87 protein-coding genes (2 of these 87 running past the window's edge) are annotated in these 115343 nt (G+C 40.0%); 38 read left to right on the forward strand and 49 right to left on the reverse strand.

Features of this window, described 5'->3' with window-relative positions; all coding sequences use genetic code 11:
* Nucleotides 1–66, forward strand: the 3' end of a protein-coding gene (gene creD / locus M2419_RS12550; RefSeq protein WP_182329977.1) for a cell envelope integrity protein CreD. The gene continues 1401 nt to the left of window position 1, outside the view; only the last 66 of its 1467 coding nucleotides appear in the window; its start codon lies beyond the left edge, outside the window; the stop codon is at nt 64–66.
* Nucleotides 67–246: 180 nt separating this feature from the next.
* On the forward strand, nt 247–2328 hold the full coding sequence (locus M2419_RS12555; RefSeq protein WP_259255207.1) for a S9 family peptidase: 2082 nt from the start codon (nt 247–249) through the stop codon (nt 2326–2328).
* A gap of 478 nt (nt 2329–2806) precedes the next feature.
* On the opposite strand, the gene M2419_RS12560 is transcribed toward M2419_RS12555, so the two are convergent.
* Nucleotides 2807–3754, reverse strand: a complete 948-nt coding sequence (locus M2419_RS12560; protein WP_153846530.1) for an MlaD family protein — start codon at nt 3752–3754, stop codon at nt 2807–2809.
* Between the two features lie 61 nt (nt 3755–3815).
* Nucleotides 3816–4616: an N-acetylmuramoyl-L-alanine amidase gene (locus M2419_RS12565; protein ID WP_153846529.1), complete on the reverse strand. Its 801-nt coding sequence runs from the start codon at nt 4614–4616 to the stop codon at nt 3816–3818.
* 201 nt (nt 4617–4817) lie between these two features.
* Between M2419_RS12565 and M2419_RS12570 the strand changes: the two genes are divergently transcribed.
* The 3 genes from M2419_RS12570 (at nt 4818) to M2419_RS12580 (ending at nt 10445) form a co-directional block, all read left to right on the forward strand.
* Complete coding sequence (locus M2419_RS12570) at nt 4818–7451, forward strand: putative LPS assembly protein LptD (RefSeq protein ID WP_227550212.1); 2634 nt, start codon at nt 4818–4820, stop codon at nt 7449–7451.
* Between the two features lie 272 nt (nt 7452–7723).
* Nucleotides 7724–8983: a competence/damage-inducible protein A gene (locus M2419_RS12575; protein ID WP_182329981.1), complete on the forward strand. Its 1260-nt coding sequence runs from the start codon at nt 7724–7726 to the stop codon at nt 8981–8983.
* 112 nt (nt 8984–9095) lie between these two features.
* Nucleotides 9096–10445, forward strand: coding sequence for a dihydrolipoamide acetyltransferase family protein (locus tag M2419_RS12580; RefSeq protein ID WP_153846527.1), 1350 nt, complete (start codon nt 9096–9098; stop codon nt 10443–10445).
* Nucleotides 10446–10547: 102 nt separating this feature from the next.
* Here the strand turns inward: M2419_RS12580 and M2419_RS12585 are convergent, their stop codons facing one another.
* Nucleotides 10548–11924 (reverse strand): MATE family efflux transporter, encoded by a 1377-nt coding sequence (locus M2419_RS12585; RefSeq protein ID WP_153846526.1) that lies wholly within the window; start codon nt 11922–11924, stop codon nt 10548–10550.
* A gap of 242 nt (nt 11925–12166) precedes the next feature.
* Between M2419_RS12585 and M2419_RS27385 the strand changes: the two genes are divergently transcribed.
* The 7 genes from M2419_RS27385 to M2419_RS12620 all read left to right on the forward strand — a co-directional run bounded on the left by M2419_RS27385 (nt 12167) and on the right by M2419_RS12620 (nt 18945).
* Complete coding sequence (locus M2419_RS27385; RefSeq protein WP_153846525.1) at nt 12167–12688, forward strand: twin-arginine translocase TatA/TatE family subunit; 522 nt, start codon at nt 12167–12169, stop codon at nt 12686–12688.
* Nucleotides 12689–12773: 85 nt separating this feature from the next.
* Nucleotides 12774–15011, forward strand: coding sequence for a Tex family protein (locus tag M2419_RS12595; protein WP_153846524.1), 2238 nt, complete (start codon nt 12774–12776; stop codon nt 15009–15011).
* Between the two features lie 179 nt (nt 15012–15190).
* Nucleotides 15191–15904: a hypothetical protein gene (locus M2419_RS12600; protein WP_153846523.1), complete on the forward strand. Its 714-nt coding sequence runs from the start codon at nt 15191–15193 to the stop codon at nt 15902–15904.
* 3 nt (nt 15905–15907) lie between these two features.
* Complete coding sequence (locus tag M2419_RS12605) at nt 15908–16186, forward strand: hypothetical protein (protein ID WP_075991259.1); 279 nt, start codon at nt 15908–15910, stop codon at nt 16184–16186.
* A 491-nt stretch (nt 16187–16677) separates the two neighbouring features.
* Complete coding sequence (locus M2419_RS12610; RefSeq protein ID WP_153846522.1) at nt 16678–17022, forward strand: PadR family transcriptional regulator; 345 nt, start codon at nt 16678–16680, stop codon at nt 17020–17022.
* Nucleotides 17023–17071: 49 nt separating this feature from the next.
* A complete protein-coding gene (locus M2419_RS12615; protein ID WP_182329983.1) occupies nt 17072–17629 on the forward strand; it encodes a hypothetical protein in 558 nt (185 codons plus the stop codon).
* Nucleotides 17626–18945: a serine hydrolase gene (locus M2419_RS12620; RefSeq protein ID WP_153846520.1), complete on the forward strand. Its 1320-nt coding sequence runs from the start codon at nt 17626–17628 to the stop codon at nt 18943–18945. Before M2419_RS12615 ends, M2419_RS12620 begins: the two co-directional genes overlap by 4 nt.
* 183 nt (nt 18946–19128) lie before the next feature.
* On the opposite strand, the gene M2419_RS12625 is transcribed toward M2419_RS12620, so the two are convergent.
* The 10 genes from M2419_RS12625 to M2419_RS12670 form a co-directional block, all read right to left on the reverse strand.
* The gene (locus M2419_RS12625) at nt 19129–20397 is read right to left on the reverse strand and encodes a family 16 glycosylhydrolase (protein ID WP_153846519.1); all 1269 of its coding nucleotides are present in this window, start codon (nt 20395–20397) and stop codon (nt 19129–19131) included.
* Nucleotides 20398–20566: 169 nt separating this feature from the next.
* Nucleotides 20567–21724 carry an exo-alpha-sialidase gene (locus M2419_RS12630; protein ID WP_153846518.1) on the reverse strand — a complete coding sequence of 386 codons (1158 nt, stop codon included), beginning with the start codon at nt 21722–21724 and terminating at the stop codon, nt 20567–20569.
* 72 nt (nt 21725–21796) lie between these two features.
* Nucleotides 21797–23779 (reverse strand): beta-N-acetylhexosaminidase, encoded by a 1983-nt coding sequence (locus M2419_RS12635; protein WP_259255209.1) that lies wholly within the window; start codon nt 23777–23779, stop codon nt 21797–21799.
* Between the two features lies 1 nt (nt 23780).
* On the reverse strand, nt 23781–25001 hold the full coding sequence (locus M2419_RS12640) for an AGE family epimerase/isomerase (RefSeq protein WP_259255210.1): 1221 nt from the start codon (nt 24999–25001) through the stop codon (nt 23781–23783).
* A 51-nt stretch (nt 25002–25052) separates the two neighbouring features.
* Entirely contained in the window at nt 25053–27158 is a 2106-nt protein-coding gene (locus tag M2419_RS12645) for a GDSL-type esterase/lipase family protein (RefSeq protein WP_259255211.1), read from the reverse strand.
* A 34-nt stretch (nt 27159–27192) separates the two neighbouring features.
* Nucleotides 27193–28428 carry an MFS transporter gene (locus M2419_RS12650; protein WP_153846514.1) on the reverse strand — a complete coding sequence of 412 codons (1236 nt, stop codon included), beginning with the start codon at nt 28426–28428 and terminating at the stop codon, nt 27193–27195.
* 51 nt (nt 28429–28479) lie between these two features.
* The gene (locus tag M2419_RS12655; RefSeq protein ID WP_153846513.1) at nt 28480–29619 is read right to left on the reverse strand and encodes a hypothetical protein; all 1140 of its coding nucleotides are present in this window, start codon (nt 29617–29619) and stop codon (nt 28480–28482) included.
* An 89-nt stretch (nt 29620–29708) separates the two neighbouring features.
* Complete coding sequence (locus tag M2419_RS12660) at nt 29709–30629, reverse strand: dihydrodipicolinate synthase family protein (RefSeq protein WP_153846512.1); 921 nt, start codon at nt 30627–30629, stop codon at nt 29709–29711.
* A gap of 74 nt (nt 30630–30703) precedes the next feature.
* The gene (locus tag M2419_RS12665) at nt 30704–32269 is read right to left on the reverse strand and encodes a RagB/SusD family nutrient uptake outer membrane protein (protein WP_153846511.1); all 1566 of its coding nucleotides are present in this window, start codon (nt 32267–32269) and stop codon (nt 30704–30706) included.
* 9 nt (nt 32270–32278) lie between these two features.
* Nucleotides 32279–35566, reverse strand: coding sequence for a SusC/RagA family TonB-linked outer membrane protein (locus M2419_RS12670; RefSeq protein WP_259255213.1), 3288 nt, complete (start codon nt 35564–35566; stop codon nt 32279–32281).
* Between the two features lie 147 nt (nt 35567–35713).
* On the opposite strand from M2419_RS12670, the gene M2419_RS12675 reads away from it, so the two are divergent.
* Nucleotides 35714–36442, forward strand: coding sequence for a FadR/GntR family transcriptional regulator (locus tag M2419_RS12675; protein ID WP_120335314.1), 729 nt, complete (start codon nt 35714–35716; stop codon nt 36440–36442).
* 119 nt (nt 36443–36561) lie between these two features.
* Here M2419_RS12675 and M2419_RS12680 read toward each other — a convergent pair whose 3' ends face one another.
* Nucleotides 36562–37734, reverse strand: coding sequence for a glycoside hydrolase family 27 protein (locus M2419_RS12680; protein ID WP_259255214.1), 1173 nt, complete (start codon nt 37732–37734; stop codon nt 36562–36564).
* A 228-nt stretch (nt 37735–37962) separates the two neighbouring features.
* Here M2419_RS12680 and M2419_RS12685 point away from each other — a divergent pair, with 228 nt between their 5' ends.
* Nucleotides 37963–39492, forward strand: a complete 1530-nt coding sequence (locus M2419_RS12685) for a sulfatase (protein WP_153846508.1) — start codon at nt 37963–37965, stop codon at nt 39490–39492.
* A 295-nt stretch (nt 39493–39787) separates the two neighbouring features.
* Nucleotides 39788–42475: a carboxypeptidase-like regulatory domain-containing protein gene (locus M2419_RS12690; RefSeq protein WP_259255215.1), complete on the forward strand. Its 2688-nt coding sequence runs from the start codon at nt 39788–39790 to the stop codon at nt 42473–42475.
* Nucleotides 42476–42523: 48 nt separating this feature from the next.
* On the opposite strand, the gene M2419_RS12695 is transcribed toward M2419_RS12690, so the two are convergent.
* Entirely contained in the window at nt 42524–42946 is a 423-nt protein-coding gene (locus M2419_RS12695) for a hypothetical protein (protein WP_409049513.1), read from the reverse strand.
* A gap of 614 nt (nt 42947–43560) precedes the next feature.
* Here M2419_RS12695 and M2419_RS12700 point away from each other — a divergent pair.
* The 3 genes from M2419_RS12700 to M2419_RS12710 all read left to right on the forward strand — a co-directional run bounded on the left by M2419_RS12700 (nt 43561) and on the right by M2419_RS12710 (nt 48784).
* On the forward strand, nt 43561–46680 hold the full coding sequence (locus M2419_RS12700) for a SusC/RagA family TonB-linked outer membrane protein (protein ID WP_182330002.1): 3120 nt from the start codon (nt 43561–43563) through the stop codon (nt 46678–46680).
* A gap of 138 nt (nt 46681–46818) precedes the next feature.
* The gene (locus M2419_RS12705; protein ID WP_259255217.1) at nt 46819–48258 is read left to right on the forward strand and encodes a SusD/RagB family nutrient-binding outer membrane lipoprotein; all 1440 of its coding nucleotides are present in this window, start codon (nt 46819–46821) and stop codon (nt 48256–48258) included.
* Nucleotides 48259–48358: 100 nt separating this feature from the next.
* Nucleotides 48359–48784, forward strand: a complete 426-nt coding sequence (locus M2419_RS12710; protein WP_153847922.1) for a tol-pal system YbgF family protein — start codon at nt 48359–48361, stop codon at nt 48782–48784.
* Nucleotides 48785–48794: 10 nt separating this feature from the next.
* Here M2419_RS12710 and M2419_RS12715 read toward each other — a convergent pair whose 3' ends face one another.
* Nucleotides 48795–49670: a glycerophosphodiester phosphodiesterase family protein gene (locus M2419_RS12715; RefSeq protein WP_259255218.1), complete on the reverse strand. Its 876-nt coding sequence runs from the start codon at nt 49668–49670 to the stop codon at nt 48795–48797.
* Between the two features lie 289 nt (nt 49671–49959).
* Between M2419_RS12715 and M2419_RS12720 the strand changes: the two genes are divergently transcribed.
* A complete protein-coding gene (locus M2419_RS12720; RefSeq protein WP_259255219.1) occupies nt 49960–52290 on the forward strand; it encodes a TonB-dependent receptor in 2331 nt (776 codons plus the stop codon).
* 1 nt (nt 52291) lies between these two features.
* Nucleotides 52292–53473 (forward strand): PepSY domain-containing protein, encoded by a 1182-nt coding sequence (locus tag M2419_RS12725; RefSeq protein WP_153847919.1) that lies wholly within the window; start codon nt 52292–52294, stop codon nt 53471–53473.
* 341 nt (nt 53474–53814) lie between these two features.
* Here the strand turns inward: M2419_RS12725 and M2419_RS12730 are convergent, their stop codons facing one another.
* From M2419_RS12730 to M2419_RS12760, 7 genes are all read right to left on the reverse strand, one after another.
* Nucleotides 53815–55299 (reverse strand): RagB/SusD family nutrient uptake outer membrane protein, encoded by a 1485-nt coding sequence (locus tag M2419_RS12730; RefSeq protein WP_153847918.1) that lies wholly within the window; start codon nt 55297–55299, stop codon nt 53815–53817.
* Between the two features lie 36 nt (nt 55300–55335).
* Nucleotides 55336–58446, reverse strand: coding sequence for a TonB-dependent receptor (locus tag M2419_RS12735; protein WP_202883693.1), 3111 nt, complete (start codon nt 58444–58446; stop codon nt 55336–55338).
* A 230-nt stretch (nt 58447–58676) separates the two neighbouring features.
* Nucleotides 58677–59402, reverse strand: a complete 726-nt coding sequence (locus M2419_RS12740; protein ID WP_153847916.1) for a LytTR family DNA-binding domain-containing protein — start codon at nt 59400–59402, stop codon at nt 58677–58679.
* A gap of 73 nt (nt 59403–59475) precedes the next feature.
* Nucleotides 59476–60795 carry a RagB/SusD family nutrient uptake outer membrane protein gene (locus M2419_RS12745; protein WP_182330012.1) on the reverse strand — a complete coding sequence of 440 codons (1320 nt, stop codon included), beginning with the start codon at nt 60793–60795 and terminating at the stop codon, nt 59476–59478.
* 21 nt (nt 60796–60816) lie between these two features.
* The gene (locus M2419_RS12750) at nt 60817–64155 is read right to left on the reverse strand and encodes a SusC/RagA family TonB-linked outer membrane protein (protein WP_259255220.1); all 3339 of its coding nucleotides are present in this window, start codon (nt 64153–64155) and stop codon (nt 60817–60819) included.
* A gap of 19 nt (nt 64156–64174) precedes the next feature.
* Nucleotides 64175–66778 (reverse strand): zinc-dependent metalloprotease, encoded by a 2604-nt coding sequence (locus tag M2419_RS12755; RefSeq protein ID WP_182330015.1) that lies wholly within the window; start codon nt 66776–66778, stop codon nt 64175–64177.
* Nucleotides 66779–67160: 382 nt separating this feature from the next.
* Entirely contained in the window at nt 67161–68555 is a 1395-nt protein-coding gene (locus M2419_RS12760; RefSeq protein ID WP_153847913.1) for a sensor histidine kinase, read from the reverse strand.
* Between the two features lie 129 nt (nt 68556–68684).
* Between M2419_RS12760 and M2419_RS12765 the strand changes: the two genes are divergently transcribed.
* Together M2419_RS12765 and M2419_RS12770 are read left to right on the forward strand one after the other, a co-directional pair.
* A complete protein-coding gene (locus M2419_RS12765) occupies nt 68685–71858 on the forward strand; it encodes an AsmA-like C-terminal region-containing protein (RefSeq protein WP_259255221.1) in 3174 nt (1057 codons plus the stop codon).
* A gap of 112 nt (nt 71859–71970) precedes the next feature.
* Nucleotides 71971–72498, forward strand: coding sequence for a hypothetical protein (locus M2419_RS12770; RefSeq protein ID WP_153847911.1), 528 nt, complete (start codon nt 71971–71973; stop codon nt 72496–72498).
* A gap of 14 nt (nt 72499–72512) precedes the next feature.
* On the opposite strand, the gene M2419_RS12775 is transcribed toward M2419_RS12770, so the two are convergent.
* Nucleotides 72513–72926 (reverse strand): NUDIX domain-containing protein, encoded by a 414-nt coding sequence (locus M2419_RS12775; protein WP_088160369.1) that lies wholly within the window; start codon nt 72924–72926, stop codon nt 72513–72515.
* A gap of 135 nt (nt 72927–73061) precedes the next feature.
* Nucleotides 73062–74219 (reverse strand): aspartate aminotransferase family protein, encoded by a 1158-nt coding sequence (locus tag M2419_RS12780; RefSeq protein WP_159731908.1) that lies wholly within the window; start codon nt 74217–74219, stop codon nt 73062–73064.
* A 219-nt stretch (nt 74220–74438) separates the two neighbouring features.
* Here M2419_RS12780 and M2419_RS12785 point away from each other — a divergent pair, with 219 nt between their 5' ends.
* Both M2419_RS12785 and M2419_RS12790 read left to right on the forward strand, forming a co-directional pair.
* Nucleotides 74439–75872 (forward strand): PLP-dependent aminotransferase family protein, encoded by a 1434-nt coding sequence (locus M2419_RS12785; protein ID WP_153847909.1) that lies wholly within the window; start codon nt 74439–74441, stop codon nt 75870–75872.
* Nucleotides 75873–76178: 306 nt separating this feature from the next.
* Nucleotides 76179–77177: a beta-ketoacyl-ACP synthase III gene (locus M2419_RS12790; protein ID WP_153847908.1), complete on the forward strand. Its 999-nt coding sequence runs from the start codon at nt 76179–76181 to the stop codon at nt 77175–77177.
* Nucleotides 77178–77556: 379 nt separating this feature from the next.
* On the opposite strand, the gene M2419_RS12795 is transcribed toward M2419_RS12790, so the two are convergent.
* The 8 genes from M2419_RS12795 to M2419_RS12830 all read right to left on the reverse strand — a co-directional run bounded on the left by M2419_RS12795 (nt 77557) and on the right by M2419_RS12830 (nt 83846).
* Entirely contained in the window at nt 77557–79833 is a 2277-nt protein-coding gene (locus M2419_RS12795) for a multicopper oxidase family protein (RefSeq protein WP_153847907.1), read from the reverse strand.
* A gap of 10 nt (nt 79834–79843) precedes the next feature.
* Nucleotides 79844–80308, reverse strand: a complete 465-nt coding sequence (locus M2419_RS12800) for a DUF2231 domain-containing protein (protein ID WP_259255222.1) — start codon at nt 80306–80308, stop codon at nt 79844–79846.
* Between the two features lie 4 nt (nt 80309–80312).
* A complete protein-coding gene (locus M2419_RS12805; protein ID WP_153847905.1) occupies nt 80313–80978 on the reverse strand; it encodes a DUF3347 domain-containing protein in 666 nt (221 codons plus the stop codon).
* Nucleotides 80979–80990: 12 nt separating this feature from the next.
* Complete coding sequence (locus M2419_RS12810) at nt 80991–81422, reverse strand: hypothetical protein (protein WP_159731919.1); 432 nt, start codon at nt 81420–81422, stop codon at nt 80991–80993.
* Nucleotides 81423–81433: 11 nt separating this feature from the next.
* A complete protein-coding gene (locus M2419_RS12815) occupies nt 81434–81811 on the reverse strand; it encodes a DUF3347 domain-containing protein (protein WP_259255223.1) in 378 nt (125 codons plus the stop codon).
* 11 nt (nt 81812–81822) lie between these two features.
* Nucleotides 81823–82314 (reverse strand): heavy-metal-associated domain-containing protein, encoded by a 492-nt coding sequence (locus M2419_RS12820; protein ID WP_259255224.1) that lies wholly within the window; start codon nt 82312–82314, stop codon nt 81823–81825.
* A gap of 174 nt (nt 82315–82488) precedes the next feature.
* Nucleotides 82489–82893 (reverse strand): hypothetical protein, encoded by a 405-nt coding sequence (locus M2419_RS12825; protein ID WP_153847902.1) that lies wholly within the window; start codon nt 82891–82893, stop codon nt 82489–82491.
* 146 nt (nt 82894–83039) lie between these two features.
* Complete coding sequence (locus M2419_RS12830; protein WP_153847901.1) at nt 83040–83846, reverse strand: alpha/beta hydrolase; 807 nt, start codon at nt 83844–83846, stop codon at nt 83040–83042.
* A 178-nt stretch (nt 83847–84024) separates the two neighbouring features.
* On the opposite strand from M2419_RS12830, the gene M2419_RS12835 reads away from it, so the two are divergent.
* From M2419_RS12835 to M2419_RS12845, 3 genes are all read left to right on the forward strand, one after another.
* Complete coding sequence (locus M2419_RS12835; protein ID WP_259255225.1) at nt 84025–84456, forward strand: SRPBCC domain-containing protein; 432 nt, start codon at nt 84025–84027, stop codon at nt 84454–84456.
* A gap of 169 nt (nt 84457–84625) precedes the next feature.
* A complete protein-coding gene (locus M2419_RS12840; protein WP_046673910.1) occupies nt 84626–85084 on the forward strand; it encodes a MaoC family dehydratase in 459 nt (152 codons plus the stop codon).
* Nucleotides 85085–85124: 40 nt separating this feature from the next.
* A complete protein-coding gene (locus tag M2419_RS12845) occupies nt 85125–85589 on the forward strand; it encodes a GNAT family N-acetyltransferase (protein WP_153847899.1) in 465 nt (154 codons plus the stop codon).
* On the opposite strand, the gene M2419_RS12850 is transcribed toward M2419_RS12845, so the two are convergent.
* Nucleotides 85586–86560 carry a YeiH family protein gene (locus M2419_RS12850; protein ID WP_182330028.1) on the reverse strand — a complete coding sequence of 325 codons (975 nt, stop codon included), beginning with the start codon at nt 86558–86560 and terminating at the stop codon, nt 85586–85588. The two genes, M2419_RS12845 and M2419_RS12850, sit on opposite strands and share 4 nt — an antisense overlap.
* Nucleotides 86561–86804: 244 nt before the next feature.
* On the opposite strand from M2419_RS12850, the gene M2419_RS12855 reads away from it, so the two are divergent.
* Nucleotides 86805–87164, forward strand: coding sequence for a VOC family protein (locus M2419_RS12855; protein ID WP_153847897.1), 360 nt, complete (start codon nt 86805–86807; stop codon nt 87162–87164).
* Nucleotides 87165–87240: 76 nt separating this feature from the next.
* Here M2419_RS12855 and cysM read toward each other — a convergent pair whose 3' ends face one another.
* The 4 genes from cysM to M2419_RS12875 all read right to left on the reverse strand — a co-directional run bounded on the left by cysM (nt 87241) and on the right by M2419_RS12875 (nt 90208).
* Nucleotides 87241–88113 carry a cysteine synthase CysM gene (cysM, locus tag M2419_RS12860; protein ID WP_153847896.1) on the reverse strand — a complete coding sequence of 291 codons (873 nt, stop codon included), beginning with the start codon at nt 88111–88113 and terminating at the stop codon, nt 87241–87243.
* Nucleotides 88114–88118: 5 nt separating this feature from the next.
* Nucleotides 88119–88928: a serine O-acetyltransferase gene (locus M2419_RS12865; RefSeq protein ID WP_075991214.1), complete on the reverse strand. Its 810-nt coding sequence runs from the start codon at nt 88926–88928 to the stop codon at nt 88119–88121.
* A 121-nt stretch (nt 88929–89049) separates the two neighbouring features.
* Nucleotides 89050–89433, reverse strand: coding sequence for a DUF3037 domain-containing protein (locus M2419_RS12870; protein ID WP_153847895.1), 384 nt, complete (start codon nt 89431–89433; stop codon nt 89050–89052).
* Nucleotides 89411–90208, reverse strand: coding sequence for a HipA family kinase (locus M2419_RS12875; RefSeq protein WP_153847894.1), 798 nt, complete (start codon nt 90206–90208; stop codon nt 89411–89413). Before M2419_RS12875 ends, M2419_RS12870 begins: the two co-directional genes overlap by 23 nt.
* A gap of 305 nt (nt 90209–90513) precedes the next feature.
* On the opposite strand from M2419_RS12875, the gene M2419_RS12880 reads away from it, so the two are divergent.
* The 4 genes from M2419_RS12880 to M2419_RS12895 are packed head-to-tail and all read left to right on the forward strand — an operon-like array spanning nt 90514 to nt 93711.
* Nucleotides 90514–91056, forward strand: coding sequence for a DUF1599 domain-containing protein (locus M2419_RS12880; RefSeq protein ID WP_088163452.1), 543 nt, complete (start codon nt 90514–90516; stop codon nt 91054–91056).
* 7 nt (nt 91057–91063) lie between these two features.
* Entirely contained in the window at nt 91064–92248 is a 1185-nt protein-coding gene (locus M2419_RS12885) for a BT_3928 family protein (protein WP_153847893.1), read from the forward strand.
* Between the two features lie 5 nt (nt 92249–92253).
* Nucleotides 92254–92769, forward strand: coding sequence for a shikimate kinase (locus M2419_RS12890; RefSeq protein WP_153847892.1), 516 nt, complete (start codon nt 92254–92256; stop codon nt 92767–92769).
* Nucleotides 92770–92772: 3 nt separating this feature from the next.
* A complete protein-coding gene (locus M2419_RS12895) occupies nt 92773–93711 on the forward strand; it encodes a glycerophosphodiester phosphodiesterase family protein (protein ID WP_153847891.1) in 939 nt (312 codons plus the stop codon).
* Nucleotides 93712–93773: 62 nt separating this feature from the next.
* Here the strand turns inward: M2419_RS12895 and M2419_RS12900 are convergent, their stop codons facing one another.
* Entirely contained in the window at nt 93774–96287 is a 2514-nt protein-coding gene (locus tag M2419_RS12900; protein ID WP_153847890.1) for a cation-translocating P-type ATPase, read from the reverse strand.
* Between the two features lie 487 nt (nt 96288–96774).
* Here M2419_RS12900 and M2419_RS12905 point away from each other — a divergent pair, with 487 nt between their 5' ends.
* Nucleotides 96775–97164, forward strand: coding sequence for a response regulator transcription factor (locus tag M2419_RS12905; RefSeq protein ID WP_153847889.1), 390 nt, complete (start codon nt 96775–96777; stop codon nt 97162–97164).
* Between the two features lie 44 nt (nt 97165–97208).
* Here M2419_RS12905 and M2419_RS12910 read toward each other — a convergent pair whose 3' ends face one another.
* The 5 genes from M2419_RS12910 to M2419_RS12930 form a co-directional block, all read right to left on the reverse strand.
* Nucleotides 97209–98621 (reverse strand): aldehyde dehydrogenase family protein, encoded by a 1413-nt coding sequence (locus M2419_RS12910; protein ID WP_153847888.1) that lies wholly within the window; start codon nt 98619–98621, stop codon nt 97209–97211.
* 21 nt (nt 98622–98642) lie between these two features.
* A complete protein-coding gene (locus M2419_RS12915) occupies nt 98643–99722 on the reverse strand; it encodes an SO2930 family diheme c-type cytochrome (RefSeq protein WP_259255226.1) in 1080 nt (359 codons plus the stop codon).
* 2 nt (nt 99723–99724) lie between these two features.
* Nucleotides 99725–100999 (reverse strand): parallel beta-helix domain-containing protein, encoded by a 1275-nt coding sequence (locus tag M2419_RS12920; protein WP_153847886.1) that lies wholly within the window; start codon nt 100997–100999, stop codon nt 99725–99727.
* A 23-nt stretch (nt 101000–101022) separates the two neighbouring features.
* Entirely contained in the window at nt 101023–103776 is a 2754-nt protein-coding gene (locus M2419_RS12925) for a carboxypeptidase-like regulatory domain-containing protein (RefSeq protein ID WP_153847885.1), read from the reverse strand.
* A gap of 81 nt (nt 103777–103857) precedes the next feature.
* Nucleotides 103858–104460, reverse strand: a complete 603-nt coding sequence (locus M2419_RS12930) for a TetR/AcrR family transcriptional regulator (protein ID WP_120335275.1) — start codon at nt 104458–104460, stop codon at nt 103858–103860.
* Nucleotides 104461–105007: 547 nt separating this feature from the next.
* On the opposite strand from M2419_RS12930, the gene M2419_RS12935 reads away from it, so the two are divergent.
* Entirely contained in the window at nt 105008–105532 is a 525-nt protein-coding gene (locus M2419_RS12935; RefSeq protein ID WP_070564708.1) for a hypothetical protein, read from the forward strand.
* Between the two features lie 68 nt (nt 105533–105600).
* Here M2419_RS12935 and M2419_RS12940 read toward each other — a convergent pair whose 3' ends face one another.
* On the reverse strand, nt 105601–107916 hold the full coding sequence (locus M2419_RS12940) for a TonB-dependent receptor domain-containing protein (protein WP_202883694.1): 2316 nt from the start codon (nt 107914–107916) through the stop codon (nt 105601–105603).
* Nucleotides 107917–108032: 116 nt separating this feature from the next.
* Between M2419_RS12940 and M2419_RS12945 the strand changes: the two genes are divergently transcribed.
* Nucleotides 108033–108692, forward strand: a complete 660-nt coding sequence (locus M2419_RS12945) for a metal-dependent transcriptional regulator (protein ID WP_182330042.1) — start codon at nt 108033–108035, stop codon at nt 108690–108692.
* A 196-nt stretch (nt 108693–108888) separates the two neighbouring features.
* On the opposite strand, the gene M2419_RS12950 is transcribed toward M2419_RS12945, so the two are convergent.
* Entirely contained in the window at nt 108889–109464 is a 576-nt protein-coding gene (locus M2419_RS12950; protein ID WP_182330044.1) for a 2,3-diphosphoglycerate-dependent phosphoglycerate mutase, read from the reverse strand.
* A gap of 370 nt (nt 109465–109834) precedes the next feature.
* Here M2419_RS12950 and M2419_RS12955 point away from each other — a divergent pair, with 370 nt between their 5' ends.
* The 3 genes from M2419_RS12955 (at nt 109835) to M2419_RS12965 (ending at nt 113545) form a co-directional block, all read left to right on the forward strand.
* Entirely contained in the window at nt 109835–110209 is a 375-nt protein-coding gene (locus M2419_RS12955; protein WP_112373710.1) for a BlaI/MecI/CopY family transcriptional regulator, read from the forward strand.
* Nucleotides 110206–111603, forward strand: a complete 1398-nt coding sequence (locus M2419_RS12960; RefSeq protein ID WP_159731941.1) for a M56 family metallopeptidase — start codon at nt 110206–110208, stop codon at nt 111601–111603. The genes M2419_RS12955 and M2419_RS12960 overlap by 4 nt, the downstream gene beginning before the upstream one ends.
* 649 nt (nt 111604–112252) lie before the next feature.
* Nucleotides 112253–113545, forward strand: a complete 1293-nt coding sequence (locus M2419_RS12965; RefSeq protein ID WP_159731943.1) for a hypothetical protein — start codon at nt 112253–112255, stop codon at nt 113543–113545.
* An 87-nt stretch (nt 113546–113632) separates the two neighbouring features.
* Here the strand turns inward: M2419_RS12965 and M2419_RS12970 are convergent, their stop codons facing one another.
* The 3 genes from M2419_RS12970 to M2419_RS12980 form a co-directional block, all read right to left on the reverse strand.
* Nucleotides 113633–114064, reverse strand: coding sequence for a DoxX family protein (locus M2419_RS12970; RefSeq protein ID WP_182330046.1), 432 nt, complete (start codon nt 114062–114064; stop codon nt 113633–113635).
* Nucleotides 114065–114107: 43 nt separating this feature from the next.
* On the reverse strand, nt 114108–114257 hold the full coding sequence (locus M2419_RS12975) for a hypothetical protein (RefSeq protein ID WP_159731948.1): 150 nt from the start codon (nt 114255–114257) through the stop codon (nt 114108–114110).
* A gap of 306 nt (nt 114258–114563) precedes the next feature.
* Nucleotides 114564–115343, reverse strand: partial view of a PDZ domain-containing protein gene (locus tag M2419_RS12980; RefSeq protein ID WP_159731951.1) — the 3' portion only. 1611 nt of this gene lie beyond the right edge of the window; 780 of the gene's 2391 nt are visible here — the last part of the coding sequence; its start codon lies beyond the right edge, outside the window — the gene reads right to left on this strand; the stop codon is at nt 114564–114566.

Consider the following 115343-nt stretch of genomic DNA (forward strand, 5'->3'; position numbering starts at 1 on the left):
ATTTTGATGCGCGTTTCAACAAAAATAAACTGGTATCAATTTGACAATAGCCATGTGGATCAATAGACAACATCTTCGACTTTATTGGGTATTGATTCAGATATTACTTAAAAAATAGGGATTTACAATTCTCATAAGCCATTTCTAAATGAAAGAGATGGCTATTTTTTTACTTGCCTTAGCATTTATGACCAAATTCTGTAACTTGCGAAGAAATTTTTCAGCGGCATAGATATGTTTAAACAGATGAAAAAACTTACAATACTTACATTAGCGATTATGGCGTGCAACCTAAGCAATGCGCAAGAAAGCAAAGGTGGAAAAAGCAATTTTAAATTAGTGTCGGAATCGCCACAACCGATCAACCCAAGTACACTTTGGGATCTTGGTCGTGTTTCGGCCGAAGGACTTTCTGCAGATGGCAAAACATTGGTATATGGTGTTTCCAATTATAATTTGGAAAGCAATTCAAGTGAAAAAAATCTATATACGATTTCACTGGCCAATGGCACCAACCATCAGTTCACCGACCAAAAAGGCGGTGAAACAGTCGTTCAGATCGAACCCAACGGCGACGTAATTTATTTGTTAAAGGGGCAGTTATGGAAGAAGAACCTATCTAAGGGCGAAGCACTTCAATTGACAAATGGCGATATCGCCTTAGAAAATGTCAAATTTTCGCCCGATGGTAAGCAAATACTCTTCAGCCAGTCCGTTCTGGTAAAAAAATACCACAGTACAGATAAATACCCCGAATTGCCAAAGTCAGAAGCTTATATCTATGACAACTTAGATTATAGGCACTGGGATACCTTCAATGATGGTAAGTTCAGTCATCCTTTTGTGGCGAGTTTTATTGACGGTAAAGTTGGTGAGCCGGTAGACCTATTGAAGGACCAAGCCTTCTATAGCCCTCAGGCACCATTTGGTGGCGCCGAAGATTTTGCATGGTCTCCAGATAGCAAAGCAGTGCTGTATGTCTGTAAAAAGAAATTCGGAACAGACTATGCCGTCAGTACCAATACCGATATTTATCGCTATGATATCGCTACCGGAACGACTTCTAACCTGACAGAAGGCATGAATGGGTATGATACAACTCCAACCTACTCTCCCGATGGAAAAAGCCTAACCTGGCTCAGCATGAAGACCGATGGTTATGAATCGGACAAAAATGACATCATGCTATTTGACAAAAACAGCTCAATTCGTTTAAATCTAACAGCACATTGGGATGGTACGGTCAATAGTTTTATCTGGAGCAGTTACAATCGCAAAATCTATTTTACAGCTGCTACGAAAGGTACAGTTCAACTATTTGAACTGGAAGTACCGACCAATATCAAAGCTAAAAGTTTACCAAAAATACACCAAATTTCTGAAGGTGACTTTGACATCACCGGTATTGTAGGCCAAGTAGCGGACAAATTAATCGTTAGCTCGACAAAGTTTACCCGTGCAACAGAAATCTTCAGCTTTGATCTAAAAACCAAATCTTTAACTCCGGTCACCAAAGTCAACGATGCAAAATATGCGAGCATCAGCGAAAACAAAATTGAGAAGCGTATTACAAAGGCATCCGATGGAGCAGATCTTTTTTCATGGGTAATCTATCCGCCAAACTTTGACCCTGCAAAAAAATATCCAACCATACTTTACTGTGAAGGCGGCCCTCAATCCGCTCTGACACAATTTTACTCGTTCCGTTGGAATTTACAATTGATTGCATCACAAGGTTATATTGTCATCGCCCCAAACCGTAGAGGTATGCCTGGCTGGGGGGTAAAATGGAATGAAGCTATTTCCCAAGACTGGGGCGGTCAGCCAATCCGTGATTACTTAACAGCCATAGACGATATCTCCAAAGAATCTTATGTAGATACAACACGCCGCGCGGCGATTGGAGCTAGTTATGGTGGATACTCTGTTTATCAGCTAGCTGGCGTGCATCAAAACCGTTTCAAAACTTTCATCGCGCACAATGGTTTATTCGACATGAGAAGCTGGTATGGTACCACAGAAGAACTCTTTTTCGCCAACCACGAACTGGGCGGAGCGTACTGGGATAGCAAAAATGAGAAATCCTATACCGCATTCAACCCGATTGAAAAAGCAAATAATTGGCACACACCAATTTTGATCTTTCAGGGTGGAAAAGATTATCGTGTTCCAATCGGACAAGGACTGGCGGCATTCCAATTGGCCCAGCTCAAAAAAATTAAGAGCCGTTTGGTCTACCTACCGGATGAAAATCACTGGGTTCTGTCCGGACAAAACGCACAGGTTTGGCAAAGAGAATTCTTTACCTGGCTTAAAGAAACCTTATAGAAAGTAAGGTGAAATCGGATTGGAAGATCATCTACTTTCGCGACTAATAAAGTCGCTCGTAAAGTGCTGAATTTAGCAGATTAGAAACGCCACTCATGGAGTGGCGTTTCTATTTCAACTCATAATTGACCGTATCATGCTCCTATTAACCAACGATTAATATCAAGTTCTAGTTTTACTAGGGTTTTACTAGGGTTTTACAGGGGGTTAACAGGGGTATAACAGGGGGTCAACAGGGGTCTACCCCTATTAACCCCCTGTTATACCCTGTAAAAAGGCAGTTAAAACGCTGCTAATTTAGAACATCGTATAAACTTGGTTACAGGAAAGTACTGGTCGGTAAAGCATAGACCAAGGGAGCAAATTTAAGGTATTGGACCGCCGACAAATTCCAACGTCCAAAGGTTATCTTATGAAAACAAAAAAGCCTGCTATATGCAGGCTTTTTATGTATATCATTGGATCTGATTTCTAAAATCTATTTCTCGCCTTTTTTCCCAAAGATGGAAAGTTTGATATATTTCCCAGGTTTCTCTTTAACGTCCTTCATCAAATTATCCATTTCCTTTGAAGCATTATTGAGATTATTATATAAAGCTTCGTCATTGAGCAATAAACCGATAGATCCCTTACCACTATTAATTTTTCCTGTGATCTCCTGAAAATCATTGACTGCAGCATTTACTTTGTTCATGGTATGTTCAAAATCCAATCGAGCAGCCTTATCGGTAACATTATTCAGATTAGACATAATCGCATTGATTTTCTCACCATTTTGTGAAAAATTGGAAGTGATTGATTCCAGATTAGCCATGATTCTATTGAGCCTTCCTTTTTCATCCCCGACCAGACCTTCGACGTCTTTGGTAATGCCTTCCACATTTTTCAAAGAAGTGGAGATACTATGGATACTCTTTTTAAAGTCGTCCTGAAACTGTTTGTCTAAGACACTATTAACGACTGATAGCGTCGAGTCTAGTTTAATAGTAATGGTTTCGATCCTTTTTTGAATGGGTTCGACCTTATCCATAATATTCGGTTGAACACCTGAAGCTAAAAAATCACCATCCTTTGCCAATTCCTTACTATTGCCCATTTCGAAAACAATCGCTTTACCGCCCAATAAATCTGTACTAGAAATTCTCGCTACTGTATTTTTTGGTATATCGTAATGAGAATGGATCTTGAACTCGGTTTTGATCTTCCCATCTGCTTGTAAAATCATTTTTGAAACACGCCCAATCTGATAGCCGTTGACTAGGACAGGCTTGGAGGGAGTTAAACCATCTACAGCCGTATAGGTCGTATAAAAAGTATTATCGCTACTAAAAACATCATTTCCTTTTAGAAAGCTATATCCTATAAATAATAAAACTATTGCAACTGTTGCTAATATGCCGACTTTTGTCTCGTTTGAAATTTTCACAAATAATCTATTTAGTAATGATCATTAATTTAAGTTTAAAACAGCATAAAAGCAAATCTGTTTAGCGTTCTACAGAATTTTTATAAATTTTTAGAGCTGAAACCAAATTATCAACAATCTCCTGTTGTCCTTCATCGGACAATAGATAGCTCTCTTCTTCTCTATTACTAATAAAGCCAATTTCTGTCAATACAGCAGGCATACCTGCTTCTGCTAGTACAGCTAAACCTTTCTCCCAGAACCCTCTACTGTATCGACCTGCTTTCACATACTCGCCTTCGATCATCTGCGCCAGACGAATACTTTTTTCACGGAATCGGTTTTTCATCAAGGAGAAGATGATCGCACTTTCAGGATCTTTTGGATCAAATCCCTGGTAATTCTCTTTATAGTTTGATTCCAATAACAATGAAGCATTTTCACGAACTGCAGCATCCTGCTGTCCCAAACGATGCGAACCAGAAACCAGTGTTTCGGTACCATGTGCACTAGCGCCACTTGAATTACAGTGTATCGAAATAAATAAGTCTGCCTTATTGGCATTCGCTAAACGGATCCGTTTATAAAGCTCAACAAATTCATCGGTCGTTCTTGTGTAGATGATCTTGATACCTGGAATATCTTTCTGAATCTGCTTTCCCAATTTTAAAGCAACATCCAAGGCTACATTTTTTTCTAAAGATCGTCTTCCCTGTGCTCCGGTATCTTTACCACCGTGGCCAGCGTCAATTACAATTGTCCTTATTTGATAGTCTGGAGGCTCGGGCTGTCCATTGTTTAATTTGAAAGAATTCAATAAAAAAAATCCCAAAGTAGCAAACACAACGCTACACCATTTTCTAATTCTTAAATCTGATTTCATTGAATAATTATTTGCTCTACTATAAACGAATCAAAATGAGTCTATATTATTTCTTTAATAGATAACGATATTTAACATATTTTCTATTGCTTTTTTGACTAATTTTGTCTCTCAAAGTTTAACATTATTTCACAAAAATAACATTTGTCTTTAATTTTGAAGTCGTTAATCAACATTTTAACACTATTTATCATTCTTGCAATGAGCAATTCTAGCTTTGCTCAAAGTAATATTCCATTAAAACAGAACGGACTTCAAGGTAAAGATCCTATTTCGGCGACCAATAAATCGCAAGATACGAGTAAATCCAAAACTGTAGATACGACCAAATCTGTAAGCGATACGACCAAGAAAAAAGGAAGTGGCTTACAGGCCGAAGTGAGTATTATTGCGGTTGACTCGCAGAAATCTGAAGTTGCCAAGAATATCAGTCACCTTTATCGCGGAGCGAAGGTAAAGTATCAAGATTTTGAACTTTCTGCCGATTATATCCGTCTGGACCGAAACAAGAAAAAGATTTTTGCTTCGGGGATCTATGACAAAACGGGGAAGTATGTGGGGCGTCCGATCGTCATTATGGGAAATGGTGAATCACCGAAAACGGTAGACTCACTCTATTACGATTACGAGAAACAAGAGGGAAATACCTATGGTATTATGACCGAAGTTGATGGTGGATTTATCCAGGCCAATATTGTGCGAAAGAATATCTACGACGAAATGTCGATATACAAGGGATTATATAGTACCTGTAATCTACCCTATCCGCATACCCATTTTGGCATTCATATCACCAAAGGAATTGTTACTAAAAACCAGATTATTTCTGGTCCGGCTTATCTTGTGGTGATGGGTGTGCCTATGCCCGTGGCATTTCCATTTGCATTTTTCCCAAAACCAGATAAAAGAGCATCTGGATTTCTCTTCCCATCTTTTGGGGAAGATTATACCAGAGGATTTTCGATGCGGGATATAGGTTGGTATTTGGCCTTCAACGATTATTGGGATAGTGAGATTAGAGGTTCCTTGTATTCAAAAGGTTCATGGGAAGCTTCCATCAATACGCGCTATACCGTCAACTATAAATTTAACGGTGGTTTTAATATCCGTTACGCCAATACAAAAACGGGTATTGAAGGAACATCTAATTATGGCTCCAATAAGGATTTTAATGTCACTTGGAACCATACCCAGCGCCAGGAAGCCAATCCAGGAACATCTTTCTCAGCAAGTGTTAACTTTGGTACAAGTTCTTTCTTTCAAAATACCGGAACAGGAAGTACACAAAACACCTATGAAAATCTTGCACGTAACCGTATGGGATCGTCCATCAGTTATGGAAAAGTATTTGCCGATGGCAAGGTAAACCTCACGGCCAGCTTAACGCATAATCAGGATATGGCTACGCGCAGTATACAGATGAGTTTACCAAATATCAGCTTAAACGTATCCTCTTTCAATCCATTTGACAGCAAAGACCGTGTCGGTGAACAAAAATGGTATCAACGAATCAATGTCGGTTATAGTTTCCAAGCACAAAACTCGGTAAGCACCATTGATACATTGTTATTTAAACCAGGAGGGTTCAAGAAATTCCAAAATGGCTTCCAACACAATATTCCAATCAGTTTATCACTCAATGCTTTTAAATATTTTCAGTTCAACACCAGTGTAAACTATACCGAACGTTGGTATTTGCAAAGTACACGACAAAGCATCGACAATACTGCCGCAGGTTATAAACAACGTATCGATACCGTTCAGGGATTCAATCGTGCATACGATTATTCTGTTTCGACCGGACTTTCGACCAAGGTTTATGGTAATTATTATCCGAAAATCGGTAACCTTCAGCAGATCAGACACGTCGTCACACCGTCGATCAACCTGAACTATAGACCCGATTTTTCGGATCCAAGATATGGTTTCTATCAGCAATATAACGATCAATATGGAAACAGAAATGTATACTCAATCTTTAGTCAGGGTGTCTACGGATCTCCTTCTGCAGGAAAATCTGCAGGGATAGGTTTTTCCATTGACAATAACATCGAAGCAAAGGTCAAAAGTAAATCCGATACCACAGATGGTGGCTTAAAGAAAATCCCTATTCTTCAAGGTCTGACGTTCAGCGGAAATTACAACTTTGTTGCCGACTCGCTGAAGTTGTCCCCAATTACTTTCTCTGGCCGTACAGCTTTTTTCGACCAAAAGATGAATGTAAACTTCAACGGTACATTTGATCCCTATTCGGTCAATGAAAATGGTGTCCGCGTCAATCGCTATGCCATTAAAGACGGTAGCCTTGCTCGTCTGACAAACTTTGGTCTTTCCTTTGACTATAGTCTGAATCCTAAGGCTGCGAAATCACGTAATAACAATATCGATTCTTTAAGAAAAGAAATGTCTGGAGCAGGCATGACTCCTGAGCAAGCACAGGCCTTGGCTCGAATCAGCTCAGATCCAAACGCATTTGTGGACTTTAATATCCCATGGAACCTTGCGGCATCGTTCAGTTTCAATATGGCAAAATCGTTCAACTCCAGTACACGAAGAATGCAGAGCCAGATCACAAGCACATTGAATTTACATGGCGACTTCAGTGTTACACCAAAATGGAAAGTCACCTTTCAATCGGGATACGATTTCAAACAGAAGGAAGTGGTCATGACCTCTTTCAATATCTATCGAGATCTGCATTGTTGGGATATGTCATTTGGCTGGATGCCTTTTGGGCGGTTCCGAAGCTATAACGTCACCATTCGTGCAAAGGCATCGATCTTACAAGATCTTAAGCTTACAAAAAGAGCCAGTTCAGGAGGCAGTTATTTTTAAAATAACTGCTTTTTTTTTGAAATGCTATACGCGTATTGGTCAGCAGAACCCTCAGTTTTTTTCAAAAAACTTCTTCCATCAAATACATTTTTACCATTTCGTTGAGCCGCAATTTTATGTAAGTTTATATCCTGAATCTTTTGGTATTGAATTTTCATTTTTTAGGCGCTAGCGCATGGATATTTTAACACCAAAAGATTAAGAAAATCCAACACTATCCTCCACAGATGCATTTTTCAAAGTAGGGAGGTGGTTGCATAATTATTTTAAAGATGAAAGCAGAGATTATTACCATAGGCGATGAGATCCTCATCGGGCAGATCATTGATACCAATTCAGGCTGGATTGCCAAGCAACTGCTCCAATTCGAAGTCGATATCGTTCAAATGACATCGATCCCAGATACCGAAGAGGCTATTTCAACGACATTGAAAGAGGCCTCAGCTCGAGCAGATCTTATTTTAATCACCGGAGGTCTGGGCCCGACGAAAGATGATGTGACAAAAAAAACTGCCGCAGCGTATTTTGGAACCACCTTGATACGGGATGAGCATGTACTTCGGCACGTGACCAACATATTTGAATCGCGCAATCTAAAAATGCTCGACATCAATCTGCAGCAGGCCGATGTTTTGGCAAATTGTGAAGTCCTATTTAACGACTATGGTACTGCACCTGGCATGTTGGTACGCCAGAACCAAAAGAAGTTTATTTTTATGCCTGGAGTGCCATTTGAGATGAAATTTCTGATGGAAAAACATGTGTTGCCTTTATTAGCCAAACAGGATCCTGACTTATTTATCTGTCATGAGACAATTTTGGTAGGCGGAATCGGAGAATCGTATTTGGCAGAAGAAATAAAGGATATTGAATCAGAACTTCCTTCAAGCATAAAATTGGCCTATCTACCAACCTTGGCCTTTATCCGATTGAGACTCTCTGGTAAAAGCAGGAATAAATCTGACATTACGCTCCAGGTTGCCCTATTTAAAACAAAGCTACTCCATCGTTTACAACAATATGTCATTGCAGATTATGATACCAGCATCGAACCTTATTTAATTAAAGAGCTTGGCCGCCGAGGTGCTACATTGACTACCGCAGAAAGCTGTACAGGTGGTAGCCTTGCCGCTTCAATAACCGCAGTAGCGGGAAGCAGCGCTATATTCCTTGGTGGTACTATCCCTTACTCCAACGCTTTAAAACAACAATTGTTGAACGTCAAAGAAGAAACACTGATCCAATATGGCGCAGTAAGTGAGCAGACTGCTATCGAAATGGCTTCCGGTTCAAAAAAGGCATTTTCGTCGGATTATGCTATTGCGACAACTGGGATAGCGGGGCCAGGTGGTGGAACAATTGAGAAACCAGTTGGCACTATCTGGGTGGCTGTTGCGGGAAAAAAAGAAGTTTTAACCAAGAAGTTTCAGTTTAATAACGAAAGACTGATCAACATCGAACGTACCCGTATGAATGCTTTATTACTTTTGTGGAAGTTGCTTGTAAAAGAACAAGAACAAGATACACAATAAAGTAAAATAATATTTCAAAAAACACGTTATTTAAGGAATAATATTTTAAATTGTTGAAAGTAAACCACAATTTATTTAACTTCGTTTTTCTATAACGAGATTGCTAAAAAATATGGCTTTATATAAACTCTTGCTCCCAAAAATGGGAGAAAGTGTATCCGAGGCAACAATCACAAAATGGTTAAAACAACCTGGTGACCTGATTGATGAAGATGACACTTTATTGGAAATCGCAACGGACAAAGTTGATTCAGAGGTACCTTCCCCTGTAAAAGGTGTTTTAAAAGAGCATTGCTATACCGTAGACCAGACTGTCCAAGTTGGTGAAGTCGTTGCAATTATAGAAATTGAGGGCGAAAATGAAGAACCTGCGATTCAAGCACAAGAAAATACAGCTCCTTCAGCGACAGCTCCCGAAGAGATCATAGAGTTAAATATCCCTGGTGTAGACCAGCTGACAAATGTAGCAGCTGAAATTTCGTCTTCTCCCTACGAAAATACCCTTCGTTTCTATTCACCTTTAGTAAAGAATATCGCACGGCACGAAGGATTGTCCCAAGATGAACTTGATCGTATCCAGGGCACTGGAGCAGAGGGAAGAGTGACTAAGGAGGATATTTTAACTTATGTAACACACCGAGATTCATCCTCAGCACCTACAAAGTCTATTCCGGTAGAGCACACGAACACGGCTACGGAATCTCCGAAAATAACCTCCACAGCTCCATCGCATGTTCATACTGTTGCCAATGGCAGTGATGAAATCATTGAAATGGACCGCATGCGAAGGTTGATTGCAGACCATATGGTCAAAAGTGTACAAACCTCTCCCCATGTATGTTCTTTTGTTGAGGCAGATGTAACCAATTTAGTTTTGTGGCGCAATAAAGTTAAAGATGCCTATAAAAAACGCGAAGGAGAAAACATTACGTTCACCCCTTTGTTTATCGAGGCTATTAGCAAGGCGCTCAAAGATTTTCCATTGGTCAATATCTCGATCGACGGTTACAATATCATCAAGAAGAAAAACATCAATATTGGTATGGCGGCAGCATTGCCTAATGGCAATCTCATCGTTCCTGTTATCAAAAATGCAGATCAATTAAGCTTAGTAGGCTTGAGTAAAAGTGTCAACGACCTCGCACAACGGTCTCGGGCAAATAAATTAAAGCCTGACGACACACAAGATGGCACATTTACATTCACCAATATCGGCGCTTTTGGCAATATTATGGGAACTCCTATCATTAACCAACCGCAAGCTGCAATCTTGGCTGTAGGTACAATTACGAAAAAACCAGCAGTCATAGAAACAGAGTATGGTGATATGATTGGTATTAGACATATGATGTATCTTTCACTTTCTTACGACCACCGTGCAATCGATGGTGCCCTCGGAGGTACCTTCTTAAAACGTGTGGCGGACTACCTGGAAAATTGGGATAGCAATAGAGTGATCTAACAATCAAAATCGATAAATAATAAAAATGCCCCAAATAAGTGTCTAACTTTTTGGGGCATTTTTATAACCGAGCCTTTTTTATTATTTAAAATATATTTTTTGTTACTTAAACATACTTTGTTCGAATTGTATTTTCTTCTTCTTGATCACCAATTGAAACCGCAGATAAAGTAAAAGTGAAGAGGTTAACAAGCCTAATGTCAGCCCATACCAAATCCCCTTGATACCCCAGTTAAATACCACTCCCATGAGGTAGCCGCTTGGTAGCCCTATAATCCAGTAAGCAATAAATGTGATAATGGTTGGAATATTCACATCCCCCATACCACGTAACACACCCAGACCGACAACTTGCGTACCATCAAACAATTGGAAAAGTCCCGCAATAATCAACAGCTGAGAAGCAATAATCACCACGGCATGATCTGAGGTAAAGATATAAGGTAAATAATTATTCAACAACGCGAACAAAGACGCTGTAATCACCATAAAGATCAACACCAATTGATACGAAGTGATGGCAAATCGTTCGAGGCGAAAAAGGTTTCTATTACCATAACTATTCCCCACCTTGATTGTTGCAGCAGCAGCAATACCACTCGCCATCATATACGTCATCGCGGCCAGCTGGATGGCTACTTGATGAGAAGCTTGTGCTGTAGCACTTATCGTACCGGCCAATAGGGAAGCCCCCGCAAAAGCCCCAATTTCAAATACATATTGCATAGCCACGGGTGCCCCGATCCGTATTATCTTAAGTAATCTTTGCCGATCTATCAATGTCACCTTAAAGTATTGAATATATTCTTTAAATTTCTGCGATCGCAATACATAAGTCATCATCACAGACATCATTAACACACGGTCGATCAATGTACTGTATCCGACACCCTTGACCCCCATAGGACTAATGCCAAACATCCCTTTGACAAAGATGATCGCCAAAATAATGTTCAGTACATTCCCCCAAATAGTTACATTCATGGCTTGCTTTGTAAACCCCAAGCCTTCGGCAAATTGCTTAAATGTGCTAAATACCATCAACGGAAGCATCGATAAACTCAGAATAAGTAAATAAGGCTTTGCCTCCTTCACCACAGCCGGATCTTGGTTGAGGTGATCGATAGCTAACATCGAACCAAAGTAAACTAAAGCGAACAACAAGAGTCCTGCGATAATATTTAACCAAAAGCTATTGGACAACAATATGGCACATTCTTTTTTATTATCACGGCCATTCTCCTGCGCAATCAACGGCGTGATACCATAAGCAATTCCCAACCCGATGACCATAACAACCATAAAAACAGCATGTACCAACGAAACTGCGGCCAATGGAATGGTTCCTGCAAAATGTCCAACAATCACACTATCTGCGGTATGCACCAGTGTATGTCCCAATTGTGAGATCACCACGGGCCCCGCCAATACCATCGTACTTTTGTAATACGGTTTAAATGTTTTAAAATTTCCCAACATAATCGATTTCCCTAAAAAAATAGCCACAAAAATACGAAGATATTACTACCCTATCGTCATATTAAAAAATATTTAGCAAAAATATAACAATTTACACCCATCAAATAACCGCACTTTGTTAAGTAATTTTTATGTTTCAAATACCTTAAAATTATCTTAAATTTACTTTTGGGTCTAAGAACTATAGAAATATAAATGTACCTTAGCATCTAGTTAGTAATCAAAAGAAGAGGAAAAAGAGTATGTACAATCCAGTAATAGCATTTCTAAACATCGGAACACAAGAGATGATCTTAATTGTGTTTGCAATCTTGTTACTTTTTGGAGGCAAAAAACTTCCTGAATTGGCGAGAGGTTTGGGAAGAGGAATACGTGAGTTCAAAGATGCATCAGAAGGTATCAAACGTGAAATTTCAGATCAAATCAATAATTTCGAGAAAGACATAAACGTTAAAACAGAAATAAAAGAAGAAGCTGTTCCTAATGATGTGCGTTTAGCTGAAGAGAAGGCTCAAGCAGCACACGAAGAAGAGGTTAAACCACAGGAAACCGTAGAAGGTTCAGAAACAGAGCAGCCCAAGAAAAAATATGAATTCACAACACCTGCCGGTGTCGTTGAACATAATCCACATAAACAACCCGATTACGGCGAAGAGCCATCTCACATCACGTACGGGTATAACGATCATTTTGCTGAAACTAAAAACAACGAGGTAGAAGATAAAAAAGTTCCTGAGCAGGACAATACCAATAAACCTGCTTAATTTTACTACTTTAGTTTATAATTAGATATACTTAGAGCTGTTGAATGGTGATTCAACAGCTCTACTTTTTAAGATTAAACCGACAATGAGCTTATCAACACACGAAATTACTATTGCTAACGAGCTTTCTATTAGCGAAAAACAGGTTCGCACGACTATAGCACTATTAGACGAAGGCGCTACCGTTCCGTTTATCTCACGCTACCGCAAGGAAATGACTGGTAGTTTGGACGAAGTTCAAATCACCAATATCAGAGATCGTTTCCAGCAGCTGCGCGATTTAGATAAACGTAAAGAAGCTGTTCTTAAATCTATCAACGATCAGGGAAAATTGACAGCGGAGCTTGAACAGCAGCTTTTGAATGCCGAAACCATGGCCAGTCTTGAAGATATCTATTTGCCTTACAAACCTAAGCGTAAAACTCGCGCCAGTGTGGCACGTGAAAAAGGTCTGCAACCTTTAGCGGATCTTATTTTGGCGCAAGAAACAGGCGATTTCCTCGCTCTTGCCGACAGTCTAATAGATGAAGAAAAAGGCGTAAAAAATACAGAGGAGGCACTAGCAGGTGCCCGCGATATCATTGCAGAGGTCATTGCCGAAGATGCGACAGTGAGAGCCAAATCGAGAGCGATATTCCTCGAAAAAAGCGCATTTGTTTCAAAAGTAGTTCCTGGAAAAGAAGAAGCCGCCCTAAAATATAAAGATTATTACGAATGGTCTGAATCTTTGAAGGATGCACCTTCCCATCGTGTGCTGGCCATGCGCCGTGGGGAAAAAGAAGAGTTGCTCTACTTAGATATAGCGATCAATGAAGAAGAAATTCTACCCCGTATCGAATCCATCTATGTTAAGGGGGCCAACGATGCCGCAGCTCAGGTAAAACTCGCCTTGGTCGATAGCTACAAGCGTCTGTTAAAACCTTCCATGGAGACGGAAATTCGTGTATTGACACGTCAAAAAGCCGATGAAGAAGCCATCAAAGTTTTTGCCGACAATGTTCGCCAATTACTTCTAGCCGCTCCACTAGGGCAGAAAAGGCTACTTGCGATCGACCCAGGATTTCGTACAGGCTGTAAAACGGTTGTTCTGGATGAACAAGGACAGCTCAAAGAAAATACGGCTATCTTTCCGCATACGGGTGCCAATGGACTAGCAGAAGCAAAAAAAACAATTCAGTATTTAGTCTCGAAATACGATATCCAAGCCATCGCAATCGGCAATGGAACCGCTGGTCGCGAAACGGAAGAATTTGTACGGAAACTCGGATTAAATAACGTTACTATCGTTATGGTCAATGAAAGTGGAGCCTCTATTTATTCGGCTTCCGAAACTGCACGTGAAGAATTTCCAGATCAAGATGTTACGGTACGTGGTGCAGTATCTATTGGTAGACGATTAATGGATCCCTTGGCTGAGCTGGTTAAGATTGATCCAAAATCGATCGGTGTCGGACAGTATCAGCATGATGTTGATCAAAATAAACTCCAAACTTCTCTGGACGACACTGTTATCAGCTGTGTAAATGCTGTCGGTGTTGAACTGAATACTGCCTCCAAACAAATTTTAGCCTATGTATCTGGATTAGGTCCTTCCCTAGCACAACAGATTATAAAATATAGAAATGAAAACGGTCCTTTCGCCTCCAGACGCGAGCTAAAGAAAGTTCCCCGTCTTGGCGATAAAGCATTCGAACAGGCAGCAGGCTTTCTACGCATCCGACATGCTGCCAATCCACTCGATTCGTCGGCTGTGCATCCTGAGCGCTATACTTTAGTTGAGCAAATGGCTAAAGACCTCGGCAAAAAAGTAGAAGACCTACTAACTGACGCTGACCTGAGAAAATCTATTCCTTTGAAAAATTATATCTCAGAGGAAGTTGGATTACCGACATTGAATGATATTCTTCATGAATTAGCAAAACCTGGATTAGATCCAAGGGAAAAATTCGAAGCATTCTCATTCACGGATGGAGTCAACAGTATTGGCGACTTACGGGTTGGCATGAAACTGCCGGGAATCGTAACCAATATTACGAATTTCGGAGCCTTTGTTGATATTGGCGTACATCAAGATGGCTTGGTACACCTAAGCCAATTATCTAATCGCTATATATCCGATCCGCATGAAGTCGTCAAAGTACAGCAACACGTCATGGTAACGGTAACAGAAGTAGACGAAAAACGTAGTCGCATAGCATTGTCAATGAAAACAGATGAGAAGCCTGCGCTACCCAAAAACAAAAAAAATGATTTTAAAAAGCAGGCCGAACCACAAACGGATATGGCCAGCAAGCTCGCTGCATTGGCGAGTAAGTTCAAATAGATACATTTAGCTCCGAATCAAAAAAGCTGACCGTTCGCTGAACTGCCAAGAAAAGTGTCTAACTTTTTGGAGGCAAGGCATCGCTTGGTCAGCTTTTTTTGATTCGATTAAATCCAATGTTCGTCGTCCGTGTCGCTGTTTTATTTTGTATCTTTAAGGGAAACAAGTTTAGACCCGTTATGAAAAATTGTACCCTCCTATTCTTTCTGTTTTTTGGAATCTATTTTTCTAAAATCCAGGCACAGCAGCAACTTCACGACGGGGCCTACCTGTACCAGGATGGCATCAATAAACATTTAATGCTCGTTAAAGACCATTATATTTCATTTATAAGTTACGATGACGTCAGAAAACGTTTTCAGCATACCTGGGGCGGCGCACTTGATAAGAAGCATAATCTGATCACTATCGCTGTCGAGTATAACTCACAGGATTCGGCTGCCATTGGCAAAACAACCCAATTACCTTATCGGATTGATGCAGACTCCCTTCGACTAAAAACTGCCGATAGCTACCATCTCTATATCAAGCAGAAAAAAGTTCCACAAGACCTTGATGCACTTTGGCGGATCACTGGTCGCCAGCAAGAAGGCAAAATGCAAGATATTCCCAAAGCAGATCGTAAAACAATCAAAATATTGGTTGATGGATATTTTCAATGGGTAGCGATTAATCCTGCTCAAAAAGGTTTCTATGGTACAGGCGGAGGTGACTATCAGTACACTAATAATCGGTATACTGAAAAAATACAGTTCTTTTCGAGAGACAATAATAGAGTTGGGCAAGAACTGGCCTTTGATGGTGAAATCCTGAATGGCGCATGGCATCATAAAGGAAAAAGTTCGAAAGGAGACGATATTTATGAAATCTGGAGCAAAGAAATAACAGAATAAAATATGACAATAGAAGAATTTCAATCTCTTGAAGCTCCGCTTCAGCATTGGACAGCGGTACAAAAGTCACTTTGGTATGATCTAAAAGGAAATTGGAAAACCGCGCATGACCTGATCGATCAATTGGGCGGAACTGACGCAGCACATGTTCATGCTTATTTACATCGCAAAGAAGGCGATCAATGGAATGCAGAATATTGGTATCGTCGTGCCAAACAAAACGTATACAAAGGTAATTTGGATGATGAGTGGAAAGACCTCTTCAAATATTACGCTCCATAACTACAATTACCCTATTTTCGGACAGCCGCTGTTTTCTTTTATATACACAAAAGGACAATTTGGGTAATAAAGTAGTCAAAAATAGTATATAAAATTAACTCAGCACTTTTTAGGCTGTTGAATATCTTTAAAAACATAAAAATATTACCAAATAAGATATAACATCAACCAAATCCGGAGATAATACGTAACAAAAATAACACAAAGAAAAATATTATAAAACTAACAAATAGAATGGCACAGATATTGAACATAGTTTGTTATACTTGAGAAAGTATACTTTTCATAAATTTAGGTTAATAATTGGTTAGGTTAAACACTTGAAGTTCCCCACTTCAAGTGTTTTTTTTTTAGAAAAAACTCAATCAAAGTAACATCAAATCCACTTCCCCATCTTTTTTTAATTAGGATACTTTCCTTCACTAAAAGGTATATTAAAAATTTAAAACAATACATTGTATTACTATGTATTTTGTTATATATTTACTTCCATGAACAAAGAATTTATTGACAAATGGATTTCACAGCTAAAAAAAGGAAGTCTTTCTTTTGTTGTATTAGGTATTCTTGCCTATGATCAGGAATACTATGGCTACGATCTTATCCAGGAGGTCAAGAAGAAAACGGCCATTGATATTGCTGAAGGAACTTTATACCCCTTATTGATCCGTTTAAAAAACGAAGGATTGGTCGAATCGAACTGGGTACCTCAGGAAGCTGGGATTCCAAGAAAATATTACAAAATAACAAAGGAAGGCCAAAGTACTTTCTTAGAGATGAGAACGTATTGGACAAGCTTAAACCAACATTTAACCACTTTGACGCATGCATTATAACCAGATACCCTTTACAAATAGATCCTCAGCTCAGCTATATCATGACTACATGTCAACAGCAACGGCTCTTGTAAAAAAATTAGCCTTGGAGCAAAGACAGGATATATTATGTGAAATCAATAGCCACATATTTGAGGCATTGCAACAGCAGCTTCCCCCACAGTTAATCCATGACGCCATGCCTAGTCAGCTCCAAGAAATCTTAGATAAACTCGGGTTACCGGAGACTTTTATCAAGGAAATGATTTTGTCAACGTCCATTGCCCCGTCAATAGAATCTCCTCGTAAATCCGTATCCTTATTACGGGTACCTATCATGCTCACACAAGGGATCGTAAACATGATTTATTATATCATCTATACCCTTATGCTCATCGCCGTCTTTCTAGTCGTGGCCAAGTTTATTGATCCTCAGGGAGTCGGATTTTTCTATGCGCCCAACAAGTTTTTCATATTCGGCAAACTTATTTTACAGCACGAAGAAGCCCTGCGCTACGAACAATTGGGCAATTATTTCATTCCGGCCTTTCTATTTGTCATCAGTGGACTTTACTATTCCTCCACGTTAATTTTGAAACTCAAAAAATCTATTCCCCATAAATTATGAAAAGAACCACAGTGTTATTGTTCCTCTTAGGAACCCTATCAAGCCCTATTCTCAAAGCCCAGGAATTCACACCTGTTCGCATGGACAGCCTGATGGCCGTCATGGATAAAAATAATGTCTGGATGGGCAGTATTGCGATCAGCAAAGGCGATCAATTACTCTATCAAAAAGCAATTGGATATGCAGACCTGGCGCAGAAAAAGAAAGCGAACATAAATACGCGTTATGGAATAGGTTCAATCTCCAAAACTTTCACAGCAACACTTGTACTAAAAACAGTTGAGCTCGGAAAACTGAAGTTAGACGAACCAATATCTGCATTCTTTAAAGATATTCCAGACGCTGGAAAAATCACCGTTCACCAATTGTTAAATCATAGCAGCGGATTACACAATATCACGGATGACAACGATTATTTGACATGGAATACTAAACCACAGACAGAGAAAGAACTTGTTGAACGTATCGTCAAAGGCGGAGTCGACTTTGCTCCCAGCAGTAAACATGCATATAGTAATTCAAACTACATCCTACTTACCTATATCTTAGACAAAGTTTGGAAAAAAGACTATGCTTTTTTATTGAAAGAATACATCTGTAAGCCATTAAACTTGCAAGAGACAACCTTTGGCCGTCCACAAAATAACAGCTGGGATGTTAGCGAATCTTATCGATTCACTCACGAATGGACCCTTGAACCACACACGGACAATTCTGTTCCGCTTGGAGCCGGAGCAGTTTGGTCAACTCCGGCAGATCTAGGCAAATTTTTCAATGGTTTATTTAGCCATAAAATAATCAATGCTGCAAGCCTGGAAGAGATGAAAAAAATAGATCAGGGCTATGGACTGGGTTTATTCCAATTGCCATTCTATGAACATATAGGCTTTGGCCACACAGGTGGTATAGATGGATACTCCTCCGTAGCTGGTCATTTTGAGGATGGTAATTATAATGTCGCTATCATTAGCAATGCCAACAATTATAATAATAATGAAATATTAAAGTTCAGCCTTGGCGAACTTTATAAAAAACCTTTTCCACTTCCTGATCTTGCGGAAATACAATTGACAGAGGAAGAAATTTTAAGTCTCGTTGGCGAATATAAAAGCGAGCAGCCTCCTATCCAGATAAATATTACCAAAGAAGGCAACAAGGTGCTGGGGCAAGTTGTCGGTCAGCCGGCATTTCAACTGAAACCCAAGGATAGAAACACGCTCGTCCAACCGCAATTTGGCGTAAAAATAGTTTTCGAACGTAGCGAAAACAAAATGACACTCTACCAAAATGGACATACTCTTGTATTGAAGAAATAAGGGGATACTACGGTTAACTAATGTAAAGATTCATGGCCTTTATTTGGCATTATCTTACATTTTTCATTAGGTAGTTATGAACTTATATCGACATCCTCGCTGAGGACCGAAGCCCCGTCATCACGCAGTATGGCTAAAAGAGCAGCGGTTGAACTAAATCGCTGCTCTTTCAATTACGGTGTTTTACAATTTTTCCAAATAGAAATCATCACCATACACCGTACCGCTCAAGGGTTTATAGAAATAGACCGTAGCAGTAGTATTATTGGCTCCAGTTGTAAAAGTTACCGAATTATTGGAGTAGCTGGTCGTACCTATAGTCGCATTGACTGCAGTTCCCCCATAATTTTTGACACCGATACTGACCGACTGGCCAGCTGCAGACACTTTGGCGTAGCCACCGAACCGATAAGTCGTATTCGGCGTTAAACCAGTCAGGTATTGTTCAATGGATGTCTCTCCGCCTGTTTCGCGGATGCATTTGGTTCCTGTCCGGGCATCGGTAGAAACAACCGATGCTCCACCGCCCCATGTTGTCCATGGATAGATGACACCGTTTTCGAAATCGCCATTGCTAAATAAAGGCAGTTTATACACACGTACATAATCCACCTGCATACTAAAGGGTAAGTCAGCATTTGTGATCGCCCCTGGCCATCCCGCTCCACCGGCCTGATTTAGAATCAGATAAAAAGGAACATCAAATGGCCATTGCTGCGTCCCCCCACCGGAAACTCTTGCGTAGGTATACTGCAATACATTGTTGACGTAGAATCGAATGTCGTTTGGACTCCAGATCATCGTATATAGGTTGTAATCTGTCGTATTATAGGTAGCAGATTTCGATGCTGTGCTCCCACCATTTGCATTGGTAACTGAGCCATTATGGATCGTATGGTACATCACACTTTCGTTGTTGACATGCTCCATAATGTCAATTTCACCACAGCTAGGCCAGCCGCCGTACGCTGTAGCTGGTTCGGGCATCATCCAAATAGCAGGCCATGAACCTCTTCCCTGTGTAAATTTAGCCCTCACTTCAACTTTTCCATAAGTCATACTAAATTTTCCCATCGATTTAACTCCTCCCGCATGATAGGCAACAGGATCTCCGGCTACAACAGCATTATCCATACGCAATACGAGATTGCTCCCATCTTGGGAGGCATAAGCCGGCAAGGAGGTCATATACTTATTCCATGCGACAGTGCCCCTGTCAGCATAAGACCATTTTGTGGAATCAAATCCCCCACTACTATTAAACTCATCCGACCAAATCAATTCGTAGTCTGTTGTCGCTACGGTAGTCGCATTTAATAGCTTAGTCGAGGCCTTCGCCTTACTTTCTTCCGGAATCGGATTTTTTGTTGCTGTCGAGGCCTTTTTGCAGGCAAAAATAGACAGGCTGGTTGCGATTAGGCTCAGCACCAGCCAAAATTTGGTTTTTCTCATTTAGTTTTGGATTATTGGTTTTATTTAAGTTTATATCGTTATTTAACAGCTTGTGGAGCAAGCCGCATAATAATCGAAGATTCATTTTTTTCTTTCATTCCTTCCTGCTTTAACCAAAAGGAAGAAATGAAAGAAAATGCGGATTATTTCAATAATACGATGTGCCCGATCATTTAAAATTTATGGGCAAAAAGACAATTTTGCTGTAATTTTCTTTTTCAAATAAAACGCCGAGATTATTTTTATTTAAAAGTACTAAATCGGAATAAGCAGCATAATCCCCTTTTACACCCTCCGGCGCTTTGGCAACTACCTGATTAAAATACCATGTTTTGCCCTGATCTTTACTTAATCGAACGGTTAGATTGTCTCTTCTATTGGTTGATGCAGCATTACACACGGCCAATATATATTTTCCTTTCTTTTGCCAGGAAAGCACTGAACCCTGGTTGACCGGATCGGGCAGATTTTTATCATAATAGGTTGTATCCCAATTGACACCACCATCACTGGAATAGGAGACAATCCTCGATTTTATATTACCTTGTTGATTACGGGAATTCATATACAGTCCTGTGTTAGAGATCTGTGCGGCCATTGTTTCATTTGATCCCTCAAATTTCACACTTGATCCTATCTTGAATGTCTTTCCATGATCGTCCGAGTAATACGAATGCGCAAAATAGTCCTTGCCATTTTCTTTCGGATTTCCTTCAGAATGGTTAGCAGGAATATAAATACGTCCTTTAAACTTACCAGAATCAAACTGTAAAGCATGTCCGGGTGTATTTGCGTAAGTCCGCCAATCTTCCTTAAAAATATATTGTGCATTTACGGATGGTTGATTGGGACGATGCGTCTCAAGCGTTATGTTTTCTGGATTAGACCACGTCCTACCACCGTCGGTCGAACTAATTGACCAACATTCTCGCAAACCATTTCCTTTGCGGACTTCTCCCTCATGATTATTACCCGTATTATAAAAAAGAAACAGGCGTCCTTTAGGATATGCGGGATCCAATAGATCCACTACCGGAGCTGGATTTCCGACCTGCAAATTATCATTGTCAACAGCAACTTGCAATGGGCCCCATGTTTTTCCATTATCTTGACTGATTTTATAAACAATATCTACATTACCAAAATCGCCGGCATGATCCACCCTACCTTCTGCAAAAGCAATTAACTGTCCGCTTTTATCCTTTACAATAGCAGGTATGCGGTAGCTTTTATAGCCATCTTCGCCTGAAACAAATACATTCACTTCCTGAGCGTGACAAATTCCTGCCAACAGTGCAAATACCAACATTGTCCCTAATTTCTTCATATCTATATAAGTTTTATTGTTACTTCTATTTAAAAAATTCATCTATGTTAATACAATGCGATCGGTTATTTATTACTCCTTTTCAATCGGTAGGCAAGTAAACATCCATTTTAGTGGATTTTGCCAATCTTTCCCTTTTAATTTCCCCACAGGAAGTTTCAGCACAACTGTATTCCAGCCTTTCTCCAGCAGAACAATGCTTGGACTTCGGTAGCTGTAACCTTCATCAACCAATGGGAGCTCCAAATTTCCTTTTTGGCCAGCATGTTGCCAATTCGGTGGAAGCACTTCACGTCCGTTTACCCAAATCTTACTCATTCTATCGTCCCAGGTCCCCAAATTTGGTGAATCACTGGCATATGAACGGGAGAGGTCGTTAAAACCGATCCAAAAACTTTGGTTTCCCCCTTTTTCACTCCATACTTTGCTCACAGCATATACGGTGCTATTTTCAAGCGGCCGATCAATAGCTCCTTTTACCAGATCAGCCCACCAATGGCGTAAAACGATAGTTCCACCATAAAACTCACCGATCTTTTTTAAAGCGGTAAATTTTCCTGTCGCTTCATTTTTTAAGACCATGCTCAGATCACCTTTATTTTCCACAGGCCCATACAACATCCATTTTTGCCCACTTTGTGCGTAATACGGAAAAATAAGATCTTTAAAATACAATCTTTTATGTTGGAGCAAACGCTTTTCAAATTCAGCAAATTGCGTTAATCCCTTTACATCCGTTTTGATATTACTACGCCATTCAAAATCTCCTCCTCCTCGCCAGCTTCGTTCCGCAAAAGTTAGCAAAGCAGGGTAAACTGCGTTCTGATGGAATACATCGCGCTCATGATGGACTGCACGATCGGGCCAGGAACATAACGTCGCACCCATTAACTTTTCATTTTCTGACGATTGACCACCCAATTCCCTATAGAACAAGGTCGTCACTGTTTCCAAAGGATCCATATGATTGATATACAAATGCTTTGAGTCAATCACTTCAAAAGGTGAGTCATTGGTAATAGCCTGTGGCCCACCCATCCAAAGCTGACGGATTGTGTGTGGCTGCAAATTACCACCAGGCTCCCAGCCGATGGTTTTTAGATCTAAATCCTCCGTCCATTTTGTCATCATCGGCAAAAATGCTTGATTGTGAATTTTCACCTCATCCCCCCCAATATGCAGATAAGGTAATCCGGGATAGGTGGTCGCAAATTCCTTCACCAGTTCTTTGATGATCGCTATGCCACTATCGCTCTGCATATCGGTTTTAAAATAACGGCGAAATGCTGCGGAATGCCCCGGCATATCAATTTCGGGTACGAGCTGAATATGGCGATCACGACAATACCGGATCAGCTGCTGCATATCGTCGACTGTATAATACTTTCCCTTCCAACGCTCCATATTTGCCGAGTCGGTCAAACCGGGATATTTTTTACTGATCAGTCGCCAAGCAATATCCTCGGTGAAATGAAAGTGAAAGACATTCAATTTATAGCGCCCCATCTGATCGATCTGCTGCTTCAACACCTGCATAGACTGAAAATTTCTTCCCACGTCTACCAAGTAGCCACGCCAACGAAAAGATGGATAATCTGTAATGTCGCAATACGGCAACTTACCATCGCTGCCTCCCAGTTGACGCAAAGTTTGCAGGGCATAGAAAACCCCTTTACCCGCTCGGGCTTCAATGTTTACTCCCCTTTTATCTATAACGATGCGATAGCCTTCCAAAGAAGACGAGGGAAGTTTCATTTCTTTATTGCAACTAATCGTTATAGCTATATTTTCTTTGCTATCGAAGTCTATCCGCCTTACATCCCAATCGCTTAGCAGTGCTGTCAAAGTCTGTCTATCTGTAGTTGACACTTCTCCTTTGGTGCGTACACACACAATATGTTTGACCTGGTAATACCCGGTTTTCCAGGCGACAGACTGCGGCATGGGAAGCAAAGGTCTGATTTTTTCGGACATACCATATAGCGGAGAGATCATCATGACAATCATCATCAGCCTTTGGATGAACTTAGTTGTCGCTACAGTTTGTCGCATCATGTTATCCCTTAATCGTGTTAAATTCCTGTAGTATTTGCATACAATACCACTCTTGACGAGGGAGATGGAAAGGTCCTTTAAATAAATTACCTTTTGCCGTTTGCGCAATCTTCCCATCACGATGCAGATACCCATACCACTCACCATTGATTTTATCATGAAAATGATCATAGGCATACTGATTGATCTGCTGATGCCAACTTTTATATTTCTCATTTCCCGTCATTAGGTAAGCGAGTAATGTTGCTATAATCGTTTCATTCTGTGGCCACCAAAACTTCATATCTTGCCAATATTCTTGTACCGGCTTTCCATAGACATCTCGAAAATATAGTATACCACCATATTCTGTATCCCAGCCGCGCTCCCACATATAATCCAACATACGACAGCCCAGGTCAATCAGATGCGGATCGTTCGCCCGATATTTCGCTTCATGCAAGATAAACCAAGCTCCTTCGATGGCATGTCCGGGATTGAGTGTACGCCCGTCAATATGATCAACAATTTCACCTTCAGGACCAACTTGTTCCATCACACAACGTATGTCATCTTTTACAAAATCACGTTCAATCTGCGCGATAAAATCACTGATAACGAAATCACAGCGTGGATCTCCAATTGTTTCGCGAATTTGCTGTGCGGTATTGATCATAATCATCGGCACACCGATCCCTTTCATTGGCCTGGTCTGTTGGTACTTTGGTTCCACCAATCTTTCTCCCTGTGCATAAGCCATACAAATTCCAAACAGCTCACGTGCTTCTACAGCAATACCGGCATCTCCCGTCGCTTTTGCATAGGCTGCAAAGGCGATTGCCGCAAAAGTCTCCGAAAAGAAATAACGACGCATACGAATTGGGTTACCTATGCGGTCTACATGAAAATACATTTTGCCGTTTGCATCAAAACAATGTTTCTTCAAAAATTCATAGCCTATCCGGGCCCCTTCCAGCCATTCTTCTTTTTGCTCAACTGTATTGTAAAGTGTGGCCAGCAACCAGCATGCCCTTCCCTGTATCCACACGGCTTTATCTGTATCAATCAAAGCCCCATCATGATCACGCATAAATAGGTAGCCGCCACATTCATGGTCAATCGATCGTGGAAACCAAAATGGTACAGTGTCTTTTAAAAGCTGATCACGATAAAAAGCTTCCAACTCCTTCAAGTAATCAGTGTCTATTATATTTGCGGTATCTTTTATACTTGTCTGTTTCATCTGTTCTAGTTTTTGTGTCAATTTATTTCTATTTATCTGATCGTCTTATGTTTAGTTGATCGTCAAATCAAAAGTGGACACTGGCGTTCCAATTTCATTTTGAAGATTTGCCCGGCTAAAAGGTTCATATCCATACAGTATTTTGGTGATTTGGAAATTCGGCTTAACGATTTCGACGATATTGCCCGATAGGATATTTGCATTTACATCAGAAATTTCCCCCTTATTGTCCATTACCTGAAAACCTTTCACAGGCGCATTCCCCGGGGTTATTAATTTTATACAATGATCAAATGTCAATAACAACTTATCATCGCGAAGCGCATACCTGACCAGATTAGGATGATCTGCATTCAATTCCACACCATACACATGTTTACGCACTAAATTTGCCAACCGTCGACCTACCACAATCTTTTCACGGGGATGTACATCTAAAGAATCACCTACATCGATCGTTACGGCCATGTATGTACCAGCAATGGCTTTCTCCAGTAAGCGTTGTGAGTTTCTAAAATCACCCCATGAAGGTCTATCTATACTTGTGAGCTGAACAAAGAAAAAAGGTAGATCTTGGTGAAAACTCTTCCGCCAGGAAGAAACCAATGTTTTAAAAAGACGTTCGTGAAGTTCTATATTATGCGCATTGCTCTCACCTTGATACCACAGTATACCTTTCAATCCTGTGCTCAACCATTTGCTGACACCCGCTTCAAAATTGTAAGCTGGTTGATACGGATGGCGTTGATTTTTTACCTTTGAAACTGCTAGATTTTGACTGGCGCGCTCACGGCAGAAATCCTGCAGGAAATCTGATTTTTGCCAGTTGTGAATATAAGAGGCAAGAAGATCGTCGTATTCCAATGATTTTCGATCAATCCATGATTCGGTATTAGACCCACCTACCGATAGATCAATAATGCCAATAGGAATATGCTGTTCGTTGGCGATCTGCTGGGCAAATGAATAAGCAACAGCTGAGAATTGCGCGGCCTCCGCCCCGGTAGCCTGCCGCCAGGCACCGCTGAAAAAGGACAAATCGTTTACTTTCCTTAAGGTCGCGGTATCCCATGCAACAGCATTGGTCTCCACAAGGTTGCGGCATTTAAAAAGGCGCACATTCTTTAAGTGCGGTGCATCGTTGATTAGCTCTTCGCCCTTTATGGCTCCACGAAGTTGAAAAGCCATATTTGATTGCCCCGAAGCAAGGTATACATCGCCAAAAAGAATATTTTTCAACACTATTTTCTGCTTGCCCGAACTCACTGTTATCTCATAAGGTCCTCCGGCTTCCATTTTAGGCAACTTTATTGCCCAGGAGCCTTCGGGATTGACTTGGGTCTTATAGTTTTTCTTATTAAATGCAACAGTGATCTCATCGGCGGCAGTACCTTTACCATAGATGCTATTTTCCCAATTACGCTGGAGCACCATATCCGAACCGATGGTTTCGGCCACTTGCAAATCTTGGAGAACAGGGATCAATACATGCATGACCTGCTCAGCAATCAATGCAGCTCCTTGCTTATTCGGATGCAAGTAATCGTCAAAAAGATCAATCCGATACCGCAGTGGGCTGTTCAGATCGATCAGTCCCACTTGGTTATTTTTTGCTATCTGCGGTATAAGCGCCTGAATTTGATCGTACCAATCGCGTGTCCCGGATAAGAAGCGCGGATGACCACTAAAAATAGGAGTCAATCGACAGATGTAAATTTGTACTTTGGGATTAACGGATCGTATGGAGTCAATCAGAGTCGCGTAATCTGATGCAAAGGAGTTCTTATAATTTGGCCAGTTTCTCGGATCAGTATCATTGAGTCCCAGGTGTATAATGGCAACATCAGGTTTATAATCCAAGGCTTTCCTGTATTCTTCCGTTTTATAATAAGGTCTATGCCCCTTACGTAAAAGTGTAGCCCCTGAATGGCCAAAATTCCTCACTTCAAACCGCTGGCCCAGCAACGCTTGAAGCTGGCTCGGATAAGAATCCTGAGCAGGATGGCCGAGCCCATAACCAAAGGTTACGGAATTACCTATACAAGCTACTTTTGTGCGGGGTTGTCCCACTGAAATGGAGATAGAGACAATCAAACCTAAAAGTAGGCCTACTTTTTTTGAAATATAGGTATGCAGCGTGCTAATTAAGGATTTCATTTTCATCATCTATTCATTCAGGATATAAAAGCGATTACTTCTCCGTTGTTTTAGGTTTGAGAAACAGTAGTTGCAAGAGTAACGCCAATAGTACGGCGCCCCCTAATAATGCAAAGCCTAAACCAAAATGACCTTCATCTTTAAATTTCCCTAACCATTGCGTGATAACGGCTCCAGCAAACACGCCCACCATATTCATAAAACCATAAGCGGTTGCGCGCAATTTTTTAGGAACAACCTGACATAGGATAGGCATATTGTTGGCATCGAATATGCCAAAGCCAATTCCAAAACAGACTGCGGCTCCGACCACCGCAGGTAAAGTCTGACCTAATCCTAAAAACAATAAAGCTGGTATGGTTAGTCCAAGCCCAATTGCACTGGTATAGATGCGGCCACGGATATTTTTTTGTACCCATTTGTCACTCAGTATTCCGCCGACAATAACCCCAATAAAGGATGAGATCGCGATTGTGATGGTAGACAATGGACCAGCTTTGGCCATTGGAATATTCAGGCTATCGGCAAACAAGGTTGGCAACCAATTTTTGATGGCCCAGCCGGGTAAGCTTGGAGCCGCAAAATAAAATAATAGAATCCAAAACGCCACATTGGAAAATAGCAGCAGTAAACTTTTGGGAAGAGACAATCGCCCTTCCGAAGCAGGCTCCTCAAGGGATGGCTCATGTTTTTTTTCCACAAGCAAGATCGCTAATAGGACCGCATAACATATTCCGATAATTCCAAACCAATGAAAAGCGGTATGCCATCCTTTTGAAGCGGCCAATGTGGCACCAAAACCGCCCAAGGCCTGACCTGTATAGAGCCCTGTCATATGTAGCCCAATGGCTAACGATCGATTTTTTCCGGTATGGTAATCGGCGATCAGCGAAAGAGCTGTTGGGATATACAATGCTTCACTAAATCCCATAATTGCCCGTAAAGCCAATAGCGTTGCGTAATCGTGTGCCATCCCCATGCCATACGTTACGGCCGACCAAACAAAAAGACTGCCTACAATCAGCCATTTTCTATTGCTGCGATCGGCAACGATACCGGCTATAGGACTCATGATACCATAGATGTAAAGAAAAACGGCCATCAATACACCAAAAGTCTCGGCACGCTGCAGCTGTGGAATATCGACCTGCATGGCTTCACGCATAGTTGATAGCATCTGTCGATCCATATAATTCAGCAGGGCTACCCCCCAAAGGAGGGCTACAACGAGCCATGGGTAAAAAGATTTATGTCGTAAAGAAGAGATCATTTCAAGTTTATCAGGTTTATATTGAGTTTTTTATATCTTATTTTTTCAATCCTATTTCTTAGAAAATGTGGCTACTAAAATCTCCGGAGTACGAACGCCCGCCTTAATTTCGCCACTGGGCAAGATGATCATGTCGCCCCAAACAACGGCTGTCGTGGTTACAGGTCCATTCGAGGGCAGATCCCCCATCCGCTTCCATTTCCCCGATTTCAGATCATAACGCCATACTGCTCTGCCGAAACCGGGATGATTGATTTGCAATTTATTCTTGGTATCAATCAATTTCTGTCGCTGCGATGGATTTGTTTCCTTTTTAGCATCAAAGATTAGCGCTTCCACCTGATGGAAGGTATTGCCCCGATCCGCACTCAGCAACCATATTCCTTGGTCGGGCAATACACAAGCTGTTCCTGCCGCAGCAGGAAAAGGAATGTCCGCCTGTTTGGACCAAGTACTACCATCATCGGCTGAGCACCACAGTTCATGATATAACGTTGAAGGGCTCTCTGGATGAGCCTTTCTTCCACCAAGTAGATACAGGCCATTTTGACTATCAGACAACAATTGCAAATGGGAGACTGCATAGGGTAATTTTCCAACACAAACCCATCCTTTTTCAAGATGCGCTAGATCCAATTTCAACACTTGATCCGATACAGCATCAGGCATTTCACCACCGGCAATGAAAAGTTTATTTCCATGAACTACCGCTCCCATATTAGCCAACGGAAATGGGAGATTCGGAAAGTCTGACACCGTAATTTTTTTGGTAGAGCCATCATATTTAATCAGTCTACAAACGGCTGTCTTTCCATCAGGAGTCTCTCCACCGATAACCAGCAATCCATCAGGTAGACTCAGGCTGGCTGCATAAGCAACCGCCATAGGAAGACTATCCTGGGCTATTAAACTCAGTCGTCCCTCTTTTTTTCGGTAAATAAAAACATCTTTTTGGATCTCTTTCGCCCCACCTTTCCAAGGTGGTAAATGTGGAAAATTCGCTCCGCCGGCAACCAGGAAACAATTGCCTGTGACACCAGCTATTGGTCCTGCCATACCAATATGCGCCTTTCCATCTTGCATAGCTGGCAACGTAATGCCTTTATGCCATTCCAATCGACCAACCTGTGCATGAACAGCACCTGTAAACAGTATTCCCACGATAACTCCCATCCAATGTTGTTTTGTCATATCTATTTATTCTCGAACCTACAGTCTACCTTGTAATCTCCCTCTCAATGTAAGCACACATGATACTCATCTCGAGAGGGAGATCTATTTTACTGTGCACAAAACTTCTGAAAATTAAGTTTGTTCACATCACTCTTAAAGAGTTCAAATTGCTCTGCCGACATATTTTTCACGGGCAGTCTAAATGTTCCGCAGTCAAGGCCAATCAATTTCATATACGATTTCCCGACTGAAATACCACCATACTTCCCTAACAATGTGATCATATCGATAGATTGCTGCTGCAAAGCATTAGCTTTTTCAAGATCTCCCCGATCATAAGCCTCGATAAGCTCAAGATATAAAGGTGCAGCGTAGTTATAGGTACTGCCGACAGCTCCTTTGTTACCCAATACTAAAGCGGACAGCATATTCTCATCTCTTCCCCATAACATATCATACTTGCGATCTGCATAATTCAGGCAGCTTAGAAAATCCATAAAATCTTCGTGCGTATATTTGATTCCCTTAAAATTGGGTATTATGCCATCAATCTGCTTCAGCAGGTCGATCATCTGGAAATTTCCACCAGTCAATACCGGGATATGATAATAATAGAAAGCCGTATTCGGCGCAGCACTTGCAATTTCGACGCAACATTTTGCCAATTGATCCACATTGGCAGGTTTGAAATAAGATGGTGAAGTAAATGACACGACATCTACCCCTGCATGCTCGGCCAGCCTAGCCAATTGTTGGCATTCTTTGATATTCGTCCCGCCCAGAAGCATCATGAGTGTAAATGCATTATCCTCTTTTGTTAATCTGGCCCAAGCTGTCATCACCGCAACTTTTTCCTCAAAAGTCAACGACACCCCTTCTCCGGTAGAGCCACAAATAAAGGCACCCGTTACCCGGTTGCGCTTTAACATCGCATAGTATTGCGGAATCAGCTCAAGATTCAATTCTCCGTTTTCATCGAAAGGAGTAAATGGCGCTGCAATTAATCCTGAGATTTTTTGATTTAGCATATGGTATTTTATATAAATAGTTAACAATATCCTGCCTCAGACCCTCGAATAGCGTTGAGACAGGATATTCGTTTTTAGGTTCCCTTGTAACCCGGATTTTGCTGATCATTTAATTTAGGATCTGCAGTAAGTGTCCCCAAGTCTATTGGCCATAAGATTTTATGCTTCTGACCATCAATGTTGTTCAATACGCCGACTAAGTTTAAATCTTTACGAAATAACAAAGGCTTTCCAGTGACATCCTGCATGCGTCGCAAATCGAACCATCGCTTGCCCTCGGACACAAATTCTTTCGTACGTTCATAGAGGATCGCTAATTCGTTTGCCTCAAAACTGCCATTTATAAACAAAGGCGCTTTTCCAGCATAGGCGCGGTTACGCACAGCCATGATTTCAGCAGTTGGATCCTCGCCCAATTTATTCTTAATTTCCGCCAACAATAGATAAGCTTCGGATAAGCGATAAACAGGATAATCATCGGAATAGTTACGAACACCGTCTATCAAAGTTCCCAAGAATTTTCTAAATACTACTGCAGATGTATTTCCTTTATTAAAATTCAGAAATGTTGCATTTGCCCTTGTATCAGCTTTTTCATACAATCTATAGAGATCCATTTTATACTCATAACGGATCAAACCTGTAGACCCGGTCTGAAGAGGATCTTTTGGAATTGCCTGTCCATTATCATCTACATAACCAGTAATATCATCACTTGCTGCATAAATGAAATTACTGAAAAATGAAGTTGCTTCTCCATTTAGGTAACGAAGTACAAAGATCATCTCAGAATTACCTTTCATCGCTGGTACACTGGCAGATTTAAAGGCTTCTGCAAAATTGCTGACGAGCGTATATTTAGGAATTACTTCTTCTATTGCGGCTTTCGCGAGTTTTAATTCCGTAAGACTATTCTCTGGGGTCTTTCCATCCATATCAACTTTGGCCGACCATAAGTACACCTCTGTTTTCAACATTTTTGTTGCCGCCAAAGACCATTGTGCTTTTTGATTTTTAGTCTCATAATTTCCTGAAAACGATTTTTCCGATTTATCAACTTCCGATTTGATAAAGTCTAAGGTTTCTTTTTCCGTTTCGGTTCGCGCTTTGTATGCCTCTTCCGCTGAGGTCGGGGTATTAATTGCGGCTTGTGGTTCTGTCACCAAAGGCACCCGGCCATAGGTTCTAAACAGATAGAAATAATAAAAAGCACGTAGTCCGAAGGCTTGCCCCAAATAATAGCCCTTTTGCACATCTGTCAAATAATCAGCTTTCTCTACCTGATAAATAAAATTATTAACCTGAAAAATTGGCGCGTACAATCCAGCCCAGCCCGATATGCCAGGAGAACTTTCACGAATATCCTGTGTAATTATCCCTGCTGAGTTCAATGATGCTGTTCCTGTAAAACTGGTACCATCTCTTAAGGTTCCCCCACGCAGTTCACCCAAATTCCATAGGTTTTGCTGTTGTCCACGCAATTGAGTATGAAGCCCCAGCATGGCTCCAGCGACCTGCTCATTGCTTTTCCAGAAACTCCCACTGGCAAAGTAATCCTCGGGACTAAGGTCTAGGTCAATTTCTTTACAAGAAGAAAACAGAAAAACTACAAGACCTATATATATAAATATCTTTTTCATAATTTGGAATTAAAATGTTAATTGAAGCCCAAGTATAAATGTTTTAGGAAGAGGGTACCCACCGCCATTTTGTCCAACACTTCCACTTTCAGGGGAGAACAACGTATTTTTTGACCAATAGTGTAAATTTTGGCCTGTCGCGGAGATGCTTAAATCTTCCATTTTTAATCGGTTAGCAATGGATTTTGGCAATCGATAAAACACATTGATCTCTCTAAATGCCAGATAATTCCCCTTATTATAAAACATACTACTTTCCCGACTGGTGTTATTTTTAAATAATTGATCAGCCCAATAATAAGTCGGATATTTTGCATTTGGATTTTCAGGTGTCCATGTATCAAATACACTTGTTGTCGTATTGAATGTTCCCTGCATCATTCCAAGAAACCAAGCTCTCGGTCCATCATAAGCAACATATCCCAATGCATAATCAAAACGGGTACTCAAACTAATATTCTTCCAGCGTAAAGCAGCCCCAAAACCGCCCGTCCATCTCGGTACTGTATTTCCCATATACACCCTATCATAAGAATTGATTATACCATCCCCATTTACATCCTTCCACATAACATCGCCTAAAGCTAATGGATAGTATAAATTCTTCTCACTGCTGGACATCGCATTATAGACATCAGGATGTACCAATGTACGTGCACCGATCAGATCCTTCAATTGCAAGGCATAGCTATCCAACTGTTCTTTTGTCCGAATGATCCCGATGGCTTCATAAGCATAAGCAACATTCGGGTCTTGTCCCTCCTGATTACCCCCTACCCAAACGAGTTCTTTGGATTTTGGATCATAAACCTGTAAACCGCCTTGCCTGTTATTTTCAACACCATTAAATGGTAGTTTTAAGATTTTGTTTTTATTGTAGGCCGTATTCCAGTTAAAGCTCAAATCCCAGTCTTTTCTCCGTAGAATTTGATAATTCACCCCAATCTCGACTCCCTGATTCTGCATATCGCCATTGTTGGTCGTAATTGTGGTAAAACCGGCTGAAGCTGGTAATGATAGGCTTGCGATCTTATCTTTAGTTGTTCGATGATAATAGGCAAGACTCAAATCAATCTTATTTAAGATTCTGGATTCAAGTCCTACTTCTTTTGTAATCAGACTTTCCCATTTGAGGTTTGGAATTGAAAGCGTAGACATTGTGTACCCCACTTGCCCATCATACTTGTTTGTGCCATATGAACCTTGAAGTGTATAAGATCCGATTCCACTGACATTACCATTTCCCCCATAACTAGCGCGTAATTTTAACGTATTTACAATTTTATCAGTCCCTAAATAATCCTTCAAGAAATCTTCATGATGTAGTGCCCAACCGATTGAAACTCCAGGAAAGGTTCCCCATCGATTATTTAGCAATGTCGAATAACCATCTCTACGTGCAGTCAATGTCAAAAGGTATTTTTCTTTATAGTCATAGTTTACGCGTCCAAAATAGGACATGATACGTTGTCGATCATGGTATGAATCGATACTTCTTTTATTGGCATCTGGACTCGTTAATCCAAGATCCATAAAGTCGTCTGTGGGAGCCCCACTTCCAGCCGCTGTAAATCCATTGTTATAAGTATCAAAAAATTCAGAACCCAACATAGCGTCGATATGATGCGAACTCGCGATTTCAGTTCTGTAATTTAAAACGGCATTATAGGTTTGATTATATATTTTATCATAGGAAGCCGAGGAATTTCTTGTGCGAACATAATTTCCTGGGCTGGCTAGATAGTCTCTATTAAAGGACTCCGAAGTAGATTGGTTGAAAAACCAGTTACCACTTACATGTAAGCTAAGGTTCTCTAAAAAATTAATTGTAAAAGCTTGGGTAAGCGTAAGCTTCTGATTTAGGTTTTTACGAATGAACTTATCGTCATTTACCACAGGATTCCCATCTTGATAATCACGACCAACGAGTAGATCACCATTGGCGTTCGTACCACGCATTGTTGGAGGAGCCCCCAATGCCCGCGTCATATAGTTTCCTTCTCCGTTAATAGCGTCACGCCATTTTGTATACGCGAAATTCACACCTGATAATGAATGTAGCCAAGGCTTAACTTTATATTCACCATTCAATACAAAAGTTGTACGATCATAAAAAGTATTGATTGGCATCCCTTTCTCATTATATTTCCCCACGCTTCCATAATATTTACCTTTATCGTTCCCACCTTGCAATGCGATATTGTAATCTTGCGTCAAACTAGCATCACGAAGTGCGTATTTAGCATAGTCAAAATCCTTAAAAATTAGTTCTTTTCCTGTTACAGGATCAATCATAGTCTGCCATCCCTGTTGCAACAATTCACGATTGGTATCATCAAGCAACATGGTACTCCACACTGCATTGCTCGTAAGATTGCCATCTAAGATATTTCCCTTATCATCCTTATATTTATTCCCCGTACCAAAGGGCCCCACACTCGTCAATTGATTCAACTGGGACGATTGATATTGCCCCGATACCTGAACACCTTTTCTACTCCAGTTTAAATAATCTCTGGCACTCAGGAAATCAAAAGGGTTGTTCAATTTATTGACACCAATTTTAGACGACAATGTAATATTGGAAACACCTTCTTTTCCCCTTTTTGTGGTAATCAATATCACACCGTTTGCAGCTCTAGCACCATAAATAGCTGTAGCAGAAGCATCCTTTAAGACATCTATCGATTCGATATCATTTTGATTAATGTCATTAAATCCATTTCTAATCAACCCATCAACAATGACCAATGGTGTACCACCGCCGCCATAAGTAGTTCCACCTCGAAGCACAACTGTGGGTACTGCTCCCGGTCTCCCTGAAGTTTGCTGGACTCGAATACCCGGTATCGTACCCGCCAAAGCAGAAGCTGGATTCGAACGAACTCCAGTTTCAAGCACTTTTTTATCCAAGCTACTTACAGATCCCGTTAAATTCGACTTTTTCATTTTTCCATATCCCACCACCACAACTTCATCCATTTGCTCAACCTTGGACTCGAGTTTGATATCCAGTTGATTTAATTGCCCAACTTTTACTTCATATGGTCTATACCCTGTAGACGTGATCACTAAAATAGTATTGGGATTAGTACTGATTGAGAAAGTCCCATCGGTATTTGTCTGCAAAGATTGGTTGGATCCTTTGATTTTTACAGTCACATTGCCTAGCAATTCCCCTGTCTTTGCATCGGTAATTTTTCCCCGCACCGCATGATCTTGCGCCTGCGCTAAGAGCATATTACCCATCAAAACGGATAGGGTGAGAAGGGTTCGTAATTTTAGGTTTGAATACATATTGATTTGTATTAAGTATTACATATATACAAATATATAAATAACAAAATGTAAAAAACAAATTTTAATCAAATTATGTATAACATATTAATCACTTTTATTAATTATCTTTGTCTTAATGCGCCTAATGCGTTATATGTAATATATATGGAACCGAATTCTTCGCTGATAGAACATCTTAATACAATTGATACCTCTTCACTAGTAGATCGTGCGGAAAAAGAAATCATCAATCTTTTTGTCAATCAAGGCTTAAAGGTTGGAGATGCTTTACCTAAGGAAATTGAATTGGCCGAAACCCTTGGTGTAAGTCGTACAGTAGTTCGCGAAGCCATGTTGCGGTTGCGTATGGTTGGATTGATCGAATCAAAAAAACATCGCGGAGCTGTTTTAACAAGTCCAGATCTTATAAAACCCCTACGCAAATCACTTTATCCTACTATCATGGAAAACAAGACCTTACAGGATCTTTTTGAAATGCGCATGGTACTGGAGGTGGGTATGGCGGATATCCTTTTTGAACATATACAGGAAAAAGACATTGAGGAGCTGGAAGCGATCGTTGCTAAGGAACCTATAGATGCCGATAATACAATTTTCGACATTGAAACTGAAATTGCCTTTCACGGTAAGCTCTATGAAATCACAGGAAATACAATTCTCAAAGACTTCCAGAACATGCTGTTACCTGTTTTTCAATATGTCCATAGCAGCGGCTTACTAACTAGTCCCAGTTCATCGAAAAGCTTCATCTCACACCGAGGCCTAGTTGATATATTAAAGGTGGGCAATGCCGAGGTTTTTCGAAATGCCATGCGCAAGCATCTTGACAATCATTATCAGCGACTATTTTTATATAAGAAATCTGTTGGATAATCCCTTTTACGAGATCGATTCATAACACTATAAAAAAGCCCAATCATATGATTGGGCTTTTTCTTTAAAGGGTCTCCACTTGATCCTTTTATTTGGTTATCGTATAGTTTGACACTTTGTTATTCAGACAGCAACAGTACAATGATTCCGTGTGGAGGAAGAATGAATTTTGTATTCTTACCAAGGTTTCCTTCATCGCGATGAAGCCATAAATCTCTGACGCGATTTTTTGGAGACAAATTCAGCGCTTTAGTATCCAGTTTAAACATCGTTTCCTTGTCTGATCTATTAAGTATTGCAAGTGCTTTACGCTTTGGATCTGCCAGGTCTTTTTTCCATACTTCTACCTCACCCGCTTTAAACACAGCTTGTGCTTGCTTAAAAGCCTTATCCTGATTAAGCGCGATCATTTCTTTGTTCGTCAATATAGCGAGTGTCTCTTTTGAAATTTTACGCAGATCATTTCCGGCCATCAAGGGTGAATTTAACATACACCACATTGAAAAATGTGTTTTATCTTCTTCATGAGTCATTCCATTGCCCACTTGAAGCATATCCATATCGTTATAATGACCTGGAGAGCTATAAGGATAAAGATTACGATTGAGATCAATAATATGCAACACTGAAGCAAAATTTGGTTGTATATCTTGTGAAATACGCCACGAATCCACTTGTTTAATTGCCCATTCCCCGGGAAATTGCCAGCGGCAAAGATTAAAGCCTACATCTCGACGAACCTTCCTCACTGCTGTTATAATCTTTGTATATTGCTCGCGATCATCCAGTTTCATTTCCAATCCACCACACCAATCCACTTTGATGAAATCAAAATTCCACTCTTTAAAAAATAACTGTGCATCTTGGTCTTCATGGCCATACATTCCTACCCCGATGCCTTTTAGATCTTTGTCCCAGATAGAACCACAGGTATTTTTTCCACCTTCCGAATACAATCCAGCTTTTAAACCCTTGGAATGAATGTAATCAGCTAGCGTCCGCATTCCACCAGGAAATTTTGAACGGTCTTCGTAAAGTTTTCCCGCTTGGTCACGCCCCCCGAAATACCCGTCATCCACATTGATATAACTGTATCCCGCATCGTACAAGCCAGTCGCGACCATGGCATCTGCCTGCTCCCGAATCAACTTTTCATTAATATGGATCCGAAAGCTATTCCAGCTGCTCCAACCCATTATTGGCGATTTTGCCTCTTGACACAACGCTTTTAGACTCCAAGCACCTACTAAAGCTCCTAAAAGTATACCCTTAAATAATAACTTAAATCCCATAATTGTAGTATAAAAAAAGATCTTATCTCCCTTTTATTTTCATTTTAATCCGCTTCAAAAATACATAGAGACAATGATATGAAAAAGTAAATTCAATCACTTAATTATTTTATGTAATACATAATAATCATTATCTTAGTCAGCGTTATCACCATCGTGAAATTTACACTATTTTCAAATAGCATAGCTTAAAAAAGCTTGATACATTCAATTTAAACCAAAAACACAATGAAACTCAGGATCTTTTTATTTGCCGTAATCGCAACACTTCTCTATAAAAATGCTTCTGCACAAAAAAAGCCTAATATCATCATCATTATTTCCGATGATCATGCCTATCAAGCAATTGGTGCCTATGGTTCGAAATATGGGAAAACACCACAAATAGACCGCATCGCTGCTCAGGGTGCGCTATTTAAAAATGCCTTCGTCAACAATTCCATCTGCGGGCCATCCAGAGCGACATTATTAACGGGTAAATACAGCCATAAAAATGGATTCAAAGACAATGAAACTTCTGAATTCGACTTTAGTCAGGATCTTTTTGTAAAACAGCTCCAAAACGTAGGTTACAATACCGCTTGGGTGGGTAAAATTCACTTAGGAGACAAACTGCAGGGTTTCAACTATTATGACATTCTTGTTGGGCAGGGAACCTATTTTAATCCAGATTTTATCAGCAAAGAGGGTCGCAAACGCACTGAAGGATATGTATCTGATATCGTAACCGAAAAAGCTATTGATTGGCTCGATACGGTAGACGCTGATAAGCCATTTTGTCTAGTCATCGGTCATAAAGCCACACACCGTACCTGGATGCCAGATCCAAAGGACTTCGGCACCTACGATACTGTAAATTTCACCTTACCCGCTACTTTCTACGACAATTACCAAAGTAGGTCGGCAGCAGCATTGCAGGAAATGTCCATTGACAAGGACATGAAAATGGGCTACGATCTCAAAATGTTCAATTCGTTGGAAGACATGATGGCTGACGGTAACTTCAAGCGGATGGACCAAGCTCAAAAGGATAGCTATATCGCCTATTACCGGCCCATTTATGAACAACTAAAGCAAGGTAATTTGACGGGCAAGCAACTTGCAGAATGGAAGTTCAGACGTTATATGATTGATTATCTCAATACTGCCCAATCTATGGACCGCAATATAGGAAAAGTACTAGATTATCTGGATCAAAAATCACTCAGTGAAAATACAATTGTAATCTATCTTTCAGACCAAGGTTTTTATATGGGTGAGCATGGTTGGTTCGACAAACGTTGGATGTATGAGGAATCTTTTCGTACCCCAATGGTCATGCGGTACCCAGCCCTATTACGCGCAAACTCAACCATAAACGCTAAAATTGTCAACGCTGATATCGCTCCCACGTTATTGGAGTTAGCTGCTATCAAAAAACCGAAAGACATGCAAGGTGAATCTTTTGTACATGTCCTGAAAAATAACAAAGAGGAACATCGAAAAGATCTTTTCTATCATTATTTTGAAAATGGAGAACATGCCGTGAGCCCCCATTTTGGTGTTCGTGATGACCGTTATAAATTGATCCGCTATTATAAACGAATCGAAAATTGGGAACTCTTTGACCTTCAAAAGGACCCCAATGAACTCCATAATGTCTACAAAGATCCTGCCTATCAAAGCGTCGTCAAACTGATGAAAAAGAAACTGATCACACAAATGCGTCAATTTGATGACAAAGAAGCAGAAGCTATTTACAAAATCAACATCGACTAATTATGCCATCAGGGTATCCGATCTATTGGATGCCCTTTTTTTATTGCTATACGTTTCTTCAAGATGTTTATTGAAATGCTGTCCATATAGTTAAGTCCAATAGGCTCATTGTAAATAGGTTGTTTTGCAGACACATAATCTTAAAAAAATTGTAATAAATAGAATCCGCAATCGATTGTCTTATAAATAAATTTTCATTTATAGTATAATTTTCATTTCTTTAATATAGTATTAAAATGATTTACATAAAATCATCTTAATCACCAATATAGCCAAGATATACGTAATTAATTTTATGAAAATTTACTTATTTTTAATTTTATTACTCACTACAAATATAGCTCTAGGTCAATCGAAGGGAAAAGTTCTCGGGACGGTATTTTCTCAAAATGCGGAACCATTAGAAAAAGCAACTGTAACGATTCTCAATTCAAAAGACTCTTCCGTAGTTTCCTACCTCCTTACTGACACAAAAGGTAAATTTGAATTTGTTAAAATTCCCACAGGGACCGCATTAACGCTTTTTATTTCACATGTCAATGCAAATCCTTTTCGTAAGGAATTTACTATACCTAAAGGAGAAAATTATGATTTCGCTCACTTAAAGCTCGACTCGAAAAGCCTCGATGAAGTAGTCGTCAATATTGTTCCCCCCGTACGGATGAATAAAGACACCTTAGAATACAATACTAATTTCTTTAAGACTCGCCCCAATGCCAACGTCGAGGAATTGCTCAAAGAACTACCTGGTCTGCAAGTCAATATGGATGGTTCTATTTACTATCAAGGAAAGGAAGTTTCAAAAGTAAAAGTAAACGACAAGGATTTCTTTTCGAGTGACGTACGTATTGCCACACGAAATTTGGATGCTTCTCTTATCAAAACAGTACAGGTGTACCGTGATAAGGGCGAAACAAAAAAAGATAACGAAGACGAAGATAAACTGCCGATTACGATTAACCTAAAATTTAAGAAAGATTTTCTCAAGGCCAGTTTTGGTAAACTTTATGGTAGTGCAGGTACAAGGAGCAGGTATGAGGCCGGTGGTTTATTCAATACATTTAAGGACACACTACAGCTGAGTTTCCTCGGTTTTGGAAATAACATTAACCGCCAAAGTTTTGATTACAATGAATTGAACCAAGAAGCTGGACTTGGACGTGCCGAAAATTATGGATTTGATAATTTTGGAGGTAGGAACTATTCGGGTAAGGCCAACGATATTGGCTTGGGCTTTAATCTCAACAATGACTGGGGAAAGAAGACCAAGTTGAACATCATGTACATGCTGAAATATAATAAAGCCGAAAATCAAAATATCGGCAATCAAATCTCTTTATACGATCAGGAAAAACAATATTCAGCATCCGATTACCAGCAACAGGAGAAATCTATAGGGCATAATCTAAAAACCCTCCTCCGACATCGCATGGATACAACAGCCTATTTTGAATTTACACCGAATTTGGGTATCAATTCAAAAAACAATTCAACCTTCGGAATGAACCGCTCCTATACGGATCTCAAAAAACTAAATGACGCAACAGGTACGGGCGGAAATAAGGAAAATACCCTGAACTATTCACATGGATTCTATATCGAAAAACAACTCAATAAAAATCATATCGTATCTTTTAGAAATACGATTTCCATCAATACAAATGAAAAGACCGATACCTCCTTCCAAAACACCTATATATATGACACAGCTAAGCCGCGGACTAGTTTATGGTATAAAAACCGAACACAAAATAATTCCAACAACCTATATTTCAGTGCAGCCTATTATAATAAAATAATTAAAAAACTAAACTTTGACTACTACTTCACCTATGTTACTAACCGCCAAGGGCCACAGGAAAGTGTATATATCAACCGCGACAGCACTGGAGAAATGCATGCAGCTCCTTATGAAAATAGCTATCGTTACAAATACCAGGATTATATTACGGGTATTATATTTTACTGGAGACCTACCAAAGATTTTAACGTAAAATTTGGAACAGCCTATCAAGTAAAGGCAAATCATTTTGATTTACTTAAAATCAACTCTGTCGAGAAATCATCTTTAGGCTACTGGTTGCCCAATATTAATATCCGTTATAAAGATCTAAACCTCGGCTGGTATAAAGATCTCGAGTCCCCCGAGCTCTATGGAATTCAGCAGCTCGTCTTGGATTTAAATCCGTTATATACACGAAAGACATCCTTTATATTCAACAATATCGAAAAACAGAATGTCAGTATATCATACTATAAGTATACCTCGAAATTGCAGTTTAATGTAAATGGAAATATCAATTATGTCAATAACAGCATCGGGTCCCGTAGCTGGCGAAACAACAATACAGGACAAATGACCACCCAGATGTTTCTCGCTGGCTCAAAATATAACTATAGTACCTATACTTACCTGAGATACAACCTAAAAGCCAGTAAAAATTGGTCATTCTATCTATCGCAAAACAACAATATCTATACCTATGAAAATTATAGTTCCATCAATGATGTTGATAATAAAGGGACCAATATAGGGATCAATGCCAGCCAACAATTTTCCGCGACGTGGAAAAACCTAGTGACGATATCACCACAGTATACCTATTCTTGGAACAAGAACATAAATTCGGTAAAAGATAACCCCGACTTTATTGAATCGACCTATTCAATCCGTAAAATTGGTGCAGGATTGAATATTAATCCGATCCACGGATTTTCGCTGGAATCAACATACTCCTTAGATAACCGGGCCAGCGGATTAAGCGGCAGAAAAAACTACCATATCTTAAATGCGTCAGTCTATTATACCTTTAAAAATAATTCACAGCTAAAACTGACCGGTTTTGACATATTGAATCAGAATACCCAAAATTATTGGGGCAGTCAAGGCAACGTAACATATTTTGGGAATTCACTTACATTGAAACAATATTTTATGTTGGGCTACATCCATAAATTTAATATTATCAAAATAAAGAAATAGATCAGGTAAAGAGCTGAAGCTTGTTTATAACAACAATAAAAATGATCATTACAATCTTTCAATATTCGATATCTTACTTTTCATTTCTTCAAGTTCAGTACGTGATAAACGTTGCTTTTCAGAATAGCTATCTGCATGTTGCTCGCGCAATTTGCGTAGACCCTTTCGGCTATCCGCTTCATAATCGTTTAGGTCAAAGGTAACAGAGTCGGTCGTTAAATTGGCGATACGGTAAAGCGTACGCATCGTTTTTCCATCTTTTGTATAGGAAACCTCATACACATCACCAACCTTTGGATCTTTCAGGTATTTTTCGTTCTTTTTTACACCGTAAATTCCTGCTATAACAATAGCAGATACAAAAAGCCCAATCAGAACTAAGCCCGCAAAATATCCAAAAGGTGTTTTACGGATAGCTCCCGAAGATATGGCCTGAAGTGTTTGTGGGTTGATTTCACGTTGGTAACTCAACTTTTTGCAATGATTGCAAATGGTAATGACCTCCGAACTATAGGGAAATATGGGTATCCAAAAAACATGGAAATATTTAATTTGCCTGTAGGCAAAAAGGGATTGAACTGTGCCACAATAATCGCAGTTTCCGATTGCCGATTGCGATTTATTAGCTAAAACTTTTGTTCTTGTGCCAAAAATAATCATCGTTTTAACGTTTTAATTTACTATCATGGAGACACAAGAACATTGCCCTTTCTTATTCGAAAATACGAGGATTTACAATCCGTGCGTTGTCGTTTACGATTCGCACCTATCAATCAATATACTGATAGGCAACATATTGCAAATAACACAAGAAGGCGTTCCGGAAAAAAAACTTGATAACTCAGCTACTCCTTTCCTATAACGATGGCATCTCATCATTCTGACTCAAAAATTACAAAAAACAAAAAAACAAAGTATAGTTATCAGGTAGATTTTATATATTTGCATTAACATTTTTTAACACATGAAACAACATACAGATAATATCCTTAAAAAACGAATGTCCTAAGGGGATGTTTTTACAGGTAAATTTCAAATATCTCCTATAACCCAACTCAAACAATAAACTCACTATTATAATTAGTATGGCAAAAAACAACATAAATTTTGTCGTAATGGCCGCGCTTTGTCTTAGTACTGGCGCACTATACGCACAAACCACTATAAAAGGAAAGGTAGTCGACAACAATAACAATCCTATTCAAGGGGCTACAGTTACCGAAACAAACAGTAAAAAACAGGTTCAAACAGATGCAAATGGACTATTTGAGTTCCCTTCGACCGGAAGCTCACTTAACATCAGCATTCAATATATTGGCTTTGAAACTAAGACTGTTCAAACCAATACCACAGGTTTCACCACGGTTCAACTTCTGCCAACAACTTCTCAACTGGACGAAGTTGTTGTGACGGCATTGAATATCTCGAAAGAAAAAAAGACATTGGGATATTCTATTCAGGAGCTGAAAGGAAAGGATCTTTCCGAAGCAAAAGAAAGTAATTTAGTCAACTCACTTGCTGGAAAGGTTGCAGGTGTTCAAGTCACAAATAGTCAAGGTAATATGGGGTCTTCCCGGATTATTATCCGTGGAGAAACATCAATTGCAGGAAATAATCAGCCACTATTTGTGATCGACGGAACCCCCGTTGATAATTCCCAGTTGGGTACGAGCGGTAATCGGGATTATGCCAATGCAATCTCAGACATCAACAGTGAAGATATTGAATCGATCAGTGTACTAAAGGGGCCCAATGCTGCTGCATTATATGGTTCAAGGGCTGCTGCTGGGGTAATTTTGATTACGACAAAATCTGGAAAAAAACGCAAAGGACTTGGAATAAACATCAATTCAAATAATACAATCGAACGACTCTCCGTTTTACCCGATTATCAAAATGTTTTTGGACAGGGTGCCGATGGAAAATTCAGCTATGTAGATGGCAAGGGCGGGGGTATCAATGATGGTGTGGACGAAAGCTGGGGCCCAAAGATGGACGGCAGACTGATTCCTCAGTTTTATTCCAATGGTGAAGCCGTGCCATTCGTAGCACACCCGGATAACGTCAGGAGTTTCTTTGGCACGGGAAGAACCTTAAATAATGGCATTTCAATTGCCGATGCGACTGAGAAGATTGATTACCGTTTCTCCTATAATAACAGCAATCAAACGGGGATTATTCCCAATTCTTCCATTGAAAAAAATAATTTCAATATCAATACCCGTTATAAAATCACAGATGATCTAACGCTTACTGCCAATGCAAACTATGTGCGTACGAATTCTGGTAATTTACCTGGTGTAGGTGGTTTCCGTTCTAATGGTTACATGTTACAATTTACGTGGTTTGGAAGACAAGTGGATGTTTCGCGTCTAAAAAATTATCGAGATGCTAACGGCAGTCTAGTCAATTGGAACAATAGTTATTATAGCAACCCTTATTTCATTGCGGAAGAGAATACGGTTCAGCAGCAACGCGACCGCATTTTTGGCAATATTGGTTTAAACTATAAAATCAATAAGTATTTGACGGCAAACTTCCGTACGGGTAACGATTATTATACGGATCGTCGCAAAATTAGGATCGCATATGGCACGAATGGTACGCCGTATGGATCTTACGAAGAGGACGCATACACAGTAAATGAAAATAACACAGAGTTTACGCTGAATTATAACCGTCCCCTTTCCAATGACTTCACATTGGATATCCTAGGGGGCGGAAACATACGAAGCCAGTCCCGACAAAGGAATAACCAGAAGGCACCGCGTTTGGCAGTGCCAGATGTATATACACTGGCAAACTCGAGAGATGCTTTGATTTCAACAGGTGAATATAGTCCGTTGAAAGCCTACAGCATTTTTTCTTCCGCGCAATTGGGTTATAAAAATTATGCCTTTTTGAATTTGACGGCACGTAATGATTGGTCTTCAACCCTACCAGTTGACAATCTATCTTATTTCTACCCATCAGCAAACGCAAGTATCGTACTGACAGATGCTTTCTCCATTCAAAGCAATGTACTCTCTTTTTGGAAATTACGTGGAGGATGGTCTAAAGTAGGTAAAGATACCGATCCGTTCAACTTGATCGATTCTTATCTTTTTAGTGCTCCTTACGGAAATAGTCCACAATTATCAGTCAATGACATCAAGAAAAATCCAGATTTAAAACCGGAAACAACAACCTCTACTGAATTAGGTACCGAGTTGGCATTCCTCAAAAGTCGGGTACGTTTGGATCTAAGTTTATATAATATCAATAGTATCAATCAAATCCTAAGCGTCGATGTGAGCCCTTCAACTGGTTACAAAAAACAACTTGTCAACGCCGGAAAAATCAACAATAAAGGGTTGGAAATTCAACTTGGAGTTACCCCGATAAAGAAACAGGATTTTCAATGGGACATCAATGTAAATTTTGCTACAAATAAAAGTAAAGTGGTAGAATTAGACGATGCTGGGTTACTACAAAGCTATACGATCGGTTCTTCGGGAACGGTGCAGGTTTTGGCTGCAGTTGGAAAACCTTATGGAACTCTCTACGGAACCGGATTTTTAAGAAATGAAGCTGGACGTATTATTGTCAATGCAGATGGGACACCTGCTACTGACCCTGTCAACCATTATTTTGGAAAATTTACACCGAACTGGTTAGGTGGAATTACCAATCAATTCCGTTACAAAGATTTTGATCTGAGCTTTTTGATCGACATCAAACATGGTGGAAAACTGTATTCTGGCACGAATGCCACAGGTACAGGCACAGGGGTATTAGCCTCTACCCTTCCTGGAAGAGATGCTGAACATGGTGGCTTAAGCTATACCGTGAACGGTATAACATACGATGACGGTATTATTGCAGATGGTGTTAATGCAGATGGCTCAGAAAACACAAAAGTTGTTTCGGCACAACAATATTATAAAACGTTATACAGAACCAATGAAGCAAATGTATTCGATGCGTCTTATGTCAAATTACGCGAAGTAAAATTAGGCTACCAATTACCTAATCGCTGGATTTCCAAAATTGGTTTTCAGGGAGCATCTTTCTCTTTAGTAGGTCGTAATTTGTGGATTATTCATAAGAATGCCCCCAATATTGATCCGGAAACAGCTTTTAATACAGGAAATGCCCAAGGTTTGGAAAGTTTGCAATTGCCCACTACGAGAAGCTTTGGTTTCAATTTGAACCTGAAGTTTTAAGAAAATGGAACAATCGAATTAAAAATAGAACAAAACTTACGGATTTATACAAATAACTGGCAATCAACATCAACAAAGCAAATATGAGCACAAGCACAGTTGATAACAGATAATTGATAAACAAATAACGATTAGAAAATGAAAATAAATAGCAAACATATAGCAGGACTTTTTCTCTTACTAGGTCTAACGACGTCCTGTAAAGACGAGTTGGCAAAAGTAAACCAAAATCAGAATGAAGCGGAAACTCCTCAGCCTGCCTACCTGCTAACCAGTACAATTAAGACGACAACAGATAGCTATTGGGGTATAAGTAACAACCTCGCGTCTAGCCTTTTATTTGTTCAACATTGGGCGAGAATACAATATACTGATCCCGACCGTTACATCTTTACAAATAATGATTTTAACGAGGGTTGGTCCACTTGGTATTCGAAAAGCATAAGTCAATTGAAAATCATTCAAAAACTGGCGGAAAACACAGGAAATGACAACTATAAGGGGGTGGAAATCGTCCTACAATCTTGGGTATTTTCGTTACTCACAGACGCTTACGGTGAAATACCTTATACAGAAGCCGGAAACATTGACGTCTATCTTACACCGCATTACGATACGCAAGAGAAAGTATACACAGGCTTATTAAACGATCTGAAAAGTGCTCAGGCTTTATTAAATCCGAGTGGAAAAAATATTGAAGGAGACATTATTTATAATGGTAGCATCGCGCAATGGAAGCGTTTTACAAATGCACTTCGTCTACGCATTGCTTTACGTATCGCAGATCGATTACCAAATCTCTCCAAAACAACATTACAGGAGATTGCCGCAGAGGGAAGTGGATATTTGACCTCAAATGCAGACAATGCACAGCTTATCTACCGCGACGCACCCTATCGCAATCCGGTCAGTGCATCGTTTGAAGCACGGGAGGACTATAGAGTCAGTAAGACAATTGTCGACAAACTACGTTCACTCAACGATCCGCGTTTGGGTATTTATGCCGATACGACCACTACCTCAACGCCAGAAAAATATATCGGAGTACCAAATGGTTTAACGGCAAGTGACGCTAGTAACTTAGGCTTCGCTCGCACTTCAAGACCGGGTATCTATTTTAGAGATCCACATGCTCCAGCAGTAATCTTAAGCTTTTCGGAAACACTTTTTGGTTTGTCCGAAGCAGTCAGCAGAGGATTTATCACAGGTGATGCAGCAGATTATTACCAAAAGGCAATCCGTGCTTCTTTGGAACAATACAACATTAGCAATGACCAAATCGTTAGCTACCTCAGCCAGACAGCCATTAAGTTCGATTCCAACCGCTACAAAAAATCCATTGGGGAACAAAAGTGGATTGCCTTGTACGGACAGGGCTTAGAGGCCTTTGCAGAATGGCGTCGGTTAGATTATCCGCAATTAACACCTGCGAAGGCCGGGGCTTTAAACGGCAAAATTCCTTTGCGGTTTCTGTATCCCGGAACCGAACAATCACTCAACGGAACGAGCTATAAGGAAGCAATCGCACGTCAGGGCAGCAATACATTGTTAACCAAATTGTGGTTTGATGTAGAATAAATGTAGGTTAAAACAATTTTAAAAAAGCGGAAGAAGTTATTTTTCCGCTTTTTTCTGTAGATTTCTTATCTTCGTATAGCACTCTAAAGAATAAAATTTTATGGACGATCAAACATTAGACAGAATAGACCAACTTAGCGAGGAAGGAAACATCCAATGTGATGAAGGCAACTATCAGGCGGCGATCCGGGTGTGGACCGAAGCACTTGATCTAGTTCCTAGTCCACAACATGTTCATGCGGAAAGTCTTTGGCTCGAAGCTTCCATAGGAGATGCCTTTTTCTTACTGGACGATTTTGGCAATGCCCTCACCCATTTTGAAAAGGCAAAACAGAACATTATCGAAAATGCCTACGAAAACCCTTTTATCATGCTGCGCTTAGGACAGTGCTATTTGGAAGACAATAATAGCGAGTCTGCCCAGGAATATCTTCTCCGCGCCTATATGATGGAAGGAAGAGACATTTTCGAAGATGAATCGCCTAAGTATCTTAAATTTTTAGATGACAATATCGATTTGGATTGATAATAATCCGTCAAAACGAACCGATTACTTCACCAACTTCCATAGGGAGATCGGACTCAAGAATGGAGGCTCCTTCCGCAAATATGGCCCCATACTTTTCGGCGCGTTCTGCCTTTGTCTTCAGCTTATCGTAGGTAGACGCAGCTGAAATCATGCACATCACGCCTTTGTTGTTGAAGAATTGATACATCTTCAGATTGGAATCTCTCAGTTCTGGCCCAATATAGACTATCATACGGTCGTAGGGTAATCCAGAGGATTTAAATTTTTCCAATGCAGCCTGATCTTTGATATGCATGGACATATACTGTTCTGGATTCTGCGCCAAATAAAACGCTGCCTGTTCAGTATTATGTACCGTAACCCACACCCAACTGTAGGCATTGTATTTTTTGAGAACTGCTGCTGTAGCCGCCAAAGGCAAGTCTTTCTTATCTAAGTTCAGAATGGCTTTACCTTTTGCCCATTGAATGACTTCTTCAAGTGTGTTAATACCATACCGGGTAATATTTCCAGCCTGATCCTTTAATTTCAGCTTACGCAATTCATCCCAAGTATAGTCAGATACTTTTCCTTTTCCATTTGTTGTTCGCTCCAATATCGCATCGTGCATCAAAATAGCAACACTATCCTGGGTATAACGCGGATCTATTTCAAAAATGGCCGGTGTCTTTCGTAATACGGCTTCAAATGCCGCAATCGAATTTTCAGGAAGTCCAGCCTCCATCGTTCCCCGATGACCACTTACAATTTTTTTATCTTTAGCATAGGTAAAATAATCACGCATCGCCTTTGGAGAAGCAAACTCAAGTGAATGGATTTTTTGTCCGACGACTACTGAGTACGACGAAACAAAAAGAAAAAAAGCGAAAAATGTTCTACTCATTAATTTATAATTACGTTCAAATATATAAGCTTGAGCCACAAAAAATAACAGCCTAAATTAATCAACCAAGATCAATAAATCGTTAACAAAACATTCAATTCATATCAACCACCAATCCACGTATAAACATAAACTTAAGGAATCAAACTTTTACTGCAATATCAAATCCTCCTGAAAATCACTGTATACCACCTCTAAAAATCAAAAAAAAATATAATATAGCTGTTGGCACAACTATAAAATAAACTATATTTGCGCATTAATTTATATTTGATCTAAATAAATTACCATGAAAAACAGAACACGATATATGATGTTCAGCAGTGGAATTCTTTTGCTATTAAGTGCTCAGCTACATGCACAAGAATTATCCCTTATCGTAAAAGACAGAGACAATAAACCATTAAGCCAAGCGAATATCAAAGTTGACGGAAAAAGCGTCGGCTATTCTAATCAACTTGGACAATTCATTTTTGCCAAAAGACCTTCGAATAATCCGATTCAATTGCGGGTATCATACACAGGCTTTTCAACGGTTGAAAAAATGGTCAATTTAGATACCGTTCAACGTCCATTGTCAGTTCAGCTTAATTCTACCCAAGTGTTAGATGAGATTATCGTAACAGCAGGACGTAAGCCGGAAAGCATCTCCACTGTCCCTTCTTCAGTAACGATCTTGACCACAAAAGAAATTGAGGCCCAAAGCCAAATCAGCACCAATCTTTCAACAATTTTAGGGAATACCGTTCCCGGTCTTGGAACATCGACCAATAAAGCGACAAATTCCGGACAAACACTTCGTGGGAGATCTGTGCTTGTTTTGATCGACGGTATTCCACAATCAACGCCTTTGATGAATGGACAACGCGATCTTCGGACCATTGACCCGAGTGTCATCGAACGGGTTGAGGTTATCAAAGGTGCTACATCCATCTATGGAAATGGCTCAGCCGGCGGTATTATCAACTACATTACACGCAATCCATCGAAAGACGCAGCTCCGATACAAGGGATCACAAGTGTTAGAACTACATTCAATCCAGTTCATAGCGCCGGCACAATGGGCTATCGCATAGGACAAACCTTATACGGACAAAAAAATAAATGGAATTATACCGTCAGTGGATCCGCCGATTATGTTGGTCTGCAACGAGATGGTGACGGTATCCCCCTTGGTCAGACTGATGGTCTTTCAAACACCTATCAATATAACGCATTCCTAAAAGCTGGCTACCGTATTGATAGTAGCTCCAATATCACAGCAGTGTACAACTTCTACCGAAGTAACCAACACAATAGATACATCAGCCAAACAGGTGTATATGGTCAAACGCCAACGATAGGCGTGAAAGGCGAAGATCCAGGTAAACCTGCTGGAACTCCATATAACCACAATGCCATGTTGACCTATACTAAAAGTAATCTATTCGCGTCGACATCTTTAACTGCTTCTGCATACTACAATACATTTCGATCCATGAACCGTTATGTCGAGAAAGCTTCTGCATGGTATGGCCCGGGACAAACACAGATCAATTCGGAGAAAAAAGGCTTACGTGTTAACTTAAACACACCTTTTCAGGTATTGGGTTCAAATGCAGATATCACCTATGGTGTAGATTTACTAAATGATGTAACAGATCAAAATCTGACCGACGGCAGGGTCTATATTCCCTATATGAACATGTTAAACGTTGCTCCATACGCCCAAGTAAAAATTGATTTCCTAGAAAATTTAATCTTTAAAGGCGGTGTGCGCTATGAAAATGCAACAGTCAAAATAAAGGATTTCAATACCATTGCTACAGGCCCCAACAACGAAGGAAGTATTGCCGTAAAAGGAGGCGATATCCCCTACAAAGGAGCGACCTTCAATGCAGGTTTGCGTTACAACAAATTCGCGATCTTTAATCCCTTCGTTAGTTTCTCACAAGGTTTCGCGATCAATGAACTCGGCCGTATTGTGCGTCGGGCAACAGATAACGATCTAGATAGCCTAAAAACTGATCCTATTATCACCAATAATTACGAAATCGGATTCTCAAGCAATTACAGCATTTTCCAGCTATCAGCATCTTATTACTACAGTACTTCCAAAATGGGCGTTGAACTGGTGGACATTGGCGGTTACCTGATGCCACAACGCCTTCCAGAAGATGTGTATGGGTACGAAATTGCATTAAGCGCTAATATTTCGCCTCAATTGACCATCGGTGGAACCTATGCTTATGTGGAAGGAAAATCAAAAAAAGACGATGGATCAAAATCCTACCTCAATGGTTCACGTATCTCGCCAGACAAAGCAACGGGATACATCTACTATACTCCGATCAAACCCTTAACCTTTCAGCTTTTTTGGGTGCATACCGGATCCCGGGATCGCTTTCTTCCAAACGATAAAGGCGTATACAAAAACAGCGAAGGCCACGTTAAGACCGTTGACCTATTTAACTTAAATGGAAACTACCAAGTAAACAAACAATGGTCTATCGGCATGGGAGTAGAAAACTTATTCAATAAAAACTATTACCCTGTTGTCAGTCAATATCGTGCCTTAAATGAGGAATACGTCAAAGGACAAGGTATGCTGGCCTCTTTTAACATCAACTACAAATTCTAATATGTTTAAAACTGTCATTCTTTGGTTGCATAAATGGCTCGGAATCATCACCGGATTTGTGGTATTCATCCTAAGCCTGACAGGCAGCATATACACCTTTCAGGATGAGCTCAAGCTCTGGGCTTATCCTGAAAAATATTTTATCTCCGACACAACCAACCACTCAAAAACTCCGCTACCTTTAAGCACACTTCTTTACAGCGCACAGAAAAGCCTCAAAAAAAATCAAAAAATCACGCGGGTTGATCTCTATCCTTCGAAGAATCGTACCTGGGTATTTCGTGCCATAAAAACGGATGAAAAAGCATTTGGTCATTGGAATTATTACCGCTATTACAAACGCGTTTTCATCAATCCATATACTGGTCAAGTACAGCAAGTAGAAAATTCAAAAACAGAATTCTTTCAACTGGTGCTTCAGCTTCACCTAAACCTCCTCTTGGGCAAGCAATATGGCCATCCTATCGTCGCCTGGTCAACGGCCATTTTTGTCCTTATCTTACTTAGTGGCATTGTTCTTTGGTGGCCAAAAAAATGGAAGGGCAAGAATCTCAAGCGCAGTTTTTGGTTAGATACCAAAGTAAAATGGAAACGACTGAACCACGACCTCCACAATGTCATCGGATTTTACAGTTTATTTATCGGATTGATTTTTGCCATTACGGGACTTGCTTTTGCTTTTCCGGATTTTAAAAAGACCTATATCGCAACATTCAATTTATTGCAGTCGCCAACAGCTTCTTCCACACGCAGCTCCCCTATACCCTTGCCCGCTGTGGAAAAGAAATTTCAGGACAATGCGCTGCGGTATGCCTTGACAAATTATCCGGATGCTGAAATGATGTCGATCCGACTAAAAAAAGAAACCGAAACAGCAATGGATATACAGGTGAGACATCATGAAAAACGAAGCGGTGTATTTGATTGGCTTTATTATAATAAAGAAGACAGCAGTCTTACGGCAGTCAAATCCAGCAACGAATTGCAGTATGGGGATAAGCTCGGTGCACTTAACTATGATATTCATACCGGTGGCATCGGTGGACTCACAACAAAAATTATCGCTTGCCTAGCTAGTCTCTTTTGTGCTTCCTTGCCCATCACAGGATATATCATCTGGATGAACAAAAGCAAAAAGAAGAAAAAGAAAGGTTATCAACATAATGTTAATAAGTACTGTTAATAACTGTATTTTTCTTTTAAACAGGTTTTCAACAGCGTTATTAACATAATGTGGAAAACTAGCCTTTCCCCTATTTACCGACACCATCTCTTGTGCAATTTATACGAATGCGATACACCATCTGAAAAAAACAACATACAAGACAAAAAGACGACAATCTTTAAAACGAGAAGATCCCAACGCCAAGCAGCGCAAACAGCGCAACACTAAAAAAAGGAAGCATTCTTCAACAGAAGGAAGCAAAGCACACAGCCAAAAAAGAAAGTCGCGCAAGAAAAAAAGAAAATCCGATACACAGAAGTGCACCGGATTTCTTCAATAACAAACCAACAACTAACATACTAAAGATTCGGATTTCGCACCGTCTCTTCGTATGGTATAGCAAACAAATAATAAGAACTGTTTTCTACAAAATTAGAACCATTAGGAAATTTAATAACCCGGTGCCCTTGACCATTAACCAGCTTAGGCTTACCGTCTGCACCCACAATTTCTACTTGAATAGGTTTTCCCTCAGCATCAAGATAGGATTTACGCACAACCTTTCCCTGAGTCCGAAGAATATCCGACAAAGCAAATCCTTCACCCCAAAGTTCCTTGCGTCTTTCAATAAGAATGGAAGCAATTAATTGTCCATTATCATTTCCTGAAAACAGCTTAGCGTTTCTAGCCGTCCGTAATTTATTCAGCGCTGCTACCGCTTTATCGTTTTCACCAGCTCTTGCATAACCTTCAGCCGCTATCAAAACCATTTCAGAAGCACGCATGTATACAATATCTCCAATTAAATTGGACTTAAACTTAAACTTCTTATACCGTAGGAAACCTTCCCGACCAGGTAAATTATCCCATTCAAATAAAGCGTAACGCACATCACTGGTATCGAATAAATCTTTAAAATAAGGATCGGCCATAAAACTATAGTAATAAGATCCAGCTGACGACACATCCAAATAATGAAATGTATAACTTGCCACATTTTGCTCGTTAGTCTGCTGATGTCCCCAAATCCACTCACTATTTCCAAGATCATTAAAACCGGCCTGATAATCTGACGGAGTCATTAAATTATACTTCTGAGCTGCTTTTTCAGCATATTCCGCAGCTAGCTTCCATTCGCCTACCTGCAAATAGGTTCTCGCAAGCAGACCATACACGACATCCGCATTGATTTCGTATTTATCCGCTCTGCCAGCAGAAGCCAACAAGCTTTCACTGTCTTTGAGATCTTTCAAGATAAGTTCATACACTTCTGCCTGTGTTGACCTTGATTTTCCTTCAGTCGACAATGTACTTGGTTCGGTATAGATCGGAACAGACTTGGCATTTTTATCTTTCAGATAACTGAACTGGTAAAAAGTCGCCAGGTTTAGATAAGAAAACGCGCGCAATGCTTTCGCTCTTCCTTTCAATACATTTTTGGTTTCGACAGATCCCTCAGCTCCATCCACTTTCGCGATCACATTATTCATATTATCGATCACTTTATACAGCATTATCCAAAAAGAATTAACGCGATTAGAACGATTGTTTGTTAATTCGGTAAATGCGTATGCATCGCGATAACCGTATTTGGTCGTCACCGCAACATCACTTCCCATTGCATCACTTGTACGCATTACCGCCGTATAACCTGGATTGGCATAAGTAAAATAGGTATCATTTAAATACTTCCAGGTACCGTTGATCACCGTAGCAACATTGTCGGTATTTTTAAACACCTCACCTTCCGGCACAGAAGTGGTCGGATCCAACTCAAGCGCATCCTTACATGATGCATTCACTAGGGAGAGCGCCAATATGATATATACAATTTTTAGTTTCATGATTTTCATTTAAATTCTCAGATTAACAATAAGGCATTAAAAAACAAGCTGAATACCACCAGAGATTGTTCGCATTGCCGGATAGCGAAAATAAGTCGCTCCATTCACCGTCTGCTCTGGATCCATTCCTTGATGACCATAAAATGTCAATAGATTTTCGGCAGTTGCAAAGACACGAAGTTTTTCTACACCTATCCTCTTCAATAAATCCGACGGTAATCTATAGCCCAAACTCACATTTTTAAGGCGTGCATAAGTGCCACTGTAAAGAAAACGTGTGGACGAAGAGGTCCAATTCAAATTATCAGTTGTCAATTTAGGCACATCGGTCTGCGTATGCTCAGGCGTCCAACGCTCGAGGATCTCCTTGGACCAAGCACGTCCCGGATTATTACCGCTATGCATAAGCTGAATATAATCGTTATCTAATATCTGTCCACCCAAACTAAAACTCAACAAAGCAGACAAATCAAAATTTTTGTAAGTGAAACTGTTTTGAACCCCACCGACAAGATCTGGCAATGAAGTCCCGGCAATAAAATTACCGGCCTTACTGTATTCCGAAGTTTTTTCACCTGTTTTATTACCGTCCTTATCAGCGGTATACCATTGTGGGAGACCGTTATCTGGATTTACTCCAGCCCATTCCGGCAGATAAAAATCATAGATACTTCCGCCTACACGCAAGAGTTTATTCCCTGTAATGATCGGTTTGTTATCTTTTGGCAAAGCTGTAATCTTGTTTTTGTAATGTGAAAGATTGACGTCTAAATTCCATTTAAAATTTTCATTTCGAACCGGGACAGTACGAATATCCACGTCGACACCTGTATTTTTCAGCGCTCCAATATTTGCATCATAGCCCGTATAGCCTGTTGAATAAGCCATCGGCATGGTAAACAGCAAATCCTTACTCCGACGGTTAAAGTACTCCACACTCAATGAAACCCGGTTTTCAAATGCAGATACATCGACACCTACGTTCAAATTGAGGTTCGACTCCCATTTTAGATCTGGCGTAGCCAACCTACCGGTATACGTTCCGCCTTTACCCAAACTATTTGCAATGGTATAAAGTCCTTTATAAGCATAATAGGTACCTAAATTATCGTTTCCTTGTCCACCATAACTTGCTCTTACCGTCAGCTGATTAATTGTTGTATTATCCTTCAAAAATTCTTCCTGTTTCAGCTTCCATGATCCACCCACAGACCAGAATGTTCCCCAACGTTTTGCTGGCGAAAAGCGCGACGAACCATCGGTACGTAACGAAGTCGATAAATAATACTTGTTATCATAGTTATACTCCGCTCTTCCCAAGAAACTCAATAGCCTATACCCAGCACTTGATCCCGTGAAGTTATTGAGTTGTGATGCAGCAGCAGGTTCATCAAAGTAAGGGAGCACAAATTGCTGTCTGCTACCGTTGATATTACTACTGTTAAAATCATAGTATTCCTGGCCGGCCAATACATTGAGGTAATGTAAGCCAAACTGCTTCTCATAAGTCAATAGATTGTTCCAGGTCTGTGCTACTGTACGCACATTTGAACGATAAACATACCCGCCCGTATTCACACCGTCTCCCAGCAAAGGATTGGTATAGTCGTGTGTATTCCCGTTGATATAATCAACATTATATGTCGACTTAAATTTTAAATTTTTGGAAAACAACACTTCTAGATAAGTCCGGGCAGATAGATTTTCCCGACGGATATCATTTCTGTCCAAAGGAAGAGAAGCAGCTAGATTATTACGCGGTATTGCACCACTTGGACGATATTCTCCAAAATCGTAAATCTTATTTCCGGCTCCATCAAGCACAAATGAACCATCTGCATTGCGCTCATAGTATGGATAAAAAGATGGCACCAGCCTCGTAAAATTTATAATGTTTGCCGTATTGCTGTCCTCAGACTGCGGATATTTTTGTTGTGTACTGCTACCACCTATATTGAGACCGACATTTAACCAGGATTTCACTTTGCTGTCAAGATTTGCACGTAGGTTGTACCGTTTAAATCCAGATTCAATCGCTATCCCCTGATCGTTCAGATAACCACCCGAAATATAATAGGTGCTTTTGGCACTACCACCGCTAAACCCTAGGTCTGCTTGTGTACGCACTCCCGTACGTTGCAATACGTCGGTCCATGGATCATCCCATAGTGTCTTCGCGCCGGCAACTAACTTACCGTCTACTCCGACCGGCTGCGGGTATTGACTGCCATACGGATTGATATTTAAATCTGTCAATACGGTCTTACTTGCGTTGGACGCCGCTTGCTCTGCTGTAAGGCCATTTGACAGGTTTTTGTTTCTCAAAGCTTCCCAATAGAGCTGAAAATATTCATCGGTCGATACCTGATCATAGTCACGAACTGCACGGGTTGAATAGCCCTGTGTAAAATTGAGATTAATCTTGGTGTTGTCGGAAGACACACCGGACTTAGTTGTAATAATAATCACACCATTCGCCCCTCTGGAGCCGTAAAGTGCACTTGATGCTGCATCTTTTAAAACAGAGATAGACTGAATGTCATTCGGATTGATGGAGTTAATATCCCCTGCATAAGGACTACCATCCAACACGATGAGAGGTGAACTGGAGGCATTAATGGAGCCGATACCCCTAATACGTATGGCTGCTTCAGTACCTGGCTGTCCCGAGGACGCTACAGACTGTAAGCCCGGTACCTGTCCCTCCAGGGCCTTTGTAATATTTGATACCTGTCTATTTTCAATAGCTTTACTGCTCACCGTACTGACCGATCCCGTTATGTTTGTACGTTTGGCAGTACCGTAAGCCACGACCACCACCTCTTCCAGATCTGTACTGGAGGGTTTCAAGGACAATGTTAAGTTTGTACTTGTTGCTTTTAGCTGTTGAGATTCATAACCTACAAAGGAAAATTCCAATACCGGTAATACGTCACCTGTGACATTGATTGTAAACTCTCCTTTTGAATTCGTTAAGGTTCCTTGATTTTGCCCCGAAACGCGAACATTTACTCCAGGAAGTAGGTGACCGGTATTGGCATCAACAACTTTTCCTTGTATAGCCCGCTGCTGAGCATACAACCTGTTCATATTGACACCTGATAATGCTATCGCAGCAATAGGAAAGTATTTAAGTTTTGCGTACATCGTAAGAATGCTTTACTAAATAAGTTAAGTGTGATTAAATACAAAAAACACAGTGGCTCCTTGCATTCCAATAAAATCTACCGAATAAGTAGTTTTTATTGGAATGCAAATATATAACAAAATCTATTAATTCAATAGATTTTGTTATATAAAAACACAAAACACTATAAATGAAATATTTAAAATTAAAAAATAAGCTTTTAAAAGTTATTTAGTAAGCTAACTCACTATTATTGATCAAGCCATTTTTGAAACTTCGGAGATCGTTCCTCACTAACAATGACTACAATTCCCGCTGGAGTTGAGGGTATTAACTCTAATTTGATTCTATTTCGACTAATTTTTAACATGGATTGAATCGCATCTATTCGGACAAGAAATTTACGATTGATCTGAAAAAAAACTGTTGGATCTACCTGTGTAACGAGATGAGTGATGGTATCTTCAATAATATATGCAATTCCAGATCCTTTTTCTACAGCATACAGCTCTTTGTCTTCTGCCATAAAATAAGCAATATCAGCAATGGCCAGCGACTTTAAAAAATTACCATATTTCACTAGAAAACGCTGTTTGAGCCGAGGCTCTACTTTGGGCAGTAGCGGTTCGATACGTTTCATGACCTCAGCCAACTCGTCGCTGTCGAAAGGTTTTAACAGATAGGCATACCCCTTATTTTGGAAGGCTTCCAATGCATATTGTTCGTAAGCAGTCGTAAAAATCAGCGGCACATCGATAGATACCTGCTTAAAAATTTCAAAGCTCAGCCCATCCATCAGGTGGATATCCATAAAAATCAGATCGAATTGATTTCTATTGATCGTCATCACCGCTTCCTGAACCTCTTTTGCATTGGTAAAGATCAGTTCGCTTTCTCCGTAGAGCGCAGTCAACATCTCCTTTAAACCTACAAAAGCCCAGTCTTCGTCTTCGACAATCAGTATTTTCCATCCCATGGGTTGAATGTAATAAAAAATCCATTTCCTAAAAAGAAAATGGATTAATATATATAGGATTTAAAAAAATCAATTATTTTAACAGATCGGGATTATTATTGATTGCTTCCTGTGGATAGCGAATCACATAACGTGGATCGTTCTGCTGCAGGGTTACCGTTCTGCCGAAACTACTGTGCGTGATCGCAGGGCGTGTCGTCCGTTTTAGATCATACCAGCGTAATCCCTCTAGCGCCAGTTCACGCTTGCGCTCCAGTAAAACCGCATCCAGTAACTGTGCTGTTGACAAACCTGCGTCAGCCTTAGTTTCTTTGGCATAGGCATCTGCTGTGAATCTATTTTTCTTTAAAGCAGACAGATATTTTAATGCCTCTGCAGTATTTCCCAGACGAACATAACATTCGGCCAACGTCAAATAAAGATCAGCATTTCTAAAACTCACATTAAAACGGTTGTCCCCACCTTTGAGGGATACATAATTGCCTCCACTTTTTTGGAAGTAACGACCTTTTCTCAAATCGCCTGTTAAATAACTGTCTAACAAGGCCGGTGAAATAAAGGAACTTGTACGTACTCCAGGAACAGATACTTTTTCCAAAGCCATAATCATCTCTGCGGATTCAAAATCATTCGGAAGTAGGCTTCCAGCAGCATTGAGATCAACCAATTTGTCATTTATAACCAAAGCTTTTTTAGCGGCATCAATTGCTTCTTGCCACTCACCACCGTATAGGTGAACGCGTGAGGCCATTGCAAAAGCAGCGCGTTTGCTAAAGCGGTAATTAACACCTTTTGTCTGATCATCCACAGTCAGTAACGCTGTCCCTTTTTCCATATCAGCCAGGATCTGCACATAAGACTCTCCAATGGTCGCAGGTACAAAACGTTGTTCCAGGTCAATCTTTGTCGATAAAGGAACGCCCCGAAGCCCTGCATTACTCGCCGAATAGACCTCGCTGTAGAGATTTAATAACTCAAAATGAGCATAAGCACGCATTAGGTAAGCTTCTCCTTTGATTTGGTCCACTGCTGCATTGCTAGCCAACTTTTCATCGATTGTACTAATGACCTGATTGGTATAAAAAATACTACTATAAAATGTCAGATAGGGATAAGCAATTGTTGTCGGATCAGGATTTTGATCGTTCCAAAGATAAATATCTTTGGTTCTAGCGGCATCAGTCGAACTTTCATCCAACAATAGCTCATCTGTACGCAAGGACAAATAGGACTTATGTGCAGGAAAGTTTGCATAACTACTTGTCATTAAACCTCTAAAATCACTTTCCGAAGTAGGAATAACCGTCCCTACCGGTTTTATATCTAAATATTTATCGCAGGAAGTCAATGCACTTGCTGCCATGATCATTCCAAAATAAACTATCTTTTTCATGTTATAAATCAATTAAAAGAATTAAAAACTCGCTGACAGACCGAAGGCAAAAGACTTGCTGATCGGTTGTGCATAATAATTACCGTAAGTTTCAGGATCAAAATATCCGTCATAATTTGCTCCAAAGACAAATAGGTTACGTCCTTCTACATTCACGCGTAAATTGCTTGTACCAATTTTTTTACTTAGTGCAGCAGGGAGTGTATAACCTAAACGAATGCTATTGATGCGGACATAGCTCATTTTCTTTGCCCAGATATCATAGAGATTGAATGATTTAATTGGATCATTGCTTTCCAACCAAGCATAGGCCATCCAGCGATCATTGAATTCAGAACTTATGCTTCCCAAAGCAGGCATATTACCACCCTCTTGCAGTGCCTTCAAAAGATCTGTTGTATAATTCTGACCACGGTCTACCAGAGCCGGATTATAAGTCGGTGTACGACTTACCCAACGCTCCAAATTAAACACAGCAGAAATCGCGAGATCAAAGTTAGCATAACGGAAACGGTTGGTCATTCCGCCGATAAACTTCGGATCTTTACTACCCTTGTATTTAAATTTAGAACGGTATTCTGCAGCGGTCATATCGGTTTGTGAAATATAACCTGGCAAAAACTCCGCCCATGGATCATATAATCCAAAAAACTGCTCAAAGCTCGAAACGGATCCATCCTGATTTCTGAACTGCATCACCCCATCTTTATCCAAACCAGCCGTTTCCAATACGTATAGGCCATTAATTGGACGCCCTTCCTGTGTTTCAAGCGCATAAGCTTTTGGATCAGCGAGTACTTTTAATAATTTATTACTATTGTGTGCAATATTAAAGTCCGTTGACCAGGAGAATTTATCCGTTTGGATCTGACGGCTTGATATCGTCAATTCCACGCCTTGGTTTCTTGCTGAGGCCCAATTAACTTTTACGTTTTGGAAACCGTTTTCCAAAGGTATTGAGCTATAATCGATTAAGTCGGTACTCTTTCTGTTATAATAATCAACCGTAATATTTAATCTGTTTTTCCATAGGCCTAAATCAATCCCAGCATTATAAGATTGGGTCTTTTCCCAACGAAGTTTATCATTAGCAGGCATATCAACAAATACAGTTCCTTCATTATTACCTGGCAACATTGTAATGTTATTATAAGAACCAACAATAAAAGGATAAGTATTGCGATCAATATTTCCTTGCGTACCGTAAGACGCGCGCACTCGGAGATCAGACAAAGCAGTTTTCCCTTTAATAAACTCTTCCTCTAGCACATTCCACGATCCCGAAACAGACCAAATCGGTAGAAAACGATATTTGGGATCAACACCAAACATATTAGAACCATCTTGTCGAATACTTGCATATACATTGTATTTCCGATCAAATGTATAGGTCGCATTCCCATAGAATGAGGCATATGAGCTTTCTACAAATCCTTTTTTATACTGTACAAACCTTGAATCATTTTGGTAGGTACTATTTGGAAAAACAATACTTTGCGTCGTCAATGTTGCCGGATTGTACCCGAAACCCTTCGTTGTTACGATTTCACTCTTGCTCCGTCTCAGTTCTGTTCCTCCCATCAATTCCAGCTCATGACGATCGTTCCAGGTTTTGTTGTACTTTAAATAAGTTTTCCAATTGTATTGGAAAACGCTATTATTGGAATTTTCTATTGTCCCACCAGTAGGCAAAAAATACTTATTTGTCTTGCTGGCGGTATCGTAGTAGCGGGTCGCAGCACGCAATTTTCGGGTGTTATAACTTTCCTGATCTGCAAATTTTTCAGTTTTATTTTCATCAAATTGCAAACCAAGCTCTGTTCTCAAGGATAACTGTGGTAAAATAGCGTATTCCAAATAACTGATTGCTTTCAGTGCTTTATTTGTTAACGTGTATTTGGTATTATCACGCTCTTCAATTGCGTTAAATGGGATATAAGTATCTCTTTCAAAGCCCTCGATATCTGGATCATAGTTAAATTTCCCAGATTGATCATAAACTGAAAGATATGGATTAACCGAACGCACATAATAACTTGGGTTCGTGAAAGCATCCCGATCCTGAATCGGATTTTGTCTATTCGAAACTGATCCTAATACATTAATACCAGCTTTAAACCGATCGTTGATTGTAAAATCGTTATTTAATGTCAATGAATAACGACGAAGATCTACCGCTTTTGTAGCACCTTTTTCATCGTACAAACCTGTTGACAAATAATAGCGATGCCCATCATTACCGCCTGAAATAGATGCGGAATACTGTTGATTGACCGCCTGACGGTATAATTCATTCCCCCAATTCGTTTGTTGCGTGCGCAATTGACTGATCGACTGCTGCACTTCTGGTGACAAAGCTGCTAAACCACCGGTGCGATAAGCATCCAATGCATTTGCTTTATTTAGGATCCGCATAACAGCGCCCTTATCCGTACGATAATTGAGATCCGTACGATTGGCCATCAATAACTCAAAATCCACTTTTTCATTGGCATCCATCAGATTGAGTTTACCGAAATCCGGACGTTGCGTCACAAAGGTATTTGCTGACACCTGCAATTTTGCGGGACCAGATTTACCTCTTTTTGTGGTAATCACAATGACCCCATTTGCGGCCCGGGCACCATAAATTGAAGTCGCCGCAGCATCTTTTAAAACGGTAATATCGGCGATATCATCGGGATTAATGCCTGCAATAGGAAGATTTGTCAAGCTATTAAGATCATCTTTCTCTATTCGGTTTGGCATTGCCGTACCTTCAATCGGCAGTCCGTCAATCACCCATAAGGGGTCTTGTGTGCCATTGAGTGATACAGTACCACGAATACGGATCTGTGGTGCACTGTTAGGTCCACCATTAAAATTACTCAGCTGCAAACCTGCTACCTGACCAGCAAGCATTTCATCGATCGATGCAACCCCCGTCTGTTTGATGTCTGCTACATTGATTTTATTGTAAGCCGTCGTATTCTTACGCTTTTTGATATCCGTATAACCTGTTACGATCACCTCATCCAAGGATTCACCACTTGGTTGCAGCAGGATTGTTTTATGATCCTGGAATACCGGCACCTGAATACGCTGGTACCCGACATAGCTAATCGTTACATATTTTAAATTACTAGGCACTTTTAAGCGAAATTCACCAGCCGCATCGGTCAATGAACCCAATGCCGACTGCTGCACCTGATTAGGTACACCGATATCTTCTGCTACTGCCGAACTTTCAACGACAACCGTCGCCCCCACGACCGGTTTTAACGTGACCGCATCCAAAACCTTTCCTTTCAGTTCCCTGGATTCCTGCGCATGCGCAACGTGCACACACATGAAGGTCAACGGTATTAAAAACTTATTCATTTTGGTAGATGTTAATATATTAGTTTAATTCTAAGGTATTTGCAATACGTAGTAAAAGATCCATGTAATGCGATTTTGTAGTCGCGTCACCTGTCCGCTGCTTTTGTTTCAACAACTGGTAAATCTCATATAGTTCAGCACGTTTATAGGTCAACATATCGGAAGTACGTATCATGCCAGTGACATGTACATTCCGAAGTCCCGTTTGTGAAGAGGATGCATGTTGCGGATGTAAACATAGATCAGGTTGTGTCGCTTCAACCAGTTGCTCAATGCCTGCCAGTTTCTTCGCATTTAATTTCTCCATGGATTTGTTTGTAGATACCATCAGAACATCCACATAGTTTTGTTGTAGCATCCGTGTTTTAAGATCCAACGATTGTCCACTGATGGTTTTAGCAAAGATCGTCTGACGTACAGAAGTTAGAAACTCAGGTGCACTCCATGCTTTTCTACTTCCAAAAAGATTTTCCATCTCAACCATACGCAGCAAACGTTCATCGTTGACCAGTTTATACAACATGGCATACTGAAATTCACGTTGTAAGTTATAAGGAGCATACTCAAATGGTCCTATTGGTGAATCTTTCAATGGAAAAGTTTTTGCCATCAGCTCTGGGACGAACAACCACTCAGGCATGTAAAAGACATTCTTCTTGAGGTATTCCAAAGCACGTACTTGTTTGTCTTTTGGTACTGGACTATAGGCATCTTTTTGATCGCCCAAAACAGCATTTTCCAGGTATATACCCCCAATATTATTTAAGACATGGTCAGCATACGCGTACCATTGTCCGACTACACCCATATATAATTTACCGGCACGGTAGTAATCATCACCTACATTAGTGGTCCAGTTGATAATATTAGGCATCATACGACGCAGATTCAGCATGCCATATTCACCAGCTTTCATCGCGTCGTCACCAAGATCTTCCGATTGAGCCCGCGGATCAACGATATTTTTAGAATCTTGCTGTTCACCGTAATGGTAAATAGGATCATGTACATGGCTGTCAATTTCCTTTCTCAACAAAGGAATTTCATCCCAAGGTTGCGTTTTGCCATACCAACGGTAAGCCCAGCCAATGGCATACTTGTCGTAAGCACCGATCACGGGAGTAATCTGTTCCACACCATCTTCGGGTTGTGCCACATAATTGAAACGAGCGTAATCCATAATTGAAGGAGCAGTCCCCCCCATTTTGGCGGTGAAGCTTTTGCTACGCAATGAATCAACAGGAAAACTTGCCGAGGAGCCCATGTTATGCATAAGACCCAAAGTATGGCCAATTTCATGGGAAGAAACAAAGCGAATGGCATGTGCCATTTTTTCATCCGAAAACACATTGGATCGTACCGATGTATCTACTATACCTGTTTGTATACGCATCCAGCTATTTAAAATCGTCATGACGTTGTGCCACCAGATCACATCGGCTTCAAGGATCTCCCCCGAGCGCGGATCGACCACTGAAGGTCCCATGGCATTAGCCTGAGCAGATGCGGCATAAACGATCGAGGATACATTGGCATCATCGGGATCAAATTTGACACTATCCGGCTGTTGTTTGGCCAGAATTGCATTTTTGAAACCAGCAGCTTCAAAGGCAACCTGCCAATCATGAACTCCATCGATGATCGCTTGTCGCCACTGTTTTGGTGTCGCCGGATCTAAATAAAAGACAATCGGTTTCTTTGGTTCGACCAACTCCCCTTTCAGATACCGCGCTTTATCTTCGTCACGCGGTTCTAAGCGCCAGCGATTGACCAGATTTTTCTTATCCAGTTCCTGTTGTTTATCATTAAAATACCAACGTGGTGAAGTAAAGAAACCTACTCTTGGATCTGCAAACCGCGCAACCATAGGATTTTCAGGCAATTCGTAAAGGTTACTTGTAATTTCTAAAGAAACCGGCACAGATTCATTACCTTCAGTCACCTTGGTAGAGAATACAGACTTCACAACGATATTATTCGCATAGGATTTAATGTCTTCAACGGTAGATATACTCGTTTTAGGTGAAGTTCCCAAACCCAAAGACGTAAACACATCCGTAAAGCTTTTTTCTGAACCGTCAAATACTTTATTGACTTTGATCACCACGGCACTTGAATCTTTTGAATAGCTTTCAATCTTAAAAGATTCGATATAAGAAGGACGGTAGTTATCATAAACTGAAGCCGCAATCGCATCACCCTTAGGTACTTCGACCTGCGGTTTAATCTCCGAAACCCACACTTCTTTTTTCTCCTTACGATGGGTAAAACGAATGACCTTATTTTCATAATTCATCCCTTTGTTTACCCCAGCCTCATTCAAGGCCAACGGTACAGAAGATAGTTTTTGGATCAACAATATATCTTGCCCCATCTTTTTCAATGGAATTTCAAAGTAGTAGTTGTTTTCTTTACGGATCACAGTAAACATTCCACTATCCACACGCGCATCTTTCAACAATTTGTCGTATGCAGCTGTAGAATCTTTCTTTGCCGTAGAATCTTTGGCAGAAGTAACCGTCTCTTTTTTTCTTAAACCTACTGTTTGCAATAATGAACAAGATTGCATTAGACCCGCCGAAAATAAAAGACCAATGGCTAGCTTAGTATAAGTGTTTTTCATCAAATAATTATTTTTGAGCTCGCTTTCAAAGGCATAAATGAGCTCGTGGCATTCTATTTGTTTTTCACTGGTGACGACGTAACATCAACCGAATATCCATTGTTGATCCTAAGCCTGTTTTAGCTTCGGATTTTGAATCAGAAAGTAATTGCATCTATTCCATGGAGGTCAATCATAAGTTGCACTTTATAAAGACCTTGGCATTTTATGGGATAAGATTAGGCTAATCACAAACTAAAACCGCTGGATTAAGAGCCAAATTTGTTAAAAATATTGTACAGAATAATACATAAAGGGATGAACACGCAATTCAGAGTGATGAACACGCACTATAAAAACATGAATACGTAGACACCTCCAATTTCATTATTCATATACAGCATTATGCGAGTGGTAATCGCACAATAAATTGCCCCGACGCTATCCCGAAATGAAAACCTGCCATGGCATAGTAACTATAGATGGATGACAAATAATTGAGCCCGTACCCCTCACCTTCAAGCTCTGCTCCCTGTCTAGGCTGCCAGTTGTTGCTAACCTCCAGCAGGTTGGTTTCGGGTATATAGATTAAACGAATAGTAAGCGGATTCTCTTTCGAAATGCGTGTATGCTTTATTGCATTCTCAATCAGCATTTGCAAACCCAAACGTGGAATTTTCTGTTCTAATAATTCTCTTGGAATATTTATATCCATATCCTGCAATGCCGCGCCGAACCGCACCTGCTGCAAAAAGAAATAGGCTTTGGCCAATTCCAGTTCCTCCCCTAGTGTAGACCATTCTGCCTCATCTGTACGCAACATTTTACGATAAACCTTGGTCATCTTTCCAATAAAAGACTTAGCCAGTTCATCGTCTTTTCCGATCAGGTACTGAAGCGACCCAAATGTATTGAAGAGAAAATGTGGATTGATCTGTTGTCGCAATTGTACAAGACGCATCTGCGTATATTCATTTTCCTGCTTCAGGGCCAGCAATTTCAATTGTTGAATCTTGCGTCGCTCCATAACATTAAAATAGATCAATACCATCGCCACCAACATCAACCCTACACCGAGCAAGATACTATAGGTCAACAATTCCTGAATTTCCTCTTCGATACTCAACAAGAGAACATACACCTTGATTTCGCCACCAACAAACAGAATGTTACAGGGATAGGAATTAACCATCACGTCCAGCTGCAGAAAATCTGACTGAACAATTTGCCCCTGTTTTGACACAGCGGCAGTATTTCTCTTTCCCCACTTTCGATTATCAGGAGAATACACACAGATGCCGCGGTCATCATAGATCTCAAAATAAGCCCGCCTTCCGAAATTGAGCTTAGCAAAATAAGCATTCAGCTTTTCGATATCCATATAGATATGATATAACCGATGATTTATTGTTCGTGTCCGTAACAATGTTAGCATCCTATGGCTCATATAATCAGGTTGACCAACCGGGATAATGACCAATAAGGAATCACCACTTTCCTTTGGATCAAAAGTGGGTTGTTCCAATATTTTTTTTTCAGAAAGGTACAGATCCTGCTGTAGCAATTCCAATTGCTTTTTGACAAGAAACATATTCTCATCCGCAAAATCGATCAAGATTCTTTTCTTAAGACGATCAACTTTATGATGGATAACACCGAGCAATCCCCCTCCTACCAGCAGCAACAACAACAAACAGACAATCAGGATAATACTATTTTTCTGTTCGGCATTTTTAAATCGAAATTTCACGGCGCAAAAATACATCAAAATTTTCAAAGCTTTAGCAAACAAGTTCATAAGAAAGGCTCTAACCCAGCCTTTTGTCAATGAAAAACGACATAATCCAAGCTCTTTTCAAAATAAATGCATCATATAACTGAGATTAATAATAATTTTCTGACTTTTGTAACCACAAAAAATTACAAAGTGTCAAAAGCTACATTTATAAAGGTTGTGAAACGTATCGCTATCGTTTTTGCAAGCATCATAGTCTTACTCGTTATCAGCATATTATCCATCCCTTATATATTCGAAAATGAAGTCAATAGCAAGGTCAAATCACTGGTAAACGAACATATCAAGGGCGAGTTAAACTACGCTAAAGTGAGATTAACCTTCTTTGACCAGTTTCCACTGCTGACAGCGTCGATGGATGATGTCTTCTTAAAAGGTGCCGAACCTTTTAAGAACGATACACTAATTGCCGCAAAGAAAGTAAGTTTTGGTGTGGATTTGATGAGCCTGCTCAAATCCAAAATTGTCATCGATAAATTTATCGTGAACAGCGGAAAGATCAACATCCTGGTAGACTCCCTGGGTAATGCCAATTACAATATTTATAAATCTAGCCCCGCTGATTCCACAAAAACACAAGACAATTCCGAAAGCAGTGCTTTAGCCTTCCAACTGATTAAACTGGAAAAAACCAATCTACATTACGAAGACCGCTCTATTCCGCTTAAGATAGAAGCAAAGGATTTGGAATATGAAGGCAAAGGGGATCTCATGTCAAATATATTTGACTTAAATACACGGGCAAAAATTGCATCTTTCTCCTTCTCTTTTGACAACGAACTATATGTGGACCGAAAATCAATTGATGCCAATTTACTTACACGTATCAATACCAACAACTTGTCATTCGTATTTGAACGAAACGATATCAAGATTAACCAGCTACCGGTTCGATTCAGAGGGCTCCTGTCATTTATATCCCATGGATATCACCTTGATTTTAAATTAAAATCACAGGAAAGTACCCTGGCCGAATTACTTTCATTAGTCCCAAATAGCTATGCTTCTTGGATCAAGGACCTCTCCGTGAAAGGTACATCTGAGGTTTTTGTTAATCTAGAAGGTGATTATATTGTCGACAACAACAAAATGCCTAATCTTTCACTTGGGCTCATGGTCAACAATGGCTTTCTCGCGTATAAACAATCCACCAATCCGCTAACAGACTGGAACGCAAAATTACGGATAGACTTGCCGGCACTGAATCCGGACTCGCTACAAATTGATCTTAAACAATTTGACTTTAAAGTTGCTTCAGGCTATTTCAATGCACAGGGCAACATTGCGGGTTTACACCCTGTAACCGTGCATGCCAACATAAAAAGTGATCTTAATCTCGATAAACTCCATGCCTCGCTACAGTTTCCCGATTTTTCTTTCGGTGGGAAATGGAATCTTGACGCAAAAATCGACGGAACATACGCCAAAGCTATTCGTAAGGTAGGACTTCAAAAACGCGAACAGGAATACGTCGCATCCATTCCTACTTTTGATATCAAAAATACACTCGTAGATGGTAAATTCAAATTGGCTAACCTCCCACAAGGATTGGACAAAATTGCTTATCGTCTGGAAGCAAAGGATCCCGATGGCCAGTTAAAAAGTGCATCAATAGCAATCCATGACATTTCTGTTCAGGCACTTAACAACTATATAAAAGGATTTATTTCAATAACAGATTTTAATAAAATTGCAGTCAATTCGGATTTAAAGGCATTATTTAATTTAGCAGATATCAAAAATTTCTACCCAATTAAACAAGTCGAATTGGCAGGATTGGTGGATGTCAACCTCATAGCAAAAGGTTATGTGGATCTCAAACGAAACATTTTTCCCGAAACCAATACGTCCATCGTGATGAAGAATGGGTTAATCAAGTCAAATGATTATCCTATCCCGATGGAAAATATTCAGGTCGAAGCTTTTGTCAATAGCGAAAAAGGTTCACTTCGAGATCTGAATATCAAAATTCTACCGGTATCATTTACATTTGCAGGTGAACCTTTTTTCTTGAATGCAGACCTCAAGAACTTCAATAACATTAAATACAACATACAGTCCAAGGGTAAGCTCAATCTCGGCCCTATTTATAAACTCTTTGCATTGGATGGCACCAATGTCGATGGCTTTATCTATACAGATTTCAGTTTAAAAGGCTTACAGAGCGATGCCACCAATGGTCATTATAACCGACTCCAAAATAGCGGCCGGTTAAGTATTGGAAATATCCAAGTTCAGTCCGACATGCTTCCACAGCCTATTGCAATTAGAAGTGGGAACTTCAGTTTTAATCAGGAGAAAATGAATTTCGATAAATTCCTGGTTGCCTATGCTAAGAATAATATTTCCATCAAAGGATACCTCAACAATATTATTAATTATGCAACAAGTAGTCAAGCACCGTTAAAAGGTCAATTTACACTCAGCAGCAAGAAAATCAATGTGGATGATTTTATGGTTTTTGCCGCCCCTAGTTCGTCTACAACAGCAAGCTCCTCCGAAAGCGGTGTGGTTCTTCTCCCCAAAAATTTGGACGTTCAGGTCTTAGGGCTTGTCAACGCCATATCATATAACAAAATGAATATCAAAGATTTCAAAGGGGACCTACAGGTAAAAGAAGGTAAGATGACACTGAATAAGACAAACTTTGAACTCGCGGGACTGAAAGTAGATATGAACGGAAGTTATCGTCCCATAAATCCACGTCGCGCAAGTTTTGATTATGCTGTGAAAGCCGACAGCTTTGATATTCAACGCGCTTACAAAGAGATACCGATGTTCAGAGAAATGGTTAGCTCTGCTAAAAATGCTTATGGCCTTGTTTCATTGGATTACAAATTGGGTGGCCTATTGAATGGCAATATGCAACCAGTAATGCCTTCTATCGTCGGCGAGGGATCCTTAACGCTAAATCAGATTAAGTTCAGAGGCTTCAAACTACTCAATGGAATTAGTCAATCTACCTCCAAGGAAAAATTGAAGGATGGCGAAGTAAAAAAAGTTGTTATTAAATCCCACATCAAAAATAATGTGATGACCATCGAACGCACGAAAATGAGAATGATGGGATTCAGGCCTCGCTTTGAAGGTCAAGTGACTTTAGACGGACGTATGAACCTAGGTTTTAGACTGGGCTTACCTCCTTTTGGAATCTTTGGGATACCTATGCGAATTACGGGCACTCCAGATAACTTTCACTTAAAAATGGGAAAATACAAAGAAGAGGATCTCGACATGGACATGGATGACGAGGACAGTAAAGTATATAAAGAATCTCAAAAGGTGCAAGAAACACAGGCTAAATAAACGCGCAATTAGTTTTAGTAAATTCAGTCGACACAATAGTGCTGAATTAAAAACGTTATTAAGTTAACAGAAAGATTTGTTAACTTAATAACGTTTTTAATTGTTGAAAACTATGAGATACATACTAATTATACCCATTGCGGTTCTATCCATCTGCAGTTGGTCCAGTTTCAATACCGTTAACGATCAGAAAAATCCCTTATATGGGAAAGTATTCCGTGAGATCAATGAAATTGCTGAATTAAAATCTTATACCTACGCAACTGGCGCACTTATTGAAACCGACAAGAATGCACATGGGGACTATCGCTTTGCTGCCGGCTATTTTACAAATGCCAAAAATGGTGTTTGTATTTTAGAGGAATTGTTACCCGATGATAGCAAAGGTAAAGTCAAATACAAGATTTTGGATACCATCAATATCCAAAAACTGAAGTCCAACGAGCAGCTCAGCTTATGCAACTGCAAGCAAGGTGACAAACCAAACAGTGAAATTATAGCCATTAGCCGGGTCGATGAAAGCAAAGAATATTTCGACAAAATCGTCAAGGCATGGCGCATGGATACCAAAAGCCAGAAAATTATTCCTTTAAAAGACACAAAAGGTATAAGCTGTCTCAATGAAGGCTACGGAATCTAGTAGCGACAGGGTTTTTAAATCAATCCGTCAGCCTTCAACTTGTCAAACACATGCAAAACGCCAATGACCTGGATAGGTTCTTCCTGGTACTCTTGGTGTGAAAAATAACGAACGGCGCCAATCTCATTACTGGGTTCGATCTGCTCTGTTAATGGATACAGAAAACAATCTTGTTCCATGATAACCTCCGGCACAAGCCCGTATGCCGGGGCTGTAACATGGCAATAATAGGATATTTTATCCGGATCCAGATTGATATTTAGCTCCTCTAAAATCTCGCGACGAAGGGACTGCAGAGCTTCCTCCCCCGCATCAATCTTTCCACCCGGCAGATACCATGCCTTTCTATTGTTGCTATACGCTAATAATAATTTATCTTCCTTAATACTCACTAAACCCGCTGTAGGCAAACATTTTGTTGTTGTCATGAAATGTATTATAAGCTATTACTGATTAAATACGCTAGATGTGAAATTACTTCTTTTACGACATTTATCAAAGCGCGACAGCTAATTTGGAGAATCCTTCATTAAAACTTTGCACAAAATCAATAGAGAGGCTAATCAATATCCCGAAACATCATAGGCTAGTTTCTCTTTGAGCACAAGCTTCCGTAGGCTCTTCAAAAAAGTCTCCGCATGATTTATGGTAAAACACAGCGGCGGTAATAGACGGAGGGTATAGCGTCCTGCATATCCTGTAAAAATCTTTTCAGAAAACAGAAGTACATCCCGCAGATGTCGAATATCGTTTTCAAACTCTACGCCAATCATCAAACCTTGCCCCCTAACTTCACTCACGCCATGAATTTTTCTTAATTCTGTCAACAAAAATTCACCTACAGCTGCGGCATTATCAATCAATTGCTCCTTTTGAATTACATCAAGTACAGCCAGAGCTGCCGCGCAGATCACATGACTACCACCAAAAGTAGTACCCAATTGCCCTATGACCGGCTTTATCTTAGGCGAAATAATTGTTGCCCCCATCGGCAGCCCATTTGCAATCCCTTTGGCCACCGTAATTAGATCGGCTTCTATCCCAGCATGCTGATGTGCAAAGAAAAGTCCCGTGCGCCCATACCCGCATTGAATTTCATCCAAAATAAGCATGGTCCCAGTTTTCGTGCAAATTGCTCTTACTTCCTGTAAGAAACTAGTACTTGCCCGATGAATTCCCCCGACACCTTGAATAGGTTCAATAATGACCGCACAATATTCTTCCGTTTCCAATTGTTTTTTCAAACTGGAGATCTCATTGAAAGGTGTAAAGACAAATTGTTCACTTTCATTTAATGGTGCACGAATTGACTGGATATCCGTTGCCGCAACCGCAGCTGAGGTTCTCCCATGAAACGCATTGGACATCGCCAATACTTTCCTCCTTCCCGTATGGAACGAAGCTAACTTCAGTGCATTTTCATTTGCTTCAGCTCCCGAATTACTGTAAAAAATAGCATACGTCGGATAACCACAGGCACTGCCTAAGCGTTCGGCCAAACGATCCTGAAGATCGTTTGTAACTGCATTTGAATAAAATCCGATCTTGTTCATCTGTTGTATAGTTTGCTCAACAACATGCGGATGACTATGCCCAACAGAAATAACGGCATGACCACCATAGAGATCTAGATAGGCCTGCTGCTGTTTATCATAGACAAAGCAACCAAGGGCTCGTTCGATCGCAATATCAACTTTCTCAAAAACGGGAAATGGTTTCATGAATGACTTAGAATTAGTAAAACTCAAAAATCCACTTAAATCCCCTTTCATTCCTAGTCCAAGATGGTTATTTATTACTAGTCCAGCCGACACAGGCAATAAACAAAATAACTCATCTTAAATAGAATAGCGCAGCACTGCTCATGCGCCATCTATCGAATGTATTTTAATCCTGCAGAACAATTGTATATTTGAACAATTACCCGATACAACAGCCTCATGCTTAGACCTTGGAATTTAACGATAGATATTGACAGATCCTCTTCAAAAGCGATTTACATCCAAATAGCGGATAACATTGCTGCTGATATTCAATCTGGTAGATTGCCGAAGGGAACGGCCTTACCGAGTAGCAGATCTCTTGCAGCCCAACTAAAATTAAACCGAAACACGGTAATTGATGCCATACAGTTGCTGTTGAGTGAAGGCTGGCTGGTTAGTCAAGCACGTAGAGGTATATTTGTAGCGGCCCAATTACCTTATGGCTCGAACCTATATGTTGCACAAAAGATCGAATTATCTGATCATCAGCCTCCAACACGCATTATATTCGATGACGGTAATCCAGACAGTAAGATTGCCCCGGTAGAACAGCTCGGACGGGCCTATCGCCAAATTTTTAAACGTAGCGCACGTTGGAAAATGATGGGATATGCCGATCCCCGAGGTCATCTAGATTTTCGTGAAGAAATCGCCAATATGCTCAACATCGAACGCAACATGCACATCGATAAAAACAAGCTATGCATCAGTCGTGGAAGCCAAATGGCCATGTACTTGGTCGCCCAATGCCTATTACAGCACGATGATTATATCTTTGTAGAGTCCCCTGGATACCATTCAGCCTGGAAGATCTTTGAAAAAGCCGGCGCGAAATTGATTCCTATTCCTGTCGATGCCGATGGTCTTCTCGTTGAAGAACTGCTGCCTCATTTATTGAAAAAGAGCAATATTAAGGCGCTGTACCTTACCCCACATCGACAGTATCCAACCACCGTCACATTAAGCAAAGAACGGAGATCACAATTAATAGCATTATCCAACCAATATAACTTCACGATCATCGAGGATGATTACGACTACGAATTTCATTTTGAACAAGCTCCCTATTACCCGCTCGCTTCACAACAGGAGCTGATCAATACAGTTTACATTGGTACGCTGAGCAAAGTTGTCGCACCAGCACTCCGTATCGGTTATCTTGCGACGAGAAACGAGCATTTGCTCCAGCAGATTACCGAACTTCGCTATATCATCGATATCCAAGGTGACAATATTATGGAGCAAGCTGTACTGGAACTCATTCAGGATGGAACAATCCGTAGACATATCCGAAAAGCAACACAGCTTTACAAAAGGAAACGTGATTTTATGATCGCCCAATTGGACAAACATCTGCAGGATCATGTGAACTACACTTCTCCACAAGGGGGATTGGCGGTTTGGCTATCTTTTAAACATCAAATCGACTGGGCATTTTTATTCCAAAAATTAAAGGAAAGATCAGTACATATACCGCATCCCGAAAACTACAGCAGAGAAAATGTTTTTGGCGGAATACGGCTTGGCTACGGATCCTTATCAGATGAATTGATCGAAGAAGGAATAGTCATTTTGGCTGAACTTTTGGAACAGGCAAAACTCTCCACTTAATGGTTTGAAACACAAAAAGCAACTAGACTATTTTCCAATTCGGACGGACTTCATTAGATTAAAATTCTGAAAAAACAAGTACATTCAATATTTAATTCCGCCTCATAAAGACCGATTAAAAGATTAGTATAGGTAATACGTAAAAAACAGTTAAAAATGCTGATAAAACGTAATTATTTTGTCAAAAATCAACTTTTTCACTTATTAATCGCATAAATTAACCGTAGTTTTACGGCGCAAAAGACACACGAGTAATTCCTAATAGGATAGCTATATAATAAGAGAGAGAATAGAGTACATTAATTTATGACTGAGAGAATACCCAGCAGGCCATATGCAGCAATAACTGGTATTGGCGGATATATTCCACCGAATAAAAGATCGAATACAGATTTGGAGCAGTTTTGCGATACATCCGATGAGTGGATTATCAAACGCACAGGTATTAAGGAGCGGAGAATTTTAGAAGAAAATCTTGCCACATCAGACATGGCTGTAAAAGCTATACAAGATTTGGCAACACAATATCATAAAAATCTGAACGATGTAGATGCCCTAATTGTGGCGACTTCTACACCTGATATGCCTATGCCGGCAACAGCAAATATCATTTTAGAAAAATTAGGTCTTACCAATGTTTGGGCTTTTGATGTCAATGCTGCGTGCTCTGGATTTTTATATGCCTTAGATATGGCTTCTGCTCTCGTTGAGACTGGACGTTATAAAAATGTACTCGTAGTCGGAGCCGACAACATCAGTACTTATGTCGATTTAAAAGACCGATCAACCAATATTCTTTTTGGTGATGGCGCTGGAGTGATATGGCTTGAGCCATCTTTAGAAGGTGGAATTATGGATGCCTATCTATGTAGCAATGGAGCGGGAAAAGAATTTTTAAAAATTGAAGCCGGCGGTTCTTTGTATCCAATCGACAGCAATCTTCCTGTTAACGACAACAGATTCCTGAAACAAGATGGTAAAACTGTATTTAGACATGCTGTTCAGTCTATGAGCGATGCCTGTAATACGGTTTTGCAACGCAACAACCTACAGATTGAAGATATCAATTGGTTAATCCCACATCAGGCTAATCAGCGCATCATTGATGCCGTTGGGCGTAGTCTTAATATACCACAAGATAGAGCGTTAAGTAATATCGAATACCTAGGAAATACCATTGCTGCCACGATTCCACTATGTATCTGGCAAAATATTAAAAAATTAAATACCGGTGATTTAGTCATGTTAACCGCCTTTGGTGCCGGTTTCTCTTGGGGAGCCAGCATATTTAAATGGATGATTTAAGCGATCAAAAACTTTAGTCGTCATAAATTCACACTAAAATAAAACCCCAGGAATCAATGATTTCTGGGGTTTTTCTTTATTTCCCGCTACCAAAAACAGGATCGCCATTGCGCAAGAAGAATCGAACCTATCCTCTTTTTTACAGGCAGCACCGTGAAGAAGAAAGGAATAAATAATGGGGAGTTTATAGGGACCTTATACGGACCTTATAGGGACCTCATTCGGATAAAAGCGTCTAAAGTCCGATTTAATTCCCAATGAAGTCCCAATAAAATCAGTATTATCTCAGAAGGTGTCCTCCATTTATCCTCTCTTTTAATGGCAAAAGAAAAGGGGACTTTGCATTGCAAAGCCCCCTAACTCAAATAAGATCTACGCTTTAATAATTTAATGACAAGCCCACACCAAAGCCCATATCACTATCATAATGCGTTCTAAAAGCCATATTTTTGGTGATGACATAATTTAGTCCCGCCATATATTCAAGGTCCGAGTTAACCATAAAATCACCACGGATTCTTCTAGCGATCGGAATATCTTCTCGCATCAGCTGCAATCTGACAATACCATCGTGATACACCTCCGCCTGAAAATTGACCAACATGGGTAAAGTATACATAAAACCCAGACTTAAGGCTTTGCGACTATCTTTTTTATTGGCCTGTCCAAAAATATTTTTCTCATGTTCATCCTCCCCCATACGGCGATAACGATAATCAAAACCTACAAATGGCATAAACCATTGCATCTTCCCAAAGTATCTACCCAGGTGGGTTTCCACCTCATAGCCATGCATATCGTTATACCCTAATCGCCATTCGGAACCAAGCTGCCAACGCGCATTCTGAAACATGGCCTGACCGTCATTTCCATTGGTCGCAAAATCATTTTGCGCCATAAAATGGGTCATATTACTTTCCATTTGCAATTCCTTATAGGCTTTGGCTTTGTCTGGAAGATTGGGATTTTTATAATCGTCCACAGCAAACACGCGGTTCATCCCAGCCATCATATGATACAGAATATGGCAATGAAAAAACCAGTCCCCTTCTTCATTTGCTAAGAATTCGATCGTATCCGTTTCCATCGGCATGATATCAACCACATTTTTCAATGGCGCTTTTGATCCTTTTCCATTCAACAGTCTAAAGTCAAAGCCATGCAGATGTATTGGATGACGCATCATCGAATTATTATAGATGGTAATGCGCAATACCTCACCCTTTTTTACAGGTATCTTATCCGTTTCAGAGAGAATTTTATTGTCCATGCTCCATACATAACGACTCATATTTCCCGTAAGCGTAAATTTAAGATCTCGTATCGGCGCTTCTTTAGGCAGTTCCGTCGCCTGGGGAGATTCCAACATCGCATAGTTTAGCGTTACAATATCGCCCAATGCATTAGCATTATAACGATTTGGATCTTCTTCCATCTTCATTTGTCCATGATCCATACCGCTATGTTTACTGTGATCTTCCTTTTTCTTTCCATCACCTGTAATTTCGGGATACATCACCACATTCATATCCATCTGATTCAAGCTCATCTTCATGCCCATATCATTAAGGTCCCCATTCATCTTCATCATATCGTTCATCATCTTCATGCCTTCAAAATATTTAAGGCGGGGAAGTGGAGAAATCAACTGTTTGATGCCATTTCCGACAAAATAACTCGCAGATTGCGTTCGATCTTCTGTTGTTGCCATAAATTCGTAAGCTGTACCTTCATTTGGGATTGTTACAACGACATCATAAGTCTCCGATACGGCAATCATTAATCGATCGACCTCCACCGGTACCACATCATTCCCATCATTGGCAACAACGGTAATTTTGCCACCTGCATAGCGCAGCCAAAAATAAGACGAAGCACCGCCATTGGAAATTCGTAAACGCACTTTATCTCCTGCTTTCAAAGCTTTACCATTCACCGATTTTAAATCCGTGGAATGAGCCCCGTTCATCAAGACCTTATCATAATACACATCACTGACATCCATTGCCAGCTGACGTTTCCATTCATTCGTAACTTTCGTCTTAAACTTCCCTTCTTTAATAGCTTCAACGTACGATTGTGTAGCCCCTTTTTTTATCGCGGCCCAATCGTTGGCCGTGTGTAACATCCGCTGAATGTTATTGGGGTTATAATTTGTCCATTCACTCAATATGACCGGAATCGTGGGTAAATCATCAATTCCTTTCCGGAAAGTCTTATCATCTGCTCGCTTGTTGAGAATAAGACTACCATACATACCGATCTGTTCCTGCAGGCCGGAATGCGAATGATACCAGTGTGTACCGTGCTGGATTATCGGAAAACGATAGGTATAAGTCGAATTCGGCTTTATAGGTTCCTGCGTCAGGTGTGGCACACCGTCTTCTTTGTTCGGCAGAAAAATACCATGCCAATGTAGCGACGTACTCTCCTTTAACTCATTGTGAACAACAATTTCCGCCGTATCTCCTTCAGTAAAAGTCAGGGTAGGCATCGGAATCTGTCCGTTTACAGCGATTGCCCGTTTTGATTTGCCGGCATAATTGACAATGGTATCCCGTACATAAAGGTCATGACGAACCACTTTCTGGGCCAGCACTGTCAGTTGTGTCATCAATAGTAAAACAACCGTTAATATATTACTCTTTTTACGCATGTTCATTCATTTAATTGATTAGTATTCCATTTCCCATCGGTCCTACGCCATATTGGTAGACCAGTCTAGCCCCGTGATGTCCTGTGATAAATTGTGTCACCGATAAACTTATCAACAAAATCAATATCAAATAGTTTATCCAAGCACCTGTATCTTTCCGCAAACCAACAAAATGCAGGACTGTTGTACTACTTGCAAGCCAAAAGCTGATCCAGGCAAAACGTTGATGGATCTCAAAAACCGCAAAGGCTCCTTCATCGGCATCGCCTGAAATATGGGTTGCGGTCTGAATTGCAGCAAGCGCTCCAAGTGTTCCCAATAACAACAATCCAAAAGTCAGTACAGTGAAAGGACGTCGATGTTTTTTTAACAATAAGGCACCAATATGACTGATCAACGCCATCAACAAGAGTACAATCGGAAAATGCACCAATAGCGGATGTAAACTGGGCAGTCCTTCGAATAAGCTTTTCATTGTTTTAATGTATTGTTTCTACGATAGATCCACAGGTGGGCATTGATTGACCTAGATAAGGATTTTCAATTTTCTTTTGTGTGCTCAACCAATTGGCTTCTTTTCCATCACGATACATAGGGCAGTGTTGATAATAGACCGTAATTTCAGGTTTGACAGATTTCATCAACACATACATATTTTTGGAAAGGGTCACAAAGTGCTCCCGCTGATGTTCATTTTCCTTAATTCCAGCGATATGTTCTGTATCGAAAGCCAATTTTCGTTGATATTCCTTCCAAAGTTTTCCTTGAACAGCATCCAATTGTTCGCTATTAACTTTTTCAATGGCAGCCTGGATTCCTTTCGCAGCTGCCTGTGCAGCCGCTCCATTATCCTTAACCAATGCATCTTTCAGTTCGAAATAGGCACTGTATAAGCCTGCAAAAGGATTACTTGCTGTTTTTAGATTAACTTTCTCAGTGGATGATTCTATTTTTGCAGCGGTATTACTTACGCCGGCCGCCTCTTCTTTAGTCAAAGCGGTATCGCCTTTGCCATTGTCTACAGCTATCGTCGCGGTATCCTCGGCAACAGCGACCATATGATCTGCATGTGTATTTTTCGATGTTGAATTGTTGCATGCAACGAATATCAAAGCCGTCGCCACAATTGGCATAAACTTTTTCATAATTAAGTGTATTTATAGGTTTAGATTTTTAATGTAATTTCGATAGTTTGCTTCGTTTTCAAAATAGGAAACTTCACCCTGATCGCCGGTAATTGCGATGGAAGCCGTCGCCTTATCTACTTCTCTTTTTGAAAAAGGATCGATGGCTACACGTACCACAGCTTCTTGGGGTATGCGCTTTTTACACATTTCACAGCAGCCATAATAATCCTTACCCTCGTGTCTGACCAGCAATTGTTTTTTCCCCATAAAAGCATCATTCACCATGCAAACTTGTGCTGTAGGCACAAGATCGCCCACCTTGTATTGAACGGACTGTACAGGCAAATTGATAGCAGGATCAGTCGAAACTATTCGATCTTCAGCTTTGGTATTCGTTTGTGAACCACTACAGGCCGTTAAAGACAACACAACAACCGATAGGATAGCTAGGAAATAATTCATAACGCAGCCGATTAGTTTAACGTTTCTACTGTACTTCCACAACTGATCATTTGTGCACCAAAGAATGGGTTTTTCACGGCATTCTCCTTACTTAACCAATGCGCTCCCTTGCCTTCATTAAACATGGGGCAATGCTGATAATAAATAGGTCCATCCACTTTACTCACCTTCAGAAGCTCATACAACGTATTTGAAAGAGATGCAAAAGCCACACGTTGCTTAGCCACATCTTTATTTTTAGTTATACCTGCCGCATCGGTTGCCAGCTTATTCATAACCTTCATCCATACGGTATGTTCATCATGGCTAAGTTTATTCATATCGACAGCTTTGATTGCTGCTTGAAATGCCTCTGCCTGAGCTGCAGCCGCCACCGCATCTGTCTTCACCAAAGCATCCTTTACGCAAAATAAGGATTTGTCAACAGCGCAAACGCGGTCTTTTCATCGGCTGATTTTGTATTCGCCGAAGGTTGAATTGTTGTTTGTACGCCCTGGCCATGGTTCGTATGATCAACCTGATGTTCAGTACCATTTTTTAATGCGGGTTTTAAGATTCGTTCATATTGTTCAGCTTTTGCCAATTGAATATAAGCATCATCTGGAGCCAGAAATTTTTCATTGTCGAACCCCGCCAATGCAATACGCTTAAGGACCTCATCCGCGCTTGTTTTTGAAGAGTCGTAGGTAACAACTGCTAGCTTGGTTGTCTGATTCCAGTCAACTTTAGCAAATTGTCCGTCCTTGCCTTCTTTTTCAATGATCGTTTTAACAGCCGGAGTATTTCCAAAAATCTTTACAGTAGCTGTCTTTGCATTTTTAATTTGTGCATGTGTATGTTGGGTGGATAGTAATACAGGGATTACCAAACCAAGTAATGAAATTAATCTCATGATTATGATATGTAGTATATAAAAGAATACTGACGAAAAAACCCTTCTACAGCGATTTACTGTATTTGCGTATTGAATCCGATAGATTCAAAGGGATTTTCATAAGCTAAATAAACAGGGTTTTGGATAGAGAAACCGATCCAAAAAGACATAGCATAGGCTATCAGTCTAACATTAAGCGATCTGAGGAGGTTGCCAAATGGAAAAATAGGCATCTGCGCAATAAGGTTGTTTATAACGCGCATAAGCGTTTAATGCATCAGCATGTAAGGGTAAAATAAGCTGAGCTTCGATCACTGAAACAATAGGATTACATTGCAGGGAGGTGCGGCATGATTTTTCGCCACAATGTTTACCACAGTCATCCCCATGGTGATCAGATTGTGGCGATTCAGCTCTTTCATCTTTACAACAATCTTCTGTTCCGACGTCTTTTATATGTTGTCTTTCATCAAGACAACAGGATTTTTCTTCCTGTTTTGGCTTTTCGGACGGTTCGTGGCAGGCAAATAACCTATTTGGTGCTAAAAAAAGCCCCAGCATACAGATTACAAATACGATATTGCGTTTTGCCCACATAACGGATTAAATTTGAAAAGTAGAGATGTGCTACTTTGGAGGTAAATTTCGGTAGAATTTACGAATGTACAATTGTAATATTTCTTATTTTGTTTATAATATTTTGATTTGATGTATTTCCGATTCTCGGCCTGACCACATAAAAACTATTTTTCGAGTCCTTTGATCCAGTTAAGCATCAATAGGCAACCGGGTGCATACACTCCTCCATGATCAAAACCCTGCAGTTGGTACAACGAGGTTTTGGTATGCCCAACCTGTTTTAAGATCGCTGCCAAATGTGCGTTTTCCTCAAACCGTGCGGCCATTTCCAATTGTTGATCGCCGGTGATCAGGAGAATTGGCGGTGCATCCTTCCGGGCAAAAGAAAGTGGTGCAAACTGGTCAATCTGGGGGATCACCATAGATTGACCACGTTCCTTTTTAATTGTATAATGCGTATTTGTTTGCCCACTAATCGGCGCCAGCCCTTTTATATTATTTGCATCAACACCAAATTTTTGAAGGTAATGTTTATCCAAACCAACCATTAAAGCCAGGTATCCGCCTGCAGAATGCCCCGACACATAAATTTTTGAGGGGTCTCCACCATAGCTGGCAATATGTGAAAATGTCCATGCAACAGCCTCAGCAGCATCTTCAATATAGCTCGGCGATTTCGCTTTGGGGCTTAGCCGATAATTTACCGCTACAACCGCTACACCTTTCTCTTTAAGTTCAAGTGGAATAAATTTATTTCCCTCCTCTAGTCCACCTCCATGAAACCATACGATGGTAGCAAAATTTTTACGATCAGTCGGGATATAGATATCCAATTTACAACGTTCTTTCTTATAAGAATCTGGTTCATCAGGTTTACAATAGGCAACGTCGGTTGTCGTTTTATATTGCTGCGCAAAAATCAAACTCGGTGAAAACAGAAAAAAGAAGATAACAAGCAATTTGGAGGACATATAAATCGTATTTAAGTGTTAAATAGCTTAAAGTTAACAAAACTCAATCAAAACTATTTGGTTGAGCTAAAATAAGTTTCAACTTTACACTTTTTATTTTATATTGATAATTATCTGGCGATAGATATAACAAAACCCAAATTTTCCTGTTATTAACTTAGAAAACATCATACATTATATGGAACAGATAAAGATTGAAACCCATATCAACGTACGCGTAGAAACGATCTGGAATGCGTATAACTCAGCCGAAGATATCATGCAATGGAACCATGCTTCAGATGATTGGCACTGTACAAGCTCAATCAATGATTTACGCATTGGCGGAAAGTTCAAAAACCGCATGGAGGCAAAAGATGGATCCATGGGCTTCGATTTTGAAGGCAGCTATACCGCGCTTGACCCCTTTAAAAAAATAGCCTATGTTATGCCTGATGGCCGTCATGTTGAAGTCAACTTCAATGCAAAAAAGTCTGCTACGGATATCACGATAATTTTTGATGCAGAAACGGAAAATCCAATTGATATGCAACGTAATGGATGGCAAGCCATGCTCGAAAATTTTAGATCCTACGTTGAAAACACCTATGCAACGACACAACTCGGGTAATCGTATGAATGATGAACGAACTTAGCTTGTCTTTTCATGCAATCATCTTTTAAATAAAGGATATGCTTAGGATTCTTAAAAGTATAGTTATATTTAGCCACTAATTTATCTTCCCTTCTCCATTAAAAGCGGGGAACGATACCAACAAAATGCGATAAAAAGATTACATATGACAATAATTAACAATTATGAAGAGTATAAAGCCTTTGAAGGAAAATCATTAGGCGAATCCCAATGGCATGTTATTGATCAAAAACAAATTAATCAATTTGCGGATGCAACACTTGATCACCAATGGATTCATTTAGATAGCGAAAAGGCCAAAACGGATAGTCCTTTCAAATCAACTATTGCCCATGGCTATCTGACCTTGTCTCTCATTCCTTATTTATGGAAACAAATTGCTGAAGTAAGAAATGTCAAAATGGAAATCAATTATGGGATTGAAAACCTACGTTTTGCACAACCCGTTTTGGTTGACAATGCTGTACAGCTACATACACAAGTAAAATCGGTGGTCAATTTGAGAGGGGTTGTTAAAGTTACCATTGAAGCTACATTGAAAATCAAAGACAGTGCAAAACCGGCTTACGTGGGTGATGTTATCTTTTTATATCATTTCAATTAATTCCAACATTAGACTATAGGCCATTAGCGAATTCTTATACATGCGCAATAGCTTTCAAATAAAACTTATTACAAATCATAAGGATTATCCTTATGATTTGTTGCTTTTAGCAGACGAAACCATTCATGCAATCGACAAATACCTCTATGAATCGATGGTTTATGTTGTCTATGAAACGGAAAAACCTATCGCTGTTTTCTGTTTATATCCGGTCAATACGGATACATTAGAAATTAAAAACATCGCCGTATCAACAGAGTTTCAAAGTATGGGGCTCGGAAGTCAACTGCTTGATTTTATCAAGGAGAACTACCAGCAATACCCGAACCTGATTGTAGGTACTGCAGATTGTGGTCTGGCTCAAATTCGTTTTTATGAACGAAATGGCTTTGTTAAATACGCCATCCGTAAAGATTTTTTCATCGAAAATTATGAGCTGCCTATTTATGAAAATGGTCAGCTGTTGAAAGATATGATTATGCTGAAGTATACGTTAAATGCTTAAAGACAAAAATAGATATAGACAAGTACCGGTATTGATAATCCCAACCACAGCACTACCCCCTGTAGTATTGCTTTAAAACCTACTGCCAACAAAACCTCCCTAGACAAGCTTGCTCCAATTAAAAACAAAGTTAAGGTAAGCCCCATCTTTGAAATATGGACGACATAGCCTCCTATATGCTGAAAAAAAGGGATATAACTTGTTAAGATAACCGCCAATACAAATAGACCAATAAAATAGGGTATTTTAATGCTCGTCCCTTTGGTCTTGAATGCTACAGCACTTAAACAGGCGATCGGAATAATCCATAAAGCTCTAGTTAATTTTACGGTTGTCGCGACCTGTAGTGCTTCATTACCATACTTACTCGCTGCACCAACGACAGAACTGGTATCCTGTATAGCAACAGCACACCATAAGCCAAATTGCGTCTGGCTGAGATCAAGCAAATGACCGACAACAGGAAATACAAATAAAGCAATGGCATTCAGTACAAATATGGTCCCTAGCGCCACACTGACTTGCTTCTCATTGGCTTTTATCGTCGGTGAAACCGCCGCAATGGCACTTCCACCACAAATGGCAGTGCCGACAGAAATCAAATAAGCGGTTACCTTTTCCAACTTGAGTAACCTACCCAATAGATAGCCCAATGATAATGTTCCGAGAATAGAAATAACTGTTAACACAAACCCTTGCTTACCCGTTTGGATAGCCGTATCGATATTCATTCCAAAGCCAAGTCCAACAACAGAAATTTGCAACAAAATCTGTGTCGCCCTGTGATTGACTGCCAGAAAAGGATGACCGATCCATTGTGCTACAATAATGCCCAAAAGTAAGGCAAGCGGAGCTGAAACGAATGGCGTAAGACACAATACAAATAAGAGCATAAAAATGATTTCCCGAACGGAAACTTTTCGATTGAGCAACTGTTTATAACGAATTGTCGTATTTATTTTTTTGTCCATGACAATGATACATTGATTTGGTACAAAATTGAATAACTCTCAATTATTATAAAAGACACAATTATAAATGAGTCATAACAATTGGTTATAACAAACAACTACATTTTAGTCAAAATAGCTAAAGAATACGCTATAAAAACGAAATAATCCTTATGGTAGAACATTAAAATACTACGATAAATGATTATATTTCAAATAGGTTACTAAACAGATGGATTAAACTCGACTTAATAATTATATACCGATGAAACTGACAGCCATTCATCCCAAACTGCCCATGCGCAACAAAACCATCACAAAGGATTTTTATCTACATAAACTTGGATTTTCATTATGTGGCACTGCCGACTATGAAGGGTATCTGATGTTGAAGAAAGATGATATTGAAATTCATTTTTTTGAATTCCAAGAACTTCCACCCGAAGAAAATTATGGTATGGTTTATATACGCACAGACGATATTGATTGTCTGTATGAATCTTTTAAAGAAAATAACGTTGAGATTCATCCCAATGGTAAACTTGAGATTAAGCCTTGGGGTCAGCGTGAGTTTTCGATTTTAGATCCCGACAGCAATCTACTAACCTTTGGCGCCGATGCTTAAACATTGAAAAGCCCACTAAAGATTGCTAAAAATAAGCGAAGATCCGTAGTGGGCTTGGTATTGTTCGTATGGGTTCTTAGCCGAAAAGGTCAGAACTCAAATAACGATCACCTCGGTCACAGGCAATAAAGACAATAAGGCCTGCTTCGATTTCATTTGCAATTTTAAGTGCTCCGGCAAAAGCTCCGCCGGTACTCATTCCGGCAAAAACACCTTCGCGCTTGACAAGCTCCCGCGCAAACTCGGTTGCTTCCTGTTGGGATATATCGATGACACGATCTACCCTGCTCGGATCAAAAATCTTGGGCAGATACGCTTCGGGCCAACGCCGTATACCTGGTATCGAGGATTCCGGAGTAGGCTGGCAACCTACAATCTGAATAGCTGCATTTTTCTCCTTCAGATAGATGGAGTTTCCCATAATTGTACCTGTAGTGCCCATAGCGCTTACAAAATGTGTAATCTTTCCTTCGGTATCACGCCAGATCTCAGGTCCCGTTGTCTTAATATGTGCTTCGTAATTATCCGGATTTGCAAATTGATTCAATATAAAATAACCTTCTTTTTCGGCCTTTTCTTCTGCATAATCGCGGCATATTTCCATGGATTCCAATAAGGTGACTTTAGCGCCATAAGCCTCCATCGTAAGTGTTCGCTCCCGTGTTGAAGAAGCCGGCATTACAAGCTCAAGGTTAAGTCCATATATACCTGCAATCATAGCCAATGCGATTCCGGTATTTCCACTCGTTGCCTCAATCAATTTGCTATCTTTTGTAATGTCACCGCGTTCCATCGCCGAGCGAATCATATTTAGTGCCGCACGATCTTTCACTGAACCAGCAGGATTATTCCCCTCCATTTTCGCAAATATCCGCACCTTGGGATTTGTATGAAATTGTGTTATCTCGACTAAAGGCGTATTTCCTATGGTATCTATGATATTTCCCATGGTATCTATATTATTGGTTTCGAATCTATAAATTTTGAGGTGGCCTGATGATATACGGTGGTGTAAGGCTCTACAGAACTTGTCAACCAAACATTCCCGCCAATGACCGAATGATGGCCGATGTGTGTTTCACCGCCGAGGATGGTGGCCCCTGAATAGATAATGACATGATCACCGATTGTCGGGTGGCGTTTTACATTGGAAAACACCTTATCAACACTCAGCGCGCCCAAGGTTACACCCTGATAAAGCTTCACGTAATTACCAATGGTGCAGGTTTCACCGATGACTAATCCGGTGCCATGATCAATATGCAGATGATGGCCTATCGTTGCTCCGGGATGGATATCAATACCTGTTTTGGAATGGGCATGTTCCGTCAATATACGCGGTATCAAAGGAACACCCAAGCGATGCAGTTCATTGGCCATCCGGAAGATACAGATGGCAAAGAAACCGGGATAAGTACGTACGACTTCTCTTTTATTCTGTGCTGCTGGATCCCCATCCATCAAGGCATCCGCATCCCAGCACATCAATTCATAAAGCTGTGGAATCCGTTCAAAAAATTTGTGCGCTACTTCCGAATGATTACAACTTTGACAAGCTTTGGATTTGCTCAAGAGCTGCTCGAGCTCCAATTCAAATTGTTCAAAAGCGAGCTTCACATCATCGACCGATTTCATCTCGCTAGAATTTCGTTCGGGGAAGAGCACATCCACAATTCGGATAGCCCAGCCGCAGATCTTCTTGTTAGAAGGCATTTCTAGAACAGCAAGTTGCTGTTCATAGATATGTTGATAAAAATCATGCATCTTCACTAGTTTATTAAAACAAATATACTATACAATATTGATAGATTAAGCCTTATTATCAAAACTTAGCCCCTTTGACCATCACGTATTGTCCCCTGATCAAGGGAGCACATCTTTTAATTTACAGAACCAGACGCTCAAACAGCTCCTTCAATGTTGCTTCGGGGTCCTCACATAATCCGGGATGTGATGCCGAACATTGAATCAGGGTACTCCGCTTTGCGGTCAGCCATCGAAAGCGTTCGGTGATATCCAGTGCAGCAAGTTTGCCGGCATCTTTTTCGCCGTGGCAGATTCGTTGGAAAGATGAAAGATGATTTTCGATCAATTCCAATTCGATATCCCGGCAAAGAGACCGTACCTTCTGTTCATTGACAAGATAAACCATCTTCGCAAAACGATACTTACGACAATAAAGAGCTACGCCTACATTGATAAATTCCTCTCGCTCCACCCGTGGTATCAAACGTACCACAGCATACTCATATACGGTCTTTTCTGGCATCTTCTATTTGTTTTACAAAAATGGATGAATTGGCTATACGCCGTTTCAGGAAAGAAACATACACTTCGCGCGCATCGGCAGCAGAGAGCTCACGTTCGGCATCTTCCAGCCATTCATCGGGTACCACCGCCAATATTCCGCGAAATACCGCCTCCGTAAAAACGGAACGGTATTCCTGATCTATTTTTTCCACCATACTTGCATTTTTGAGCAGTACGTGATCTTTAATCTGAACAAATGGTTTTAGGGATTGTTCTTCCCAATTATCCCAACTGTGATGAAAATATAAAGAAGCGCCGTGATCTATCAACCAAAGTTCTTTATGCCATATCAGCATATTTGTATTCCGCACAGTACGGTCTACATTCATCAAGAGTGAATCCAACCAAACAATTTTCGATGCTTCCTCCGCGCCGATAGCATCGACATTCGCGTCAAATGTGATGGCTCCACTCAGAAAATGAAGTCCCAGGTTTTTGCCCACACTAAATTTGAGCAGATCCTGAATTTCTTCATCGGGTTCTGTACGGCCAAAGGATTCGTCCAACTCCGCAAATACAATTTCGGGAACTCTTAATTTGAGCAATCTTGCTAGCTCTCCACCGATCAATTCCGCGACCAATGCTTTTCGTCCCTGACCTGCCCCTCTAAATTTTATAACATAACTAAAGCCGTCATCGGCATCGACTAATGCGGGTAAAGACCCTCCTTCCCGAAATGGCTGAACATATCGGATGATCTCTACTTCTCTAATAACAGGTTGTTGAAAATCCATGAATTTATATTTTTACTATCTTCAAAGTTGGCAATACACCTTGCAAACTGATCAAACTTATCTAAAGTTACCCATATTTAAACGTTTGGGGATATAGGAAACAAGAAATTCACGCCATGCACTTGCACGATGCTGTTGCCCCTAGCCCCTGCGAACTTTTAATTGTGGTAATATCCAAAATTATTGTTTATATTTTAGCAATAAAGCACAAATTGTACATTCATTTGACCGTTGGAAGTATTATTTTCTAATTATATTTGTAGTGTAATCACAACTTGTCTCATCAAGTTTCTTCAATCAACGATATGGATACCATTCAGGAATATAACAGTGTTATCAAACATTGTCAGGATTTATTTATTAAAAAAACAAAAGATTATGGAACGGCATGGCGGATTATGCGCCTATCTTCCATTACGGATCAGATTTACATTAAAGCACAACGTATACGCACGCTAGAAATCAAAAAGGTTTCCAAAGTAGGCGAAGGAATTGTTGACGAATATATCGGTATTATCAATTACTGTGTCATGGCCATGATTCAGATTGATTTGGGTGAAGATGGTGAAGAAAATTTGGATCCAACCTTTGTAAATCAGAAATATACAGAAAAGGTTACCGAGACCAGAGATCTCATGCTTGCCAAAAACCACGATTACGGTGAGGCATGGCGCGATATGCGTGTTTCTTCCATGACAGATCTGATCTTAATGAAAATACACCGCGTCAAACAAATTGAAGATAATGATGGGCAAACCCTGGTTTCTGAAGGCATCCATGCCAACTATCAAGATATGCTCAATTACGCAGTTTTCGCATTAATTAAATTAGGAATCGCACAACAATAATCGGATTATGACAGTTACACAGCAGCGTACCAAAACAAATTATCTTTTAGGATTTTGCCGGATTTTCACGGGACTTCTTTTCATATTCTCAGGTTTTATTAAAGCAAATGACCCGACAGGGTTTGGCTATAAGCTTCAGGAATACTTTGAGGTCTTTCATCTCACAGCTTTTAATGAATACGCTACTGCCATTGCTGTAGTGATCTGTGGTTTTGAAATTTTGTTAGGAGCACTGTTATTACTGGGTGTCTATGCAAATACCGTTGCCTGGGGCCTGCTACTACTGATTCTATTTTTCACTTTTCTAACCTTCTATTCGGCATTTTTTGAGGTTGTGACCTCTTGTGGCTGTTTTGGGGATGCCATTCCACTTACACCTTGGCAATCATTTTCTAAAGATCTGGTGCTCTTGGCGTTGATCCTTATTATATTTTTTAACCGAAAGCAATTACGATCAATTATCAAAGGATCAGGCAATCAATTCGTTGCTACTGTGATTACAGCGGTTATCTCTTTAGGTATTGGTATCTATACCGTAAACTACCTCCCGTTTATTGATTTCTTACCCTACAAAGTTGGCAACAACTTACCTTCATTAATGGTGCTTCCTGAAGGCAAACAAGGCGATTTGTTTGAGCAAATCTATACCATGAAAAACAAAAAGACGGGTGAAACAAAAAAGGTCAATGACAAGGTCTATATGGCTGACAAGCTATGGGAAGATGAATCGTGGGAAATTATAGGTGAACCTGAGAGTAAATTGGTCAAAAAGGGATATGATATTCCTATTCCTGATCTCTTGATTACGGATGCCGACGGAGCAGACCATACGCAAGAAATCATCGCTAATCCGTATTACAATCTTGTTATCGTTGCAAAGGATCTTTCTTCGACCAACATTGATGCTATCCAAAAGATCAATCAGGCAGCCATCCAATTAACAAAAGATTATAATGGGCTTCGTATTGTTCTATTGACTGCTTCAGCATCCAAAGATGCCCAATACCTGAGTGATAAAATGCAATTAATTGCGGAGATATTCTATGCCGATCTCATTCCTCTGAAAAGCATGGTCAGGGCAAATCCTGGTGTACTCCTCCTAAAAGGAGGCAACGTCGTCGGAAAATGGCACTATAATAATTTTCCGGATGCCAAAACCATTGAAGATAAATTTCTAAGTAAAGACAAATAGTACCTATGCCTAAACCTATATTTTTGATTGGTTATATGGGAAGTGGAAAAACTACCCTGGGTAAAAAACTTGCCACCAAACTCGAACTCCCTTTTATCGACACAGATGAGGAGATCGTAAAACAAATTGGCATGAGCATTACCGAATATTTTAATCAACATGGTGAAGACGCATTCCGGGCATTAGAACGCGAGCAATTGCGTAAATTTTCTGAGAATGCTGCCGTAATATCTACCGGTGGTGGTGCCCCCTGTTTCTTTGACAACATGGAATGGATCAGGGCGAATGGATATGCCATCTATTTACAGATGTCACCCAAAGCACTTTTTGACCGTCTTTCTCAATCTAAACTACACAAAAGGCCCATTCTAATCGGAAAATCACCTGAGGAACTACGGCTATTTATTGAAGAGAAGTTAATCGAAAGAGAACCTTATTATACGCAGGCCCATCTGACAGTCGACCAATTAAATACCAGTGTCGAGGCACTAGCCGATCTGATTAATCAGCACAATAGATAGACAATGAATATACGTATACGCCGCTACTTCCTTTTATTGATCTGCTTTATCGTAAGCAGTTGCTTTCGTAACGGAGCCAATACGGATGGCTTGCCAGTGGGTAAACGTATACAGCTCCAAAATGTGGAGGAATTATATCAGTTTTTGACCTATGACGATAATCGTTATCCATTGGTCAGTTTGCATCGTGGTGGCCCCGCATCTGGATACCCCGAAAATGCAATCGAAACGTTTTCCTATAATGCGAGCTTGCAGCCTGTCCTTGTTGAATGTGATGTTCGCATCAGTAAAGACTCAGCGCTGATATTAATGCATGACAATACGCTAAACCGAACAACCACCGGCAGAGGGCCTGTGAATGCCAGCAGTTTGGCTGAGCTCAAAAAGCTTCGTCTATTGGACAATAACAAAAAGATAACGCCATATAGGATCCCCACGCTGGAAGAAGCACTTTCTTGGGGAAAAGGAAAGGTAATCTTCACCTTAGACATTAAAAATGATGTCCCTTATGAAGCCGTTATCAATGCTATTCGTAAACAAAGGGCAGAATCTAGCGTAGTCATCATCACGTATAGTGCCAACCAGGCGGCCAAAGTTCACAGTCTGGCTAGCGACATCATGGTTTCGGCCTCGGTCAATAATCTGGATGACCTTGCTCGTCTAAATGAAAAAGATATCCCCGACAATCGCTTGTTAGCCTTCGTCGGAACCCGTGAAGCAGACCCAGCATTGACCAAAGTACTACATGACCATGGAATCATGTGCATATTGGGTACACTGGGAAACTTAGACAGACAGGCCGACAAAAAAGGCTTTCAAGTTTATGCCGGATTTATTGATCGCGGTGCAGATATATTAAGTACAGATCGACCTACAGAGGCAGGGCGAGCGCTGAATTTCTACATCAAGAAAAGAGGAATTACTTCGAAATTTATTCAGTAAGATTCCTGGACTTGTGCCTAATTCTATTCGTTTAATGCTTGGATTATCTCCATCTAGTCCCTTCAATCTTTTTTAGCACGTACAATTCTCCCGATCAATTTATAGACCTCAAACCATAACACGGATGCTGCAGCCACGGAGAGCGCTATCCCCAATTCATATCCGCTCAGGGCTGTTACAGCAAAAAATTGGGCGACAGGAGCAACGTATAATATCACGACTAAAAATAGAAGCACAGCGATCGAAATACCCACGAGCAGCAAGTTTCGGTTTTTAAAACTTTCAAGGATACTATAGTGGAAAGATCGGTTGGCATAACTCAGCAAAATATTGGCAAAGATTAAAGTAGTGAAAACCATAGCCCTCGTTTTTTCCTCAGTTCCCCCCTGCTGAACAGTAAACTGATAAACAAATAGAATCCCTATAGTGATTATCAGGCCTTGAACAATGCTTATTCCGAGCTCATTTATACTCAAAAAAGTGTCGCCCATAGCTCTAGGAGGTCGCTTCATCGTATCCTTTTCAATAGGTTCATTTTCATATACAATCGAGCAGGTGGGCCCCATGACCAATTCGAGGAAGATCACATGCACAGGGCTAAAAATCTGCGGAAATACCCAGCCTAAAAACAAAGGTAGTGATACGGTCAAAATAATGGGGATATGAATAGAAATGATGTATTGAACCGCCTTCTTGATGTTTGCGTAAATCCTTCTTCCGGCTGCGATACCAATGATTAACTTTTGTAGATCGTCATTTGTGATAATCAACGCCGCGGCTGATTTTGCTATTTCAGTACCTTTATTGCCCATAGCAACGCCGATATGGGCTGCTTTTAATGCTGGGCCATCGTTTACCCCATCGCCAAGCATCGCCACAACCTCGCCTTTCTTTTTAAGGGCATTTACAATAGCCAATTTAGCATCCGGAAACATTCTGGTAAATAAAGTTGTTTGCTCCGCTATCGCCATAATTTCAGCATCGGACCTATTGACTATTTCACTGCCATTGATCGGCGGAGACAAAATACGAATTCCGGCTTGAGCCGCTATTGCTTTAGTCGTATCGGCATTGTCGCCAGTAATTACTTTGACTTTAATCCCGGCATCATAAATATCTTGAAACACTTCCTGGATACCTTTTTTGGGTGGATCATAAAATACGGTCAACCCTAAAAATTGGAACTCAAAATCCTGTTGCTTCGCGGGGAAATTATTGCCTTCGAATTTCGCTTTCCCCACACCCAATAGACGAAAGCCCTGCTCTCCATAGGATTTAACAATAGCCCTAATTTTATCTTTCTCATTATCGGGCAGCTTCGATACGCTAAGTATAGCCTCCGGTGCCCCTTTGGCAGCAATAATCCGATCTTTTCCTGTATTTTCGAAAAGATGGGTCATCATCGGCGGTTTACCATCTAAAGGATATTCATGAAATAATGCATACTCCTTTCTGAGGTCCTGATTTTGCGTTTTTTCATATATTTTATGCAACGTAATTTCCATGGGGTCAAAAGGCACAGGCTCACTGCTCCACATCGCATAATCGATAAGCTCTCTTAAATCGGGTTCATCAAACCTTTCCTGATCATAAGATGAATCCGTAGCATAATTATAGAGGTATTTCAATTGCATGGAATTCTCTGTAATGGTCCCGGTCTTATCTGTGCAAATCACCGTTGTACTACCCAAAGTTTCAACAATACTGCTTCTTTTGATTATAATCCCCTCCCGCATGAGTTTCCACGCGCCAAGCGCCATAAAAGTCGTAAACGCAACAGGAATCTCCTCCGGCAATACAGACATGGCCAAAGTAAGTCCATTGAGCAAGCTCGCCACTAAATTACCACTGTCAATAAAACTGTATAGACATACGATTAAAAAAATTAGGATACCGACAATGGCCATTGCTTTTACAAACTTTTGGATTTGCACCTGCAATGGTGAAATTTCTTCCTTGATATTTTTTATCGATTCACCTATTTTTCCAACGCGGGTCTCTTTACCGATTTCAGTAACTTCAAACACGGCCAGGCCTGAGACCGTAACCGTCCCGCCGTAGACCAGGTTATCTTCGGATTTACTGTCCTTAAAGACGGAAAAACTCTCCCCCGTCAACGAAGATTCATTGACAGAAAAATCGTTACTATGTAGAATACGACCATCAGCGTTTATAATTCGACCTTCCTCTGTAATACAGAGATCCCCCACAACAATCTCATGTGTTGGAATTTCACTAACCTTCCCATTTCGAATCACGGTGCTTAATGGTTCATTCAGCTTTTCCAATTCCTCCAGAGCTTTTTTGCTACGATTATCCTGATAAAAAGAAATTGCCGTAACAGCAACAATAGCGACAAACATAAATACAGCCTCTCCGTAATTCCTCACAAAAACATAAATCATCGAGATGATAATCAACAGAATCAGCATAGGCTCCTTCAAAATATCCACAAGCAGTTCAAACCATGTATTCTTGTGATTATCGCTCAATTGATTCCAACCATATTTAGCGCGAGAGGCATTAACCTCAGCTACGGAAAGACCTTTCAGATTATCGGGAATATTATATGACATATCGAATGAACTAGGTTACCTAAATATAATGAATAATTCTTGTATCCAGGGGTTAAATCATCTGTCGACGATCATCTCCTTCACATGTAACATTATGTTACAATCTTTTATTTACAGCTTTTACTTTTTGTAAAAAAGAAAGGCTACATGACTTATAAGCAACATATTAGCATAAAATTTACCTTCTAATACTTTTCTTTTATTGAATATTTCTATTACAATGATATATTTGCGCAGAAATTCATTTGGGGACTTTGAATTTTATATTAGCCAAAAGCAATTTTACGATCATTTTTCCAATAATGCCAAGACAGCTTCTTGCTATTGAAGTCCTTCTTTGCTACCTATGTTTTCAGATTATGTAAAACACAAAGAGAAGCTGGAAACTAAACATATTGTTAAAATATTTCTGTACCTATCGTTAGATATGGAATAGCATCTAAACTTGTTGTGGCCTCCATAATAGTATATTAATAATAAAAACAAGATGGTCATCTTAATTGCAGAAGATAATGAGTTGATATTACGGACAGTTCAATACAAACTGATCAAGGCAGGTCACGAGGTTATCACTACCACCAATGGAAAAGATGCAATTGAAAAGCTCAATACAATGGATCTAGATCTGATCATTACCGACATTATGATGCCATTTGCTTCGGGGATAGAAGTACTTTCTTCCATAAAAAAGCTCGAGAAAAAAATCCCCGTTATTGTACTTTCCAACATGGGACAAGAGGAAGTCGTCATTGAAGCTTTTGACCTTGGCGCTTCAGATTTTATGGTGAAGCCGTTTAGCCCGGAAGAACTCCTGTTGCGGGTCAAACGACTGACGAGTAACAACATTTCAGCTAGAGCCATCCCAGATCACTTGTAACGAAGAACGGGCAGCTTTCTTTACTTGAGCGTGGTTTCAATTGACTAAATCCATCTTTTCAATAATTTAAAAACTTTGCTCTTTTTAGCATAGGGTGGATAGATCAACGTAGAAACTGAAAATTTAGATTGAAACATGACAGCCCTTTCGTGTGAAAATGCCTTAAAGCCAAACTGCCCATGACAACTGCCCATGCCACTGCCATTGACACCACCAAAAGGCAAATGAGGGTTGGAAACATGAATCAAAACATCATTCACACAAGCACCTCCTGAGGACACCTGTTTCAGGATATATTGAATATTAGACTTGTTATTGCTAAATATATATAAAGCTAAAGGCTTTTCAGCGCGATTAATGAGTGCTAGAGCCTCTTGTAGGTCTTCATAGGTTACTATGGGAAGTATAGGACCAAATATTTCTTCTTGCATAATACTGTTGTCGGCCTTCACATCGATCAACAATGCCGGACTTAATGTCAGATCATCCGCTAATTGTCCACCTTCGCACAGTTTTGCCCCACCTGCTGTTGCATTCGCGATTAATGAAACAAGACGATTAGCGTGCTTTTGGTTAATGATCTTTGCATAAACTGTTCGATCCAGCTGCCCATCTTCCGTAAAAAACATACTTTTAATCGCCTTTAGATAATAGTCTACAAATTCATCCCGTTTATCTTTAGGCAAAAGAACATAATCTGGCGCAATGCAGGTTTGCCCTGCATTGATTAATTTTCCCCAAGCAACTTTATGGGCAGTCATTTCCAAATCTGCAGTCTCATCTAATATAACGGGTGATTTTCCACCAAGCTCCAAGGTTACAGAACTGAGATTGCGGGAGGCAGCCTGCATAACAAGTTTACCTACTGCTGGACTCCCGGTGAAGAAAATATGATCAAAGGGAAGCTCCAATAGCGCTTCGGAAACACGCTGTTCACCTTCAATACAGGCCACTTCCCGTTGGTCAAATCCTTTGGTCAAGATCTCCCCAATAACTGCAGACGTGAATGAACTATGTTCTGAGGGCTTTAAAATCACACAATTGCCCGCTGCAATAGCTGAAATCAAAGGACTCATTGTGAGCTGAAAAGGGTAGTTCCAAGGCGATATAATGAGCGCCGTACCCTTAGGTTGGTAGGTAATTGTACTTTTAGCAAAAAAATTGGTCATCGAGCGGCCAACCTGTTTAGGCTTCATCCATTTTCGTAAATGTCGTATTGCAAATGCTATTTCACCGTAAATAAACAATACTTCGCTTATGGCGGCTTCACTTCGTGACTTCCGTAAATCTTTTTCGAGCGCCGCATAGATTAAATCCTCATGACTTTCAATAAGCGCCCTTAGCTTGTAGAGTTTCTTTATACGCTCCTGTGCACTGCTAGACCGTAATTCATATTTAAAAAGCTGCTGCTGTTCAAATATTAAACCTATCTGATCCGTTAACGTCTCTTTGTTCATACCAATTGAAGATCAATATTATTATTTTTTTGATGGCATATTATTGATCCATTGGCGAATCAGATCCACACCTTCTTTATGTATTATACTTCTGGCCAACTCCGGCATCGCTGTACCGGGTTCCACACTGTTCATCCGATAAAGCAGGATAGAATGCTTGGCATCTCCGGGAACCACATCAAAATCCAAGCCACCTGCTCCACCTCCAGCTGAAACAGGAGCTTTACCAATACCAAGGTGGGAAGGAATTTTCACATCATAATCCAGGAAAAGCCCCGTATTATAAGCGTCTCCCCCTTTGGTATGGCAATGCGCACAATTCACATCTAAATAGGCTCTTGCCCGTTGTTCCAAACTGAATTTGTTTTCATCAGTCCATATAGGCAATTGCGGTACTTTCTTTAGATCGGGCATATTGGACACCCGGCCAAGGGAAAGCCATTTGGCTAGTTGGTTGATCGAATCACCTAATTGCACAAAATTGAGGTTTCGGGCTTTTGGACCTATGGGCATCAGTTTGGAGCTATTGTTATGACAGCGCTTGCAATCGTTGGTGTTGGGTACCATATAGTTTGTCGTATGCTTATTGCCCGCATTATCTATCAATGTAATCGGTAGTTTAGCACCGCGAATATGTTTAATAGCATCGGTCTGCCCATCATTCCACAGATAATTCATCACTTTCCAGGCATGATCAGCTGGATCCTTCACCAGTAAGCGCGTCTCTATCAACACTTTTTGCCTTTGTTCATTTATGTAGGAGAAATTCTTTATAATAATGGTTGAGTCGGGAAAATCTAACGGACCATGCGCTGTGTAGCCTATTTTCCCTCCTTTTGGCAAGACAATAAAGCGGTCTTTAACAGCATAATCAGAAAATAGGGGCGTGCTCAGATCGTAGCCCAAGATATCAGCTCTTGCCACTAATTGGTTTAGTTTTCCAGTAAAAAAGCCGTATTCGGACAGTCGTTCTCTAAATTCAAAAGAGACAGCCCTATGATCTGATGATTTCTTTTGCCCCTGCCGACAGCTCTGTTGCAGCAAAAGCAGGATCACACTCAATATTCCGATACAGACGAAGGGAAATTTTGTTGGTTTCACTGTTATTTGCATTGAAAAGGTTGTACATTACTTGAGGGTTTCCACTTCGCCGGTTGACCTGCGTGACTAAAATCTGCCGATACAAACATATTCTCACCCGGCTGATTGATACAGATGGAATCCGGGTTTTGAGTATGACCATTCGTGATCACATTACTGGTAATACCATCATACAATATGGCAGGAACCCGCTTATTTTTCCTATCCGGCTCAACGCTATTCAACTGGGCTTCAGTAGCAATAATCAATTGACCGATACGATGCTCATAAGCTGCTTGCGGGAATTTATCCCCCATCTTAATGGTATTTCTATAAATTTTAACATGTGTGGGTATTGGGGAATAATTTGCATTGATGCGTTCCGCAGCTTTTTCATCCACAGCAAAACCTGAAGCAATCGTAATCGCAGACGTATTGTTTTGTTCGATAACATTATCGTAAATTTCAATATTTGATGTAGAAAGAATAATGATACCACTTCCCGGAGATGCATTCCCTACTCCCCAAAAAGTTCCGAAACTCCCACCTTTGGCAAAATTTTTAAAATTATTATCATAGATTTTATTGCGATATGCCTTTACCCTTCCACCACGCTGTGAAAGTTCAGGCAGATCAAAAATCAGAAATCCGGCTGTATTTCCATAGAATTCATTGTCGTAAACTTCAGCATCTGTTGTATTTTCAATTTCACAACCTGCCACATTTTTCGCTGCTTTGCATTTCCGCACAATGACACCTTTTGTCTGTCCAACATAGATACCTGCATCTGAAGCCCCTTCGGCATAACAATTCTCAACAAGCACATTTTTACAGAGCACAGGATAAATCCCATATCCGCCACTTGTAGAATCGGCCGAGCTCCATATACTATGAAGATTTGAAATGACAACGTCTTGGCTATTGTTTATCTTCAATAGATCTCCTTTTGAATCACGAATGGTCATATTCCCAATCGCTAAACCTTTCACATCAGTAACCCGGATTCCCTCTCCTCCCTGTGTCTGACTGGAAAAATCAATAATTGTCTTATCATAGCCCTCGCCTTCAATCTTAATATGATTTACTTGCGCAATACTCAGATTATCGAAGGAGTATTTTCCAGCTTTTAGCACGATATTGGTGCTATCTTTAATGGAAAGGAAAGCTTCTTCAATAGCCTCTTCTTGTCCAGGAGTAAACGTAAGGACTTTGTAACTGTCTTTCGATTGGTCGGCACAGCTGTACAGGAAGGAAGCTGTGACCGCAATACCAATCAATTGTTTTAAATATCTTTTCATGTTCTGATTTATTTAGTTTTTGATTAGAAAATATTATAAGCATAAGTGACATAATACACTGCCCCTATACGTGGATTAGCAATTCCTGTCGAATAATACTTGTTTGTGATATTGGTCCCCCCAATACGAATTCCGGATCGAGCCTTAACAAATTTATAGCTCACTTGCGCATCGATCACCGCTGAGCTTGGCACTTGACCTGCGGCAAGTCCTCCAGACACGACATAATAGTACCCCGGTTTATAACGTAAGGAAGTACTAAAAGACCAAACCTGTTTTTTCCCAAAGCCACTATTCGCGAATTCAAGATTAAAGTGATAATGTGGTGTATTGAAATTGTTAATTTGACTATTGTTCTTATTTTTTAGGTAGTCAGAATAACAATTGGCCTTGGTCACAAAATTCCGGCCTAGATCCAAACTAATACTCGCGGCATATCCATAGGTATTTACGGTCTCTCCGCCATTAAAAGCGATATTATACTGAACATAGGTCGCATGATCTTTAAAAGCATTGTAATCATCGCTTCCAGGAGTATTGGCAACATTGGCATAGCCAATAAAATTCTTCCAAGTTGAAAAATACCCCAACACATCGATCATCACCCGCTTGCCCAACATAGCTGCATAGCCCAGTTCGAAAGCATTAACCGACTGCGGCTTAATATCATCAAATTTAAATTTCTGAAGTACGGTTGGATCGTTCGATTGCTGAAACTTTTGCACGCTTTCCAAGGTGTAAGGAGGATAGCGATCAAATTGATAATTATCGATCAACAACAGCGATGAACCGCCGGAGGAATAGCTATTATAACCGTTTAAGGTATTTTGTAAGGCTTGTATATTAGAGGGGAAACTATACGCATTCTGATAAGAAAGGCGTAAATAATTCTGATGAAACAAATCAAACACCAGTGATGCTCTTGAAGTTAACTTTGGCTGAGCAAACAACGTATTCTTATCGTAACGGAATGAAGTGGCAATATTAAGGCGATCATCCAATACTTTTTTGGCGAGTTGCAGGTAAGCACTGTACTCTTTTACATGAATCGGCTTATCCTTATCCGGGAATAGTGTATTTTTTGAATTTAGATTGTACAAACGCCAATTGACACCTGCAATCACCTGCATAAATTTTACGAGATCTGAGAAATTATACTGTGCTTCGGCATTGTACAATTTGCTACGGTCCAAAAACAGCGTTCCACCCTGCGATATTGGTGTATTGCTGATACTATCTTTAAGTCTATTGAACAGCGGTGTTCCGAGTTCGGCACGTCCTTGATCGGCTAACGTGCGTGCCGCTAGATGAGCGTCTGTGAGCGAAGTACCTGAAACAAGTGCATTTAAGAGACCGGCAGTATATTCAGGATACCAACCACCTGTCTCGCCATCGTAACTTGTTTTCCAAGATTCATTGATATATTGTGCTGTCGGCCCTGCAACCAGTGTCCTCCCCGAATTTTCTTGGGTCGTATACGTTCTGAAAAACCATTTATCCCCACGAAGCTCCAGCCGATATTGCCCTACTTTAAATCCTTTCAGCTGATAACGCGTATCGTTGGTATACACAATATTACCTGTACCAAAAGTGGCTGAAGCGATGGCTTCAATAGTGGTGGAAACCTTGTAACGGAATTCACCATTGATTTTAAAGAGCTTGGCTCTATTATCGAGATAGCCATATTCGGGGTATCCAGTCCGGGCAACATAATTTGGATTTTTCAGTAGGGGCTCGATTAGGGGGGCCAATTCCGGATTTCCCTGAAGTGCACCTTCCAAAAAGGGATTAATATCTGTCGAAGTCGCTCCTCCATACAGGTTAACCCCATTATAGTTTGGATCTGTCAGCGCTGTCCCAGGACCGTTTTTGTTGGTTTCATCGTTCGCTACCCAATCTTTTGCCTGTGTATACTGACCATTGATCTTGAAAGCAATTTTATTCCCCATTTGTTTTGCATAGCGTATAGCCCAATCATAATAGGGTGACGTAGGCACAGGATCATTGTTCTTTTTATGATTGATATGGTTGACACCTTGAGTCACCAACACACTTAATCCTTGATATTTAAACGGATTTTTACCTGTGGCAACCATCGTACCATTCAATCCCCTTGACCCATACAAGGCTGAAGATGCTCCAGACAGCACCTCTATATTATCGACATCAAGTTGAGTTAGCCCGATGACCGATCCGAGCGGAAAATTCAGTCCTGGCGCCTGATTATCCATCCCGTCTACGATCTGAGTAAAGTTGGTGTTCCCACTGGTATTGAACCCACGCGTTGTAACACTGGTAAAACCAATACTGGATACGGTAACATCGACTCCTCTCAAGCCTTGAAGCATATCCATGTAATTTAATTGTGCAGCATTACGAATGTCTTTGCTGCTCATTTGCTCAATTGTTACTGGCGCGGATAGTTTACTTTGTACAGTTCTACTTGCAGAAACAACAACTTCCTGTCCCAAAATGGGCGATAAATTCAAAGAAATATGCAATGGAGATGACAGGTTATTCACCAAAACTTCTTTCGATTCATACCCGATAGCGGAAATATACAGCGTAATGGGTAGTGGTCTATTTGTTTTCAGCTGAAAACGCCCTCGATCATCCGTGAAAGTACCTTCCTTTCCGTTTTTTACGTGGATCGAAACTGCATAGGCCGGCTCGGATGTTGAGCTATTGCTGACCTGCCCATTGATGATCTGTTGTGCAGACAAACTAAATGGCACACAGATACAGAGAATCTGGATTAATAAGGCAATTTTTTTCATGTTTATATTGGTTAGCGTATTATTATCGCTTCAATGCTTCACCTTACCCGCCATGATTCTCCAAAAATGGACAATCGAGAATTATATTCTGAGCCCTCTAAAAATTAGGCTGACTAGAAATTTGGTATCCCGAAGACTTTGTGCATAGTCAATTTCAACCTGCCGCTTCAGTATCGCCTGCTGCTCTGTACTATGTTTCAATGCATTAGCAAAATTTATAAGTACAGAAGCTATATTTTCAGGATCTGTTAGATCCAATTTTTCATGTGCAATGGCCTGCGTGAGAAGCTTAGTAAGAAAAGCTTTCTCTTGCACCATCATTGCATCATATAGTTCAAAAAAACGAGGTAAAATCTTATCAAGTGATTCGACAGACACCCTATTCATATTTAGCACATTGGTATAATAGTTCAATCTCGATTCTAAATAAAAAGAAATCTGATTCTCCACTCCCTTCTTTTTCAATGTACTTTTTTGTAATGTATCGATAAAAGATTGTCCTTCTCGTATTGCTACTTCAATAAAAATATCCTCTTTGTTCTTGTAATAATAATAAAGAGACGTTTTGTTCAATCCCACAGTTTTAGCAATGTCTTCCAAGGTTGTTTTTTCCAATCCATAACGCTCGAAACATTCCATGGCCGCCTGTCCAATTCTTTCTTTGACCTGTTCCTTTTTGTTCATCTAAAATAAAGTTAGTAATATATTTTTCAATTTTCAAACATTTTATTTAAATGTTTGAAAATTGAAAAATATATCAAGATGTAAACCTAACACTGTTAAAAGTCAAATACATACAGACTTAACATGTTACGCCAAACATAGACAAATTGATTTTTAAATAAAAGAAGTATGCGATCTTATTCAGGTTTATTCGCGACAAAATTGTCTTTACTGCACTTTTTTAAGGGGCTCCGTTTTCTTTTCATCAAAGTATCTTGACTCCATCTTCTCTATTTTGTTTACTGTTAAAACAGTCCAGCAATAAAAAACAGACCAATCACAGGTTGTTTATTCGGAAAAGCAGACTCCTCGCAAATAGAATATGACTATTATGTATATAGTTGAGGTTATTTTTAGATTATCTACAAAAAAAAAGCACTAAAAGAGAAGTAGTTACAAATCATTTATTGTTTATCAAAACATTAAAAAAAATCTTTGGCAAACTATTTGTTTGAACAACGAAAGCTTTCTAATCGGAAACACACAACTTATATTTTTTTAAATTATCATGAAAAAAGTAATTCTACCTTTTCTAACACTTTTTACGCTACTATTTGTTGCTCATCAGCAAGCAAACGCACAAACTCCGTATCGGACAGCCATTGGTCTTGGAATAGATGTCGGCGATGGTCAAACATTATTCGGTCCACAGATAAAACACAATTTTGGTGGAAATGACGCTGGAAATGCACAAGTATTATTTGGAGACAATATTACTGTTATCGGCGTGGATTATTCATACAACAAACGTATTCCTGGATCTCGAGGTCTTTCATGGTACATTGGTGTTGGTCCACAAGTATCATTTATTGATTATGGTAAATGGCACGACGACTGGTATGACGACTACCATTGGAAAGATGGAAAAACACATACTGATTTTGCGATCCGTCCAGCTTTGGGTCTAGAGTTCAAAATACCTTCTGCGCCATTGGCCATGCATTTCGACTGGAAACCTTGGTGGAATCTTTCTCATGGTTCTAATTTCGAGCCATCGCGTTTTTCTTTAGGATTTAAATTCGTTTTGAAATAGCATAACGCGAATACAAATAACAAAAATCCTGCTCATCATCGGTGTGGCAGGATTTTTTGTTTTCACCATTAAGGTGTTTTTATCTTTACACCGACAAAGTATGTCCTTGGCATGTTGGGGCCATAAATGTAATTGCTATCGCGATTTTTCCCGGTATCAAAATCAGTTTGATACGCATTAAAAATATTTTTTACCCCTGCATAAAGCTCAATGACATTTTTGTATTTAGGTAAGTTAAATGCATAAGCTACTTTACTATTGAGCTCCGAAAAGGCTCTTGTCCGTACCATTTGATCGTCAGGAAAATTATCTGCTCCCCCGACATGGGCAATACGCATATTTCCCGTATAAACATAGTTTAAATTGATTGTCCAGGGTTTACTTCCTGTAATATTGAGGTTGGCAAAACCATATTCGTTGGGTGTCCGCAAAAATGATCGAATTGGAGCTACTCCTTCCAAATACGACACCGGACTATCATACTTGCTTTGCTGCACTGTCAATCCAGTTTCCAACTGAATCTTCTTAGCATAATTTACACGTAATTCCAATGTTCCTCCGGCTACTGTTGCGTTGTTTCCATTTCGCTTTTCAAAAATCTTCCCAAAATTATCTGCACCGATTTCCTCAAGTACAAATGCATTATTCAGGTGCGTATAAAATCCTTCCAGGGTGAAGCCTGCTATCCACGTTTCAGTTGCTTTGTCGTAGTTTATCGAACCACTCAGGCTTTTTGAACGCTCCTCCCTTAAATCAGCAGATAACTGTACACGCGATACGCCGCCACCAGCAAATGCGATATGCAGGTCGGTGTCAAATGCCTGTGGCGCTCTAAAGCCGGTTCCATAGCTTAATCGAAATTGTGTTGTTGGGGCATATTTATAAAGGAGTGCTATTCGCGGACTGACAACAACTTTATGCAATAAATTATGTTTGTCAACCCGAACACCCGACAATACATTAAACTTAGTCGCCAAATCCCAATCACTTTGAAAGAAGCTTCCCCAATCTTTGGTATGCTGATCCACGAGATAATTATAACTCGGAATTTCGTCATAAACTTTGTCAGAAACATACTCCGATCCAATGGTCAATACATTACGACCACTAAAGAAATTGCGGATCTCATGATTCAATTGAAAACCTCCCTGAAGTGTTGTTGTTTTAGAATCCCCATAAGGTGGATGCTTAAGATGATTTTCAATCGCCTCAGGATCATCTGGAAATACGCCGGTATAATGTTTTCTATTGGTATTTTGAAAAGCAGTATAGACGATCAATGCCGATTTATCTTGATTGAAGTTAATCTGATAATCAGTGCTTCCCATCCAAATTTTATGATGCCGCTCTTCTGACTGCAGTGTTAAATACGCAGGTTTATCGGTCATTTCACCACCGAAACGATATTCATTCAGGTTGCTTAAGGAGACTTCTAATTTTTGATTATCCGAAAACTGATAGAATGAATTAATTCCTAAAGAGGTATTTTCAATTTTGGGCATTTCAGAAAAATTATCACCATTTGCATCATAGAAACCACGATCCCGCTTGTTGAAGAAGAATGAAGTTCCGGCATTCCCCTTCTCGTTGACTAATGTTGCATTGCCCCCGAGGTTAAAATCATTTGTCCCCCCACCTATACGCTGATAGAAAGAATTGATTTCATAGCTGTTTGCCCGTGGGAGCTTTGTAATCACATTCACCGTTCCGCCAATTGCGCTTGAACCATACAATGAGGAGCCGCCTCCGCGAACGACTTCAATTTTTTCAATCATATTGACCGGTAGTTGCTCCATGCCATAAAGTCCCATCAACGGACTGAAAATTGGCCGACCGTTAATCAGAATCTGTGAATAACCACCCTGAAGTCCATTCATCCGCAATTGCGTATAGTTACAGGTCTGACAGTCTGTTTCTACGCGCAATCCGGGTTGAAACTTCAAACCCTCCGAAAGGTTACACACTTGTAGATTGTCCAAAGTCTTGCTATCCAAAATATTTACCATTACAGGACTCTCTGTTTTCCTTTTAAATGTTTTGGTACCCGTTACCACAATTTCATCCAGTAAAAGTTCAGCCCCATCTAACTGAATATCTTTGGTCAATACCCCTGGACCGACTTTTACTGAATCACGGAATTCCTTAAATCCAATGTGTTTTACTTCCACTTCCCAGGTACCATGGGGGATACTTTCAACGATATACCTTCCCGAATTGTTCGACTTGGTACCTATCTGTAATTTTGGAATAACAACGGATGCTGCTCCTAACGGCACACCATTCTTATCGTAAACCTTACCAGTAATCTTACCTGTCTGTCCAAAGGAAATAAATCCTGTAAGCACCATGGCTATTGTCAAATGAGCACTGTACCCTTTCATCATGTTTTGCTTTTTTATATTTATAAATTTAGATTAGCAAATCTAACAAGTTAGATTAGGCTAACAAAATAATTATAACATAATTATTAGACACGGCTAATATTTAATAAATTTGTCTTATGATTTCACAGACCGAAGAGAATTACTTAAAAGCATTGTATAACCTCACTTACCTAAAGGGTGATGCGAATGTCAATGAAATAAGTAAAAGGCTCGACATCAAGATGCCCACAGTAAATAGTATGATGAAAAAACTAGCCGACAAAGGTTTCGTTCATTATGAAAGCTATAAACCATTGCGGTTAACTGAAGAAGGAAAGAAAGAAGCCGCCCTTATTATCCGGAAACATCGACTTACTGAAATGTATCTGGTTGATAAAATGGGGTTTGCCTGGGATGAAGTCCATCAGATTGCTGAACAGATTGAGCATATCCATTCGCCCGAATTTTTCAGTAAAATGGATGAGTTATTGGGTTATCCGACTGTGGATCCCCACGGGTCGCCAATTCCCGATTCTAATGGGGTTATGCCTTTGGAAAACTATGTGTTTCTAAATAGTTGTAAAGTAGGTGATATAGTTACATTAATGGCGGTTCAGCCATCTTCAAAGGAGCTTTTACAATATTTGACAGCGAAAAATCTCGAGCTCGGTACGACTTTAACAATCAAATCAATAGAACCGTTTGATGCTAGCATCACAGTGGAATACAAAGACAGGCCAACGGAAGTGCTAAGCAGCAAAGTCACCGCAACACTACTTGTACGCCCTATCGCCTAAACTAGGAGAGAATGAGATCCAAATGTTATTTTTTGAAATGAAATCTACTGTTATTTCTCTTTATTAAGAAAAAAAATATTAGAAACAACTAACAAAAATAAGTAAATATTTAAAATGCTAAACCCGGAGAATCTATAGAAATACGATAAATTATTAGTCTCTACAGTTCAACTATCAATTTGTAAAAATTGGGCGTTTATTCTTCAATTTGATACTTGATTGGTTGCCCGGTAGCAATCTCCCGTTCCAATATCTGCTCCGGAGAAAGATGTTCCAAAAACATAATCAGCGCCCTCAGGCTATTGCCGTGCGCAACAACGAGTACATTTTTACCTTCTTTCAGTTTGGGTGCTATAAAACGTTCATAATATGGAATAACACGTTCGTATGTATCTTTCAGGCTCTCACCTCCAGGCGGAGGCACATCAAAAGATCTGCGCCAAATATGCACTTGTTCAGAACCATATTTTTCGGCTGTTTCGGCCTTATTCAAGCCCTCAAGCTTTCCATAACCTCGTTCATTCAAAGCAGCGTCTATAACAATGGGGATGGGAGGATCGCCCATTTCATGCAAAATAATACTTAACGTATGCTGCGCTCTTATAAGTGTCGACGTATACGCTATATCAATTGGTTCATTTGCCAGAGCCAGTCCTGCCTGCCGAGCTTCCTGTTGTCCCAATTCAGTAATATCAACATCTTGCCATCCCGTAAAGCGATTTTCCAAATTCCATTGCGACTGTCCGTGCCGGACTAAAAAAAGTTTTGCCATTATTTATCCAAAGTTTTTCTAAACGGTCTCTCACTACGTACCCAACATCATATATAATAGCGATACATTCCATTTTGTTTTATTTATACCATTTAGTCCCGATCAAATCACCTAAACCTAGGATCGAAGTACTTCAAAATCCAACGACAGATCCTTTAGTTAAAACAATATACTGACATATTCAGTTCCCCTATTATTTGTATAAACTTATCGGTTATATCCGGGAACAGCAACTAATTTTAGGGTGAAAACTATCCTCATTACCAGAACTAAAAAAAATAAACACCTATAAATCAATCAAATAAAACAACATAAATTATTTAACATATTTTAATTCTACACAATGTAGAATATATTCTATATTTGTAGTATGAATAAATTATCAGCTACGGAAGAACAATTGATGGGCTACATCTGGGACATGAAAAAAGCTTTTATGAAAGATCTTATGGAAGCGTATTCTGAACCTAAACCAGCGCCAACAACTGTTGCTACATTATTGAAGAGAATGACTGAAAAGGGGGCGATATCTTATGTGCTTTATGGAAATTCGAGAGAGTATTATCCACTAATTGATAAAGACAACTATTACTTAGCACATGTAAATGATATCGTAGAAACCTACTTCGACAATTCAGCATTAAAATTTGCTTCTTTTTTCACTAAACAATCTCAGCTGAGCAAAGAGCAATTGGAGGAACTGAAAAATATAATTGATTCCGAAATTAAAAACAAAGAGACATGATGCTATATATTGGAAAACTGATAGCCTGTTCGGGTTTACTCTATCTTATTTATTGGTCAATACTACGCAACCAAAAACTACTGATATTCAACCGTTTTTATTTACTCGGGATTATCCCCCTATCTGTCGTCATTCCATTGGTGCAGATCGTTGTCCCATTTGATATTTTCAACTTACTGAACGACAGAAACAGTGATGTTACCCCTGCGGGGCCGATCATTAAACAGCCCGCAACAGATTCAGCACTCTTCAATAATTATCACGTCGATTGGTACGATGGCGCTCTGCTGATTTATGTAATTGTCACTATTGCATTACTTCTGAAACAGGTATGGTTATACCGCAAATTCCTTTATTATATCCGAAGTGCCACACCAACCGATGAACAGTCCATTTATTGCATACATGGCTTAAAAACACCATTTTCCTTTTTTCAAAAAATTTATGTTCCCAAAGAGGCCTACCAACAGCGCGGTATTGATCAGTCAATTATAACGCACGAACGGGCCCATTCCAATCAACGCCATTCGATGGATATACTTTTTATGCAGATTTTGGGTATATTTTTGTGGTTCAATCCCTTCATTTATCTCATTCAAAAATCGATCCGACAAACCCATGAATACCTTGCAGACGATGCCGTAGTCAAGATTCATGAAAAGTTAAGATACCAACATTTGATTATCGAGTGGAGCATGTCCACCCCTGATATAAACACATTACCGGCCAGTAATTTTAATTTTTTAACAACAAAAAAACGATTAATTATGTTACAAAAAAGAACAACCCGAAGTAAACTCTTGCTAATGCCCGGGCTTACTTTATTACTGACAGTAGCGATATCTACGTTGTTTTCAACACATGTGGAGGCACAGAAAACAACGCCGACCACGACAAAAAAAGCAGCAGCTGCCAACACCGCAATAACGCCGCCTGCATCAAAGCAACCGGACGCTCCTAAAACTAGTGGAAGATCTCCTAAATCACCGACAAAGGAAATGGCTCCGCCAATGATATCCCAGCGTAGGTCTTCTTCCCAACAGGAAGGTAATGTACGTTTCCCGGAACCTCGAAAAAAACCTGCCCCACCTCAAAAATCACCCAAAGTAATCGAGGAAGTAAGTGTTGAACAGGTCAAATTTGCGGAACCTCAAAAAAAATCTACTCCATCAAAAAAAACTTCGGCGATAATTGAAGAAGTGCAAGTAGCACCTAAAATTGAGGAAGTAAGGGTCGAAGATATTCAACTGCGTCAACCAAAGCGGATCAATCTTTCCGCCAATGTCAGTTCAAATCAAGATCAAAAAGATATTCAAGTTAAGGAGGAAACGCCCGCAAAGATCGTCCTAAAAATGAAACCCGAAGTAGAAGTAAAATCTGTAAATAAAAAATAAATAGCAGAATTCTTCGGAATACAATAAGAGGAATACAATTCCTCTTATTGCGTTATGTCTACTCCTCACGATTACTCACCTATAAACCAGAATGTTGTTTAGATTATCCAAAATTTAATGTACCAACTCTTCTTATAGATATTGATATAATCTAAAATCAAGTTAAAAATAAACATCAGCATTTTCCAGAATATAATTAAGGATTGAATTCGGGTTTAAAAAACGACAAATTCTACTATAGTTTATTTTTAAAGCAATCATGTCCAGCTAATGATCCTTAAAAACGGCGGAAAAAGTTACACCCATCTAGGTGAAATGAATGTCTACCGGATGCGCTCTTCTATCATTGACAAAGAAAAAGAAGCGGAAGATAACTATTGATCGTCATCGCAAAGATTGTTTTCTAATCATCACTGGTGCTCAAAAGAGCATGACGACGGAGGTAGAAATACCTCCGTTTTATTTTTTTCATCTTTATATCATCAATATTCGAACAAGCTCCAAAAGGGTACGACGTCAAATTCCCGCTATAGCATAAGCCTATTCGACGAGGCTATCCCCAGCAAAAAATAAAAAACTTTTTTATTACCTTAGATAAATAAATCGAACAAGAAAACAACTTGTTTTTCATTAACTATAGTTCACATATATGAAATTATATGCCTTTGTTTTGGGAGTAGGCTTACTTCCGGCCGTAGGATTATGTCAAAAGACCGTCACCCCTGGTAGCAGCGATATCAATACCAACTATATAAAACCGGAGAAATCACTGTATACGGTATATTATGTTAAAGATAATACCTGGGACAAACAAGGATCATTGACCTACGATATCGTAGCGGCCAACAATCAGCTGACCTTAACCAATACCTATGTTCCGAAAGACAATGCCTGGACTTCGATCCGCACGACGATTGCCGACGCAAAAACACTTCGGTCCATCAGCTACTCGAGCGATGGCAAGGAAACAAAAGTAAACCTCAACTTTGCAGAAACAATTACAGGTAATTATTATTCGAAGAAAACTAAAAAGGAAAAAAAGATCGACTTACAGCCAACTAGACCTTTTGTAGATTTTAACTGGACAGATCATCTGATTTCAACTCTACCTTTAGATCTAGGGTATAAAGCGCGCATCCCGCAATTTTATTACAATAGTGATTCCAACATTTTTGTCGAAGACTATACCATCAAGGAAGTAAAAAGCTACAGTTATGGTTCCCCAAAAACAGGTAAGCACGACAGTTGGCTGGTTACACTTTTAGAAGAAAGTACCGGAGCCATCTACAATTATGTCATCGATAAGAAAGATCGCCGATTATGGCAAAGGGAAATGTCCATGGGAAACGGAAAGTGGGAAATTACCGTAAACGAAGAACTGGACTATCAACCTATTAAAAATAGATTCAACAAAGAACAGGCTGCCCAGCAGGTTTCTCAGGGGAGCAGTGTTATTATCGGGACGGCTTACGCACGATCTAGCTCCGGAAAAAAACTTGGCGGGCTCGTGAATACTGCCAAAAAGCAATATGCTCCAAAAGGGACAGAAATTACGCTATTCGCCAACTCTGCTTATTACGAAGAATGGCTGGAAGTCAATAAAAAGATCCGAAAACAGAAAAAGGTCCAGGAAGTTCCATTAGACCCTGATTTTGGCTATGCTGTTAAAAAAGCAAAAGTGTATGATGATGAGGGGCGTTTCGAATTTGCAGATCTCATGCCAGGTGCATACGTGATTATGGCGAGCTTCGATTTCACCAATTCTTACAACTATTCCTATGTATCAGGCTACACCAATTATTATAACTATTGGGGTTATACAGGTTCCACGACAAATTACGGTACGGCAAGATCATCTTATGTCGACAAAGCCAATGTTGAGAAACACGTTACCATCGACAAAGACGGTGAAAAGAAAGAGGTAAACTTAAAGGAAATGTAATCCTAAAAATGCCCTTAAACAAACTCGTTTAACGGCATTTTTATATTTTTGAGATCTATTCCTAAAATGAGAAGATCATCTATCCATTTACTTTTTTCGAAGTTCAATATAGCGGTCTATGCTAATGGGAAAGTTATCGGCAGTACGCAGTAGAAAACAGGCAGCCGCTCCTACCCAGACTGAATAATCGAACGTCGATTTAATTCCTAACGAGAGGGTCATCACTATCGCAAAGCTGATCAGTAGAATCCCGGCAACAAATGCAGTAAAACGCAACTTATAGCCGATCAGCAGTAGGATTGCTAAAACAACCTCTAATAATGTTGCACCGATAGCAAGTATATTGCCGAAAGATTCGGGCACAAAAAAATTAAGGGTATTTGAATAGGCTACAAAATTGGCCCAATTTCCCCAGGAAACATGTGATGCCCCCGGTGCCCCCCACACCCCAAAACGATCTGCAACAGCAGACAAAAATGCTGTCGATACAGCTATACGTACAAAAAGTTGATTATACATGGTATAAATTATATAAATATGGTGTAAACGATATAAATCAAATTTAAGAGAACAAAAACAGTCCAAACTTAAACCAGTTTAAGAAACTTGTTTCAACCATCCCATACCGACAAAGCCCCTCCTCATTGTCATACCGCTGTTGTACCTTCACTTCCACGCTCATCGTTCGGCGATCACCTGTGGGTAAATCCATTGCACAGTTAAATCAATAAGGCTGCCAGCACGTGGGTGCTGTACAGCCTTATACATCAATTAATACGAATAAGAATTTAATATCATGTGTCTACTCCATTAAATGATAACACACTGTTATAATGACGACCAAGATGCTCAATAGTCCCAATGGAAATAAAAATTATAAACAAAAGCTAAGCATCGTCATAAGATGATCGATCTATCAAAACTGCATTGGTTTACTGTTAAATCCCCACAATAGTGATATCGCGTGTCAACAAGCCAAAGTACAATACTATATTTCAATCTGCCTATAGAAAATTTGCTACAGCTGCAGCGTTAATTCCTGCTGCTGTTGGTTTCTAAAAATTAACACCTTCGGCTGGTCTGCGTGTACATGCTTTTTAATCGCTTGTTGCAAGTCTATTAATTGATTTATTTTCTCGCCCTGGTAATTCAGTACAACATCACCGACACGCAAACCGCTTTTATAAAGATTGCCTTTTTCATCCAACTGGAGTAGCAGCACGCCGTTTATCGAGGGTAGGCCCGCAGCCGACTGCTCTCCCAAAGTCTCCACTGATTTAAATAAGCCCGACTTCCAGGCCCATCTGCTCCCCTGTTCCTTTGCTTCGGATTGGATCAACTGAGGTATTTCAGGACTAGCGGCAAGAGTTTTAAGTCTTTTACTCATAACCCCGAAATGCAGCATGTCAAAATTTTTAAAATCTTGATCGTTCCAGTTCTTCAATCGGAAATCACCATGTGCAGGATCCGTAAAGTTCAATTGAATAACACGACCATGTTTTTCTATGCCTTTCGCCCGATCTTTGTCTAGGTCATCCTGCCTCCCGTAGATATTATGGTCTACCTCTTCCCCCCAATACTTGACCTGTATATCCTGATGGGACTCCATCACAATATTATTACGGAATACATCGTGACTATTCTGAAACCAGACATGCGGATGAAAACCATTGTTGATCATCACGTTGTTATACACTTTGCGATAAAATCCTTCTCTTAGTTTTAGTCCCCCACTTAAACAAAGATTGTTGTAAATTTCATAGTTGGAAGATCCGTCGTCCAAATCAATATCCCAACC

The organism is Sphingobacterium sp. BIGb0116 (assembly GCF_024808035.1).
GTDB classification, from domain to species: Bacteria; Bacteroidota; Bacteroidia; order Sphingobacteriales; family Sphingobacteriaceae; genus Sphingobacterium; species Sphingobacterium paramultivorum.

What these genes read in the sequence shown, in the direction of transcription:
- M2419_RS12810 (WP_159731919.1), bottom strand. Translation starts at nt 81,422, where the DNA reads ATGAATTATTTCCTAGCTATCCTATCGGTTGTTGTGTTGTCTTTAACG.
- M2419_RS12785 (WP_153847909.1), top strand. Translation starts at nt 74,439, where the DNA reads ATGCTTAGACCTTGGAATTTAACGATAGATATTGACAGATCCTCTTCA.
- M2419_RS12940 (WP_202883694.1), bottom strand. Translation starts at nt 107,916, where the DNA reads ATGATGAAAGGGTACAGTGCTCATTTGACAATAGCCATGGTGCTTACA.
- M2419_RS12840 (WP_046673910.1), top strand. Translation starts at nt 84,626, where the DNA reads ATGACAATAATTAACAATTATGAAGAGTATAAAGCCTTTGAAGGAAAA.
- M2419_RS12740 (WP_153847916.1), bottom strand. Translation starts at nt 59,402, where the DNA reads ATGGGATGGAAAATACTGATTGTCGAAGACGAAGACTGGGCTTTTGTA.
- M2419_RS12905 (WP_153847889.1), top strand. Translation starts at nt 96,775, where the DNA reads ATGGTCATCTTAATTGCAGAAGATAATGAGTTGATATTACGGACAGTT.
- M2419_RS12670 (WP_259255213.1), bottom strand. Translation starts at nt 35,566, where the DNA reads ATGTATTCAAACCTAAAATTACGAACCCTTCTCACCCTATCCGTTTTG.
- M2419_RS12935 (WP_070564708.1), top strand. Translation starts at nt 105,008, where the DNA reads ATGAAAAAAGTAATTCTACCTTTTCTAACACTTTTTACGCTACTATTT.
- M2419_RS12755 (WP_182330015.1), bottom strand. Translation starts at nt 66,778, where the DNA reads ATGAAAAACACTTATACTAAGCTAGCCATTGGTCTTTTATTTTCGGCG.
- M2419_RS12555 (WP_259255207.1), top strand. Translation starts at nt 247, where the DNA reads ATGAAAAAACTTACAATACTTACATTAGCGATTATGGCGTGCAACCTA.
- M2419_RS12760 (WP_153847913.1), bottom strand. Translation starts at nt 68,555, where the DNA reads ATGAACTTGTTTGCTAAAGCTTTGAAAATTTTGATGTATTTTTGCGCC.
- M2419_RS12895 (WP_153847891.1), top strand. Translation starts at nt 92,773, where the DNA reads ATGAATATACGTATACGCCGCTACTTCCTTTTATTGATCTGCTTTATC.
- M2419_RS12820 (WP_259255224.1), bottom strand. Translation starts at nt 82,314, where the DNA reads ATGAGATTAATTTCATTACTTGGTTTGGTAATCCCTGTATTACTATCC.
- M2419_RS12975 (WP_159731948.1), bottom strand. Translation starts at nt 114,257, where the DNA reads ATGGATTTACCCACAGGTGATCGCCGAACGATGAGCGTGGAAGTGAAG.
- M2419_RS12970 (WP_182330046.1), bottom strand. Translation starts at nt 114,064, where the DNA reads ATGTATAATCAACTTTTTGTACGTATAGCTGTATCGACAGCATTTTTG.
- M2419_RS12870 (WP_153847895.1), bottom strand. Translation starts at nt 89,433, where the DNA reads ATGCCAGAAAAGACCGTATATGAGTATGCTGTGGTACGTTTGATACCA.
- M2419_RS12780 (WP_159731908.1), bottom strand. Translation starts at nt 74,219, where the DNA reads ATGAAACCATTTCCCGTTTTTGAGAAAGTTGATATTGCGATCGAACGA.
- M2419_RS12925 (WP_153847885.1), bottom strand. Translation starts at nt 103,776, where the DNA reads ATGAAAAAAATTGCCTTATTAATCCAGATTCTCTGTATCTGTGTGCCA.
- M2419_RS12950 (WP_182330044.1), bottom strand. Translation starts at nt 109,464, where the DNA reads ATGGCAAAACTTTTTTTAGTCCGGCACGGACAGTCGCAATGGAATTTG.
- M2419_RS12665 (WP_153846511.1), bottom strand. Translation starts at nt 32,269, where the DNA reads ATGAAAAAGATATTTATATATATAGGTCTTGTAGTTTTTCTGTTTTCT.
- M2419_RS12675 (WP_120335314.1), top strand. Translation starts at nt 35,714, where the DNA reads ATGGAACCGAATTCTTCGCTGATAGAACATCTTAATACAATTGATACC.
- M2419_RS12575 (WP_182329981.1), top strand. Translation starts at nt 7,724, where the DNA reads ATGAAAGCAGAGATTATTACCATAGGCGATGAGATCCTCATCGGGCAG.
- M2419_RS12955 (WP_112373710.1), top strand. Translation starts at nt 109,835, where the DNA reads ATGAATAAATTATCAGCTACGGAAGAACAATTGATGGGCTACATCTGG.
- M2419_RS12865 (WP_075991214.1), bottom strand. Translation starts at nt 88,928, where the DNA reads ATGCATGATTTTTATCAACATATCTATGAACAGCAACTTGCTGTTCTA.
- M2419_RS12850 (WP_182330028.1), bottom strand. Translation starts at nt 86,560, where the DNA reads ATGGACAAAAAAATAAATACGACAATTCGTTATAAACAGTTGCTCAAT.
- M2419_RS12795 (WP_153847907.1), bottom strand. Translation starts at nt 79,833, where the DNA reads ATGCGTAAAAAGAGTAATATATTAACGGTTGTTTTACTATTGATGACA.
- M2419_RS12835 (WP_259255225.1), top strand. Translation starts at nt 84,025, where the DNA reads ATGGAACAGATAAAGATTGAAACCCATATCAACGTACGCGTAGAAACG.
- M2419_RS12910 (WP_153847888.1), bottom strand. Translation starts at nt 98,621, where the DNA reads ATGAACAAAGAGACGTTAACGGATCAGATAGGTTTAATATTTGAACAG.
- M2419_RS12650 (WP_153846514.1), bottom strand. Translation starts at nt 28,428, where the DNA reads ATGATCTCTTCTTTACGACATAAATCTTTTTACCCATGGCTCGTTGTA.
- M2419_RS12690 (WP_259255215.1), top strand. Translation starts at nt 39,788, where the DNA reads ATGAAAATTTACTTATTTTTAATTTTATTACTCACTACAAATATAGCT.
- M2419_RS12875 (WP_153847894.1), bottom strand. Translation starts at nt 90,208, where the DNA reads ATGGATTTTCAACAACCTGTTATTAGAGAAGTAGAGATCATCCGATAT.
- M2419_RS12580 (WP_153846527.1), top strand. Translation starts at nt 9,096, where the DNA reads ATGGCTTTATATAAACTCTTGCTCCCAAAAATGGGAGAAAGTGTATCC.
- M2419_RS12725 (WP_153847919.1), top strand. Translation starts at nt 52,292, where the DNA reads ATGTTTAAAACTGTCATTCTTTGGTTGCATAAATGGCTCGGAATCATC.
- M2419_RS12705 (WP_259255217.1), top strand. Translation starts at nt 46,819, where the DNA reads ATGAAAATAAATAGCAAACATATAGCAGGACTTTTTCTCTTACTAGGT.
- M2419_RS12960 (WP_159731941.1), top strand. Translation starts at nt 110,206, where the DNA reads ATGATGCTATATATTGGAAAACTGATAGCCTGTTCGGGTTTACTCTAT.
- M2419_RS12845 (WP_153847899.1), top strand. Translation starts at nt 85,125, where the DNA reads ATGCGCAATAGCTTTCAAATAAAACTTATTACAAATCATAAGGATTAT.
- M2419_RS12640 (WP_259255210.1), bottom strand. Translation starts at nt 25,001, where the DNA reads ATGAAACAGACAAGTATAAAAGATACCGCAAATATAATAGACACTGAT.
- M2419_RS12620 (WP_153846520.1), top strand. Translation starts at nt 17,626, where the DNA reads ATGAAAAGAACCACAGTGTTATTGTTCCTCTTAGGAACCCTATCAAGC.
- M2419_RS12655 (WP_153846513.1), bottom strand. Translation starts at nt 29,619, where the DNA reads ATGACAAAACAACATTGGATGGGAGTTATCGTGGGAATACTGTTTACA.
- M2419_RS12855 (WP_153847897.1), top strand. Translation starts at nt 86,805, where the DNA reads ATGAAACTGACAGCCATTCATCCCAAACTGCCCATGCGCAACAAAACC.
- M2419_RS12730 (WP_153847918.1), bottom strand. Translation starts at nt 55,299, where the DNA reads ATGAAACTAAAAATTGTATATATCATATTGGCGCTCTCCCTAGTGAAT.
- M2419_RS12800 (WP_259255222.1), bottom strand. Translation starts at nt 80,308, where the DNA reads ATGAAAAGCTTATTCGAAGGACTGCCCAGTTTACATCCGCTATTGGTG.
- M2419_RS12680 (WP_259255214.1), bottom strand. Translation starts at nt 37,734, where the DNA reads ATGGGATTTAAGTTATTATTTAAGGGTATACTTTTAGGAGCTTTAGTA.
- M2419_RS12645 (WP_259255211.1), bottom strand. Translation starts at nt 27,158, where the DNA reads ATGAAATCCTTAATTAGCACGCTGCATACCTATATTTCAAAAAAAGTA.
- M2419_RS12920 (WP_153847886.1), bottom strand. Translation starts at nt 100,999, where the DNA reads ATGAAAAGATATTTAAAACAATTGATTGGTATTGCGGTCACAGCTTCC.
- M2419_RS12635 (WP_259255209.1), bottom strand. Translation starts at nt 23,779, where the DNA reads ATGATGCGACAAACTGTAGCGACAACTAAGTTCATCCAAAGGCTGATG.
- M2419_RS12900 (WP_153847890.1), bottom strand. Translation starts at nt 96,287, where the DNA reads ATGTCATATAATATTCCCGATAATCTGAAAGGTCTTTCCGTAGCTGAG.
- M2419_RS12700 (WP_182330002.1), top strand. Translation starts at nt 43,561, where the DNA reads ATGGCAAAAAACAACATAAATTTTGTCGTAATGGCCGCGCTTTGTCTT.
- M2419_RS12610 (WP_153846522.1), top strand. Translation starts at nt 16,678, where the DNA reads ATGAACAAAGAATTTATTGACAAATGGATTTCACAGCTAAAAAAAGGA.
- M2419_RS12965 (WP_159731943.1), top strand. Translation starts at nt 112,253, where the DNA reads ATGAAATTATATGCCTTTGTTTTGGGAGTAGGCTTACTTCCGGCCGTA.
- M2419_RS12770 (WP_153847911.1), top strand. Translation starts at nt 71,971, where the DNA reads ATGAGATACATACTAATTATACCCATTGCGGTTCTATCCATCTGCAGT.
- M2419_RS12605 (WP_075991259.1), top strand. Translation starts at nt 15,908, where the DNA reads ATGACAATAGAAGAATTTCAATCTCTTGAAGCTCCGCTTCAGCATTGG.
- M2419_RS12625 (WP_153846519.1), bottom strand. Translation starts at nt 20,397, where the DNA reads ATGAGAAAAACCAAATTTTGGCTGGTGCTGAGCCTAATCGCAACCAGC.
- M2419_RS12885 (WP_153847893.1), top strand. Translation starts at nt 91,064, where the DNA reads ATGACAGTTACACAGCAGCGTACCAAAACAAATTATCTTTTAGGATTT.
- M2419_RS12945 (WP_182330042.1), top strand. Translation starts at nt 108,033, where the DNA reads ATGATTTCACAGACCGAAGAGAATTACTTAAAAGCATTGTATAACCTC.
- M2419_RS12600 (WP_153846523.1), top strand. Translation starts at nt 15,191, where the DNA reads ATGAAAAATTGTACCCTCCTATTCTTTCTGTTTTTTGGAATCTATTTT.
- M2419_RS12630 (WP_153846518.1), bottom strand. Translation starts at nt 21,724, where the DNA reads ATGAAGAAATTAGGGACAATGTTGGTATTTGCACTGTTGGCAGGAATT.
- M2419_RS12660 (WP_153846512.1), bottom strand. Translation starts at nt 30,629, where the DNA reads ATGCTAAATCAAAAAATCTCAGGATTAATTGCAGCGCCATTTACTCCT.
- M2419_RS12790 (WP_153847908.1), top strand. Translation starts at nt 76,179, where the DNA reads ATGACTGAGAGAATACCCAGCAGGCCATATGCAGCAATAACTGGTATT.
- M2419_RS12805 (WP_153847905.1), bottom strand. Translation starts at nt 80,978, where the DNA reads ATGAAAAAGTTTATGCCAATTGTGGCGACGGCTTTGATATTCGTTGCA.
- M2419_RS12615 (WP_182329983.1), top strand. Translation starts at nt 17,072, where the DNA reads ATGTCAACAGCAACGGCTCTTGTAAAAAAATTAGCCTTGGAGCAAAGA.
- M2419_RS12735 (WP_202883693.1), bottom strand. Translation starts at nt 58,446, where the DNA reads ATGTACGCAAAACTTAAATACTTTCCTATTGCTGCGATAGCATTATCA.
- M2419_RS12685 (WP_153846508.1), top strand. Translation starts at nt 37,963, where the DNA reads ATGAAACTCAGGATCTTTTTATTTGCCGTAATCGCAACACTTCTCTAT.
- M2419_RS12830 (WP_153847901.1), bottom strand. Translation starts at nt 83,846, where the DNA reads ATGTCCTCCAAATTGCTTGTTATCTTCTTTTTTCTGTTTTCACCGAGT.
- M2419_RS12745 (WP_182330012.1), bottom strand. Translation starts at nt 60,795, where the DNA reads ATGAAAAAGATAGTTTATTTTGGAATGATCATGGCAGCAAGTGCATTG.
- M2419_RS12775 (WP_088160369.1), bottom strand. Translation starts at nt 72,926, where the DNA reads ATGACAACAACAAAATGTTTGCCTACAGCGGGTTTAGTGAGTATTAAG.
- M2419_RS12930 (WP_120335275.1), bottom strand. Translation starts at nt 104,460, where the DNA reads ATGAACAAAAAGGAACAGGTCAAAGAAAGAATTGGACAGGCGGCCATG.
- M2419_RS12720 (WP_259255219.1), top strand. Translation starts at nt 49,960, where the DNA reads ATGAAAAACAGAACACGATATATGATGTTCAGCAGTGGAATTCTTTTG.
- M2419_RS12715 (WP_259255218.1), bottom strand. Translation starts at nt 49,670, where the DNA reads ATGAGTAGAACATTTTTCGCTTTTTTTCTTTTTGTTTCGTCGTACTCA.
- M2419_RS12825 (WP_153847902.1), bottom strand. Translation starts at nt 82,893, where the DNA reads ATGTGGGCAAAACGCAATATCGTATTTGTAATCTGTATGCTGGGGCTT.
- M2419_RS12750 (WP_259255220.1), bottom strand. Translation starts at nt 64,155, where the DNA reads ATGAATAAGTTTTTAATACCGTTGACCTTCATGTGTGTGCACGTTGCG.
- M2419_RS12565 (WP_153846529.1), bottom strand. Translation starts at nt 4,616, where the DNA reads ATGAAATCAGATTTAAGAATTAGAAAATGGTGTAGCGTTGTGTTTGCT.
- M2419_RS12890 (WP_153847892.1), top strand. Translation starts at nt 92,254, where the DNA reads ATGCCTAAACCTATATTTTTGATTGGTTATATGGGAAGTGGAAAAACT.
- M2419_RS12880 (WP_088163452.1), top strand. Translation starts at nt 90,514, where the DNA reads ATGGATACCATTCAGGAATATAACAGTGTTATCAAACATTGTCAGGAT.
- M2419_RS12585 (WP_153846526.1), bottom strand. Translation starts at nt 11,924, where the DNA reads ATGTTGGGAAATTTTAAAACATTTAAACCGTATTACAAAAGTACGATG.
- M2419_RS12570 (WP_227550212.1), top strand. Translation starts at nt 4,818, where the DNA reads ATGAGCAATTCTAGCTTTGCTCAAAGTAATATTCCATTAAAACAGAAC.
- M2419_RS12595 (WP_153846524.1), top strand. Translation starts at nt 12,774, where the DNA reads ATGAGCTTATCAACACACGAAATTACTATTGCTAACGAGCTTTCTATT.
- cysM (WP_153847896.1), bottom strand. Translation starts at nt 88,113, where the DNA reads ATGGGAAATATCATAGATACCATAGGAAATACGCCTTTAGTCGAGATA.
- M2419_RS27385 (WP_153846525.1), top strand. Translation starts at nt 12,167, where the DNA reads ATGTACAATCCAGTAATAGCATTTCTAAACATCGGAACACAAGAGATG.
- M2419_RS12710 (WP_153847922.1), top strand. Translation starts at nt 48,359, where the DNA reads ATGGACGATCAAACATTAGACAGAATAGACCAACTTAGCGAGGAAGGA.